We start from the raw sequence: 115,343 nt of genomic DNA on the forward strand, positions 1-115,343 counted from the left end.
GTCGATAACGCGACCCGCTTTGAAGACGGGACTAAAACCGACTTGAAACAAGGCCAAGAAGTTGAAGTAACGTCTGTAATGAAAAATGGCGTTCGCACGGCGACCGAAGTCGAGATCGACGGCCCAGATTTTGATGGTGACCACGACAGTAACTGGCAAGGTAAAGAGTTTGAATGTGAAGGTGTGGTAACAAACTACAACGTAAACACGGAAACGTTCCAAGTTTCACGCTGTGAAAATGATGCAGACCAAGTCATGTCCAACAACACCGTTGTGATTGACGCTCAAACTCGCTTTGAAGGCTTAGAAAAGCACAATCTAAACGGCACTAAAGTCGAAGTTGAAGGTGTGATCATCAACAACCAAAACGTAGCACGTGAAGTAGAAGCAGAAAGTCACGACGACTAACGTAATGTAAATACACGCAAATATTTAAGAAGCATCACAATTTGATGCTTCTTTTCCTCCCGTATCGACTTTTCTTCTATCCTCTTTACAACAGATACGTATGACCAAATGAGGGATTAATAATGCGTAAAATAACACTGCCTCTAATGATGATTTTCAGCGCTTGTGCTTCAGCAAGCAGTTTTGCTGCAACAAAGGCTGATGCAACACCAGAGCGAGTTGAATCTTTTGAGTGCACCGGTTTAGTAAACAGCTATAACGCAGACTCCCAAACGTTTGTTCTTGCTTGCCAAAACGAGCATGGGCCTGAATTTCAAACCAAAACCGTCGTGATTGATAGCAATACTCAACTCGAAGGAGTACAGGAAGCCAACCTAGATGGTGCAACGATTGAGGTTGATGGTGTGGTTGTAGGTGATCAAAATATCGCAAGAGAAATTGAGCTCGCGAACGACTAAACTTCCGAAATTACAACAGAAACCCACAAGTGTCGCTTTGGCGGCACTTTTCTTTTCCTGCAAATCAGAATCCCTCAGTTACACTTAATGCATGTTTACATAAATACGGTAACTGGAATGAAAATACGTAATCTGGCTCTCCTTCTTTTCTTGTTTGTTTCTACAGCCAGCTATGCAGGCGTAATGGACCCCGACTGTGATGCTGAAAAAGCCGCGAAAGCAACGGCAACCAAAGCGGTTGTTGGTGTTGGTGGTCGTTGTACCCCAAAAGAAGCGTTGAAAGATACCACCGTAGAAGCGGGCAAAGACGCTCTGCCAGATGAGGGGATTGCAGGTAAAGCAGTTGATGCTGCAATGCCAGAAAAAGAAAAGAAACCTCTTAAGAACACAACCAAGAAAATCATCAAGGATTAATGCTGTGTTTCCGCGTACAAAAAGAGCGCCCAGATGGACGCTCTTTTGTTTTTTGCTCGAAATGCTTAAGCCGCTTCAGCTTGACCAATCCAATGGTAATGGTGATTCGCTTTCTTACCGACTAAACCAAGCTCAGCCAATTCTTCAAATACTTTATCAACTTCTTCTGCTGAAAGTCGGAACTGCTTCGCGACGGCTTTCTTAGTACATGTCACTTGATGCCCTTTTAGCGCATCACTCACTTGTTCTAATAACGTCTTTGGTTCTTCTGGCTCAATTGGCACAGACATTTCAGGTTGTTCTTCCTCTTTAATATGAGGTAAGTAACCCGCCGGCTCGAGTTCAATATCACGAACGTTCGCTAGCGTAATACCATCGTTTCTGCGGAAGTAATGACGGAAGCGGTTCTCTTCACCAATCAATCCAACGAAAAACGCTGCGAAGAAGTCCAACAAGATTGATAAGAAGACCACCAAACCCAGTTGCGCTTGAGACGATGTAGTACCGAATGCTTTCGCCAAGCTGTCAATCAAGCCGATCACCGAACCTTGCGCTACTGGAGGTAAGCTGTCGCGTTCCGTCGCTAGGCGTTGCTGTTCTTCACGCAATTTCTTGTTTTGCTCTTGAATACGAGAGACACCTGTCGCGATGCGCTCCATTTCGATGTACTTCTGCGCCGCCATGTTGTTCAGTTCAATCTGTTTATCGATTGATGCAATCTGACGGTTGTAGGCTTCAACTTTTGCCTGCTTTACCGAGATATGGCTTTGTGCACTGTTGGTCGCACTGTTGATACCACCGATACTGCCACCAATAGAAATGGCAGCGAGAACCAAATAAAACACCAATGCCGTTAAGGCACCTGCGTAGTTTCGATGGGCACGACGCTCACCGTATTCATACCAAGCGTAAAATTTACCCGCTTCAAATATGATGGCCAAACCGCCAAATAGCGCCTGCATCATTGGGTTTTCATCAATCGACAAAAACAGTAAAAGAGAGAAAATAGTCGATGCTAAAATCGCTGCACCAGTAAACGCATACACGCTCACCATCGCAAAGCGACCTTTAGGATATCGATATCCGATCTGTTGTTCGTATTTCATTGGAGAAATTTCTTAAGATTCCGCACCCCTTATATGACGGGCGCTTCAGGCAACTACAAAGGTGCGGAGAATACCGTATCCTTTATTAAATTACTGTCATAATTCCGTTAATGGAAAACAAGTGAAGAATAGATAGTCACTTTGAATCGAATAAGCGCGATTCTAGCACGTAAAATCACCAATCAAATCCGCACCATTCAGCAAGCCAACAGGTTAAACTGTGCTGTGAGCAACGCAATTTTAGATATTTATCTTTAGAACAATAATCCACAAAACAAATAAAACACACTCACATCACCTTTTTATAAACTACCAGTTACAATCTAACGCTCATTTGTTAGTATCCCGCGCCGAAACAATGAAGTATCGCGTCGTATGGAAACAGTCAAAATACAATCAGGAAAACCAACTATAAGCGCAGTAGCGATAATCATCGCAGTGCTGTTTCAGTTGTACCTGACATCCACCGTCGCGCTCAACCCTACGCAAATTCACGGTGAAAACTGGCTCAACCAAGTACAAGATGAGAAGGTGCTACTGTGTACTGCAGATGGCTTTAAATGGGTCGATGTTAACGAGTTAATTCAAGCGAATGCACTTCCCAACTCAGACTTCATTCAAGATCTCAATCTGCACGACAGCATCCAATTTGAATGTCCGTTATTGCAAGCCGCTCAATTCTTTATCTCCGTTGCGTTAGGACTCTTTCTTGCCACCATCTTTTGGCTGCGACGCCGCAAGCACACATTAATATCCTACGACTTCGCCCTATGTGGTCGACAAGTGTATAAACACGTCGCACCAAAACAATCACCACCTCGTGCTTTCCTTGCCTAATGCTCTGCATGTGGCGCACAACAATAACAATTAATCCGATCGCACAAACGATTCGGAGAAGCAAAATTTCAAAAGGAAAACACTAATGCTTAAAACAATGAAAACCACAGCCTTCGCTCTTATTGCTCTATTAGCGAGCCCACTGAGTCTCGCTCACGAATATGAAGCAGGCAAGATTCACATCGATCATCCTTGGAGTCGTGAAGCACCACCAAATGCGCCAGTAATTGGCGGTTTCTTCCAGCTAAGTAACCTAGGTGATGCTGATGACGCGCTGATTGCAGCTTCAACACCGATTGCTGACCGTGTAGAGATTCATACTCACACCAAAGAAGACGGCATGATGAAGATGATTAAGATTGATGAAGTCGTGGTAGAGCCTCAGCAGAAAGTGGAATTCAAGCCAGGCAGCTTCCATCTCATGATCTTCAACCCAACCCAAACGCTAAAAGAAGGCGACCGTTTCCCTGTGACTTTGACGTTCAAAAAAGCAGGTAAAGTGGAAGTAGAAATGGCGGTTGAGAAAAAAGACCACATGGAAAAGCACACGCACCACCATTAATCGCTTAAACGAAAAGAGCCCGCGACTTCAGCGGGCTCTTTTGCTTTTGGTGCTCAGACTTTAATTATGTGTACTTGAGAGATTCCCTACTCGCTCGTTCCCCGCTCTAGGGAATGACCCCATTTAGTCTTCTATCAAAGTTTGAGTGGCTTAGTGCTCAGCACATTGGCCAAACTCCCTTCGTCACTGCGACGAGCCTAGGCGAGATCAGGAATCTATTAACAGCTAACTCAGTTTTACTTAAAGCAAACCTCTGCCCAGCGCGCTAGACCTGCGGTTACCGAACCAAAGTAGTTACCACTCACCACCGGAATATTTGGCAATACTGTCTGCACTGCATCACGCAAAATAGGTGAACGTGCCGAGCCGCCGGTCATAAAGATTGCATCCGGTTTTACGCCCGCTTGCTCTACCGCTTCTGTTACTAACGCTGTCATCTTATTCTTCGGTGATTCAATCGCTTCAATCATCTCATCACGTTGAACATCGACTTCAATCAACTCAGACAACAAGTTAATGCCCGCATGGTAGGACGCTTGTTCAGAAAGCGCGACTTTCGCCTCTTCCGCACGACGGACAATGTTATAACCCAGAGACTCATGGTAAACCTCTAACAAGCGAGCAAGCTTTTGTGGCTCTTGCGCTTGCTTGTGCAGAAGTTTCAACGCCGAAAGGTTCTCACGAGAATAAAAGTCACTCTGCGCTTCTACGTTGTTGATCGCAATTGGGTTCCAGAACTGTGTGGTTGGCATAACGATGCCCGACTCCATCTTACTCTCCATACCAAATGGGAACATCAGTTGTTTGAACGCCAATGCAATATCCAAATCGTTACCACCGACACGCTGGCCGCTGTGCGCCAACAGACTTGCTGTGCGATCCGCTTTACCACGCCAAGATGGTCCCATTTGAATCAAAGAACAGTCTGTCGTACCACCGCCAATATCGACCACCAGAATGGTTTTATCTTCCGTTAGCGTCGCTTCATATTCCAGACCCGCGGCAACAGGCTCAAATTGAAACTCAACATTTTGGAAGCCAGCACGTTTTGCTGCTCTTAAGAGAATACCTTCTGCTTGGATGTTCGCCGTTTCTCCTCCACGTCCGTGGAAATTGATAGGACGACCAATCACCGCATCAGTAATGATTTGCTGCGCATCGTTCTCAGCTTGCGACTTGATGTTGTCCATCATGGCGCACACTAGATCTTCAAAGAAACTTAACTGAACGTCACGCAGGCCAGATGCACCTAAGAAAGACTTCGGTGACTTCACATAGTAAATATCGCGAGGATCTTCTAAGTAACGATTCAGCGCTGCTTGTCCAAACGCCATATCTTCAGGCTCAAGTTCAATGCTCTCTTCGCGGTTGAAGTTTATAGCGCGACGCAGAACTTGCTCACCCACTTTATCAAAAGGCTTGATATTACGATGACGAAATAGGTGTTCAGACACCGATTCACGCGTTGGTGACGCAAGGGTGGAAGGAATGTAAGGGCTACTCCCCTCAAGATTAAGCAACTGAGGCTCACCTTGTTCCATTTTCGCCACCGAACAGTTTGCGGTGCCATAGTCAAAGCCGATGTACATAAGTCCTCCCACTGACAAAAAAGGTCGGCAATCCTACCTCAACAGTCGTGGAAATTCTAGCGCAACAACTTGAATTGAATCTGGCTTTAGTCTTTCTCTACAGGCTCTTTTTTCATTGAGGGCAGTACAAACGCAAGAAGCAACGCCAAAAGCAGAAATACCGGAGTGAGCGTAAGCCCATGCCAAATCGAGTATCCATCGTGGAAGAGCCAAAAAATGCCTACTGTAAGTAAGTATGCAAAATAGCTACAAAACACTAAGCTAATCGCTACGAAACGAGTGCGGTTAATGATGAGTATGCGCACCAAATATTGGCTCATGATTCCTGCGCAATGGACAGCAAGTTGCCAATTTATAATAAAGCACGCCAACGCGACAAACCCTGAGACCAACAGCGCATCATGAGTATTAACGATGAAATAGCTACCAAAACGACTCATGATGATGGGATAGTCACCTTCATAAATGATCGACCACGAAATCGCATTCGCAGCCGCAACGAAGTTGGCAAAATAGGCGATGGCATAAAAGGTAGTTTGAGAACTGAATGGTTGAAAGACTTCTGAACAATAGCCTTGCCACTCTTCTTGGTTAGCGGTTGGTCCGACCCAATTGCGTTTTTTACTTGGCACACGCTCGGCAAATGCAGGGCCATTACGAAACAACAGCCAAAAGATATACAGCGCTAGTGCCACCAAGAGTATTGTTAGCATCCCCTTTCCCCTCTAGAAATGTCCTTTCCACTGCCAATGGCGTTGGGGTCGTATACTGCACTTCCCTGATTTATATGTTAAATCTTGTTTTAATGCGTTACTAAACATCAAATATAAGAACATATGATGGTGACTCTTTTATCACTATCGTTATTTAGGTTTAGCACACGATGGACGGAATTGCTGAATCTGGGTAGGACGAACAAGGAGGGGAAACGTCGCCTACCCCAACGATTTACGCTTCGAGCTTTTCCTCAAATACTCCGAGTTCGCGCCCGAGCCAAATCGCATGTTCTGTGTGATCACGTAATTCGTTATCGCTGACTGGATGGATTAAGACAGAGAAGCCACCTCGAATGGTATCTAACCAAGCGATAAATTCCTCGCTCACGGATTCAACGTGCAGTTCAAACATTGGCATCTTATGGGGCCCAACCAATTTACACACTAACGGAAAAACGCGCAGCACGTCTTGGCGTTCTTGACGAATAATTTCATTCAAGGCTTGAGCTTTTTCCTGCTGCTGAAGCGGAAAGTAAACATGAATGTGGTACATAACTTCTCCATGAGTATCACAGACTTTAATTATGGGTCACACTACATGCATTCCCCAACCTTGGGAAGTGACAAGTGACTCTATCTAGTCAAAGCGTGACGACGAGAATAACGTGTTACTGAATTACCACCTCAAAGTGCTTAATAACCATCCAAGTTGTGAAATTTCACAGCGTAATTTTGTCGCAAATTTCTGGTCAAAGTCAGTGATTCCATTCAATTCTGAAAACGTACAATTCTTAAAACCAGTGTTTTATCCTATAAAAATACACTGTAAGCGAAATTTTACTGTGGAGCATTGCGTAAATCAAAGCACAATTTAACATTTTGTTTACACTTACAGTATCTGGTTATATCAAGATTCATCACTGGATTAGGCGGTGTAAACAGCAGTATCAAGCGACGCCTTGTGTTTTTCCAGAACACAGTTTTGTTAGAGAGACGAACGACAGATGCGTCAATAACTATCAAAAACAACTGCAATCCTAGGTATGACCTTTTGCGCTGATATCAAAGCCTGAGTACCCATACAGGCTGAGATCGAAATAATGAGCAGCTGCAGTCCAAAAGACCCGCAGCGTCAAAAGGAGCTTGAGATGAACGTTCAGGCATTACCCATGCATCGGTTTATCGACCATGATGGGAACCTCGTCAGCCAACTACCCAACTGGGCTGATCTTGAAACTTTGGTCGGATTTTACCAAGACATGGTATTAACCCGGACCTACGATAACAAAGCCGTTGCCCTGCAACGCACTGGGAAATTGGGCACCTACCCATCACACCTTGGCTCGGAAGCTGTTGGTATTGCTGTGGGCAGAGCGCTTAACACCACCGATGTTTTCGTGCCTTATTATCGTGATATGCCCGCCATGTGGTGCCGTGGCATAGGAATGGAAAAGAACCTGCAATATTGGGGAGGCGATGAACGCGGCAGCGACTTCGCGCCTGAAGGCAGTCCTTTTCCTAGTAAAGATCTCCCCTTCTGTGTCCCAATCGCAACTCAGTGTACCCATGCCGTTGGTGTTGCGGCGGCACTGAAAATCCAAGGCAATCACGATGCCGCTTTGGTGATGTGCGGCGATGGCGGCACTTCCAAAGGCGATTTCCTTGAATCCATTAATTGTGCAGGCGCTTGGAACATCCCATTAGTCTTTGTGGTGAACAATAACCAATGGGCGATCTCCGTACCACGCAGTTTGCAATGTGCCGCGGAATTTCTCTCAGAAAAAGCCAAAGGTGCTGGTATCCCCGGCATTACGGTGGATGGCAACGATGTCGTCGCGGTGTTTGATGCAACATTGAACGCCCTTGAACGAGCGAGAAAAGGCAAAGGCGCAACGTTAATTGAAGCAGTAAGTTACCGCTTGAGCGATCACACCACCGCCGACGATGCGACCCGCTATCGTAACGAGGACGAGGTTCAAACAGCTTGGCAATATGAACCCGTTCGTCGACTTAAAGTATTTCTCAGCAATCAAGGCGTTTGGAATAACGAGAAAGAACAAGAGTGGCAAGCACATTGCAAAGAACAAGTTGAACTCGGCGTTGAGCGTTATCTCAACATGCCAAATCAAGCGCCTGAAACGGGCTTTGATTTCCTTTATGAATCCCTGCCCCAAGAGCTTCATGCGCAAAGGGATGAGCTAATCAATAAAGCAATGCGAATGCAGGGAGGGAAACATGACTGAACTCACGTTAGTTGAAGCAGTGAACCTCGCACTGCATCATGAAATGGAACACGACCCAAATGTCATCGTCCTTGGCGAAGATGTGGGTGATAACGGCGGTGTATTCCGCGCCACTGTAGGACTCAAACAAAAATACGGTCTTAAGCGCGTTATCGACACACCATTAGCTGAAGCACTTATTGGCGGAGTCACTGTCGGTATGGCAACGCAAGGTTTACGACCTGTAGCCGAGTTTCAATTCCAAGGCTTTGTCTTCCCTGCATTGGAGCATTTGATGTGTCATGCAGCGCGAATGCGTAACCGAACCCGTGGTCGACTCACCTGCCCTGCGGTATTCCGCGCGCCCTTTGGTGGCGGCATTCACGCACCAGAGCATCACTCCGAAAGCGTCGAAGCGTTATTTGCTCACACCGCAGGCTTTAAGGTTGTGATTCCTTCATCACCGCAACGCGCTTATGGTTTGCTCCTAGCAGCCATTCGAAGCAACGATCCGGTGATGTTCTTCGAGCCGAAACGTATCTATCGCACTGTGAAATCTGAAGTGGTGGATAACGGCGAAGCGCTACCTCTCGACACTTGTTTTACCCTTCGCAAAGGTCGCGACATTACATTAGTGACTTGGGGAGCGTGTGTTGTCGAATCACTGCAAGCGGCTCAAACGCTGTCCAATCAAGGTATCGAAGTTGAGGTGATTGATTTAGCCAGCATCAAACCCATTGATACCGCGACCATCTTCCGTTCGCTAGAGAAAACCGGACGCCTCTTGGTGGTCCATGAAGCCAGCAAAACCTGTGGTGTCGGCTCAGAACTGCTAGCCAGAACCGCAGAACATGCCATGTGCCTACTCAAAGCGCCACCAAAACGCGTCACGGGCATGGATACCATCATGCCGTACTACCGCAACGAAGATTATTACATGATTCAGGAAGAAGACATTGTGCTCGCCGCGCGCGAACTCGTGGAGGATTGGAAATGAAGACGTTTAACTTGCCCGATCTCGGCGAAGGTCTCGCTGAGTCAGAAATTGTGAAATGGCATATTAGTGTTGGTGATATGGTCAAGCTCGATCAAGTGGTGCTTACTGTCGAAACTGCAAAAGCGACCGTAGACGTCCCTGCGCCTTATGGTGGCCGCATCGTGAGCCGTCATGGTGAAGAAGGCGACGTAATCAACATCGGTGCTCTACTTCTGGAAATCGATGAAACGGGCGCAGAACAAACCGTCTCAGAGCAGAAACAAACTGCCGATGCAGCAACCGTGGTCGGTAATGTATCCCAACATGCGCACAGCGTGAATGTGGACGACTTCTGGATTGGTGGCGAACACAGTCCATCGCCAGATAACCTCATTACTGCGCTTCCTTCTGCTCGACTATTAGCGAAGAAGCTGGGTGTGGACTTGGAGTTAGTTAAAGGTAGTGGGCCGGATGGTTTGATCGTCGATGCCGACATTTACGACGAAGCAGGCAAACAACGTCCCGGTACAGAAGTACTCAAAGGCGCACGCCGAACCATGGTGTCGGCCATGGCGGAATCCCATCACAATGTCGCAGCGGTCACCATTACCGAAGAAGCGGTGTTGGAAGGCTGGGAGCAAGGTGAAGATATCAGTATTCGTCTGGTCCAAGCCATTGTGCATGCGTGTCAAGAAGAGCCAGCTATGAATGCATGGTTCGATGCAGAAACCATGACGCGTTGTGTCCACAGTACGGTGAATATTGGTATTGCCGTAGACAGTCGACATGGTTTGTACGTGCCGGTTCTGAGACACGCTGATGAGTATGAGCCACAAGAGGTGCGCCGTTGGTTGGACCAAACCGTGCAAGGCATACGGGAACGTAAGATTGGTCGTGAGCAGTTACAGCACGCCACAATTACGCTTTCAAACTTTGGTGCGATTGCAGGCATTTACGCAACGCCAGTGGTCACGCCGCCACAAGTTTCGATTGTCGGTGCAGGTCGAATCATTGAGAAGGTTGTAATTCGAGACGGGCAAGCTGTGGCAGTGAAAGCCATGCCGCTGTCGATTACGTTTGACCACCGTGCATGTACCGGCGGTGAAGCTGCAAGGTTCACAAAAGTACTAGCAGAGCACTTGAGAAAACCGAGTGTTTAAGCAGCTTTTGCCATGAATAACAAAAGGGTTTCCGATTGGAAGCCCTTTTGTTTTGAAGATGAATTTAAAGAGAGATTCCCTACTCGCTCATTCTTCACTCCAGGGAATGACGCCCGAAAAATAGCGAACTTAAACCTTCTCCAACAACTCCGGCATAATCTCAAACAAATCACCAACCAAACCATAATCTGCGACTTGGAAGATTGGCGCTTCAGGATCACTGTTGATCGCCACAATCACCTTAGAATCCTTCATTCCTGCCAAATGCTGAATGGCTCCGGAAATACCCACAGCAATGTACAATTGAGGCGCGACAATCTTACCCGTTTGCCCAACTTGCAAATCGTTAGACACAAAGCCTGCGTCTACCGCAGCGCGTGATGCGCCAATTGCGCCACCAAGCTTGTCGGCAAGCTGTTCCACCAGCGCGAAATTCTCTTTGCTGCCTAACCCTCGACCACCCGAGACCACAACGTTTGCCGCCGGTAGTTCTGGTCTTTCGCTTTCCGCTTTTTGCTGTGAAACAAACTCAATGTGCTCTGCCTTAATGACCGTTTCTAACGTCACGACATTCTCGACTACTGCAGAATCAGACACCGCAATTGCGTCAAACGCTGAGCTCCGAATCGTCATCACTTTGGTTGTATCGTCCGAACGAACTCTGGCTAACGCATTACCGGCATAGATGGGGCGAACAACCGTATCGAGCGATTCAATCGCAATCACATCTGACAACTGCCCAACATCCAGTAAGGCAGCGACACGGGGCATCAAGTTCTTACCGAAGGTACTCGCGGGAGCTAGGATATGCGAATAATCCCGACCAACTTCGGCAATCAAAATAGACAGGTTTTCTGCCAGTGCATGCTGATATTCAGCAGCATCAATCGCAATGATCTGCGAGATACCTTGCACACACTTCAACTCGTTCAATACTGAGCTGCATTGGTGCCCGACTAACAAGGCGGTGACAGGCAATGAGGCTCCGTCTTGTTGAATCTGAGAAGCCGCGCTCAACGCACGTAATGTATCGACTGAAAGTGATTGGTTATCGTGTTCTACAACGACCAAGGTTGCTAACGGTTTGTTTGCCATGGTTCTGCCTCCTAAATCACTTTCGCTTCATTTTTGAGCTTGTCGACTAACTCGTTCACACTGCCAACCATCTCACCAGCTTTACGAGCAGGCGGCGTCATGACTTCCAGCACTTGCTGAGAGTGCTCAACACTCACACCAAAGAAGTCTGGCGTCATCACCGATAGCGGCTTCTTCTTCGCTTTCATGATATTCGGTAGCGAGGCGTAACGCGGTTCATTCAAACGTAAATCCGTACTGATGATCGCAGGCAGATCCAGTTTGAGCGTTTCTAAGCCACCGTCGATTTCTCGCGTAACCAGAACCGTTTCCCCTTCTACTTTCACTTCCGATGCAAATGTCCCCTGCGGACGATTCGTCAGTGCTGCCAACATTTGCGCGACTTGGTTGTTATCCGTATCGATTGACTGTTTACCCAGAAGCACCAATTGAGCCTGCTCTTGCTCCATCACAGCTTTGAGTAACTTCGCGACCGCAAGCGGTTCTGGTGACTGTTCAACATCAATATGAATCGCACGATCCGCACCTAATGCGAGCGCTGAGCGCAATTGTTCCTGACAACTGGTGTCACCAATCGACACCACTAACATCTCCTCTGCAACCCCAGCTTCTTTAAGGCGTACTGCCTCTTCCACCGCGATTTCACAGAATGGGTTCATCGTCATCTTCACGTTGTTGGTTTCCACGCCGGAACCATCCGATTTCACTCTTACTTTAACGTAAGGGTCAATTACACGTTTAATCGCAACCAGTACTTTCACATTCCCTCCTAGCAGATCGCAAAGCGATACGCGTCCTAGCAATTGGGTCATGCGCGACAAAGACTTGTATTAAAGCTCAGTTTTTTCATTACTTTGCTAACAAAAAACACATTGTGACATTGTCACCATATATCTTTATCACGCCCTATGACGTTACCATTTGAGCTTAGTTTAGTTTACGTTTACGTCAACTGGACTATAGTTCTTTATACGAGCACTGCGTAATAGAAGAAGCACCTGAAACACAAAGAAAGGTTTCGCATAAAGGAAGCAAGAAGATGGAAAGAGAATGCATGGAATTTGATGTGGTGATTGTCGGCGCTGGACCTGCAGGTTTGAGTGCAGCATGCCGCTTAGCGCAACTCAACCAAGAGCGTGAAGATGAGCCGCTGTCTATTTGTGTGGTAGAAAAAGGCTCAGAAGTTGGTGCACATATCTTATCTGGCGCGGTATTCGAAACACGTGCATTAGACGAGCTTTTTCCTGATTGGCAAAGCATGGGCGCGCCTCTTTCCGCCGCGGTAAAAAACGATGCCTTCTTGTACCTAACCACAGAACTTAATCACATTCGTGTTCCCCACTTTCTTACCCCTAACCCAATACACAATGATGAAAACAACTACGTCATCAGCTTGGCGAACTTGTGTCGTTGGTTAGCAGACCAAGCTGAATCGCTTGGTGTAGAGGTCTATCCCGGTTTCGCCGCATCCACGATTAACTACGACGCATTTGGCGCTGTTACAGGGGTAAACACCAGCGACATGGGTTTGGACAAGAAAGGAGAAGCCAAACCCAACTTTGAAGCCGGTATTGAGCTAAAAGCCAAATACACCGTGTTCGCCGAGGGGTGCCGAGGTCATCTTGGTAAAGAGCTCATCCAACGATTTGGTTTAGACGGTGATAAACAACCGCAACATTATGCGCTCGGGCTTAAAGAAATTTGGGAGTTACCTGACGATGCCAAAGATCAATCTGGCAGCGTGATTCATTCTGCAGGGTATCCACTGAGTGAACCCAACACCACGGGTGGCGGTTTTCTCTATCACATGGAGAACAACCAAATCGCCGTTGGGCTTATTGTCGACTTGAATTACAGCAATCCTTACTTGAGTCCGTTTGACGAATTTCAACGCTTTAAGCACCACCCTGCTATCGAACAACATTTAAAAGGCGCTCAACGCATCGCTTACGGCGCAAGAGCCATTGCGAAAGGTGGGTTGTCTTCTCTACCGAGACAGCAATTCCCCGGCGGTTTATTGATTGGTTGTGATGCGGGCACGTTAAACGTCGCTAAGATCAAAGGCAGCCATACTGCGATGAAATCCGGTTTGTTAGCCGCAGAAGCCATTGCCGAAGCATTCACACAATCCAATTCGGAACCGGATTACCAAACCAAGTTTGAAGATTCATGGTTGTATGAAGAACTTAGTGACACACGTAACTTTAGTGCAAACATTCACAAATTCGGCAGCGTACTCGGCGGCGCACTTTCCACCTTCGAACACAATCTGTGGCAACCTCTGGTTAAGAAACCAATACCGTGGACGATCACTGATCCTTCGCACGATCATGAACAACTGAAACCAATTGATGAGTGCCAACCTATTCAATACTCGAAACCAGATGGTGTAATCAGCTTCGATAAACCCTCATCAGTATTTTTGTCTGGTACACAACATGAAGAAAATCAGCCTTGCCACTTGCAACTCGCCTATCCTCATATTCCGATTCAAGTCCATTTGAAGAAGTTTGATGAGCCAAGCCAGCGCTACTGCCCTGCTGGCGTGTATGAAGTGGTAGAAGTAGAAGGCGAGCGAACATTTCAAATTAATGCCGCAAACTGTGTGCATTGTAAAACCTGTGACATCAAAGATCCTTCGCAAAACATCACATGGAAAGCACCTGAGGGTGGCGGCGGACCAAGCTATCAAAACATGTAGCACTTATAATGTGATGGTGATTCGCTATCACGCCTCTTTTATCTGAACAATTGATAATTTAAATCCATCAAAAATCTAACAAATCAATCACGTGTACTATGCTTAGTTTGCCAATTAACTAAGCAGTTCACGGTCAATTTGCATCAATCACAACAAAAGAAATGAATTCTACTTATTGTCCAGGAGGACTCGATGAAGAGGATATTGAGGAAGTTTCTCGTATTGATGAGCGCGGTCGCGCCTGTCAGTCTGTTGGCAGCAGATAAACCCAACATTTTAGTATTTTGGGGCGACGATGTTGGTGTTTACAACATTAGCGCTTATCACAATGGCATGATGGGCGGTCGTACACCAAACATCGACACCATTGCCAATGAAGGTGCCATTTTTACGGATGCTTACGCGCAACAAAGTTGTACTGCGGGTCGTGCATCGTTCATTCTCGGTCAGCACCCATTCCGTACAGGCTTACTTACGATTGGTATGCCTGGAGCAAAAGAAGGGATTCAAGCCAAAGACCCAACCATTGCTGAGCTACTGAAAAACCACGGCTACGTTGCGGGTCAGTTTGGTAAAAACCACCTAGGAGACCAAGACGAGCACTTACCTACTAACCACGGTTTTGATGAATTCTTCGGTAACCTCTACCACTTAAATGCTGAAGAAGAACCAGAATCAGAGTTCTACCCTAAAGATCCTGAGTTCCGTAAAAAATTCGGCCCTCGTGGTGTTCTTAAATCCACCGCTGACGGAAAAATTGAAGACACAGGCCCACTCACCCGTAAGCGTATGGAAAACGTTGACCAAGAGTTTATGGAAGCCAGTCTTGCCTTCATGGAAAAAGCCGTGAAAGACGATAAACCTTTCTTCATTTGGCACAACTCGACGCGAATGCACGTTTGGACACACCTAAGTGAAGAATACAAAGGGAAGTCTGGTTATGGCCTTTATGCCGACGGCATGATGGATCTGGACGATCAAGTTGGCGTGATGCTTAAGAAGCTTGACGAACTTGGTGTAGCCGACAATACCATCGTGATTTTCAGTACCGATAACGGTGCAGAGAAATTCACATGGCCAGATGGTGGTACAACACCATTTAAAGGCGAGAAAGGTACAACTTGGGAAGGTGGCTTCCGTGTACCTATGATGGTTCGCTGGCCGGGTCAGATCAAACCGGGGACGGTCATCAACGACATTTTCTCTCAAGAAGACTGGATGCCAACGCTATTGGCCGCCGTGGGTGAGCCAGACGTAAAAGAGAAGCTACTTAAAGGTCATGAAGCCAATAACAAAACCTTTAAAGCGCACCTCGATGGATATAACCAGTTAGACCTACTTACCGGTAAAACAGATACTGGTGCTCGTAATGAAATCTTCTACTTTGATGCCGGCGGCCACTTAAACGCTCTGCGTTATAAAGATTGGAAGATTCACTTCACCATCATGGAAGGGGCCATCAACGAGGCTTATCGTAAAACGCCAAGCTGGCCGTTGATCGTTAACCTACGTATGGACCCATTTGAAGTAGGACCAGACTCAGCGCTTTATGTCCGACACTTCTACGCAGACCAAATGTGGATGTTTGTCCCAGCGCAGGCTATCGTTCGAAAATTCCTTGAAACCTTTAAAGAGTTCCCTGCAACCAAAGGCAGCTCTTTGAGTATCGAGCAAGTCGTGGATGCCATGACGCAACCACAACGGAATTAATGTTTAACACTTAGTTTGATAAAGCACTAAGCCTACGGAGTACGGATATTATCGCTGGTATCTGTACTCCGTATTTTTATGTCTCAAGCCCTTATACCTCATCTCTAAGAGTCGCATAACCGACGTTCATCACGGTCGGATAGTTTTAGAAAAAAGCAGATATCGCCTGTCACCCATGGCGCAGTCCATCGCTGCTTTATTTGCTTTCGAAATACCCCTCCCTACTCCTGCCAATCAGCAAAATGGTCAAGTAGAAAGTTGATGGCCAATCTGGCCCTTAGAGGCAGAAAGTGGCGATTCTGATAAACGATCCAACTACTATTACCACTTCCCCAATAAGACTCTAAGATTGGTACCAATCGCCCGGAAGAAATGGCATCGTTAAAGCTACTCTTTGGTAGATACGCCACGCCTAATCCGTCTTCACAGGCTTGCAAAACCGTTTTAGCGTTGTTGCTTTTCCATCGTCCTTGGACTTTCACGCCATCTAGCGCCTTACCATCTTTTTCAAACAACCAAACGTCCTTGTTCGTGATGATGCAACTGTGGTGCTTGAGTTGTGTTGGATGAGTAGGAAAACCATGCTCGTCGATATAATTCTGACTCACCGCTGCTGCCATGGGGCGATCAACTAGCTTTCTCGCGACTAAACCAGAATCACTTAGGCGTCCGTAACGAATGGCAAAATCAAAACCATCTTCAATAAAATTGACCATACTTGTATTGAAGTTGACTTCTACCGTGAGGTTCGGATGTTGTTTCGCAAACGCCATCAACGCTGGTGCAACGTGATTTTCAGAAAACGCACCAGCAGCACTCACTCGTAACGTACCACTCAATTGAGTTTGCTGTGTGGTGAGTTGCTCATTGGCTTGCTGAAGCCCAATCACCAACTCTTTACATTGTTGGTAATACGCTTGCCCTGCTTCCGTTAAGCTTACCATTCGTGTCGAACGTGCTAGCAAGGCAACGCCTAAACGTTCCTCTAACTTTGTCACTTGTCGACTTACATGGCTGGTACTGCAACCCAATTGTTTCGCAGCAGAAGAAAACCCTAAGCTCTCCGCAACCGTAACAAATTCGTTGATACCTTCAAAACTGTCCATAGTCACCTTTGCCATATGGCAATAATGTTTTGCTAATTACCTCTATTATCACCTATCTGATTAGCAATTAGTATGAAGGTGCTCAACAAAATACAGCAACCCAAAAGGACCCCATCATGAAGAAAGTACTCATTGTTGTAACGAATCACGCGACACTCGGCGAAACCGATCAAGCAAACGGCACCTACGCACCAGAGCTCACCCATGCACTTGCAGAATTACTTGGTGCGGGCTTCGATTACGACATTGCTTCTATCAAAGGAGGCCAAGCCCCACTGTATGGAACAGACATTGAAGGTGATGCGGTAAACACAAAAATCTTGGCTGATGATGATTTCCAAAACCGTGTCAACAACACGATTCCAGTTTCACAAATCAACGCTGACAACTACGATGCAATCTTCTACCCAGGAGGTTTTGGTCTACTTTCTGACTTAGCGACCAATGAAGATTTCGCACAAATCTCTGCAAAGCATTATGAAGATGGCGGCATCGTTGCAGCCGTTTGTCATGGTCCAGGCGCCCTACTGCCTATCACGCTTAGCAATGGAGAGAAACTGCTTGCGTCTAAATCGGTGACAGGTTTTACCCGTGAAGAAGAAATCGACTTTGGTACCATCAATGATATCCCTTTCCTTTTGGAAGAATCCCTAGCACGTGGCGCGGCACGCTACTCAAAAGTACAGCCGTGGCAAGAGTTTGTGATTGTAGACGAACGTGTGATCACTGGTCAAAACCCAACTAGCGCACACGGTGTAGGGAAAGCAATTGTGGAACTATTGGGGTAATCAAACGATTGTTAAGCAGCGGATATAGAGCGTGGTAGATGCCCTATAGCAACTTCCACGACTTTAATGTTCGCTGCTCAGTACTGCCATAAACCTGTGAAGTATAGTGTTAGACCTGCGAATATAATGGTAGCTGTGCTTCACATGTTTATCCCGATATCAATTCGCCCCTTCCACGCCATAACCACCGACGTCACCTTGATCACCATTCGAAAACTTTAGATGAAAAAGCTAATATTTCCGGTAGTTTACCTACAGTTTTATTTTGAGAAATTGCGTAAACTGCTAAAGATCTATTCAATGTTGCTCTATTCATTGTCGAAACCGTATTCACTAACGGCAAGGCAATTGAGCACCTAAAACTAAAAAGAAAATACTTCGAAAAGGATTCATGTATGAAGGCGTCAGTGGTAAACCGAATCCGGTTATCCGGAAAAATGGTGATGGCAACAAGTGGTTTGGCGTTATCCGGTTTCGCTTATTGTTCCACTCCAGAAACTATTGGAGACATTCAGTTCGTCGACCCAAACTTTGCTGATTGCTTTTCTGGCTACGAAGCGTCTTCACCAAATATTTTGACCGAACTCGACTGCTCCAACAATAACATTAGCTCTGTGGAAGAAATTAAATTTTTCCCTGCACTAGAAGACTTGATTCTCCTAAATAACAATATTAAAAGCGTCGATACTACAAATAATCCAAAGCTCAAACGCCTGATCTTGGCGAACAACCAATTGACAGATATCGACCTCTCTCATAACCCGGAGCTTGAAACTCTGACTGTTTCAGAAAACAACCTGACACAGCTCAACATCAATAAGAACTCGAAGCTGAAAAGTCTCTACGCCTACAAAATGCCTATTGCAGAAATAGACGTTCGCCACCTATCACGGTTGCGTGACCTTGGATTCAGTGCCCATAAACTGACAGAGCTTAACGTTAGCCAAAACTCCGAACTCAAGACGCTCTTTCTTGGAAGTGGCAGCCTAACTACGATCGACTTAAGCCATAACCCAAAGCTTTCACACGTATCTCTTCAATCAAACCAATTGCAAGAGATTGATTTGTCGAAAAACGCGAATCTTAAGCACCTTAACGTGCGCAATAATAAGCTCACCAGTTTGGACTTAAGCCAGCAGACACAGCTGCAAGAAGTTAAAGCAGACTATAACCAGTTAGCTGAATTCCAATTGGGTAAAAACCCAGACTTAACGTCACTAGAGCTAAACAATAATAAATTGACCAAACTGGACCTGACTCAACAACTGGCCTTGAAGAAGTTCACAGCATTCAACAACCCACTTTATGATATTACATTGCCTAAAGGTCATGAGTTTGATCTGTTTTCAGTCGAGGGTTCACCTTATGCCGCCGCTCTAACGACAACCTCTCAAGCAAGCGAAGAGAAAAACATCTCAAACCTACTATCTCCTCGTGTCAGCATCATTGAAGGTGGTGTAATAACGCAAGAGGGAAATGAGTACACCGTGACTCCAACACAAATGGTGATGCCAAAACTCGGCCAATACATTGGCTTTCGATACTCGGTTACGTTGCCCAAGAATGCACAGGGTGAAGTAGAGCCTAGCCTTGCAAAAACCAACAAATTCCCCATTACCGTCCGGATGACTCATCCAAAGATTGTCGATCCTAAAACGGGCAAAGGGTTCACCGAATCCACTTGGCCTGACACCATGTTTAAGCATGATCGTAACCTCGCGATGTGGTATTTCGGCGATAAAAGCGAGCTGGTGTCCGGCCGTTGGAAACTCGAGATACTTTACCGCGATAGCGTGGTAGCAAAAAAAGCCTTCCAGCTAGTCAATATGGATGATCCGAAAGAACTCACTTCAATCAAGGAAGCACTGGTCATGCAAAACTTATTCAGCAAAGGTTCTAGTTATGTTTGTAAAGAAACCGCCTTTCAGCGCTGTTTTGGGTTCGATAGTACTAGTAAATGTGAACAAGCTCTTGAGCCTTATACCAAGAGCTGCCAGTCAGTAATGGCTCAAGAAATCAAAAAACAAAAGGGCAAGTTTGACAGTAAAGACGCTCTGAAAAATGCTTTTCTCTTTTATACAGGGTGTTTAATGGGGAGCTACGCAGAAGAAAATCATTTCGAGCGAACAGAAGTACTTCAATGTATGAAAAGTAAATAAGGTGTTTTTGAATAGAGCCTCCCATCAAGTGAGGCTCTAGTGCCGTTAAGCTTCTACCCCTGCTTCATCTTCTTCTACGATATCCGTTTCTTGGCTCGCCTCTTCCAACCATTGCTGTAAAGCTTCACTTGCTAGCACCTTCTGTTGGTAGGCTTTGGCACCTTCCGATAGCTCTATGCCATAAGTTTGGAAACGCAATGCCACTGGTGCATACATGGCATCGGTGATTGACCATTCTCCAAATAGCCAACCATTCGGATGCAGCTTGGCTTGCTCTGCCCAAATGGCGTCAATGCGTGCAATATCTTTACGTACACCATCCGTTAGATCGACTTTTCTGCGCGCGCGAATGTTCATTGGGAGTTCGTTTCTTAAGTCAAAGAAACCCGAATGCATTTCTGAGGCAATGGCGCGTGCTTTAGCTCGTTCTGCAGACTTACTTGGCCATGCTCTACCTTGCAAGTATTGCTCGTTAACGTATTCCAAAATCGCTAATGAATCCCACACGGAAGCGGTAGACGGATTAACCAAACGTGGCACTCCTTATCAACTACTGGCGTGTTGTAATACAGCCTCGGCAAAACGAGCGATTGTACGTTCGAGCATGGCTATCGGTGCGATGGGCAGTATTAGCGCTAGCGAGGATCTTAAGATCTTAGACGATATGCCATCGCTGCCTTCCGTGGATATAGTGCTGGTCACGGGCGTTGAGCCTCATCCAATACTCGACAAAGAATGCTTGGCGCAATTGGTTGAGTTAATGGCTTAACCGGATTAGCTAGCCAATCACAAAGTTAAATTCACCCGTTAACCGCCCGTCGATTCGTATAGTCTTAAACTGCAGATAATCAAGGGCTTTACGACCCCACCATTCATCACCAGTATTGCCTTTTAAATATAGCTGAGTGGTCAGAAGCTCTTGGTTATCCCGCCACAACTTAACGTGAATGTGCGGCGGACGAGAGGCATAAGTCACAGGATACAAAGTCTGGAATTAGTAGCGACCATCCGATTGAGTCTCTACCGCGCCAAAGCCTACAAAGTGAGCATCAAACTTATCATTATTTGGCTGCTTAGGGTGATCGTAAATCCCCTGCCCATCGCATTGCCAGATTTCTACTTTGATGCCTGAAACTGGGTTTTCCGATCTATCTAAGACTTTGCCTTGCAACACGATAGGTTCACCGACCAAGCCCTCCGATTGGAGAATCAAGTTTTGACGAAGAGGAATGTTCACTACTGGATACAATGGCCCTTCTGTCTGTGCTGGCGTCGACCGCATTGGTGTTTTCGCTTTTAAAGTGGGTGCGAACAACAATGCCCATAGCACTAAAATGTGTCTTCTTTCCATGGTTCCAGCTTTTTCCGTTTATTGTAGTAAGTGTGGCGAAACCTCTTCATTTTTCCAGCTTAAGATAACGTCTGACAGTAGAAACAAAAATGCCCCTGCATTGCGGAGGCATGGATTAAATCGCTAGAGCTCAGAACATATAACGAAACGATTAGACGCTAAATCGGCTGAGCGTATTCTTCTGGTTTTCTGCCATTTCTGCTAACTCTTCGGCTGCATTGAGTGCCAGTAAATACGTTTGGCCGGAGATCTTATCACTCACTTCAATCACGTTGCTGACACTCCGCGAGTATTCTTAAGCGTCTTGAATTACGATAGAAACACCTTCACCTACCAATTGCGAGCGATTCACGTGTTATCGTAAAAGAAGGAACTTAAGACAAGACCCAACACACCTTACTAAAAAACTAAACAATAAAAGTCAAACATTTAATAGTTAACTTGGAGTTTAAAACCTAATAAGAAATATAGATTGAATCAAGAGACTGTAATCAAAATAGACAATGAAAAAATCAAAAAAAGCGGCACCTGAGAAATGTCAGATGCCACTCAAAATGTTGGTTTCTAACTGAATAAGATTACGTTATTCAGAAGTAAAAACATGATGCTGGAACAATTGGTCAACAATTTCATGCGAAGTCGCTGATGCGCCCAGTTCTAGGCCTGACATGTCGAAATGCTCCAGTGCGACCGATGTAGATTGGCCAGTCTCATTAGTAATCGTTAGGTTGAGGGTATCCTGTTCACTATCAAAACTAGCGCTGACGTGATCCAACAAGGCTTCCATGGCCGCCACATCATCATCTGCTGATGAAACAATATCACTCAAGTCTAATTTATCTTCACCGAAATTAAAGTCTTTGATGACATCCATAGATACTTCAGAACTTAAAGACTCATTGGTGAAAGTAAACGTATCGCTCCCTTCACCTCCCGTTAGGATATCATTCCCTAAACCTCCGATGAGAATGTCATTGCCAAGACCACCCACTAAGATGTCATCGCCTGCAGCGCCATTTAAGGTATCTGCACCGTCTTGTCCCAGCATGATATCGTTAGTCTCACTACCATCAAGCAAGTTGGCAAGGTCATTACCCATGACAGCATGACGCTCAGTAGAAGCGACGTCTACACCTGGTTCATTAAGTGTTAGAGTAAAGACGTTATCACTCACCCCGCCTTTTCCATCTGACACTTTAAAGAGAAAGTTCAGATCAACTTGTTGGCTACCTTCTAAGGTAAAGGTATCACTTTGTGTAAAGCTATAACTGCCGTTTGACTCGACCTCTAACAAACCAAATGCCGTTTCAACATGTAAACTCCCATCTACTTGACTCGCCGAAGAAACAAGGTCTTGGTCGACGGTGACATCATGTAAATCAGCACTTAAAAGAGTGAAATCCCCATCAACCAAAGAGACTGTCATGATGTCGCCATCTGCATCTTGGCTTCCTGACAGCAACTCACCAGCAATTGGTTCAGGTGAAAAATGATTTAGGAATTGGCCTAACTGCTCGCCAGAATCGATAAATACAACTTGGTCGCTCAATTCTTCCAGAGCTTGGGCAGCACTTTCATTGTCTGACGTTGCAATACCAATACCATAAACTTTGGCATCATGCGTTTGCTTATAGTCTTCCCATCGTTCATTCAAATCTGGAGCTGCTGTTTCACCTTCTTTAGGGTTTGGTGCGCCGTCAGAGATAAAGAAAATCGTATCCTTACTCTCCGTCGGTTTCTCTGGTCCGAAGAAGTCAAAGCCATCTTGCCATGGGTACACAGCATTGCTTGCATCCCCGGAATCCATCACGGCTTCTAACGCTTTGCTGTAATCGGTGTTGATACCGTAGTCTATATCACACCAGTTGCGGACATATTCTGCCACATCATTTCGATAACTCAGGTCATCAACATTGCGCCCGTTTAACTCCGGTGGACGCGTCATTCGCTCAACGTCATCAAGCGTCAACCAACTTTGTGTTGATGTATCACCATCAAAGCGAACCAAACGAATGTAAGTATTGGATTGCCCACCCTCTTCAATCATGTTTTCAACCATTGAGTGAAGGGCTTCCGCAGCTTTGTAAGCTCTTGATTCTGTCTTGGGTGCAGTAGCCTCACTACCAACGGTATTTTGCCCATCAAATGTGCGAGTCATACTGTTTGATTCATCAAACACAACCGTCACTTTGTTAATCGGCAAGTCTTCCATTTCAGCAAAGCCATGTACTGGCGATGAAGTTGGGGCATGGTTTTCAGTTACATTTAGAGTGACCTGAGTTGTGTCTTTATCCGTACTATCCGTCGCCGTGACTTCCAACTGATAACTATCCTGAACAGAGTGGTCTAGCTTAACTCCGTCTTTAAGCCAAATCTCACCGCTATTTGAATCTACTCGGAACAAATCGGCATCACCGCCACTTAGCTCGTATTTAATCGTATCTGCACCATCAGGGTCGAAAGCTCTAACCTTACCTACCAGCAATCCAGCTTCCTGCTCTGCAACGTTAAATGTTGCATTATCCGCAGTTGGCATACCGCTGACATCGGTTCCATGAGTCTGATCTGCATCAGTATTGCTAATAAACTCAGGAGCGCGATCTCGAATATCGATTGTCACTTCACCAGTCGCTGTATCGCCGTCTGCATCGAGAACGGTGATATTGAATTTTTCTTGTTGATGACCCTTAACATTCGTCGCTTTGTAGTCATAGCGACCATTTTCAAAGTTAAGAGTTAGCGTACCATGCTCTGTGTCGAGCTCTGCTAACGAGTGTAGAGAGATAATTGCCCCATTACTGGCACTTACTGTGCCATCAGCTTTATTGTAATGATAGGTTTCACCATCAACTTCAATTTGATCCACCCATTGGCTATCGCCATTAATATCATCTAGAAGATTGCTCTGAAGCTGCCCTGATACTGTTTTGTTCAGAAGCCCCTCTATTTGTGAGTCATCAGTTACTACCAGTGCAGAGCCTTTATCGGTTGCAACTGGTTCTAGATATTTCATATCCGCACCAGCGCCAATACCAATTGACCAGATGTTCTCTAAAGATGCACCACTCGACCCGATACTGCGCTCCATCGCATTTTCAAGAATGATGCTTTGCTCAGCTTCTGTCGGTTGATCCCAACCATTAGCTAAGTACTCGTAGCGCTGCTCACTTTCAAAATCGTCTGCTGTAGACCACTTCATTAAGCTCTCGCGTAACTCTGCATATGCAGGGTTTGACGTATTTGTCCATGAGTTGAAGTCGCTTGGCGCACCATCCGAAATAAAGTAAAGCTGACGATTGCTAGTGTCATCTGTTTCTTGGCTAAGGTCAGTTAAGGCAGCATTTACCTGGTCAATCGCTTGGCTATATGGCGTCCAGCCACCACGACCAATCGAATCCAAGTAAGCATCAATATCATCTACCGATTCCAGCCATTCAGATGTTTGACCATCTGGATAACCTGAGTGCGTCGCAATCTTAAATCGAACGTCACCAAGATCATCATACTTTTCAAACATGGTCTTAATTGCACTGCGTGCTAGGTCCCAGCGGGTAACTTCAACGCCTTGCTCGTTTTTAACCATGTCATCCCACATTGAACCAGATGCATCTAACGCGATAACAACACTGTTGTTTTGTGGGTCAACATCCATGATTTCATGGTGCTCTGAATTAACTGAAGGTAAAGAGTCAACAACACCAAGGTGCAAAGTTGCATTTTCAACTCGGCCACCCGCATCCACTTGAACGCTAACAGGGATATCTAACGTGTCAGCACCGAGTTCCGAGTGATCTACTGGCTCATATTGCTCGACGGAGTAATGTCCAGTTTTACCATCAATGCTCGCTTCAATGACTTTGACCTTATCATCACCTGAGCCAACATATCCGGTTAAAGTACCGCGATCATCACTCACTTCAAACACAACTGGCTTGCCTTCACTGGTAACGTTCTCCAGATTCTGTTCAGAATCAAATCGGAACTCAGCATCTGGTGCAGAACCAAGGTTGGCAACTAAATCACCTTCAGCATGTACGCCAGAATTCGCACCAACTGCAGACTCATCAAGCGTGATATGCGAATCATCCAATGAAATAGGCTCACCTACTACATGCACTGTTACTTCAGCTTTATCAGTCAGACCATCCGCATCTTCAATGACGTATTCAAATGAGTATTCCTTTATTTCCCCAGTCTTAATCGTGCGCTGATCTTCTGGCAATGATTCAAGATATTTGGCTGCATCAAACACCAATTTGCCATCTACTAGGTTTAGATATTCTGTTTGTGGGTAGTCGATAATAGTCAGTTCATCACCGTCTGGATCGCTATCATTCGATAACACATCCAACTCTAGAATACCAGCTCCTGTTGTTTGATAGTCGTCATCAAAGCTCGTCAAATCGGCAGAAACTTGTGTAACAAAGTACTCCGACCCCTTAGGATCAACCACACCATCTTTGTAACCCACAGCTGACATTTCAATGCTATCGAAATATCGACCGTCCGCATCAATACTTACAACTTGCTTACCATTGCCAGTACCTTCAAATACCCCCGAAGCGACAACCTCACCTTTGTAATAAGCCTTCCAAACACCGCGCTCAACTCCAGGCTCCCAAAAGCTCCAAAGATTGTTAACTTGTACTTCAGCATGATCTGCGACTTGTCCATCAGCGAAAGTGAAACGCATAGCCTCACTGTGTGAAGTGGCATCATCGAACCCAATTTGACCGTCTTTTACCTGATCCGTTCCGCCATCTAAGGAAGAGCTAACCCCAAACTTATGCGTACCACCGTCACCGGTGTAATCCGCCTTGTTAGCGTCACCGATTTTGTTACCAGTGTTGGTATCAACGATGTAGTAATCCACACTAATATCGGCACTGTCGTCCCAGTTCGTGTGATCTAAAACCTTAGTCTCTTTCTCAATACCTTTGTCATCTTCAGCGATTGGAGCTTCGTTAATGTCATTTATCACGACATTGACGTTGGCCGTATCCTTCGCTCCAGACTGGTCTTCAGCTTCTACCAATAGTTGGTAGCTATCCAACGTTTCATAATCAAAGACTACGCCGCTTTTAACGCTTATCTCACCTGTGTGACTGTTTATTTCAAAAAGGTCAGTATGGTTGGTTAACTGATAAGTTACATTGCTACCTTTATCGACATCAAACGCCTCAACCTGCCCAATGACACCAGCAACAGCATTCTCATTAATGCTAAATTGGTAACTATCTGTATCAGCTTTTCCGTCTTCGTCTAGGCCATGGCTATCATTCGTTCCACTAATAAATTCCGGAGCATCGTTGTTACCAGTAATAGTCACAACCACGTCATGAGTCGTGCCGTCCGCAGACGTCAGTGTTATGGTACGAGTCACCGGATCGCTATCAGCGTCTAACGCTTGCACATCTGGGTGACTGTTGTTCAGCTCATACGTCCAGTTACCAGTCTCATCGATAGAGAACGTACCCCAGTTGCCATCTTGAACGGCGGTTTGCGGTTGGAAGACCGCTTCACCTGCATCAGGGTCATCCACGTTTAAGTTGCCGCCAGTGGTCAGCGTTACGTCTTCTTGAACCGCGCCTTCATCATCACCCGGTTGTTCTGGTGTGATGATCGCTTTGTCGTCTGAGCCGGTGATTGTCACAACTATGTCATGAGTCGTGCCGTCCGCTGACGTCACTGTCATGGTACGAATCACCGGATCGCTATCAGCGTCTAACGCTTGCACGTCTGGATGATTATTGTTCAGCTCATAGGTCCAGCTACCCTGTTCATCGATCGAGAAGGTACCCCAATTACCATCTTGAACGTCGGTTTGAGGTTGGAAGACCGCTTCGCCTGCATCTGGATCGTCCACGTTTAGGTTGCCGCCGGTGGTCAGCGTTACGTCCTCTTGAACCGCGCCTTCATCATCACCCGGTTGTTCTGGTGTGATGATCGCTTTGTCGTCTGAGCCTGTGATTGTCACAACCACGTCATGAGTCGTGCCGTCCGCTGACGTCACTGTCATGGTACGAATCACCGGATCGCTATCAGCGTCGAACGCTTGCACGTCTGGATGATTATTGTTCAGCTCATAGGTCCAGCTACCCTGTTCATCGATCGAGAAGGTACCCCAATTACCATCTTGAACGTCAGTTTGAGGTTGGAAGACCGCTTCGCCTGCATCTGGATCGTCCACGTTTAGGTTGCCGCCGGTGGTCAGCGTTACGTCCTCTTGAACCGCGCCTTTATCATCACCCGGTTGTTCTGGTGTGATGATCGCTTTGTCGTCTGAGCCTGTGATTGTCACAACCACGTCATGAGTCGTGCCGTCCGCAGACGTCACTGTCATGGTACGAATAACCGGATCGCTATCAGCGTCTAACGCTTGCACGTCTGGATGATTATTGTTCAGCTCATAGGTCCAGCTACCCTGTTCATCGATCGAGAAGGTACCCCAATTACCATCTTGAACGTCGGTTTGAGGTTGGAAGACCGCTTCGCCTGCATCTGGATCGTCCACGTTTAGGTTGCCGCCGGTGGTCAGCGTTACGTCCTCTTGAACCGCGCCTTTATCATCACCCGGTTGTTCTGGTGTGATGATCGCTTTGTCGTCTGAGCCTGTGATTGTCACAACCACGTCATGAGTCGTGCCGTCCGCAGACGTCACTGTCATGGTACGAATAACCGGATCGCTATCAGCGTCTAACGCTTGCACGTCTGGATGATTATTGTTCAGCTCATAGGTCCAGCTACCCTGTTCATCGATCGAGAAGGTACCCCAATTACCATCTTGAACGTCGGTTTGAGGTTGGAAGACCGCTTCGCCTGCATCTGGATCGTCCACGTTTAGGTTGCCGCCGGTGGTCAGCGTTACGTCCTCTTGAACCGCGCCTTTATCATCACCCGGTTGTTCTGGTGTGATGATCGCTTTGTCGTCTGAGCCTGTGATTGTCACAACCACGTCATGAGTCGTGCCGTCCGCAGACGTCACTGTCATGGTACGAATAACCGGATCGCTATCAGCGTCTAACGCTTGCACGTCTGGATGATTATTGTTCAGCTCATAGGTCCAGCTACCCTGCTCATCGATCGAGAAGGTACCCCAAGTACCATCTTGAACGGCGGTTTGCGGTTGGAAGACCGCTTCACCTGCATCAGGGTCATCCACGTTTAAGTTGCCGCCAGTGGTCAGCGTTACGTCTTCTTGAACCGCGCCTTCATCATCACCCGGTTGTTCTGGTGTGATGATCGCTTTGTCGTCTGAGCCGGTGATTGTCACAACTATGTCATGAGTCGTGCCGTCCGCTGACGTCACTGTCATGGTACGAATCACCGGATCGCTATCAGCGTCTAACGCTTGCACGTCTGGATGATTATTGTTCAGCTCATAGGTCCAGCTACCCTGTTCATCGATCGAGAAGGTACCCCAATTACCATCTTGAACGTCGGTTTGAGGTTGGAAGACCGCTTCGCCTGCATCTGGATCGTCCACGTTTAGGTTGCCGCCGGTGGTCAGCGTTACGTCCTCTTGAACCGCGCCTTTATCATCACCCGGTTGTTCTGGTGTGATGATCGCTTTGTCGTCTGAGCCTGTGATTGTCACAACCACGTCATGAGTCGCGCCGTCCGTAGACGTCACTGTTATGGTGCGAGTCACCGGATCGCTATCAGCGTCTAACGCTTGCACATCTGGGTGACTGTTGTTCAGCTCATACTTCCAGTTACCATCCGTATCGATAGAGAAGGTACCCCAATTGCCGTCTTGAACGTTAGTTTGAGGCTGGAAGGCTGCTTCACCCACATCAGGGTCATCAACATTCAAATTACCGCCAGTGGCTAACGTTACGTCTTCTTGAAGCGCGCCCTTATCGTCACCCGGTTGATCTGGCGTGATAATGGAGTTGTCGTCTGAACCAGTAATAGTGACTACGACGTCATGAGTCGAGCCATCCGCAGACGTCACTGTCATGGTGCGAATCACCGGATCGCTATCAGCGTCTAACGCTTGCACATCTGGGTGACTGTTGTTCAGCTCATACGTCCAGTTACCTTGCTCATCGATAGAGAACGTACCCCAGTTGCCATCTTGAACGTCGGTTTGCGGTTGGAAAACCGCTTCGCCTGCATCAGGGTCATCCACGTTTAAGTTGCCGCCAGTCGTCAGCGTTACGTCTTCTTGAACCGCGCCTTTATCATCACCCAGTTGCTCTGGTGTGATGATCGCTTTGTCGTCTGAGCCTGTGATTGTCACAACCACGTCATGAGTCGTGCCGTCCGCAGACGTCACTGTCATGGTGCGAATCACCGGATCGCTATCAGCGTCTAACGCTTGCACGTCTGGGTGACTGTTGTTCAGCTCATACGTCCATTTACCAGTCTCATCGATAGAGAACGTACCCCAGTTGCCATCTTGAACGTCTGTTTGGGCCTGAAAGACAGCTTCACCTGCATCAGGGTCGTCCACGTTTAGGTTACCGCCAGTGGTCAGCGTTACGTCTTCTTGAACCGCGCCTTTATCGTCATCTAGTTGATCTGGTGTGATAACCGCTTTGTCATCTGAGCCGGTTATCGTCACAACCACGTCATGAGTCGTACCGTCTGCAGATGTTACTGTCATGGTGCGAATAATCGGATCACTATCGGCGTCCAACGCTTGCACGTCTGGGTGGCTGTTGTTCAGCTCGTACGTCCATTTACCAGTCTCATCGATAGAGAACGTACCCCAATTGTCGTCTTGAACGTTGGTTTGCGGTTGGAAGACCGCTTCGCCTGCATCAAGGTCATCCACGTTTAGGTTGCCACCGGTGGTAAGCGTTACGTCTTCTCTTACTGCCCCCACATCGTCACCATCAATTAACGCCGTGGAGTTACTACTATCTATTTCAGTAGAACGATGCACGTCAGGCAAAACATTGATATCGCTCTGCTCACTGTCTAAACCTGAAGTTTCAAAAAACGTACTTGCCAGAACTTCAGCCCCTGTACGTTCAATCGTTCCGGAATTGGTTAAGCTAGAACTTAATTGCTCACCTGCAGCAGTATCGTATTCTTCTCCTAATTCTGTAGGGTCATCACCTTGCGCAACGGCTTTAATTATTTCCTCAACTTCAGGAGATATATCTGAATTTGTACCACTGCGCTCTAATGAGGCATTCGCAGGTAGAGAATCACCATTCAACGTCTCCACGACAATCTCACCCGGAAGTAGGTTCTCCTTAGATTCAACCACTCTAATATGACCATCTTTACCGATTACAACATACTTATCCGTCGTTGAATTTGACTTTCCAACCAAAGTTATTACCCCATTTAACAGATGAAATAACCCCCTCCCCTTGACTAAATCAGGCAATGAGAATTATTTCAGGCAGTGATACATTTAGTTAAAATTTTATCATTATTTGCTCAATGTAAAACATGCACTTTTTCCCACAATAAGTTTCATGTTTTAAAGTGGTTTTATTTCCCCCCAGAAAGTCATATGTTATGCGGCTTATTTTTAGGGACTTTGTTCCAGCGATTAATTTTTTTAAAATGATGGCTTAAATTAACCAAGCCAGATTTGATACAAACGTTTTCTTTAATATATCTGGTTCTTAAATTTTCATTATTGATACAATAAATTAAAGATAATTAGCGTTGCGAATTATTTGGGGAGACTTCTTTTGAAGCTTAGTAGTATTAGTGTTGTTTGTTTTGGTTTGTTAATACCTCTTCATTCCAGTGCACAAACATTAGAGCAAGCCGTAGCGGTTACATTTGCAACCAACCCAGAGATCAAAAGTGCGTTCAATGAATATATGAGTAAACGCTACATCATTGATCAATCCACTGGTGCATACAAACCAACCATCGATTTAGACGCAGGTATCGGTTATGAGGGCATAGATCCAGCGAACTCCGCAGATAGAACCGACATGACCCGTAAAGAAGCTGCAATTACATTTAGCCAGTTGATTTGGGATGGTTCTAAAACTCTTTACGATATCGATCGCACATCAGCAGACGCTGAATCGGTACGTTATCAATTGCTTGCTGACGCTCAAAATATTGCCCTACAAGTTGCTAAAGCGTATCTGGATGTAATTAAGGCACAGCAGTTCATTACTCTTTCAGAAAGCAACTTAAATACGCACGAGCGTATTTATACTGACATCAAAAAACGCACAGAATCAGGAATAGGCTCAGTCGCCGATTTGACTCAAGTTGAAGGTCGCCTAGCAAAAGCTCACAACAATTTACTAGCTGCACAAAATAACTACAAAGATGCGCAAACCACATTTATTCGATTAGTGGGTGAAAACCCTCAGGATCTGATCTTTCCACGCGCAGACCAAAACTTTATTCCCGACTCCTTGGATGAGGCTAAATATCAGGCTTTTGAAAACCACCCAGTAATAAAGATAGCTTTAGCAGATGTCGACTCTGCAAGATTTCAGTACCAGCAAGCAGATGCGAACCACTATCCAGTAGTTTCCGTTGAAGCAGCACAAAACTGGCGTGATGATGCAGGAGGTATTGAAGGTAACAGTTCTGAAACCACTGCTATGCTTCGCGTCCGCTATAACCTATACAATGGCGGCAGAGATTCAGCAAACACTGATAGCATGGCCTACCAGCTCAACAAAGCGAAAGACCTACGTGAACGTGCCTACCGAAGTGTTGAGCAAGAGCTTAGTCTCTCATGGAGTGCTTTAGAATTGACTGGTAAGCAAAAAACCTTTCTAAACCAACATGTTGATTCAATGTCAGACACCGTTGTTGCTTACCAAAAACAGTACCGCATTGGTAAGCGTACATTGCTTGATTTGCTCAATACTGAAAATGAGCTATTTGAATCCCGCAAAAACTACCTCGAAACCAAGTTCGATCAACAATACGCTAAATACCGAACTCTAACTTCTACAGGAAAACTTCTTGATGCATTGCGCGTCGATATTCCGCAAGAATGGACTCAGCCAGTAGAGTACTAAACACAATGAAAAACAATACCTTAATATTTCTAGCTCTATCAACAATGAGCCTAAATAGTGCATTTGCGACTGATAAGTTCGATTACATCCCTACTCCGGAGTACATTCAAGTCGCTGACCTTCATGACGTAGATAACGATGGCGTAATCAATGCTCGTGATCTATGTGCGAATACCCCTGTTGGTGCCGAGGTAGATAATGATGGCTGCGAAACGTACCTAAACAAAGAAGAACAGTATCAACTTAAGATTTTGTTTGCTAATGATTCAGACAGCATTAATCCAGTATTCCAACGTAAGATTACTGAATTAGCAGCGTTCCTTAAGAAGTACCCTGCGACTTCTATCGAAATACAGGGTTATGCAAGTAAAGTTGGTACCGCAGCTTACAACCTTGAGCTATCACGCCGCCGAGCAAGTAACGTACGCAACCTATTAATTAAGCAAGGCATTTCAGAGGAAAGGTTAACTATTGTTGGCTTTGGTGATACCCATTTAGTTCAATTGGGGACAGATGATGTCAGCCACGCTTTGAACCGTCGTGTAACCGCTACCGTCATTGGCCATAAAGGCATGGTTAAAGATGAGTGGACTATATTTACTACCTTTCCTAAGGTAGACTAACATCCCTGCCTCTGGCCAGTTTTCATCAATGGCTAGAGGCATCTCCTTTGTACTCTATAAAACAGATATCAGTACATTTTACTGACTTAAACTAAAGGTAATCACCACCATTCATTTGGAGAATTGAGCTCCGTACGAAATTAAGAACCATCTAATTAATATAGTTGTAACTTACTTTAGGAAATATTATTAACTTATTTAATTATAAAAAATAAAAGCTGTAAGATAAAAATAGTAGTAACATATTTCACTTAAACAAGTGATTGCACTTTTTCGAACGAGTTACAGTGAGAAGTCTTAGCTAATCCAAAACTAGTGGTTGGTTATTTTACATACTAAAGTCGAGTGTCGCATTCCTATCTATTTACAAACTATGGCGCTGCAAAATGACCGAAACATGCCTTCGCAGATTAAGTCAGTTATTAAATCATTATAATCATTCGCAATTGCATCAAGTAAGCTTAGATGAGTTAGAAACCGTATTCGCAACCTCTCGACGTAATACTTCCAATGTTATCAAAATGCTACATGACTGTGGTTGGATAAGCTGGACACCAGGTCGCGGCCGTGGAAAAGCTAGTACTCTCAAGGTTATGATTTCTATGCACCAAGCCCTGTATAGAACTATCCACAATGAGATTAGCACTGGTAACTTCGATGCTATCCCTAAATACCTAGAAACGTATAAAACAGTTGCAGCAAGTGCACTCAGCCAAGCAATGGCTGAAGCAGCACAAGAAAATCAGAACGCAAATTCTCTTATCATTAGCCAATACCCTTGGGTCAATGAACTCAATCCATCAGTGACATATCGCTTTTCAGAGCTCCAAGTCATACGAAGTATTTATGATACCCTATTCACCATTGATTCTAATGGTCAATTAAAACCTCACCTAGCCTGTGATTACCAAGCTGAAGGTAAGTCTATCTATATTTGGCTTCGTCCGGATATCCTAAGCCACGATGGTCTCATACTCGAAGCTAAAGATGTCATCATTGCACTAGAGCAGTTAGTAACAACTAACGGTCCTGTAAAAAGGTTGTTTCAACAAGTCACCAAAATTAGCTTTGATGACATAAAACAAGCTATCTACATCGAGCTGGTTCAGGAGAACCCCTTATTTATCTACTGCCTCGCTACCGCGAATGCATCTATCGCTTCCAGACGCCACAAAGCCTTTAGTCATCAAAGAAGTGTGGCAATTGGCACAGGCCCATTTAAGCTAGAGTACTGGGAAGAAGATAAAATAGTGATGAAAAAGCACAATCATTACTTCGCTAAGAAAGCACTATTGGACCAAATTACCCTCTCCCACCAGGGAGAAGATCTCGATAAGCATCTTAGTTACAACCAAGACTCTGATGATAATGAAAGTTACACAATCCAAGCTTTTTCTTATTTGGCACATAACCGTCGTTCCAGCTGTTCAATTAGAGATCAAACGTGGCAACAGTTATTTACCTTTATAGAAAGTCGCCGATTTGAATTCGCTGCCAATAGTGACTTAGATGTAATGGAGATGCTTGGAGCGCCAGCGCCAACGAGTGATGTGCCAAAGTTGACAGGCACTGTTGTGTTAGCGCACCCAAAATGGACCATCAAATACCTAGAAAAAATGAGCAATTGGCTAGTAGCTTTGATTCGTCAAACAGGGTTAAACGTAGATTTCGTAGAATTATCGGATGCAAGTAAACCCCAGCTCGTAAAAGAAAGTGCAGATCTGCTGATGATTGAAGATCTCATTGAGCCGCCATTAGAATACGGTGCATACGAATGGTTGCTTACAGGCACTGGTATTCGTTTTATCTTTGACCCAGATGAGTTTGATCAACACTTTGATGCTGTACACACTGCTATTTCTCAAGGTGCACACAAAGGACGATTAGTAGAAGTACTGGCCACATTGAGACATAGCGCAAGCATCTTGCCGCTATTTTGGGGCCAAGAACAAGTCACCTGTCAAAAAGGAGTATCTGGCATACAAATACGTAAATCTGGATACAGTGATTTCTATAAGCTAAGGATAAATTACCCTAGTTAAATCCAACTATTTGAGTATAAAAGCTGGGCGCGATTGGACTCCCCCCCTTCACATCCAGCTTCAACATACAACATTTAAGCATTCAGAACTGGCACTAGGCCTCTACCCCTGCTTCATCTTCTTCTACGGTATCAGTTTCTTGGCTCGCCTCTTCCAGCCATTGCTGTAAAGCTTCACTTGCTAGCACCTTCTGTTGGTAGGCTTTGGCACCTTCCGATAGCTCTATGCCATAAGTTTGGAAACGCAATGCCACTGGCGCATACATGGCATCGGCGATTGACCATTCTCCAAATAGCCAACCATTCGGATGCAGCTTGGCTTGTTCTGCCCAAATAGCGTCAATGCGTGCAATATCTTTACGTGCACCATCCGTTAGATCGACTTTTCTGCGCGCGCGAATGTTCATTGGGAGTTCGTTTCTTAAGTCAAAGAAACCCGAATGCATTTCTGATGCAATAGCGCGTGCTTTAGCTCGTTCTGCAGACTTACTTGGCCATGCTCTACCCTGCAAGTATTTTTCGTTAACGTATTCCAAAATCGCTAATGAATCCCACACGGTTGCATCCCCATCCACCAAGGTAGGTACTTTCGCCGTTGGCGTAATACCTTCCAAGGTCTTATAAAAATCTTCCGTGAATAATTTGAGCTTGGTGACTTCGACATCCAGTTTGAATTGAGAAAAGATCAGCCATGCGCGCAGTGACCAGCTTGAGTAGTTTTGGTTAGCAATAAACAGTTTCATGACGCCTCCATGCGGTTCGTGTTTTGATTACCCAATCACAATATCTGATTGTATTTAAGGGGACTAACGGATAGTTTTGATGGAACACTTCAACAAAAACGATGGATGAGTTTTAGATATGGATATCGATGCGTTACGCAGCTTTCTGGCTTTTGTCGAAACGGGCAGTTTCACTCGTGCAGCCAAGCAGATCAATCGCACCCAATCAGCGTTCAGTGCACAAATGCGTAAGCTAGAAGACGAACTCAGCGTCAGCTTGTTTGAAAAAGAAGGTCGCAATCTTGTCTTAAGTGAAGCGGGATTGGCACTACGCTCTCATGCAGAGCAACTAGTCAGCTTACACAATCAAGCGCTGAAACAGGTGAAACGCTATGAAAATAAGCGTCCTCTTCGCTTAGGTTGTCCAGAAGATTACAACGACAATATCCTGCCTAAAGTCATTCGTGTATTACAACAATCTGAACCCACGTGTTCGATTCAAGTCTTCAGTGAGCCCAGCATCACCTTGAGAGAAAAGCTGGATGAAGGAAAGCTAGACGCCGCTATTGTGACTAGAGCACCGGACAGTGAAGAAGGTTACTGGCTAGCAAGCGACAAAGGTGTGTGGATTGCTCACCCTGATGTTGATATCAACAGTACCCAACCTCTCCCTCTAGCTTTATTCCAAACCGACTGTAAATACCATGCGGCAGCGGTAGACGGATTAACCAAACGTGGTATTCCTTATCAATTACTGGCGTGTTGCAATACGGCCTCTGCACAACGAGCGATTGTACGTTCAGGCATGGCTATCGGTGCGATGGGCAGTATTAGCGTTAGCGAGGATCTTAAGATCTTAGACGATATGCCATCGCTGCCTTCCGTGGATATAGTGCTGGTCACAGGTGTCGAGCCTCATCCAATACTGGATAAAGAATGCTTAACGCAATTGGTTGAATTAATGGCTTGAGCTTTAATACGATACAAATAAAAAATGCCCCTGCTTGAGAGTCAGTAAGCAAAGGCATCGTGAAATTGAATGTGACGTTAGGAATTACGCAGCTTCGAACGCCAATGCTTTCTTCTCTACCTGACGGAAAATGAGAGTCAGCACACCATTCACCGTTAGGTAGAACGCGCCTGCAATACCAAATACCGTCAACGTATCGTAAGTTTGCGCGTTAATGCGCTGCGCGTATCCCATCAGATCCATAATCGTAATTGTGCTTGCTAGGGATGTGCCTTTGAAGACCAAAATCACTTCGTTCGAGTAAGCCGGAACAGCACGACGAATGGCGTATGGCAACAGCACTTTTAGCGTTGCCGTTTTGTTCATACCCAGAGCACGACACGCTTGCCATTGGCCAGAAGGAATCGCGTTAAACGCTCCTTTGAACAACTGAGTGCTGTACGCGGCAGTATTCAGCGCTAGCGCTAACATCGCACAGAACCAAGGTTGGCTTAACCATGTCCAGAATACACTTTCTCTTACTGCATCAAACTGACCCGGACCGTAGTACACCAAGAAGATCTGCACCAACAAAGGTGTACCTGTGAACAAGGTGATGATGCCACGGCTTACCCAATGCAAACCCGGAGTACGTAGGATCAGAGTCAGCGTCATCATCAAAGCTAAGAAACAGCCCACCACCAAAGAAGCGGCGGTCAATTGAAGGCTAGTGCCTAAGCCATCCAGCATTTGCCAAACGTGTTGTTCGTTCATGCGGTCGCCTCCTGTCCCATGCTCATGCCTTGAATTGAGAACTTCTTATCAATCACTTTCACTGCACGTTGCGTAACAAGCGTAATCACTAAGTAAATTGCAGCGGCCGTTGCATACCATGTAAAGGCTTCGTGCGTGGCGGCTGATGTTAACTGGGCTTGCTTCAACAAGTCCGTTACACCAATCAATGATACAAGTGCGGTATCTTTTAGCAGAACCAACCATTGGTTAGTTAAACCTGGCAGTGCATGCCTTACTGCTTGTGGCAAAACAATTCGAACAAAAGCGTGTGCTTGACTGATGCCGAGTGCACTTGCTGCTTCTCTCTGCCCTCTTCCAACCGCTTTCAATGCGCCACGTAGAGTTTGAGAAGCATAAGAAGCGAAGATCAATGACAACGCCACCACGCCAGACAAGAACGGGCTAACTTCAATAAAGTCGCCGGTGATTAAAAACAAAACCTGCGTCGAACCAAAATAGATAAATAACACGACAAGGATTTCTGGCAAGCCACGTACAATCGTCACAAACGCCGTCATTGGCCATTTAACGAAAACACGGCGAGACATTTCACCACTGGCGAATACCACTGCCAGAATCAAACCGACTAAAAGGCTTGTGAAGGCTAGCTGGACAGTCATCCAACTAGCTTGAACAAGCGATAAAGAATAACCCGTTAGTGCCATATTACTTACCGAAGTACTTGTTGTAGATTACGTCGTATTGGCCGTTCGCTTTCACTGTCTTCAGAGCCGTGTTCAGCTTGTTCACTAGCTCGTCGTTACCTTTGTTTACTGCGATACCGAAACCGTTACCGAAGTATTTAGGGTTAGTAACGTGCTCACCCACGTACGCTAGGTTATCTTCTGTCTTGAACCATTCTGCTACGACTGCTGTGTCACCGAATACAGAATCAATACGGCCATTCTTCATATCGATGAATGCGTCTTGGTAGCTTGAGTAAGGAACCGCTGTTACGCCTGGCATTTGCTCAATCAGGTAGCTTTGGTGTGTTGAACCATTTTGAACACCAACACGCTTACCTTCTAGTGCTTTTTGATCGGCCACTTTTTCTTTGATAGAAACAAACGCGGCTGAGTTGTCGTAGTAAGGGTCAGAAAAGTTCACTTGCTCCAAACGCGCTTCGGTAATGTCCATTGCAGAGATAGCTGCATCGTAACGTTTGAATTTTAATGCAGGGATCAGGCTGTCAAAAGATTGGTTGTGGAAGGTACATTTTGCTTCCATTTCTTTACATAGTGCGTTCGCCAGATCCACATCAAAACCTTGGATTTGGTTGTTTTCATCCATGTATTCGAACGGTGCGTAAGTCGCTTCCATCGCGAATTTGATCTCTTCTTGTGCTGCTGCATTTGCTGAGACAAGACCGATTAGTGAAGCTAGTAAAATCTTTTTCATTGCAATACTCCGTGTGTACTTAGTGGGCTGACACTCGCAATGACAGCCGAGCTTATCTGTTAAATAGACTGAACTTTAAAAACGTAATTTAGTGATTTAGGTAATCGGCAAACTGAGTGGTTTGCGGATTAACAAATGCGTCGTGCGTGCCGTGTTCTACGATGTGTCCTTGTTCTAGGTATAGAACATGGCTCGCGATTTTCTTGGCGAAATCCACCTCGTGGGTCACAACTACTTGTGTAATTCCGGTTTCGCTTAAATCATTAATAATTTTGACAACTTGATTCGTGATTTCTGGGTCAAGTGCTGCGGTAGGCTCATCAAAGAGCAACACGTCTGGTTTCATCATCAGTGCGCGGGCAATCGCCACACGTTGTTGCTGACCGCCAGAAAGTTGCATCGGCCATGCATCCGCTTTGTCTGCCAAATGCAGCGTTGCGAGAATTTGCATTGCCTGCTTCTTCGCTTCTTCTTTATCCATGCCAGAGACTTTTACCGGAGCCTCAATCAGGTTCTCCATCACTGTCATATGTGGCCATAGGTTGTATTGTTGGAACACCATGCCCACTTTACGACGAAGCGCTAAACCTTGCTTCTCTTTGATTTCAGTTGAAAAGTCGAATGCGTCATCAGCGATGTTTAACTGGCCGTTATCCGCCCCTTCAAGAAGGTTAAGAACACGTAGTAGAGAGCTCTTCCCTGCACCACTTGGACCGAGTAACACCAGCGTTTCACCGCTTTCACAATTAAAACTGACATCGTGTAGAACTTGGGTATCGCCGTAAGACTTATTGATACTTTTAACTTGAATACTCATGCTGCCATACTGCATTAATTGTCATCTGGGAGTTATACTAGCAAGAAAGAGATTTTATGCAATAAAAATGTATAAAAATTTAGATTGTTAATTTTTTGTATAAGAAATAACCAGCTCAGCAGAGTATATGACTGGTGCAATGAGTGAGGTTTTAACGGTATTTGTTGATCAAAAAAGCCCACAATTTCGCTAGCTTAGAATTCCATTGGAGACTTAAACTGAAGCTCTGCAGCGCTATTGATTGAGAGCATCATTCCGAAAGAAAGTGACTGGTTGCATAAACACCTTTCCCTCTCATTCTGAGAAAGATCTCGCGTAGCAAATCCCCTATCCTTCAAGATTCAAAATTGAGAATGCCCATACTTACTTTAGAAGAAGCTGATCCACAAAGATTATTCGAACCATAAAGAATTTATAAAGCAGTTACATTCCGGCCATTTCTTGAATTGGTCATACCTATCGCTAATACTTTTCTCGTATTTTGACTCGCAATTTGAGTTATCGACGTTTTTGATAGGGACAAATCAATGATGAAGCCATATCGTCTTGCGCTGCTTGCGCTTGGTTCTTTGAGCCTTCTTTCGCCTACTATTTGGGCCAGCACTGCGCTCGTATTACCTGGATTACATGAGCAAGGTATCGATTTGCGAGATACTCCTGTTTCCGCTGCCGCGGCACTTGAATGGGAATTGGATAATGCCGATGTTGTATTTGGTGCTTATCAAAACAAAAGTGATAACGAACGCGTCAACGCCATTGGTTACATGTACAACCAAAAGCTAGAGCTCAATTCGAGTTGGCAGGAAAACACAATTCGTAATCAAGCAGGCTTAAATGGCATCGATTACGAAGATTACTTTCTGCATTTTTCTGAAGACACCATCATTGCAGAAGTCGATAAAACCCATGGTGAAAACACATTGCTCAATCGAAAACCAATGATTGTCGGTTATACAGCAAGTGCCGACCATGCCGGTTTTTCGCTCTACCAGCAACCGCCTTGGGATGCAGATGTGTTTGAACAAACCAATAATGGTGGCGCATTGTATGTCTACCATTCCGAGCAGTTCGACCGCTTAGTATTTAAATTCTCTCAGTTCGCTCAAGGCGGCACTTTCAAGATTGAGTACCCTTCTGCTGCCAATGCATTTGGTCAAGTATCGCAATGGAAAAGCGTCAATATTAAGAAAGACAAAACCGAAAACATGACCAAGAACCAAACCGTCATTTGGTCGGTTCCTTCAGATTGGATTCGAGCTACCACCCATGATGGTAGCGGATTGAGCTATGGCGGTGGTCAGTATTTTGGCTCGACGTTTTTGCGCGATGGAGGGCGTTTATACGCAATTAAAATTACTTGGCAAGGTGACAACGTCGATCATCGCCCTCGCTTAAAAGAAGTGAAGTTAAAAAACACTTTCAAGATCGTTAACCTATCCGATGCACCAACAACAACGTACGACGGTCAATCTATTGAAGGGTGGCGGAAAATCCGTGGTTTTGACAAATCAGCAGACTTAAATCAAGACAACTATCTCTCTTGGAGTGAGTACAAAAATCGCACGAACAAGCAAGCCACTGCCCGCTTCCGATGGGAATCTCGCGTGATTCCATTTGGTCGTATGTGGAACCAAACCTCTTCTTGGGCGTTAACCAATCTAGGCAACCCCGACTTTGCCAACGCTATGCACCACTATTACCAAGCTGAATGGGCGAAGCAAGGTTTAAACGGTGCGTACAACGACGATACGAATAAGTTACTCGGAGCAAATCAGTTCTACGTTTATTCCGGTGGTACCGTGGATGAACTTGGTTTAGTCGCGGGTAGCCAAGCTGCTGACGATGCTTACAAAGCGCAATTCTCGGCATTTTTAAACAAACTGGCGACGCTGGATGTGGATGCGTTAATTGGCCTCAACATAGGCACGGCAAACTTATTCGGCCGTAATGGACAAAACCATTTGGTTAAAGCTGGCTCCCTGTACTTACGCGAGCATTACCTTTTCCCTTCTACTGGCTTTAGTGGCTATGCTGGCTTAGCTAAGTTCTGGGATAACTCTGCACTCGCCAAAGCTGGCCAGAAAGTGATTTATCAAGCAACCACGCGTTATGGTCGAGTTCAATACTTTGGTAACACGGAAGAGAATTGGAAACAGGACCAATATTCTGCACTGGCCGCGTTCTATTTAAACCATCATCCTGACCGTAGCTACTTTAACCAATGGAACAGCAGTTATCAGTACGGAAGTAATAACACCACAGCCGATAACTTTTGGAAGGCTGGTGTACCAAAGAATATTGCTTATCAACCTAGTGCATTGCTTGCTATCGATTTAGGAGCCCCAGCGAATCAAGTCCCAGAGAATATGATGGCGACCCCGTTAATGATGTCCACCAGCACGCCTACTCCTTCGGATTACACCGTCATTGGTGATTCAACTATGAATGAAGTCGTTCATGCCGATCTTCCTGATGGGTTAGCTTACGTATTGCCTACCTATACATTCTTTGCTTATCAGTCAGAAACCAATGTAGTCCCTCAAGGCCCAACAGAAATGGTGTTAGCTCGTGAGTTCAGCAAAGGCCGTGTGTTATATCGCACTGACTTTTTCGGTAAAAGTGCAGACTATTTCTCAGCGCCGAAAATCACCATCCATTTAGATAAGCCAATGAGACCAATAGATAGAAATGGCAACATTGGCAAGTATGTATCGCAAATAGAGATTGGAGGTTATGAAGGGCTGTTTTTGCTGTATTGATAATAGTTTTTTAATCCTTCTTCCTGTCCTACCAACAGTCATTATCAAATGATTTTTGACAGTGACTCAAAGACAGCGCTGTTTATCCCTCTTCACCACAAGCCTACTATTTCCGTCACAAAGCAGTGCATGACTCCCCTTCGCATTGCTCCTTAATAAGGATTTCAGTATGACTGGTACTTACGCGTCAAAAACAATAAAACTTGGTGTCACTAACCTTTCTTTCCACCGCGTTACCGCTTCTCTTGTTAGCCATGTACTCAATGATATGGGCTTTGAGGTTGAGCGCGTTTACTCTCCCCATGAAGAGAACTTTTCAAAACTCAAAACCGGTGAAATCGATATGCTTTCTTCGGCTTGGTTACCATCAAGTCACGGCATTTACAAAGCATCGGTAGAAGAAGTACAACCCTTGCTAGAACTGGGCTTACACTACGAGCCTTACGCGCTTTGGGGTGTGCCAGATTACGTGCCTAAAGAACTGGTATCAGAAGTAAGCGACCTGACAAAACCAGAAGTCGTGGCGAAGATGAATTCGGATATTCAAGGCATCAACCCTGGCGCAGGCATTACACGCTTTTCGATTAAGATGATGGACGAATACTCGCTGACCGAAGCAGGTTACCGTTTCCACACAGGGACGGAAGAAGATTGTTTTACTGCATTTGAGAAGGCGGTAGAGAACAAACAATGGGTTGTCGTGCCACTTTGGAAGCCTCAATTTCTTCACTATAAGTACGCAATTCGAGAAATCGCAGAACCAAAAGGTTTGCTGGGTATTGTCGATAAAGCCGTTTTGCTATTGCGCCAAGACAAATCAGAGAAATTTACTCAAGATGAGTTGAATAGACTGGACGCGCTACGTTTCTCAAACGACATCATTGCGGAATTGGATTACAAAATCAGTCGTGAAGGACAAGAGTTAGACGCGGTGACACGTGAGTGGTTAGACAACCAGATCTAACAAGCTTTACGCGGTTTATAGTGCTTTGCCTTGCTTCCATTGTCACATTACTACATTGCATGACAAAGCACGTTGAGTTAGTACATGGTGTTCCCGTTTGCTGACTCTTTCGGGATTTCTTGCAAGGCATCCCAGTGTTCGACAATCTTGCCGTTTAAATCAAAGCGGAAGAAATCCATCGTTACGTATTCCACGTCATCAGGCCACGTTTGGTGCGTATGCAGCGCTACTAAATTGCCCTCTGCGACTGCGCGAACAAATGTAATATCTTTTTCTGGGTACTCTTCCTGCATTCTCTCGAAGTAAGCGATAAAAGGATCAGGACCATTACCCACTAACGGGTTGTGTTGAATATACTCGTCCCCTACGTAAAGCTCGACCGCTTTTCTTGGGTTTCCTCGATATGCCATCTCATAGAAAGCAATGGCATTACGTTTGTTCTCTTCAATATCGATTTGCAAGGTGCTCATGGGTTTCTCCTATTCAACTCGCGATCGTCTACAAAGCGTAGTCGAGAATCAAAGCGCGGAGCATTTACCTCATAACGAATAAACAAAAATGCCGCATTGTGTCATGCGGCATTTTAGAGTTTGATGAGAAGTGCTCTTTACGATCAGTTGGTCGCTTTCTCAAACCTGGCAACAAGACTGGTTTGGTCGAAATTACGATAACCTCGCACCATAATGCTGAACGTCCCTGCCGGTTTATTTAGAACACATTGTTCATTGCTCCCATTTTGAAATGGACGACAATCAAAGTTACTGACTGACACTTGATCATTGTATTTCACAAAGAGATCCGCATCGCCACTTCTTGGCCCAGACAAAGAAATGGTCACCTGCCCCGACTCTTGAGTTTCAAAACTAAAGAACTGCTCCTCTCCATAGCCTGCGCGTAAATTCTCAACGGGCTCACCATCTTGTAAGGGGGTCACGCCAGTCGTGCTATCCATACTTGATTCAATCAAATAGGCGATAGCAAGCTTTGCAAAGTTACTGGCATGCGAGGCGGTCGGGTCTGAATTTTCCAACGTATCAAATTGGGTATGAATATTCGGGTTGTAGTCTTCAAACAAACTTTCGAATGGCATGGCCACCGGATAACCAGCATTGTGCCAGGAGGCATGGTCAGAACATGCATAGCCACAGCGATCAAACTGGTAGGTGATTTCAGGCGTGTACACGTCAATCAACTCAGACAGAAATGCCGTCAAGTTACTATCGGTGTAATCGGTGATGAATGTAATATCATGCGCAGAACCGCTGTAATTGGTCATGTCTAATTGCAACACGGATAGCACGTTGGCTTTTTTGTCTTTCAGCATTTTAACGATGTCTTGCGAGCCTCTCAGCCCTACTTCTTCCGCGGCATAGCCATAGAATTTGATGGTTCTGTCTGGCTGGATACCGCTGGCAATCATTAAGCGAAGTGACTCAGTCACCGTTGCAATACCAGAAGCATCGTCATCAGCACCCGGAGATATGGTTCCCTCTTCTGTCCATGCGCCAGCTGTAGAGTCTAGGTGCCCGCCCACGACAACAATTTCTTCGGGATATTTCGCACCCAGCAACGTCACTTCGACGGATTTTTGTGGATAGCCACGATGGGAAATTTGTTCCGCAGAAGCATAAGAGACACCTTCAATCTCTTGGCTCCAACGCGCCAGCAACCAATCAGAGGCCTCAACACCCGTAGCGGTGGTATAAAAACGATTGGTAAATGACGTCATGCCTTCTATGGTCTTCACCAAGTTCGTCGGTTCTACTTGATGGATAAGAGCTTCAACCGTGTCATGATGGCTGATCATCGGTTTGTTAAACGCCTTCAATGTGGTTGGCATGGTTGCGGCTTTCAATGCACTGGCTTTGTCTGGGTGCACCATATAACCACCACAGCGGTGTTTTTCATGATGCATATGACTGGATAATGCCGCTAATTGATCTGGCGATATTTTTGCGACCACAGCTGGACGAGCACCAAAGAAATCAGAATAAACCTTGGCTCCGTGTTTGGTAATAAGGTGCACCGCATCCGCATCGGTGGTGATCCAAATTTGGCCTTGTTCGGTCAATTCGTTGGCGACGACGCTACTGTTCAACGTACAGCTCAACAATGCCAATGCTAAAAGACTCTTTTTCATATTGGTATTTTCCTTTACTAACCTTACCTGACGAAAAAAGGGCTCCGTCTGGAGCCCTTTGCTATTGCGTTGTTATTTGTTTGGTTTGATGAATCGGTAACGCTTGGTTTCAGAACATACGTTACCCGAAGTACACACTTGGTATTCCACGTTGATAGTGCCGTTATGCTCAAACTGGTCGACGTAAGACTTAAAGTCTGTTGCACCTACGTTCTTGCCATTACGTTTAACAATGAAGTAATCGTTAGTGTCATACTTCCAAGACAGCTTCACGCGAGCCTTACCATTCGGGAATTTGTTACCGAAGTTGAGTTTCAGCGGGAACGCATCTGGCTGACCTTCTTCAATCGTCACCGTTTGTGTGGTTGATGTCGCACTGCCTGCATCGTCCGTTACGGTTAACGTCACCGCATAATCTCCAGCTGCCGCATAAGTGTGCGTCACCACTTCGCCAGTTTGCGCACTACCGTCACCTAGGTTCCATTGGTAAGAAACGATGCTGCCGTCGCTATCGCTACTGGTGCTATGAAGTGTCACCGTTTTGCCAGAGACAGACTGATCAAACGCGGCTACTGGAGGAAGGTTTGCACTGCTATCGTCGTACGTTGCCGTTAGCTCTGCACCGTCATACTCAGCGTAACCAAATACGTTCACGGTATAGCGACCTTGCTCTGGGTTCTCAATCACACAAACTTCATCACTAACAGACAAGCTAGAACAAATGTTTTCATTCGAGCTTGGTGCATAATCTAAACCAACGTAAATGTCTGGGTCACCGTTTGGCACCGTTAGATTGATCGTAAGTTGAGGTTTGCCTTCCGGCACTTCGATATCAAAATAGGTTTTCGACCCAGTTGCGCCATCTACGGTCACTGATTGACCGTTTTCAAGACGCTGATATTCTGGCTCTGGCGGCAGTGGCGGCTCAGCACATGGCTCAACACCGACAATGCCGAATGCATCCATAACCGCAGACGCGTCATACCCTAGGTCGTTTGCTGCGTTCTTGACGCCACATGCGCCTTGCCAAAAGTCACTATCTTGTGACCAGTAGATTTGGTTCGCGAGCACAAACAATTCAAACGCCTTTTTGGTATCCCAACCCGACGTCGTTGCTAAGTGGTAGAAGGCTTTGTTGAAAACACCCGAGCTGTAATGCACATTCAAACCATCATAGTATTCTTGTGCATGGTTGATGGAAGAGCCATCTCGTGAAGGATCATCCATGTAACGCAATGCCCCATCCTCTTTAAAGATGTCTTTGCCGACCATCCAGTCATTCTCGCCCTTCATGTAAAACTCGGCAGCTTCGCCAGCCATATCTGAAAAGGCTTCATTCATACCGCCAGATTGATTGGCATAAACCAGCCCCGAGTTTTGCTCGGTAAAGCCGTGGCTCACTTCATGAGCTGAGACATCAAGGCTGACCAATGGGTAGAAGTAACTCTCACCGTCACCAAACGTCATTGCTTGGCCATCCCAGAACGCGTTTTCGTAACCCGTTCCATAGTGAACACGCATCATCAGTTTAAAAGTAAGTGGCGCAGTATCGAACCAGTTTTTGTACATGTCGAATACGATATTGCCAAAGTAATGAGCATCGTTCAGTGGAGAGTAAGCACCGTTAATTTCTTGAAATTCATTGCGAGGACACTCATAACTGTATGGTGTAGAACCTTCAGTTGCACCATTTAAGTTAACCGTGACAACGTTCTCCGATTCCATTACACAGTTGGTGCCATCTTCTTGTACGTCGAGGTAATGATAGTCGGTGCCATACTCATACATGCCTGTTTTTTCGTTACCACCAGGACCTGTACCGATTTGTGCATGAGCAATCCCTTCCCAACGATCAATAACTTCGCCGCTGTGCGCATCTAACATGGTAAATGGGCGAGAAGGTTGAAGGCTGTTTGCGAGCAGGTAGGAAACTACGTAAACCAATCGCGTTTTTTTACCATCTTGATAAATGAATAACTCATCTTCGACATTTCTTAGAAACTTGCCTGCGATACCTTTATTCTCAAGGTTCTTTGACGCAACTTTTAACGCTTCTGCTCGGTTCAATTTAGGCTTTACAAAGCTTCGGTCTAAATCGTTTACACGTAAATAATCGCCTTGTACGGCCTTTAAAGCACCACCTTTAAAACTTTGAGTCGCATTAAGCGAATGCCCCCATACGGGAATGCCCCAAACATTTTGTTGAATCTTTACCTTGTAAATACCACGCTTCTTTAGGTAGATGCTCTTAACTTGTTTAAAGCTAGATGCATTATTAACACCTAATTGCGAATTAAGCCCAGAGAAGTTGGTAAAGTTCACTGGCTTATTTAGTGTGACTGATTCACCTGCATGTACTGACATCGTCATTACACCTGCAACAGCGATAGCTATCAGACGTTTCTTGATTTTCATTTATCTATCTCCTTGATGTATTCGAGTCGAATCTATCAGAAAAAAACACACCGAAGTCGATAATTAAAATCAATAAAATAGTTGTGATACATCACTTGAACAAATTCATGCAACTGGTAAAAATAAAAATTACAAATTTATGACAAGGTCTTTTTTTAGGAAAGAAGATCTCATTTATAAAATGAAGAAATATTATTTTTATCACTAGATATTTTTGTTTAAAAATATTGTTTGTTTTATCCAATTATGAATAAGGTATACTACTAACACTAAATGATTAGAAATACATAAGGAGGTGCAATACTGAACCAAGCGGTGAAGTTAGCATAATTGACTTTATAATTTCAAATATAAAAGCCAACAATCAAATATCACTCTTAAATTCAGAATGAATGCCATCCCAATTAAAAACCACCACTGAGATTATGATTATAATCGCACTAAAGACTGTTTAATTTAAATGACTAAGTAATACTAAAGTAGATACCAACCACTATAATCCACATTAAAATAAAGGTCATTAGTCGAAAGTAGTCAACATAGAGAATATAAAAACAATAACTCTGAATAGATAAATTACAAATAAGATAATAACAAACAGGTTTTAAACAAGAGGTAAAAGGATAGATTTATTAAAACCATTAAAAACAAAGACTATGTTTATTGATAGGACAAAATCAAACAAAGTGGATATAAATATAACCACCCAAGTTCGTTATATTTAATAATATTAACAACGGTGGAGTTACCTAAGAAAGAGAGCAACGTTAAGAAAATAAAAAAGGCTACCCTTGGGTAACCTCACACTTTTATTCGTTAATGCATCAATATCAAACTAATTCGCCTGCACCTTGAATAGAACGTTCACTGTTCTCGACAAGGAAAACCGTAGCAGTTTGCTTTAACGTCTCCCACTCGGCATCTTCGACAGCAATACCCTCGTCCCAAGATTGCTTTTGTGCACGGCTCAGTTCTTCCCCTTCTATGTGGATGGAGTACCCTTGTGAGCTTGCTTCGATATCAAAATCATTGACGGAGAGCTCAATTGTCATGCTGTGGTAATCCGTACTGTGATCTTCCACTTGGTCAGAGAAAAAAACCTCTGGTGCAATATGCCCTCGGTTAAGTACATACAAGGTGCGTTTTGGGCTAGTCCCGTTTACCCACTGAGCACGACAGGCAATCCCCTTTGCTGAAAGCCTTGCGAGCTCACTGTATGCTAACCATCGATTGTGACATTGTTTGAGTGTAATGGTGACCGATTTCGTGTTAATCATTTTCTCAAGTGCAAAGTCCAACACTGCAGGCAGATGACATGCGACGCTACCATTATGCAATTCGATTTCGATGCTTGAATCCGTATTTCCTGTAATAGTCACTGCACAATCGGAGTCCAAATTAAGGAATAAACTCGCGTTGTTAAAGTGACGAACACCATTCAAACCAACCATCTGTAAATCGGCAACCATATTGGCAATCACATCGGCTTCACCACAATGGCGACGCATACCAAGAAAGGCTTTGTTTACTGCTGCTACCAGCTCGTTATGCGAGACGATCATAATGCAAAACCTCCACTGATTTTTTGATTGTCACCTTGCGCGATTTCTTCACGCTCGGGCATGATGGGAAAGATCCATGTATCGTTATAAGCTGGGTCACGAACCTCATCCAAGAGCGGCGCGCCTTGGAAGAAGGTTACGCGCACCCATCGGTCTGAACGCGGGTCAAACTTGGTCGCGCCAAACACAGCTAGCTTGCAGCGTAGCAAATGCATTGGCAGCGCATCTTCTCGCAGCACATTCATTTGGATGTCGCCCATTTCACGGTTACCAAGGGTCCATACTCGTCGTGTAATCGCTCGGTATTGCGGATTTTGCAATAAGAATTCCGCAAGTGATGTTTCAGGCAGACATTTCAACAATGCATGGTAGTAGCGATTAACTTGTCGACCTATATCCAGTGGCAGCTCTCGCTCTTCACCAATCTCCTCACCTCGAACTCCCATTCGCGGCTCTTCTTTATCTTGTGAACGATACCAAAACCAATAGTTATTTTCTGACAGTGTGTAATCGGCATCAATAGACCAACGATATTTGCTTTCTAGCACCTGAAGAACATCTTGAACACACTTCCCACCCGGAATCGACAAAGATTCATCGGTATTCATTTGGTTCTCAAATTCATCCACCAAAGACGGGTACAGCTCGATCAAACATGATGTTAGGATTTCTTGGGCTTCCAAACTCATTGTTGTCGTTTGTTCGATCAAGCCTCCCCAATTGATGTGATTCGAAATCAAAGCATTTAGATTAATTTGTAACGCTTTAATGTCTTCTATCGCTTTATAATTCAATTGGTCTTGATGTTGATTGATGGTAATCACTTGCTCTAAGTGGCGCTGCGCTTTTGCCAATAACGCGTTTAGTGGCGATTCTTGCTGAGTCTCGCAAGGCATCGCAAACACTTGAGCAATAGCACGTTCGCGCGACGTCATCCATTGGTCAACGATACAAGGATGGTTAATAAGGTATGGTGCCATGCCCAGTCCTGTTGCGTTCCCCACACCAAGATAGCGCTGTAACCCACGATGTAGTGCGATGGCATTATCGCCACCCTGTTGTTGCGCTAAGTAATGAACCCAATCTAGGCTGAACTCACGCAATAGATACACGGCACACATTTGCGCACTGAACGACTGATTGAAATCGGGATTGTTCTCAAGCAACTTGAAATCTGCAATACCAAACTTACCATTTCCATACACCGCGGTCGTACGTAGGATGTAGCCTACTTCCGCCAGTTCTTTCGGCTCGGGTTGTTGACCTTTAGATAACGCCGCAACAATATGTTCAAACACGCGCACGCTCTTATTCGCTCGCGCTAAAACTAGTACATTATTTGGGTTTCGTCCGGCTTCCTGCAAAGGAACATTGGCTCTTAACTGCTCTAAAAGTTCGACATTTACGTCGCCTTTCACTAACGCGAATGTCACGTCCCATTTCTCTGCAATGACTCGGTCATTACGCTCTTCATCGGCAATTTCATCGCAGAAGACAACCAAATGATAAACGTATTCTGGCGTCGCCAGTTTGTAGATCACATGGCCAAACCCTCTAGGGCAAAGTTGCCATTCATGCTTGTTGACTTGCCACTCTTGGCTCGCCATTTTACGAATCAGGCTTCGTACAAAGCTAATTCGGTTTTGGTGCATAGCCCCTAGCCTTTCTGGCGCCATGACAATAGCAGCGTCGCGTAGTGTTGTTTCAGTGTAAGTAGAACGATGTGCATCCATTTTGCTCACCACCTATTTTTTATTGTAAGAATATAGACTTATGCGGATGCAGGAGGAATCACCCGCACAAGCTCCACGTTATTGTTTATCAGTTATGGGTTATCGCTTTTTAGCGACTTATAACCCTTGTTCTTTTGCCATCTTGATAGCAATTTGTGGCGCGTTCCAAAGTGATGGCAGCAAAATAAGCGACACAGGAACTGCCGTAATGACAATGAAAGATTGCAAGGCAGAGATACCGCCAGACCCCAGCGAAATCAAAATCAATGCGGTCACACCCATCGCCACACCCCAGAAAGTACGAATGATGGCATTCGGTTCCGTTTCCCCACTGATGACGACGCTGATGGTATATGTCATCGAGTCACCCGTCGTTACGATAAAGATGGTGGTAAGAATCAAGAACAAGATAGAAATCAGCATCGGCATTGGCAGTTGTTGTGTTACCGCAAGCAATGCCCCAGGTAAGTTAAAGCCTTCAAACGCGGCACTGACACTACCAGGGTTTGCGATCTCAAACGCTAGGCCAGAGCCACCGACAATGGTGAACCAGAAACACGTCGTAAGCGGCGCGATGATACTGATGGTCGTAATCAATTGACGAATACTTCGACCGCGGGAAATGCGTGCGATAAAGATCGCCATCATTGGCCCATAGCCTAAGAACCATCCCCAGAAGAACACTGTCCACCAGCTCAACCAACCTTCATCACCACGGTAGGTCGCCATTGGGATAAAGTTGTCCAACATACTACCTACACCTTGAATATAAGCATTAAAGATGAAATCTGTCGGACCGAATATCAGGATGTAAACCATCAACGCCATTGCCAATATTACGTTGTATCGGCTAAGCATTTGCATACCACGATTCAGACCACTTAATGCTGAAACGGTGTAAAGTACGATGGCAAACAAAATGATGATCAATTGCGTGGTAAAGCCATCTGGGATATCAAATAGCACATTTAACGCGTAGCTAACCTGCAAACCTAAGAAGCCGATTGGACCAATCGTCCCTGCCGCTACAGCAATGATGCAGCACGCATCAATCAAAGCACCTGTTTGGCCTTTCAGTGCGCGTTCACCCAATATTGGGTAAAGTAAGATACGAGGTTTAAGCGGCAAGCCTTTATCGTAGTGAAGGTGCATCACCACGATAGACGTCAAGCTGCCAACAATTGCCCACGCTAAGAATCCCCAGTGCATGAAAGACTGTGATAAGGCATTCACCGCACCTTGCTGTGGATTTTCTTGTGGGCCATACAATGGCGGCGGACTCACGTAATGCGCAATTGGCTCTGCAGCTGCCCAAAAGACACCACCACCCGCTAGTAAGGTACAAAAGATGATTGCCATCCAGCGGAAGCCGTCCATTTCAGGCTTGGTCGTTCCACCTAACATCACCTTGCCTGTTCGCCCTGCTGCCAAACCAAGACCAATAAGAAAAGTGAGAAGAAGCAGTAATTGCCAATATGGACCGAAGACTTTTACCGACCACGCGAATCCAGTATTAACCAGTGTTGAAAGGAGTTCTCCATCATACAGTGCGATGGCAACGAACAGGGCAATAAAGCCGCCGCTATACCAAAGTGCGGGATTACTAAGCCCCAACTTATCAGGTGAGTTTTCTTTTGCTGTTGTGTCGTTGTGATTTGCTTGAGACTTCTTTGATGGCACGCTCATCGTTGAAGCTTTCACGCTATTGGTTAAATCAGACATACTCTGACTCCAGAGGTTCATTGCAGCTGCCATTGAACGGCTACAAACAGTGACTTTCACACCCGCCTATTATTGTTTTTTAACGGGCTATTCCTTGTTTAGTTGGGTTAGCTCTCTCTTGCCTCCAGACCTTCTGTGAGGAAGTTGAACCAGTTTTCACCCAGAATTTTTCCTGCCTCGGATTCAGTAAATCCGTGGCGCATTAAGCCGTTGTAAATGTTTTCCATGCCTTTGCTGCCGCTGAACCATGGCAACGCATCTGGCCAACCAGAGTTGTTTGCTGAGCCTTCGCCATAATCCATAGCTTTCGACCAACGACCGTTGCGCATCCACTCAAGCACTTGCTGTGGTTGGTTTAAACAAAGATCACTGCCGATACCTAAATGATCCACACCGAACAGGTCAGCAGTTTTCGCGACCATTTGGCAGAAATCTTCTAGCGTGCATTGGCTTCCGTTTGGAAGATGGAATGGGTAAAGACTAAAGCCAATCAAGCCGCCACGTTCGGTGAGCGCTTTAATGACCTTGTTCGATTTGTTGCGCAGAGCATCATGAGCAAACGTTGGGTTCGCGTGACTAATACAAATGGGACGTGAAGAAAGGTCAATCGCTTCCAACGTTGAGCGCTCTGCACTGTGGGACATGTCGATGATCATACCGACACGATTCATCTCTTCGATGGCTTGTTTACCGAAACGTGTGACACCCGAGTCGTTCTGCTCATAGCACCCTGTCGCCAGCAAGCTTTGGTTGTTGTACGTCAGCTGCATAATCAGCAAACCTTGGCGACGCATGACTTCTATTAAGCCGATTTCATCGTCAATTGGGGAGCAGTTCTGCGCACCAAAAAAGACACCAACCTTACCCTCGACCTTTGCTTTCTCGACGTCAGCCATCGAGTAAATAGGCATAATCAGGTCTGCATTTTGTTCGAATCTCAGGTTCCATTCGGCAAAGCGAGTTAAGGTTTCTCGTGCGTTTTCGTGATAAACGATCGTTGCATGTACAGCCGTAATACCGCTCGCCTTCAGCGTTTGGAAGTATTCTCGATCCCAATTGCAGTACTGCAATCCGTCAATCACAATCCGTTGTTGGTACATAACCACTCCTTAAACGTTAATGAGCCTTTAAGGTTGGGCAGCGGAATCCTCGGCTGCCCTATTTCACTTAGTAAGGACGTTGATAAGCGGTTTTCACCACGGTGTAGAACTCTTTCGCGTACTGACCTTGCTCGCGTGGACCAAAGCTCGACTCTTTACGACCACCAAACGGCACGTGGTAATCCGTACCCGCGGTTGGTAGGTTGACCATCACACAACCAGTTTGTACCTGCTGTTTGAAGATGGCGCTGTTACGAAGGCTTTGTGTGATGATGCCGCCCGTCAAACCAAAGCGAGTATCGTTCGCTACAGCAATGGCTTCATCCAAATCAGAGACTCGAATCACACTCGCCATCGGTGCGAACACTTCTTCTTGGTTCACTTCCCAACTGTTTTGTGTATTGAGGAAAAGGGTTGGTGACATGTAGAAACCGTCATGCTCCAAGTTCAAACGCTCGCCACCGAATGCTAACTCCGCACCACTTTGGCGTGCTTTCTCAATCCATTCGAAGTTCGCATTCAATTGGTTTCCATCCACCACTGGTCCCATGAAGATGCCTTCTTCTAATGCGTGGCCAACTTTAAGCTCACTCATTCGTTTGATCAGTGCTTCAACGTAAGCATCGTGAATACCATCCATGACGACGAGACGAGATGACGCGGTACACTTCTGACCTGCACCAGAGAAAGAGCCTGCAATGGTTGCTTCAACTGCAATTTGAATGTCTGCATCATCGGCAACCACAAGTGCATTCTTACTGCCCATTTCTAACTGGCAACGGACAAAATTCGGTGCCGTTGCTGCCGCTACTTTACGTCCGGTATCAACAGAGCCAGTAAAGCTCACACCATTTACGTCTTTCGAGTTGATAAGCGTGTTACCTACTTGCGATCCACTGCCCAACACAAGGTTGAATGTGCCTGCAGGTAAGCCTTGACGATGGATAATCTCAGTCAGTGCAACCGCACTTGCTGGCGTTAAGTTCGCAGGCTTCCAAATGACGCTGTTGCCGAAAGCAAGCGCTGGCGCGATTTTCCATGCAGCTGTAGCGGTTGGGAAATTCCAAGGAGAGATAATGGCGATAACGCCAACAGCTTCGCGAGTTACCTCAACGGAAACGCCTGGACGGACGGAAGCTGCGTTATCGCCAATTTGACGCAGCACTTCCGCCGCGAAATACTGGAAGAATTGACCGGCGCGGTAGATTTCACCACGACCTTCAGCAAAAGGTTTTCCCTCTTCACGTGAAAGCAGCGTGCCAAGCTCATCACAACGAGCAATCAGCTCATCGCCAATCGCCTGCAAAACCGCTTGTTTACGCTCAATTGGCGTTTTTTCCCATTCGGGCTGCGCAACTTTGGCGGCTTGAATAGCTTGCTCTACTTGCGCTCCACTCGCCTGTGCAAAGTGACCTAAATTTTCACTGATGTCTGAAGGGTTAATGTTGGCAATCGTATCAACGCCCGATTGCCATTCGCCTGCAATATAGAGGGATTTTTCTGCTTGAACATTATTGATAAAAGTCATTGTTCTGTCCTTGTTCTTCCTGACGTCCAGTGGTCTTCCACCAGTTCATTAATCTGACTTACAAAACCAACTAAGTATTGGCTCTGTGCTTTTATAATTTACTCGGGCTGGCTCGCCGATGCGTACACCACAAATTCCACCAGCATTTCTTCGCGAGCTAATCCTGCTACCACCATCGCGGCACGGTTTGGATAAGGCGCCTCAAAATACTCCGCGTACACTTGGTTAACCGTTTTGAGATATTCACGATCAGTCACGTAAATCAGTACTTGTAAAACGGAGTCTAACGATTCACCCGCGCACTCTAAAGTATGGACGAGGTTATTGAAGGTTTGGCGTGTTTGCGCTTCGATACCACCCTCTACAACAGCACCTGTATCATCAATCGGAATTTGTGCCGTGTATAAAGTGCCATTGTTAACGATGGCCCACTCGAGTGGTGCTTTAGAAGCAAACAATGCGGTTTTGACTGGGTATTTTTTCGTAGAAGTATTCACGTGCCTTTCAACCTTTGTAACAACCTTGTTTCAAGATAGTTAAATACTGCACATTGACAGGCGATAAATCGAACGGTAAATTTTTTACATTTGATAAGAAAAATCTATCACCTTATTAAGACTAAGGTAAATAAAGGGATTGCAGAGGTTTCGCCATGAGTATCAAGCTTCAACAATTAAAGCATTTTGTGATGGTGGTCGAGGAAGGTGGTTTTCGAGCGGCATCACATAGAGCGAACCGCTCGCAAGCGGCGCTGTCAACGTCGATCAAAGAACTGGAAAAAAACCTAGGGCAAACGCTGTTTGAGCCGGGCAACAAATCCAAACTCACTCCCTTCGGTGAAATCTGTTTACCTAAAATTATTCAATTTCTCAACATCTACAGTGCATTGGATAATGACTTGAAAGCCGCCGCCGCGGGCCAACAAGGTCGGGTACGCATCGCTAGCGTTCCCTCCGTTGCGGCTAAATTGATTCCAAGTGTTCTAGGCGCGTTTTGCGAGCAGTACCCAAACGTTGAAGTCAGCTTGATTGATGATAACGCCGCTGGCGTCGAAGCCCGTTTGTTATCAGGCGAAGTCGATTTAGCGTTAGGTAACCCATCACATTTAGACGAAGGCGGCATCGAGTTTACCCCATTAATCTCTGACCCCATTGGCGTGGTGTGTTTGAAGGATAACCCTATCGCTCAGCATCCAGAAGGAATCGAGTGGCAAACGCTGTTAGAACAACCTTTTATTCGAAACGGAACTTGCACCCTACTCGATCCCACGCCTGCGCGCGCACTAAGTGAACAAGCTTTGTATTCTGTTGAAAACATCACGTCTTTGTTCTCCGTTCTTGAGCTCGGTATTGGCGTGACTACATTGCCCAAGCTGGCATTCCCCACTAATGAAACCCGCTTGGTTTGGATTCCGCTTATCGATCCACCATTGGAAAGACAAGTAGGTATCTTTACTCTGACGGATAGAACCATCTCCCCTCAGGCAAAAGCGTTTCATGATTTGTGCATTCACTACTTGAACTACCAAGAAGAAGTCGAAACTGCGTAAGCATAAAAAAGCCCCTGACACGTTAATCATCAGGGGCTTTTTAAAATTTCATGCGTCAGAACACGTTACTTTCTGCGCTTGTAAACCACGCAGAAGTTGCCGCGCTTGGTGCGACACTTAGAGCAACGTTCGCAGTCCACTTCGGCACGGTTACCGTCTTTCCAGCGCTTGATCAATTGTGGCTCTGCCAATAACGGACGAGAAAGCGCGAAGAATTGAATCTTGGTATTTTCAGCCAAGTCTTCAATCGCACAGAAGTCGTTTAAGCCACCTACGGTAATTACCGGAACGTTCACATCTTGGCTGATCACTTGTCCGTACTCGTGGAAGTAGCCTTCTTCTTGTAGCGTGTAACCGTCGAACGATTCACCTACCATGGTGCTTGCATTGCCGTGAATGTTACCCGATACAATGATCGCATCCACGCCCACTTCTTCTAGCTTTTTACAAACAATGCGCGTTTCATCGAACGTCAAACCGCCATCGAAGAATTCTGTGGCTGTCAGCTTCACTAGAATTGGGAAGTCATCACCAACTAGCTTACGTGTTTCGGCATAGATCTCCATAAGGAAACGCATACGGTTCTCAAGGCTGCCGCCGTATTGGTCTTCACGACGGTTGTAGTATGGGCTTAAGAACTGGTTGATCAAGTATGTGTGCGCCGCGTGGATTTCCACACCATCAAAGCCAGAATCTTGTGCACGCTTGCTCGCTAGCGCAAATGCTTTAACGATGTAGTCGATCTCATCTTGAGTCATCGCTTTGCCTTCAGTTTTGGTGCCGCGCTCTGGCACTTCACTTGGAGCAAAAATCACACGCTCGCCAACGTTGAAGGTCGTTTTTGTGCCGCCGTAAGCGATCTGCATAACGATATTAGAGTCATGCTCATGAACAAGGTCAGTCAGCTTTTTGTATTCATCGATGAAAGAGTCGTTGTAGATCCCCATCATGCCTGCGTTCGGCTTCTCTTCTTCTACGATGTTTGCGTAGCCAGTAACGATCAGGCCCACTTCACCTTTGGCAAGTTCTTCATAAATGTCGTACAACTTCTCGGTCATGTGACCGTCTTCTGTCGCCATATTTTCCCACGTTGCACTACGTACAAAGCGGTTCTTTAGTGTCATGTTGCCAATGCGGGCTTCTGAAAACAAAATGCTCAAGTCCAGTCCTCTTAAAATCTGTCTTTTTAGATACATCACTACCGAGCAGGAACGAAAAAGGAACAGCGATACACAAAGCATGGCTGTTCCTTCTCTGAATTTCTGTTCAGTGCGATGAGCGACGCGAACCTTACCGCCGAAACTGCGGCAAAACTTTAATCTGGATTAAGGTTTGGTGAGATAGATCACCGATTCCGCATTCATTGGTTTTGTTCTCATCACAACTACTGATGGCATCAATCGTTAACTCAGATTTACTTTCCTTTAATGAATAAACGGCAGTGGAATCAACTCTAAACCAAGCACGCCACTGATGCTCATTACGACCAATAACGACACCTTAAACACCGCTTTGGACCATTGGATGTAGTTGTTGTAATTCACTTTTTGGAATGTCACCCGCGTCCACATAAAGCACACTGCTGCCGAGACTGCTAAATACTCGTAACCCGCTTCACCCAGCATAAACAACCCAATAGCAACCGCACTAAAAGCCACCACGTACGCCTTCATATGTTGATGGGCTTTGGTAATGCCCTCTTTAACGGGAAGAACAGGAATGCCTGCATCGCGATAATCTTGCATACGGAACATAGCAATCGCGTAAGAGTGAGGCATCTGCCAAAGACAAAACATAATGAAGAGTAAAATCGCTTCTAAGCTGATGTAGTTCGTCACAGCAAGGTAGCCCACCAGCGGAGGAACCGCGCCAGAAATGCTGCCGACTAAGGTGCCGTAGACTGAATTTCGCTTGTACCACATGGTGTAGAAGAAGACGTAAAACACGTAACCCAAGAGTACAACCACAGCCGAGAGCGGATTCACAAGTTGAAACAGTAACGCTGTGCCATTCAACAGCAATACCAAAGCGTAAACAAACGCCGCGTCGATGTTGATGTTTCCCATCACCAATTCACGGTTTTGTGTGCGCTTCATTTTTTGGTCGATATCGCGGTCGAAGATGTTGTTCACCACGCATCCTGATGCAATCACAAGCCCGACACCAACTAACGTTGTCAGCAACAACAGAAAGTTAGCGGGTTCTGATTTTGCGGCGAGGAAGAACCCCGCCGCAACAGAAATCAGGTTGCCGAAAATGATGCCCGGTTTAGTAATAGACAAATAACTTTTCAGCATACCCTAGCCTACAACTTCATGTTGACGTTCATGTTGTAGATGATCCAGATCGAACCAGCGATCAGAATCAACACAACGATGGCGGTAAACATCAGTGACACCACGTTCCACTGACCTTCTGACGTTTTCACTTCCATGTGCAGGAAGTACTTAAAGTGCACGAAGATCTGCACAATCGCACAACCAAATAACACAACATAAGTTGCGGTATCTGGCAGCACTTGCGCCCACACACAGTAGAAAGGAATCACGGTCAGGATCAGAGACGCAATAAAGCCTTTTACGTAATCAGAGGCACCTGTATCTAGATGTTGTTCCATTACATAACCCCCAATAAGTAAACGATGGTGAATACACAAATCCAAACGATGTCTAGGAAGTGCCAGAACAAGCTCAAGCACTGGAATCGCATCGACATATTATCGTTCAAGCCTTTGGTTGAAAGTTGGTGGTAGCACACGGCTAGCCAGATCAAACCAAAGGTTACGTGCAAACCGTGTGTTCCGACCAAAGTGAAGAACGCAGATAGAAATGCACTTTCTTGTGGACCATAGCCTTCAACAATCAGATGATGGAACTCGTACACTTCCATTCCGATAAAGCCAGCGCCAAGTAAGAAGGTCACTTTTAACCAACGTTTTAATCCTGTAACGTCTTTGCGCTTCATCGCAATCATGCCGAAGCCAAACGTGATACTGCTGAATAGCAGCAACATGGTTTCTACAAACACGAACGGCAGTTCGAAAATCTCTTTACCGGTTGGACCCGCAATAGAGCCGCTTTCTAGTACTGCGTAAGTCGCGAACAAGGTCGCAAACAATACACAGTCACTCATTAGGTAAATCCAGAAACCAAACAGCTTAATGCCAGCAGAATCATGGTGATGATCGTGGTCGTGAACCGCAACATTAGCTTGCATAGGTCACCTCCAGATCGTCTTTCTTATCGTTGTCTTTCACTTCGTTTTTCTTCGCTTCTTCAAGTTGAGCTCGACGCTCCGCTTCAATCGCTTTGATTTCTTCAACTTCAACGTAGTAATCCACATCGTCGTTGTAGCTGTGTTGAATACACGTCACGATGATGCCAACAAAGCTTGCTGCTGCTAGCCACCAGATGTACCAAATCATCGCGAAGCCAAACACCAATGCCCATGCAGATACATAGATACCTGTTGGTGTGTTCTTCGGCATATGGATACGCTCGTATTCCACTTCTTTGGTTGGATCGAATTCGCCACTCTGCTTTTGGTACCAGAACGCGTCTAGCACATCACCTTTTGGTAGGTGCGCAAAATTGTAGAACGGCGGTGGTGAAGACGTCGCCCACTCAAAGGTACGACCGCCCCATGGGTCACCCGTTAGGTCACGGTTTTGCTCGCGGTCACGAACACTCACGTAGATTTGGATGAACTGACAAGCCACGCCAAGCGCAATCACTGCCGTACCCGCTGCAGCAACTGCCAACAGTGGGAAGTACTCTGGGTTAAGGTCTTGGCTTAGACGACGCGTCATGCCCATAAAGCCCAGTGCATAAAGCGGTAGGAACGCCATTAGGAAACCAACGATCCAGCAAATGAATGCACGTTTGCCCCATGTTTCGTTCATGGTGAAGCCAGTTGCTTTCGGGAACCAGTATGTGATTGCCGCGAAACAACCGAATACCACACCACCGATGATTACGTTATGGAAGTGCGCAATCAGGAACACTGAGTTGTGCAGAACAAAGTCCGCGCCCGGTACTGCCATTAGTACGCCCGTCATACCACCTACAGAGAAGGTAATTAGGAAGCCAACCGTCCACATCATCGGAGTGGTAAAGCGGATTCGGCCTTTGTACATGGTGAATAGCCAGTTGAAGATCTTCACCCCGGTCGGGATAGAGATAATCATGGTGGCGATGCCGAAGAATGCATTCACATTTGCACCTGAGCCCATGGTGAAGAAGTGATGCAGCCAAACGACGAACGCCAAAATCGTGATTACGATGGTTGCCCATACTAACGAGGTGTAACCAAACAGCTTCTTGCGTGAGAAGGTTGCCGTTACCTCAGAGAACACACCAAAAATAGGCAAGATCAGGATGTACACTTCTGGGTGACCCCATGCCCAAATCAGGTTGACGTACATCATTACGTTGCCGCCAAGGTCATTGGTGAAGAAGTGCGTACCGATGTAGCGATCCAGCGTTAGTAGCGCGATGGTTACGGTTAGGATTGGGAATGAAATGATGATTAGAATGTTGGCACACAGGGACGCCCACGTGAACACTGGCATCTTCATCATTGGCATAGACGGCGTACGCATGCGCAAAATAGTCGCAAAGAAGTTCACGCCCGTCAGCGTGGTGCCGACACCGGATATTTGCAGCGCCCATATCCAATAATCCACCCCAACTCCGGGGCTTGCCTCAATACCAGACAGCGGCGGATACGCCAACCAACCAGTACGACCAAACTCACCCAAGCCAAGTGACATATTGGTGAGGATCACGCCTACGACAAACAACCAGAAACTCAGGTTGTTTAAGTAAGGGAATGCCACATCACGCGCTCCAATTTGCAGCGGTACAATGATGTTCATCAAACCAATCACCAACGGCATTGCCACGAAGAAAATCATGATTACGCCATGGGCAGTAAAGATTTGATCGTAGTGATGTGGTGGTAGATAACCGGTCTCACCTGCCGCAGAAAGCAGCTGTTGGCTACGCATCATGACCGCATCAGCAAAGCCACGAACCAACATCACCATTGCCACAGCGATGTACATAAAGCCTAGTTTTTTGTGGTCTACCGAAGTAAACCATTCATTCCATAAGTATTGCCACTTACCCGCTTTGGTTATCGCCGCAACGACAGCCAAACCAACGATCGCGATCACCGCTAGAGTGACGACAATAATCGGCTCGTGATAAGGGATTGATTCAAGTGTTAATCTTCCAAACATTGCGATTATCCTAGATTTTCCGGCAAACAGTTCATTGAACCCGGATGCTGGGTCACGACGTCGGTGAACAAAAATGGTGGAATACTAGAGAACATCTTCACAGGCTCCGCCACCGTTGGTGATGCAAGCGCACGGAATTGCTCCCAGTCTTCGATTCGATCAGGGCTGGCTTTCACTTGCTGTACCCAATTCAGGAACGCAGTGCGATCTTCCATTGCCGCTGCGGTAAATTTCATTTGCGAGAAACCCTTACCGCTGTAGTTAGAAGCAAAGCCTTTATAATCCCCTGTGTGGTTTGCAATCAGATTCAACTTGGTCACCATACCTGGCATCGCGTAAATCTGAGTACCGAGACGCGGGATAAAGAACGCGTTCATGATGTTGTCTGAGGTCAGTTTGAACTGAACCGGAACATCTTTCGGAAACGCCACATAGTTCACTGTCGCAATGTTCTCTTCTGGGTAGATGAACAGCCATTTCCAGTCGAGTGACACCACCTCAATGGTGATGGGTTTGACGTCACTTGCGATGGGCTTGGATGGCTCTAACTCGTGAGTAGAACGCCAAGTGATGGTTGCCAGAATCGCGATGATGATGATTGGAATCGTCCACACCACCACTTCGATCTTGGTCGAGTGCGACCAATCCGGAGCGTATTCTTCATCCGTGTTGGATTCTCGGTAGCGATAAGCGAAATAGATTGTCATTAGAATCACAGGGATCACGACAATCAGCATCAGTAAAAGCGCTGTAATGATCAGTTCCTTTTCCTGAACGCCAATACTACCTTTCGGGTCAAGTAGAGCAGAGTTACACCCTGCGAGCATAAGGATGGTCGCCACCAAACTTATCCTCGATAAGATGCGTGTATATCTTGAAGCTTCCATTAACTTTCTCGATGGTTAGCCAACAACAGAGCAAGCCCTGCGATTGGTTGTCTTGGTCATTAGAATATTTTTGTGTTGAGCTTGTGCAGCAATGGACTTCTTGGTGGGAGATATCAAGTTGCTTGATGGTTAAAACCACACTCACAACGTGAGTTTATTGTTACACTTTGAAATACATTGTTACATTCGAACGCATTATGCGGAGGGAAAAAGGAAAGCTCATTAGCCACAGATGGAAACTAACGTTCCATTTATGAAATATAATATTGATATAGGAATAGCAAAACAGGTGCGTAAGATTTACGTACTACAGCATATATTCTTTTCTTTACAGCAACTTAAGCAATGCAAACGAGAAGAGTAATCAGTTGCGTATTCGGCACGAGAGTGTGAGCTACATTAGAAAGTGCGAATTAAGGAAAGCGTGACCAGTATCATAGTTATGAATTCACATACTATTTACATGGCATTTCTGCAGTAAATGATTATTTAGGCAATCCAATTTACCAGATTAATACCAAGTGCTTTTTAGGAGTGATATTTGGTTCAATTGTTAATCGAATGAACTCACTAAAACGAAACGAGCGCTACTTAACTAGCGCTCGCAGCCAGAAACCAATGGCTCAATGCTACATTCTCATCCCGCCATCCACTTCGAGCACTCGCCCTGTGAAATAGTCGTTTTCAAGAATGTATTCCACAGCATGAGCAATCTCACTCGTCTCCCCCATCCTACCGGCGGGTATCATCTTTTGCAGTCGGTCTATGGCTTCTGGCTTCATTTGATCTGCCATTGCCGTTTTGACGACACCGGGCGCAATAGCCGCAGAGCGAATACCATATCGGGCTAGTTCTCTTGCCCATGTTGTTGCCATGGTTGCGACGGCAGCTTTCGATGCAGAGTAATTGGTTTGCCCAATATTGCCCGCTCTCGCCACGCTGGAGATGTTAATGATGGCGCCCTTCGAGCCACTCTCGATCATTTTGACTGCCGCTTCTCGACCACACAAGAACGTGCCCGTGACATTGACGTTCATCACTAGGTTGAACTGCTCAAGCGGCATCTTAGTGATCTCACCGTCTTTGGCTTTGACTAATAACCCATCTCGCAAAACGCCAGCATTATTAACTAAGCCATTTAGCTGCCCAAAGTCTTGAAGAATCTCATTAAAGGTATCCTCCACTTCAGATTCATTGGTAACATCAAGTCGATAGATCAATGCTTTGGCACTGAGCATGCGGCATTGTTCTTGGGTATTCAGTAGTCCCGTTTCGTTAACATCAAGCAATGCTAAATCTGCACCCGCTTGAGCAAGGCTGACCGCCATCATCTGCCCTAACCCTTGCCCCGCACCTGTGATTGCAATGACACTGTTTTTTAAATCCATATCTGTACTCCATTACTGGATAACTTCCATGCTTAAACGCCTGATAGGGAATCTTGCTTTTAACCCTTCTGGTTCTTATAGAATTCAAACAAGCTAGAGAAATCGAGTTCTGCATGACCTGCCGCGTTATGGAATGCATAAAGATTGCGAGCCAAAGAGCCCATAGGAACAGAAGAGTTGGTTTGCAGCGCCGCATCCAAGCCTAAGCCAAGATCTTTGAGCATCAACTTGCTCATAAAGCCGGGATTGTATTGATTACTCGCTGGCGCAGAATCCATCACACCGGGGCATGGGTTATAGAGCTCCAACGCCCAGTTTCGACCAGAACTTTGCAGCATGATATTGGATAAGACTTTCGGATCGAGACCATGGTCAATACCGAGATTGAGCGCCTCGCAAGTTCCCGACATCAAAATGCCCAGCATCAGGTTGTTACAGATCTTCGCCATCTGACCATCGCCTGCTTTCCCCGCGTGGAATACGTTTTTACCCATATATCGCAAGATCGCATTGGCTTTGGAGAATGCTTCGTCCGAACCGCCAACAATAAAGGTCAGCGTTGCCGCTTTTGCGCCTGCCACGCCGCCTGAAACAGGAGAATCAACAAACAACAATCGTTTATTCTGCGCTTCGTTTGCCACCAAGCGAGCAGAATCTGGATCAATGGTCGAGCAGTCAATCAGCAATGCATTGTCCTGTACAATGTTGAGCAGACCGACACCACCGTGTAAATCCCCCAAATACACCGCACGCACGTGTGCACCTGCAGGTAGCATGGTGATCACCGTGCCAGCGCCATCCACGACTTCTTCTAACGTACTAGCAACCACTGCGCCAAACGGTTCGAGTTGCTTCGCGGCGTTCACATCCACATCGAACACTTGCACATGAAACCCTGACGCCAATAGGTTTTGTGCCATTGGACTACCCATGTTGCCCAAGCCAATAAATGCAATGGTACTCATGTTGTTTCTCCTTATTTTCCTAGCTGTGCAAGTGGATGTTCCTCTTCAGACCAAAGAGAAGTGAACAAGGTATCGATGACGCTCTCATCGACTTCACTGACGCTGTTAAACATCCATTTTGGATTACCATCTTTATCAACTAATCGAGAGCGCACGCCCTCTTCAAACTCACCGAGTAATGCGCTACGAACTGACAAGGTTAGCTCTAGACGGAAACAATCCGCCAACGACAAACGGTGGTACTCTTTGACTTGTCTAAAACAGATATGTGCGGTGATCGGACTGCCCGCAACAAACGATTTTTGTGCGTTCTCAAGCCATTGAGTCTCGCCTTCCATTGCTTGAATTCGTTGGGCAATCTGATTTAAGTCATAGCCTTTGCAAGCTTCTTTAATTTGGTCGAGATAAGGGCAAATCTGAGTTGTCGGCTTGCTGTCAATGACTTGATCTTCCATCAATTGAAGTAACGCACTGACAAGCGATTTGGCATCGGCAGAGCTCCAATCGACTTGTTTCAGCTCTTCAAGCAGCGCCGGATATTGCTCTTCCAACAGCAACCATTCTGCCAAACCAATAGTGACAGCGTCACTTGAATTCACCATTGCGCCAGTCAAACCAAGGAACAAACCTACCTCTGGGTCAATTTGGCTTAAGAACCAAGTGCCGCCCACGTCCGGGTAAAGCCCGATATTGATCTCTGGCATCGCAAGACGAGATTTAGGCGTGACGACTCGATGACTGGTGCCCATAAACAAGCCCATGCCACCGCCCATCACAATGCCCTCTCCCCAACCAATGATAGGCTTTTGATAGGTATGAATCAGGTAATCGCATTCGTATTCGAGCGAGAAGTAGTTAGAACAGAACTCGGCAGTTTCTTCTTTGCTTTTTTCGTGCATGACGTGGTACATGGTTCGTACATCGCCCCCTGCACAAAACGCTTTTTCACCCGCGCCATTGAGGATGACACACACCAAATCAGGGTCACCTTGCCATTCGATAAGTTGGTCGTTGAGCTCTGCCAACATGTCGTAAGTCAATGCGTTCAAAGAAGCCGTGTTGTCTAACGTCGCGATACCAATTCGGTGCACGCCGTCTAAGCAATCTATTTCGCTAATGGTTACTTTCCCTATCATGCGACCTCCTATTGATTCTTCCAGTTAGGTTTACGTTTTTCTAAGAAGGCACGAACCCCCTCGGTTTGATCTTCGGTATCGAATAAGTTTAGAAACAGTTCTCGCTCTTTAATCAGACCATGTTTGAGTGGCGCTGAGCGCATGTTTTGGATAAGCGCTTTACATGCGGTTACCGAAGACGGCGATTGATTGGCAACCGATTCTGCAAGCTCAGTGGCTTTATTAAGCGCTCCACCTTTTTCCACCACTTCTTCTGCTAGTCCAAGTTCTCGAGCTTGTGCTGCAGCGACTTGTTCACCGCACAATATGATGCGTTTCGCCCAACCTTCACCGACCAATGCGGTTAGGTTTTGCGTACCACCAGCACAAGGCAGTAATCCGACTTTCGCCTCTGGTAGTGCCAGCACGGCTTGCTCTTCTACCACACGAATATCACACGCCAATGCGACTTCTAATCCACCTCCCATGGCGTAGCCGTTGATGGCAGCGATAGAAACCCCTCGAAATGCAGACAGCGTTTCAAAGGCTTCACCAAAGATACGCGCCATCTCTAACGCCACCGCTTTATCGCCATCGGCAAACAACTTGAGGTCTGCACCTGCAGAGAAAAACTTCTCTCCATTCCCAGTGAGCACTAGAGCGTAAACGTCTTTATTGTCGTTTAGCGCTAGCACTAGCTCTTTCAATGCAGTTAAGCTTTGTGACGTCCATGTATTAGCGGGCGGGTTGTTCATGGTCACCACCGCAACGTGATTGCTGATGGTATGTTGAATCGCTTGTTGTTCTGTTGGTGACATATCTCTGAATCCTTTCTTGATGAAAATGACCTGAGCTTTATGAATAAAAGCAGAGCTTGTCGGCTGCACTTATAGCAATGCGGACTCTTCTGCGAGCAATCGACGCGCGATGATCAACCGCATGATCTCGTTGGTACCTTCCAAAATCTGGTGTACTCGAACATCACGGAAATAGCGCTCCATTGGGTATTCTTTGATGTAGCCATAGCCACCGTAAAGTTGCAGCGCTTGGTCACAAACTTGAAAGCCGACGTCGGTTGCAAAGCGTTTTGCCATGGCACAATAAGTCGTGGCGTCTGGGTCACCTCGGTCTAACTTGCTAGCGGCGTACCGCACCAGTTGGCGGGAAGCGACAAGCTCAGTTGCCATGTCTGCCAGTTTGAATTGCAATGCTTGGAATTGAGCTAATGATTTGCCGAACTGTTTACGTTCTTGCATGTACTGCGCCGCTTGATTCAACGCTTGCTGAGCCGTACCGACAGAACAGGTCGCAATGTTGATGCGTCCGCCATCCAAACCTTTCATAGCGAACACAAACCCTTGCCCCTCTTCACCGAGCAGATGTGATGCGGGAATAGAAACATTGTCGAAAGTCACCGCGCGTGTTGGCTGACTATTCCAGCCCATTTTCGGCTCTTTACGTCCGTAGCTAATCCCGTCTGCATCGGCGGGGACAACAAACGCAGATACGCCTTTCGCGCCCGCATCGCCGGTTCTCGCCATCACGACTAAAACGTCGGTATCGCCTGCGCCAGAAATAAAGGTTTTGCCACCGTTGAGAATGTAGTTATCACCTTGCTTAGTCGCAGACGTCGTTAGAGACGCCGCGTCCGAACCTGCGTTTGGCTCAGTTAAACAATAAGATCCGAGAAATTCACCCGTAATGAGTTTTGGGCAGAACGTGTCTTTCACTTCTTCGGTCGCAAAGCTCGCGACCATCCAAGTCACCATGTTATGAATGGTCATAAATGCAGTGGTCGATGTGCATCCCATAGAGAGCTGCTCGAAGATGATAGATGCATCCAAACGGCTTAAGCCCAAACCGCCTTGCTCTTCTGGGGTGTAGAGGCTCAAGAAACCAAGCTCTCCCGCCTCTCGTAGAATATCTTTCGGGAAGATTTGTTTCTCATCCCACTCTGCTGCCATTGGCGCTAAACGCTCTGCCGCAAATTGCTGAGCCGTGTCGGCAAACATACGTTGATCTTCGTTGAGTTCAAAATCCATATGAGCTCCTTACTTCGTTAGCGCAGGTTAATAGTCAGGTTTGGACCAGTTGGGATATCGTCATCAAACCAACGAGCCGTCACGGTTTTGGTCTCGGTGTAGAAGCGCACCGCTTGTTTACCGTAGGCGTGCAAATCACCGTAAAAACTGCCGCGCCAACCCGTAAACGAGAAGAATGGCAAAGGCACTGGAATCGGCACGTTCACACCTACCTGACCGACTTGAATCTCATGTTGATACTTTCTCGCCGCCGCACCATTCGCAGTGAAGATGGAGGTGCCGTTGCCGTATGGGTTGCGATTTACGAGATCTATCGCTTCTTGTAACGTGTCGACCTCAATACACACCAAAACAGGTCCGAAGATTTCTTGGGTATAAATCGACATCTCGGTGGTGACGCCACTGAATAAAGTTGGACCAACCCAGTTACCTTCAGGGAAGCCTTCTACTTCACATTGGCTACCATCAAGTTCACACACCGCACCTTGTTGTTTGCCTTCTTCAATCAAACTAAGTACACGCTGTTTTGCATGTGCGCTGATCAAAGGACCATACGCAGCATTCTCGTCATCCCAAGCGCCAGGATGCACTCTCGCCATTTCTTGTTTTAAATCGGCAATCCACTCTTTCGAACTGCCTACAAACACAGCGACGGATATCGCCATGCAACGCTGTCCTGCCGCACCAACCGAAGAGCCAACTAGGTTGTTCACCACTTGGTTTTTGTTCGCATCTGGCATCACTACCATGTGGTTTTTCGCGCCAGCAAAGGCTTGAACACGTTTGAAATTCTGTGTGCCTGTGGTGTAGATGTATTGCGCTACGGGAACAGAACCAACGAAAGAAACGGCTTGGATGTCGGGATGTTTCAGCAACAAATCGACCTGCTCCTTACGACCGTGCACGATTTGCAGCACACCTTTTGGCGCACCCGCTTCTTCGAACAGCTCAGCCAAACGAATTGACGTGAGAGGCACTTGTTCAGAAGGTTTAAGAACAAAAGTACTCCCGCTCGCAATCGCAATTGGGAACATCCACAAAGGGATCATGGCAGGGAAATTAAATGGCGTAATACCGCAGCACACCCCAAGCGGTTGAATCAGCGAATAACTGTCGATATCTGTAGCAACGTTCTCGACGGTTTCTCCCATCATGTTGCTAGCAATATTGGCAGCTTGCTCGACCACTTCGATACCACGCCACACATCCCCTTTTGCATCCGCAAAGATCTTGCCTGTTTCGTGAGAAAGTAGCGTCGCCAATTCATCATGATGTTCTTTCAGTAGATGTTGGTAGCGCAGCATTAAACGCGCACGCTCCGAAACTGCGACGTCTTTCCAACAGGTAAAGGTGGCTTTTGCACTCTCAATTGCTGCATGCATCTCTTCATCCGTTGCGCACGGCAAGCGCGCAATCACATCATTGGTGGCAGGGTTTGTGACTTCTACCCAATCCGTTGCTTGAGATTCACGAAACTCACCATCGATGAATAAGGGAACCGTGCGAGTCATAATCTAGTCCTTCTTTACGTTATTCGATAATTAGAATTAAAGCGGTATCTCGATACCAATAGCAGTGGCTTCACCACCACCGATACAAAGTGATGCAACACCTCGCATCACTTTTTTATTGTTGTTGTCACCATCTACACCAAGCGATTGCAGTTGGCGCAGGCTATGAATGAGAGTCACTAAAATACGAGCTCCACTTGCGCCAATTGGATGCCCAAGCGCACACGCACCGCCTTTGATGTTTACTTTGTCTTTATCGATGCCTAATTGGCGTACCGCGATTTGCGTGACAACAGCAAAGGCTTCATTGATCTCCCAAAGATCGACCTCGTCTACTGACCAATCGAGTTGAGATAACAACTGCTCTATCGCAAAGACGGGCGCGAGGGTAAATTCAGCGGGCTTTCTGGCGTGGGTCGAGTGCCCTTTGATGATTGCTAATGGCGTTAAACCTTGATGCTGTGCCTCCTGCGAGTCCATTAACACCAAAACTGCAGCACCATCGGATATCGCACTTGAGTTTGCAGCCGTCACCGAGCCGGTCTTATCGAACGCGGGTTTGAGTTGAGGGATCTTGTCGAGCTTGATGGAGCGTGGATGCTCGTCATAATCCAATGTTGAAGTGCTATGACGAGTCGTGATTTCTATCGGCGAGATTTCGTCGTCAAACAGATGCTGCTCTTGCGCTTCCAACGCTCTTGTCGCAGATAGGATTGCCCATTCATCCATTTGTTCACGAGTAAACTCAGAACGGTCAGCCGTCTGCTGCGCATAGACTCCCATCAAATGCCCTTCATACGCATCTTGAAGACCGTCGAGAAACATATGGTCGTGAGTAGATTGGTGACCCATTCGCATGCCGTTACGCGCTTCTTTAAGCAGATACGGCGCATTGGTCATGCTTTCCATACCACCGGCGATGGCACTGCGAATGCTGCCCGCTTTGATAAGATCGTGAACCAGCATGACGCTTTTCATGCCAGAGCCACACACTTTGTTGATGGTGGTACAGCCTGTCGTCAGCGGAAGATCTGCACCTAGTGCTGCTTGTCTGGCTGGTGCTTGCCCACATCCCGCAGGTAATACGCAGCCCATATAGACTTCGTCGACTTCGCTAACCCCGCTCGCATCCATTGCCGCTTTGATAGCAAATGCCCCTAATTGAGGCGCTGAATAACCTTGTAACTGACCTTGAAAGCGCCCGATTGGCGTTCGCTTTGCACTGACAATCCAGATGTCATTTCCCATGTTCTCGTCCCTTCTGACGATAATTCACAGTTCACGAACTCATCCCTCACACCTGCTACCACGGAGCTTTCACACAGAATGTGGTGTCACTCCAGCCTCTCATAAAACGATGAATTTTCGCACTGTGATTTCTTGACGTTTACGTAAGCATAGCACTAACATTTACGTTAACGTAAAGAAACACATTAATAACAACACAAATTTACTCTCATGCTTTTAGCTAGTCCGTTTAGTTCAAGGCTTGAAGGGATTTTAAGAAGCCAAAACTATTCATTAGAGGGAAAAACCGAGTGGATAAATTCAAGATAAGTGACCTCGCCAAAGAGTTCGACATCACGACCCGAAGCATTCGTTTTTACGAGGATGTCGGGCTGATAGAGCCGGAACGAAAAGGCAACATTCGCGTATACCAACGCAGAGATAAGATCCGTCTCAAGTTGATTTTACGTGGTAAACGATTGGGCTTTTCGCTTGCGGAAATTCGGGAATTGTTCGAGCTGTACGATACCCAACAAAGCGATGGTCAGCTGCTTAAAATGCTAACCATCATTGATGAAAAACAAGCGCACTTACAGCAGCAACTGGATGATATTAGCGTTGTAATGAACGAGCTAGAAACCGCCAAAGAGCGATGCAAACAAGCGCTAAGCGACAATAAAACTAACAGCCAATAACTAAAAACTTGTAACGACTAAAACAAACAAGAATAACCATAATTTCCAAGCCCAAGCAGTGTAACTCGAACCTTATCCGTACTAATAAGTACTTTCAACAGGGAAATGTTATGAAAAGCAGCTACACCCCACTCAACTTTGGGCTTGGTGAAACCATCGATATGCTCCGAGACCACGTCAACGCGTTCGCCACCGAGCATATCGCCCCTATCGCCGCAGACATCGACCGCGACAACCAATTCCCCAATCATTTGTGGTCCAAGTTTGGTGAAATGGGTTTGCTCGGCGTAACCGTTGATGAAGAGTTTGGCGGTGCAGGCATGGGCTATCTTGCTCACGTTGTCGCGATGGAAGAGATCAGCCGAGCTTCGGCGTCTGTCGCACTCAGTTACGGCGCACATTCCAATCTTTGTGTTAACCAAATCTTTCGCAATGGCTCCCCTGCTCAACGCGAAAAGTACCTACCTAAGCTCATTGATGGTTCTCACGTCGGTGCATTGGCCATGAGTGAGCCGAACTCAGGTTCTGACGTGGTTAGCATGCAGCTGCGAGCCGAAGATAAAGGCGACCACTATCTGATGAACGGCAACAAAATGTGGATCACTAATGGTCCTGATGCCGATACCTTAGTGGTTTACGCAAAAACCGATCCCAATGGCGGCTCTCGTGGTATCACGGCATTCATTATTGAGCGAGAATTCGAAGGCTTTAGCCATGCTCAAAAGCTCGACAAACTCGGTATGCGCGGCTCCAACACCTGCGAATTGGTGTTCCAAGATTGTGTCGTGCCAAAAGAGAATGTGTTGGGTGAATTAAACCGTGGTGTCGAAGTGTTAATGAGCGGTTTGGATTACGAACGCGTGGTATTAGCAGCCGGTCCACTTGGCATCATGCAAGCCTGTATGGACGAAGTGGTTCCGTATGTTCATGACCGCAAACAGTTCGGCAAATCCATCGGTGAATTCCAACTAGTGCAAGGAAAGCTCGCTGACATGTATTCACGCATGAACGCCGCCAAAGCTTACGTTTATACCGTTGCTGCCGCATGTGACAGAGGGGAATGTACACGTAAAGATGCCGCTGGCGTGATCCTTTACAGCGCAGAACTTGCGACACAAATGTCCCTCGATGCTATTCAGCTATTAGGCGGCAATGGCTACATCAACGAATACGCGACCGGACGTTTACTCCGTGACGCCAAACTGTATGAGATTGGTGCTGGCACTTCTGAAATTCGCCGCATGCTGATTGGACGAGAGTTGTTCGAAGAGTCTCGCTAACCCACCGACAAGGAAGTCACTATGGCAATCATTAAAAGTAAAACCAAGCCAACCGACGAGCTGTTTTTGTCGAATAAAGCGGTCATGACCGAGTTGGTGGGCAACCTTAAAGCCAATATCAAAGCCATCAAACAAGGGGGCGGACAAAAAGCCATTGACCGCCAACGCCTAAAAGGAAAGCTGCCCGTTCGTGAGCGTGTCATGCTCCTTTTGGATGAAGGCAGCAAGTTTCTTGAAGTCGGACAATTCGCCGCGTGGAACGTCTATGAAGAATCGGTTCCATGCGCAGGCGTCGTCGCCGGCATCGGCACTATTGAAGGCATTCAATGCATGGTGATCGCCAACGATCCTTCCGTCAAAGGCGGCACCTACTACCCGCTCACCGTGAAAAAGCATCTACGGGCGCAAGAGATCGCCCAACGTTGCCAACTACCTTGCGTCTATTTGGTGGATTCCGGTGGTGCAAATCTCCCTCATCAAGCGGAAGTCTTTCCTGATAAAGAGCACTTTGGGCGCATCTTCTTCAATCAAGCCAGAATGTCGGCGCAAGGCATTCCTCAAGTCGCGGTTGTGATGGGGCTTTGTACCGCAGGCGGCGCTTATGTACCTGCGATGGCAGACGTTTCCATCATGGTCAAAGAGCAAGGCACCATCTTCTTGGCAGGACCACCGTTAGTAAAGGCCGCAACGGGAGAAATCGTCACCGATGAAGAATTAGGCGGTGCCGACGTGCATTGTCGTAAGTCTGGCGTTGCCGATTACTACGCAGAAAACGACCAACACGCATTGCAACTGGCACGCGAAGCCATCTCGAATACCAACCAATCACTCCCACTTCAAAGCGACAAAACGGTTTTACCACCGCGTTACGACGCCGAAGAGATGTATGGCATCGTCAATGCGAATCTGCGCTTGTCTTTTGATGTTAGAGAGATCATCGCTCGTGTGGTTGATGACTCAGACTTCGATGAATTCAAAGCACTTTATGGCAAGACCTTAGTATGTGGCTTCGCACGAATTCACGGCCATCTGATTGGCATTGTGGCTAACAACGGCATCTTGTTTTCTGAGTCCTCACAGAAAGGCGCGCACTTTATTGAGTTGTGTGCCAAACGCAAAATTCCCCTACTGTTTTTGCAAAATATCACTGGGTTTATGGTGGGCAAAAAGCTTGAAGCAGAAGGCATTGCCAAGCACGGCGCGAAACTGGTGATGGCGGTTGCATGCGCGGATGTGCCTAAGTTCACCGTGATTATTGGCGGCTCTTACGGCGCAGGTAACTATGGCATGTGCGGTCGCGCTTATGACCCCACCATGATGTGGATGTGGCCAAACGCACGAATCTCGGTAATGGGCGGAGAACAAGCCGCAGGCGTGCTCACTCAAGTGCGTCGAGAAGTGAAAAAACGCCAAGGTGAAGAATGGCCAGAGCCCGAAGAAAGTGCATTCCGAGAATCTATCGTAGACTTGTATGAGTCTCAGGGGCATCCCTACTACGCCAGTGCGCGTTTATGGGATGATGGCATTATCGACCCGAAAGATACACGTCAAGTATTGGCTCAAGCCTTAAAAGCCGCGCTCAATGCGCCAATTCCTGACAGCAATTTTGGCATATTCAGAATGTAGAAATGTAGAGAGAAAAGGACGTCACATGCAGGATCATCAACCGAGTATCATCCCCAATACCCAACGACAAGATGAAGTACTTTGGAACGTCGATGAATTCGGCGTCGCAACGCTTACGCTCAATCGCACAGAGAAGCACAATGCGTTTGATGCTTGCATGATTGACTTGCTGATCCACAGGCTGGACTACCTCGCTCTGCGCACCGATGTTCGATGCTTAGTGCTTCGAGGAAACGGCAAACATTTCTCCTCTGGTGCTGATTTGAATTGGATGAAATCCATGGCAAGTAGCACCAGAAAGCAAAACCTAGAAGACGCGCAAAACCTTGCGCGCCTGATGCATACACTGGACGCTTTCCCTCAGCCTACTATTGCGGTTGTGCAAGGTTCCGCTTTTGGCGGCGCGTTAGGCTTAATCTGTTGTTGTGATATCGCAATCGCAGCGGAGAATGCGAACTTCTGCTTGAGTGAAGTCAAACTGGGGCTGGTTCCAGCGACCATCTCTCCTTATGTCATGCGAGCTATGGGCAACCGACAAGCTCGTCGTTATATACTCAGCGCCGAAGTGATTAACACCGCCAAAGCTGAAAAGTTTGGCATTGTGCATGAGGTTCATAAGCTGGATAAAATCGAAGCCGTGGTAGAAAGCTTGATTGATTCTTTGCTGCTCAATAGCCCAGATGCGATGCGAAAAGCCAAAGCGTTATGTCATCAATGCCACCAAAATCCGATTGATGGTCAGCTTATTCAATACACGAGCCAACTTATCGCCGACATTCGCGTATCGCCGCAAGGACAAGATGGCTTGCAAGCCTTTCTGGAGAAACGAGAACCGGGTTGGATAAACAAGCCAGCTAAGGGCAAGAAATGAATTTGCCAAACAAGGTAAATATTGTCGAAGTGGGCGCACGAGACGGTCTGCAAAACGAATCACCAGTGTCCACGCTAGCCAAGATCCGCTTAATCGACCTGCTCTCAGATACAGGACTCACCCATATTGAGGCAGGCTCTTTTGTGTCGCCTAAATGGGTACCTCAAATGGCGGATTCACTCGATGTGATGAAGAAAATCACCCGCCGCCACAACGTCATTTACTCAGCACTAACGCCTAATGTGCAAGGCTTTGAGAAAGCATTGGAAGCCGGCGCTACCCAAGTCGCGATCTTCACCTCCTCATCGGAGGGCTTTTGCCAACACAACATCAATTGCTCGATTGCAGATAGTCTTACCCGCTTTGAACCAGTAATGGAATTGGCAGCAAAGCATAACATTCCCGTTCGGGGTTACTTATCTTGCGTGGCAGACTGCCCTTACGACGGGCCAACCAAACCCGAACAAGTCGCAAGAGTTGCCAACCTGCTAATGGAATTAGGCTGCTATGAGGTTTCACTTGGAGATACCATTGGTACAGGCACGCCGATACGCATCGCTAAAATGTTAGAAGCCGTACAAGTGAAAGTCCCAACCAATAAGCTTGCGGTGCATTTTCACGACACATGGGGACAAGCGTTGGCGAATATCTACCAAGCCTTAACGATGGGCATCAATACCGTCGATAGCAGTGTGGCTGGGCTTGGGGGCTGCCCTTATGCTCATGGCGCGTCAGGTAATGTTGCTACCGAAGATGTGCTCTACCTTTGCCAAGGCTTAGGAATCGAGACCGGAGTAGATTTAGAGTTGCTCGCCAAAGCCGGATGGATGATCAGTGAAGAATTAAACCGCCAGCCGACCTCAAAAGTCTCGCTGGCGTTAAAGCAGCGTTAGATCTCGTAATTCGCTTTGATACCGATATCGAAATGCAGCGGCATACGCCATTTAGCAAAAGACAGGAAGCCCATTACTAATCCAGCCAATAACATAGTGATGGCAGCAAGGATTGGAAGGTTAAACCACAGCGCAAACATTGCGACAGCGAGAAACACGGGTACCATCTTCAAGCCTGGCACTTTAAAGCAAAAAGACTCTTTAAGCGCAATGCCCGAAAAGGTCACAAAGATAAAGCCAAGCCCTAACCAAGTGCGCTGAAACTCCAAGTCACTCACCATCAATACCAAGCCAATCCAAGACGCCCAACTGATCACGGCACGTACGTGTTTGCTGTAAACGTGAACATTCGCGGCAGATAACGCACCAGCCATACAAACCGTAATGACTGAGGTTTGGTAAATCAACGGTGAACTAGAAATTGCACCAGAGACAAGAACCGAAAAAACAAGCAGCGCCATAGCAAACAAAGTAATACCAAAGCGATACAAGCACACGCTGATTTTATCAAGTGAATCCAACGTCTCTTGATGTTCTGTGTTTGCCATGGAAAGCATCCTGCCTAAAAATGAAAAGGAATGAAAAGCCAACGAGGGTGAAACCGCTGGCTCTATAAACTTGATTACGCCCGTTTTGGAAAGCGGAGTTTACCGCCAGTTCGGTAGATCACCAAAGAGAATAAGATAAGAGCGCAGCCGACGAGTTTATTAGAGGTCAGCACTTCGCCATACCAAATCACACTCAGAATTACAGTCCACACGGGTTCAAGGATCATAATCAGTGCAGCGTTACCCGCTTGGACAAACTTTTGCCCCATGGTTTGCATCACGTAACGCAAACTGGTTGCCAAAAGCGTGCTTAGAGCAAACCACACCCAAATTGATGTAGAAACTTCTGTCGGCGTGGTTTCCAATAGCGAAGAAACCAACAACCCAATCAAGCCTGTCACAAACAGTTGAATGCAAGTCAGCAAAAGTACGGGTAGCTTCTGTGAGTATTTACTGTTGACATTAAAATGCAGTGCAAGCATCAGCGCCGCGCCCAAGAACCAAAGCTGGCTGCTTGATTGTTGCCAACCACCAGCCAAAGACAAACACCCTAGGCCAAGAATCGCGATCGGTAGTGACACCCAAAAGATACGTTGTGGTCGTTGCCTAAACATCACCCACGCGACAATTGGGACAAACAACATCGATAGGCTCATGATGAATGCGCCCTCACCTAGCGTGTCACTGATTGAAATCGCGTAGATCCAACACATCAGTGCGCCACCTAAAAGCACACCCACGCCTGCCGCGGCAAAAATATCTTTCTTATTAGCAGCACGAAGCGGTTTGATACACAGAGGCAGCAAACACAATGAAGCGATGGTGAATCGCAGACCGATAAATCCGAATGGTGGGAGACCTTGAATGGTTTCTTTGGAGAAGATCCACCCTAATGCCGCGATCATCGTAGTAGCGACGAGCACGAATGCAGCTTTGCGTTCTGAGTTAAGCATAATTACTCACAAAAAAGACCCTGCGAGGGATTCGTCAGGGGTTATTTATCATTGATTTTAATGCGTGATAGCTAGTTATATTTGCATCGCAAATGCTGACTTTATATGTAAGTAGAAAGGAGGGTGTTAACGTTTGCGAAACGCTCACAGTATACATGGCAGCTTGATTATCATCGAGATAATTACTGCATTTATCAGCGATTATTTATGCAGTTTATACCGAATGAAATCCCTATCAAATCATCAGGCTAAAGCTCAAATATTGTGCGGAATAACCTCCCTTTCTGGCATCACGAAAATGGTATAATTTAAAAGCAATAAAACAGACATCAGGAGGTGCTTTATGAGACATTCGACCGTACTCTTTTTCATTCTGATTGCCTTGCTTATTATCGCGCCAGTAGGCCTTGGTTCCTTATTCAGTTTCGCCTCTTCTATACGATCTAGTCACTTAGAAGCTGATCCGGTTTCTATTGCCCATATTTACGACATGATGATTTATCGCGGGCGTTAGTTTGTTTTCGATCCTATCTTTCATTCATGGGGTCTTCCGTGAAAAGAAGGCTCCCAGACCTTGAAATTCCAACTCACCTGAAACTTTCTTCAAAAGCTCTTTTGTTTGATTTTGTATCAATTCCCATCCATACCCTATTCAACCGTAGCTAACCCGTTATTTTCCTGTCGATTTTATTCACCAAAATTTTGCCCTAATCGTTACGTGTTCACGTATTAAATAGAAAAATTCACAACTAAATCGGCTCGTACGTAGCGATATTGTCAGTACCTGCTTACTCTTTAACCTACAACTATAAAAAATACGCCAGTGCATTCACGCCACCAATAACAGTGAAAATCTGGAATATCAGCGCCCGAGTTAGTGAAACACGCATTCAAATTACTAGGGAATCAGTGATGAGATTAAAGAACACCCAAAACATGAGCGCAGCTTTGAGGACGGCTCTCGTCGCCGCTGTGTGCTTCTCTCCCCTCACCTTTGCTGCAGAACGTGATGAGCAATTCGAAGTCGGCAAAGAAAAAGCGAAAGTTTGTATGACCTGTCATGGTGTCGATGGCATATCGACCATTGATGCGTACCCAAACTTACGCGGCCAGAACAAAACCTATCTGATTTCTTCCCTTAAGGACTACAAAGCGAGGGAGCGAACCAGTGGTCTCGCGGTGCTGATGCAACAGCAGGCCGATGCCCTCTCTGATCAAGACATTGAAGACATTGCCCACTACTACTCACAGCTAGGCAAAGAAGCTCAACCTTAAACGAGGAGCGTTCTTATGGAACAAGCAGCAACTCAATACAACACTAAAGTTGTGAAGTATTTTGTGTTGGCATCGTTAGTTTGGGCTATTGTCGGGATGATCATTGGTGTGATCCTCGCGGCGCAGTTGTATTGGCCGGTACTAAACTTCGATTCTCAATACTTCCAATTCGGTCGACTCAGACCACTACACACTTCCGGCGTAATATATGGCTTTGTAGTCAACATTTTGATGGGTACCTCTCTCTACATCGCTCAACGCACCGGACGCTGTAATCTCTTTAACCAAAGCTTATCTTGGATGGTTTTCTGGGGTTGGCAACTGGTACTCTTTTTGGCGTTAATCAGTTTGCCCGTTGGCTACACAACTTCAAAAGAATACGCTGAGTTAGAGTGGCCAATCGACCTTTTGATCGTCTTAGTCTGGGTGCTTTATGCGGTACTTTTCTTCGGCACAATCGCCAAACGAAAAGTCGATCACATTTTCGTAGCCAATTGGTTCTTCGCAGCGTTTATCATCGTCATTGCCATGATCTTCATCGTGAACAACTTGGCCATGCCTGTATCGTTGATGAAATCTTATTCCGTCTTTGCTGGAGCGCAGGACGCCATTGTGCAATGGTGGTGGGGTCACAACGCAGTGGGCTTCTTACTGACTGCTGGTGTGATTGGTATGAATTATTACTTCATACCAAAAGTGGCAGACCGCCCTATTTACTCTTACCGTTTATCTGTCATCCACTTTTGGGGCTTGGTTGGTTTTTACACTTGGGCAGGTACCCACCATTTGGTTTATTCATCGGTGCCTATTTGGGTGCAAAACATCGGCATCATCATGTCACTCATTCTTTGGCTTCCATCTTGGGCGGGCGCTTTCAACAGTGCGATGACACTGCTCCAAAACAAAGAGAAGCTTAAATCTGACTACATTTGCCTGTTCTTCTTCTCTGCCATTCTTTACTACTGCTTAGCCACATTCGAAGGGCCTCTACTGGCAATTCGCTGGTTCAATATGCTCGCGCACAATACTGAATGGGTCATCGGTCACGTTCATTCCGGCGCATTAGGTTGGGTGGGCATGTCCGGCATTGCGGTGTTCTACTACTTTATCCCGCGTCTCTGGAACAAAACCGAACTTTGGTCGCAGCGTTTGATCAAGTGGCACTTCTGGCTAGCCCATGCTGGTGTCGCCATCTACGCCATCGCGCTCTGGGTAGCAGGTATTGGCGAAGGCTACATGTGGCTAACCCAAAACGAGAATGGCGAACTGGTTTACAGCTTTATTGAAGCCATGAACTTTAAAGCGCCATGGTTGTTCTTACGTTTCTTTGGTGGCGCACTCTTTGTACTTGGTTTGTTCCTGATGGTGTTTAACTTGTATAAGACCGTGCGTTCTCCATCCGTACTAGTGGCAAAGGAGGCATAAGATGAGCAAAGACTTTACTCACTCAGTGGTCATTTTGATCATCACAACAGTGGTTGTGGCCTCCTTCTCACTCGCAGTCTGGGTTGTGCCGAATATTCTTCGCACTGACGACATCGCTAAGGGCAGTTTAGCCAAGCCGTTGACCGCCATTGAGCTTGCGGGTCGCGATATTTACATCAGTGAAGGGTGTCATGTCTGCCACACGCAGATGGTTCGTCCTCTAGAGCCTGAGACCAAACGCAACGGTCGCGCAAACAAGGAATCAGATGACATTTACGAATTCCCTAACCTATGGGGTTCAAAACGCACAGGTCCGGACTTAACCAACCTTGGCCGTAAATACTCTGACCAATGGCATGTATTGCATCTCATCGATCCTCGTCAGGTCATTCCAACGTCCATAATGCCGGCCTACCCTTGGTTGTTCGAACAAACTCTCTCGGGCGATGCAATTGTCGACAAGATGGAGACACTACGCACATTAGGGGTTCCATACACAGACCAAGAGATTTCCGACGCGCGCTTGCAAGTTCGCGGTAAAACCAAAGGCGAAGCGCTGATCCGTTATCTTCAAAGTCTTGGCCAAGATACAGCACAGGAGGTGGCTCCATGAGCACATTCTGGAACTGGTGGGCCGTTGCCTGCACAATAATCTTCTTTGTCCTGATGGTGGGCGTTATCGTCAAGTATTGGCGAAGCAACCATAAAGCAGACCAAGACCACACTATCGCCTCTTTTGATGGGATAGATGAAAAGGACGCGCCCCCCCCTAAACTCCTCTTCATTAGTTACGCTGTCGCGTTTTTACTCTCCGCAGGCTATTTGGTTCTGTATCCAGGGCTTGGTGAATGGAAAGGCTTGGCGAATTATGACCAAGCGGACGACAAACTTAGCTCGCCATCAACCACACTCGACCAGCAATTTAGTCAAGTAACCGACACCTCTTTGGCTGCACTTGCACAAGATGCCGATATTGTCCGTAGCGGTCGTATGTTGTTTCAAACCCATTGCGCAGCCTGCCATAGAGATAATGCACAAGGTCAAAAACACTTTCCTAACCTTATCGATAAAGAATGGATGTACGGCGGAGATGATGAAGCCATCATTCATTCCATAGCGAAAGGCCGTAACGGTGCGATGCCCGGCTGGGTTGAAGTGATGAGAAAGGACGAAGTGGACAAGGTTTCTTACTATCTTGCGTCGCTCAATCAACGCCACAGCAATGTGCCTGAAGTTAAAATAGAGTTGGGTAAGACCTTGTTCGTTCAATACTGTGCCTCATGCCATGGAGACGGTTCTATCGCTAATCAAGAAACGGGAGTGCCCGACCTTTCTGATAGCGTATGGCTTCATGGTGGCAGTATTGAAGAGATTCAACACACCATCAATTACGGTTTGAACAACTTGATGCCTGCATTTGAAAACCAACTCTCAGAGCACGAGATCCTCGCGATTGGTGCTTACATCCGCAAAGCCGGCGAAGAGGAAGAGCAGAAACTCGCAGTACTTAACGCTCAATCTGTCGAGCGTGGTGAATATCTGGCACACGCGGGGGATTGCGTCGCTTGTCACAGTGCAGAAGGTGGCGAACCTTTTGCCGGCGGCCTACCGTTTGTTACGCCATTTGGCACAATCTATTCGACCAATATTACTCCTCACGCCAGTGAAGGGATTGGTGAATATGACTACGACAACTTCCGTGATGCTCTGGTACACGGTAAAGGCAAACATGGTTACTTGTACCCGGCGATGCCTTACACCTCTTATCAATACCTTACGGAACAGGATATGACGGATTTGTGGGAGTACATGCAGTCTATTCCTGCCGTGGCGCGTCGTAACGATGAAAACCACATGATGTTCCCATCGAACATTCGTCTTGGTCTACTTGGCTGGAACATTGTCTTTATGGACACCGACCCTATCGACTACAACCTACCCTCAGAGCTTGAGGGCGCGGTGGATGACGTAGAGAAGTGGCAGAAAGGCAAATACTGGGTTGCAGGCTTAGGACACTGCTCAGAGTGCCACACGCCGAGGAATATTGCTCAAGCATTGATTCCTGAGCGCATATTCCAAGGTAACTTGATTGACGGCTGGAACGCACCTGACATTACGTCTACGGAGCTGTATGTGGGCGGTTGGGATGAGAAGACTCTGACCGACTTCTTACACACAGGTCACTCAGACAAAGGCACTGCTTTTGCTGGGATGGCTGACGTGGTCAAAAACAGTTTGAGCTTAATGACTCGTGAAGACGTTGAGTCTATGTCCTACTATCTACTCAATGGTGACGTAAACAACTTCATTTCCGCCGATGCCGTTCCTCTGGAGCCTAAAGGGTTTGATGAAGCGGCTTATCAAGAGCCAATCTATGCAACTTACAAGCAAACATGTGGAGCATGCCATGGTAACGATGGTAAAGGACGAGATCCGATAGCACCAACGCTCTTGAACAACGGCATTATCATGCACAGTGACCCGTTTAACACCATTGCAGTAACGGTACGAGGTTTACAACCAACTTACATTGACCCTGAACGTAACTTTATGCCGATGGCAAGCTTTGAAGACATCTTATCAGACGCTCGTTTGGCAGAATTGATTACCTTCGTACGTAAACACCTCGGCGATCAACAATCGCCTGTTACGCCAGCAGACGTTCGAGAAGTAAGGGAAACCTTAGAAGCCGCAGGTTATGCCGGAGGACTGCATACCACACCAGATATGTATGACCGACGAGATAACAACATCCATATCAAGTAACTAAAGTGGCGAGTATCAGGTACAAAAAAAGCCCTTTCCAATCGGAAAGGGCTTTGACTTAGTTCCCAAAATTTTTGCCGTTTTACAGCAGTTCTACCGACTGTTGAGCGATAACCCACTCTTCATTGGTAGGAATAACCAGTGCTTTCGCACCAAGCAACTCAGATGTAGCAACAACACCTGCGTTACCAAATCGAGCGTCTTCGTTACCTTTCACATCTTCAACAAAACCTAGCAGTTTAAGGTTGTTTAAGATTTCACGACGAATTGGCATAGAGTTCTCGCCAATACCGCCAGTGAAGATGATGCCGTCAAATGAATCTAGAGCAGCAAGGTAAGACGCAATGTATTTAGACACACGGTATGTAAACACTTGGAACGCTAGAGTTGCACCTTCGTGACCCTCTTCCATCGCTTCCAAAATACCGCGTGCATCACTTGTTAGGCCAGAAACACCTAAGAAGCCTGAAGCCTTGTTTAGCGAGTTAAACACTTTCTCTTGAGACCAACCTTTCTTCAGAAGGTACTCGATGATACCTGGGTCTAGGTCACCACAACGTGTGCCCATCATCAGGCCAGACAGCGGCGTGAAACCCATAGATGTATCTACAGACTCACCGTTGTTAATTGCACAAACAGAAGCACCGTTACCTAGGTGAACAGAAATGAAACTTGATTCTTCCACTGGTTTATTCAGCATCTTCGCAGCTTCACGGCTTACGAAGTAGTGGCTCGTACCGTGGAAGCCGTAGCGACGAATTCCAAAGTCTGTATAAAGTTCTTTAGCAATTGCACCGGTGTAAGCTCTTGCAGGCATTGTTTGGTGGAACGCAGTATCAAACACAGCAAACTGAGGCAGCTCAGGGAATGCCGCCATAGAAGCACGCATACCAATCGCATGAGCAAGGTTATGTAGAGGGGCTAAGTCACTTAACGCTTCTACGTCTGCAATAACAGACTCATCTAAACGGACTGTCTTGGTAAACTTCTCACCGCCGTGAACCACTCGGTGGCCAACAGCAACAACATGGTCAATTAATTTGTACTCTTTTACTAACTCAACTAATTTTGCTACTGCAAGTTGATGGTGGTTCTCATTACCTTTAATAGCAAATTCAAATTTTTCACCGTTGAATTTCCAGCTCATACGAGCGTCTGATAGACCAAAGCATTCGCCCAGACCACTTAGCACAGCATCGCCAGATTGTGAGTCGATGACTGCAAATTTTAGTGATGAGCTACCTGAGTTGATCACCAGTACAAACGAATTAGACATGAAATAGTTTCCTGTTGTGGAGCAAAGGTTGTAATTGCGCATCCGCGCTTCGTACTTCTTGTTTGTGCTCTCTATTATTCAATAATTTTTTAATCTTTCAACTATCTTTTAGTGTTAGTTGCTCGTTTGCGTAATTTTTGTTGATCTATGACAAGTTTAAAATTTATTTGAGCAGTGAAATATATCGAATTCACTCAACTAAAGTGGAATCAGACACTTAAAATCATCAATATATGAGTAAGAAAACAAAAATATTACGAATTTTTTTGAATGAATAGAGTATAGAAGAGCAGAGACAAAAAAGCCGAGCATTTCGCTCGGCTTTCATATTCAACTATTTTTTAATGCAATAGTGTGCAGATATTATGCGTCTTGCGTGCGGCGACCACGGCCGTGACCACGTTCACCACGGTGTGCACCACGGTGATCACCACCACGGTTACGATCGAAACGACGCTCGCCACCTTCACGGTTACCTTCGCGGTTGCCACCTTCACGGTTGCCATCGCGGTTACCACGGAAGCCACCTTCGCGACGACCGCCTTCACGACGATCACCACCACGGTTGCCGTTGCCGCCTTCACGGTTGCCACGGTAACCGCCGCCATCACGACGACCACCATCGCGACGACCACCGTCACGACGACCACCACCACGAGACTCACGGAAGTCATCAAAGTCACAAACTACAGCGCCAACTTCTTGTTGACGGATGCGAAGCTTGCTTAGCTTGCTTGCTGCGTCTGAAGTCATTGCTTTTGGTAGCTGAACAAATGTGTGACCTTGAGCTAGCTTAATCGCACCGATAGAGCCTTTGCCTAGACCAAGCTCGTTAGCTAGAGCACCAACGATGTCTTTCACTTGAACACCTTGCTCACGACCAACTTGAAGCTGGTAAGTATCCCAATCTTGTGTATTGAAGCTGCGACCGCCTTCACGACCACCTTCGCGGCGCTCTTTACGACGTTGCTTGTCACGTTCAATCGCTTCAACCATTGGGTCTTCGCCAATGTAGAATAGAGGACGTTTACCTTGTTGACGCTTAAGAAGCATTGCCGCAAGCATCGCTGGGTCGATTTCTAGAGAAGTTTGTAGTTTCTCTACTAGCTCAGCGAATTTGTCTAGTGACTTGTGCTCTTTCTCTGCTTCCAGTTCAGCAGCTAGCTTGCTTAGACGAGCTTCAGCAACTTGGTCACGTAGAGGAAGTTGGATTTCTTCCATAGATGACTTAGTTACGCGCTCGATAGTGCGAAGCATGCGGATTTGGTTAGTGCGAACAAGCAGGATCGCTTTACCTTTACGTCCAGCACGGCCAGTACGACCGATACGGTGGATGTAAGACTCAACATCGAATGGGATGTCGTAGTTAAATACGTGTGTAATACGTGGAACGTCAAGACCACGTGCAACAACGTCTGTTGCAACTAGGATGTCGATAACACCTTGTTTGATGTGATCAACAGTACGCTCACGTAGAGACTGAGGAATATCACCGTGCAGTGCAGCAGCTTTAAAGCCACGTGCAGATAGCCAATCAGCTAGACGCTCAGTGTCTTGACGAGTACGTACGAATACGATTGACGCGTCAGTTTCTTCAGTTTCAAGAAGACGAGACATTGCTTCATCTTTCTCTACACCCTTCACTACCCAGAACTGTTGTTGAACTTTGTCTACAGTGTGGTTTTTACCAGCAACGTCAACAGTTACAGGATCACGTAGGAAGCGCTCAACAATGTTTTTCAGCATTGGTGGCATAGTTGCAGAGAATAGAACGCGTTGAGCTGATTCAGGAGCGTGTTCCATGATTGCAGTTACGTCGTCCACGAAACCCATGTTTAGCATTTCGTCCGCTTCATCAAGTACGAAAGTGCTAACTTCGTCTAGATGTAGACGTTCACGGTTGATAAGGTCTTGAACACGGCCAGGAGTACCTACAACAACGTGTGCACCGTTTTTAAGAGCACGCATTTGATCCACGATAGAAGCACCACCGTAGATTTCTAGAACTTTAAGACCTTTGATATTTTTACCAAGGTTTTTCATTTCAGCCGCAACCTGAATCGCTAGCTCACGAGTTGGAGCAAGAACGATTGCTTGTGGTTTACGTTGATCAAGATCTAACTTGTTTAGAAGAGGCAGAGAGAATGCTGCCGTTTTACCTGTACCCGTTTGTGCCTTGCCCAGCGCGTCAGCACCTTCCAATAGGTGTGGGATTGCCGCAGCCTGAATTGGAGTTGGTGACACGAAACCCATTCCGTCTAGAGCAGAAAGGATAGAATCATTCAGAGATAAATCACTGAATTGAATAACAGAATCTTGCATTGGGATCCTACTTAATTAAACAAAAAAACAGTCCCATATGCTCTTCCAATTCGATACTGATCCATCCAGATACTAAATCCATTCAGAAAGGAATTAGCACAGTACACAACCGCGATAAGCCATTAGGGACGACTAAGGGAGGCGGATTATTCCTTAAATGCATAAAAAAAGCTAGAAAAAATTGAATTACATCACAATTTATTCTCACTAATGGTAATATTCGCATAAAATTCCACCTACCCCTCCATTCTCCGTAGAGAAAAGCACCACAACGCTGTTCAATTCATCAATAATTCACAGTGAATTTGGGGGCTTTAGGTAGTAATAATAGCCCGCAATGATTATAGTGTGCCCAATTCCATTGGTAAGTTAAGAAAAGATGTTTCAAGATAACCCTCTATTAGCTCAGCTTAAGCAACAAATCCAAGAAAACCTGCCTAAAAAAGAAGGCTCAATCAAAGCAACCGATAAAGGCTTTGGCTTCCTGGAAGTGGACAGCAAAACCAGCTTCTTCATCCCACCAGCGTACATGAAAAAGTGCATGCACGGCGACAAAGTCGTTGCCATCATCCGCACTGAAAACGAACGTGAAGTCGCAGAACCACAAGAGCTGCTAGAACAAGCTGTAACTCGCTTTATTGGCCGAGTAAAAATGTTCAAAGGCAAGCTAAACGTTGCACCTGATCACCCACAGCTGAAAAAGCTCTCTCTTAAAGCGAAACTAAAGAAAGGCTTAAAGCCTGACAATTTCGTTGAAGGCGACTGGGTTGTTGCTCATCTTATTCGTCACCCTCTTAAAGGTGACAACTCATTCTTCGTAGAGATTTCTGAGAAGATTACCGATGCAAACGACAAGATTGCACCTTGGTGGGTAACGCTTGCACAAAACGATTTGCCAAACTCAGAGCCTGCTGGCATTGATAACTGGGAATTGAAAGACGATGCGGATCTAGAACGTGTTGATATGACACACGTACCTTTCGTCACCATTGATGGCGAATCAACCAAAGATATGGACGATGCGCTGTTTGCGAAGAAGACAGAGTCTGGCGACTTTGAACTGACCATCGCAATTGCCGATCCAACTGCATACATTACACCAGAAGACGAAATGGATAAGGTTGCACGTGAACGTGGTTACACTATCTACCTTCCAGGTCGTAACATTCCTATGCTTCCACGTGACCTTGCAGATAACCTATGTTCACTGATTGAAGATGAAGTACGCCCTGCGATTTGCTGTACTGTGACAGTAAGCAAAGAAGGTGTCGTTGGTGATGATATCAACTTCTTCGCAGCAAACATTAAGTCTCATGCGCGCCTTGCTTATGACAATGTGTCAGATTGGCTAGAAAACGGCAGCTCAGACAAGTGGCAACCATCAGAAGAAATCGCAACCATCGTTCGTGACCTATATGACTTTTCTCTTGCTCGCGCTGATTGGCGAGAAAAGAATGCCGTTATCTTCCCAGATCGCCCAGACTACCGTTTTGAACTAAGCGAAGACAACGACGTTATTGCTATTCACGCGGACATGCGCCGCAGCGCAAACCGTCTTGTAGAAGAATCGATGATCACTGCAAACATCTGTGCAGGCCGTACACTACGTGACAAATTTGAAACGGGCGTGTTCAACACACACGCAGGCTTGAAAGCTGAGAAAATCGAAGAAGTCGTTCAAATGGTAAACCCTGAAGGTACACTTGAATTCACAGCAGAATCAGTTGCGACACTAGAAGGCTTTGCGGCACTTCGTCGTTGGTTGGGCGAACAAGAAACGACATACCTAGATAACCGTATCCGTAAATTCCAAACGTACAGTGAAGTAGGCAACCAACCACTTCCTCACTACGCAATGGGTCTAGATATCTACGCGACTTGGACTTCACCAATCCGTAAATACGGCGACATGATCAACCACCGCATGCTGAAAGCCGTTATTCTTGGCAAAGAACCGGTTCAAACACCTGATGATGAAGTCGGCGAAGAATTAGCACTGCACCGTAAGCACCACAAAATTGCCGAGCGAAACGTGTCAGATTGGTTATATGCTCGTACTCTTGCAGAAGAGCCAAGTAAGAAAACGTGTTTCACAGGTGAGATTTTCGATATTAATCGTGCTGGAGCACGTGTTCGACTTCTCGAAAATGGCGCAGCGGCCTTTATTCCTGGTAGCTTGATTCTTGATAATAAAGAAAGAATTGAGTGTAACGGTGACAACGGTACCATTTCTATCGATAAAGAAGTGGTATACAAACTGGGTGATACATTGGAAATTGTTCTTTCGGACGTAAACCAAGAAAACCGCAGTTTAGTTGCAAAACCGACCCAGGTATTCGCTGATAAGCCAGCGACACAAACAGAAGAATCTGTGAGTGAATAATACCGGTTAAAGTTTAAAGGCGCTCAACTGAGCGCCTTTTTTATTTGTCATGTAAAAACGATAAGAACGAATATGCCGAACATTGAGATCATTCGCTTTAATCACTTCACTGCTCGCAAAAGTGAACGCTACACCGCCACCCACAACGGGTTATATGTTGTTGAGGAAGGCACCCTTGTTATCAACCAGCCAAGTGGCGAACAATTTGAACTGAAAGCAGGAGATTTCACCCTTTATAACTCAGCGGACTTAAGAAGTGCAGAAGCCAAACCTGGCGGTTTTAAAGCGATTGCCTTGGTCTTTGACATCGGTTTGTTCAGTGAATTCAAATCGGCCCACCCTACGATTACATCAGACACCGACGATCGTCGCTTTTATCCATTTTCAGCTCAAGGCCACCTAGCTATCTCGCAGCTTAAGAGCGCGTTAATTGAATTAGCAGATAACAAAGCACCACAATACGCTCAAAGCCATATTGCCCTCGCCCTGTTGTCACTGATGGTAGAAGTTCAGCCAGACATATTATCTATCATTGATGACGCAAGCAGCCTAACCGCGTCTCAGAAGGCGATTAAGTATATTGAAAAGAACATAGAAAAAGACATCACGTTAGAAGCGTTAGCAACGCACATGAGTATGTCTATCGCCACACTCAAGCGTAGATTGGCAGCGGAGAACCTTTCGTTCTCTCATATTTTGAAAGTGAAGCGCATCAACCATGCAGCAACCCAACTTCGTGTCTCTCAGAAATCCATTACTCAAATTGCCTTTGAATCTGGGTTTAAAAGCGCAGCACATTTTAGTACCGCATTTAAATCGATTTACAGCATCACGCCAAAAGAGTTTCGTAGCCAAATCGCAAAATAATAGGGGTTGAAGATAAGTTAGCCATCAATCCCAAAAACACGCTTGAGGATCGCTTTCCAGTTCGGCGAGAAGCACCTCAAGCGTTTGACTACTTGGTAGCTTCTCGTAAGGTATCCATACCACTTCTTCTTCACGATAGATCGGAACATAAAAGCACCAAAGTTGAGTTTTAGCATCAAATAGGATTTTAGCGATGGGAGATGTGTACTCACTGTGTTGTGAATCAAGTAAGAAGTGCGCATGATAAAGCTCGACACCGTTCTCTATAGGCTCGTACAAGCACTTCCCCAGCGCTTCTACTGGCAAATTGACATTTCGTCTAGCGCAAAGCGTTTGAACCAACTTATGTAGGCGACTGGTCGCCATTTGAGACACGGACATGAGCGTACTCCTGATATGTTGTTCTTAGTATATACCCAAGTGCCTGAGAGAGGCAGAAATCACCATCGGGCATGCGCCCGCTCAAGTCTAGAATAGCATCGCATTTGATGCCGAAAAGCTAACTGCGTCACCTCTTTCACCTCAATTCAGTAAAACCCTCCCATCCGATATTATTGATAGTTATCAACATAAAACGAGCGCAATCGATAATTCGCTATACATATCAATCTGCATTCACAAAAGTGTAACCTGAACGAAATATGATGAGCGCTGCGATATACCGTATATGGAGTTCAATATGTTACGTTTTACTGTGGCAACTGTATTAGCCATGGCTCTTTCCCTTCCTTCTGCTGTGGCAAAAGAAGTGAATATTTCAGGTTCTACCTCCGTTGCACGAGTAATGGATGTACTTGCAGAAGAATATAATAAAACACACCCTGATGATTATATTGCCGTGCAAGGTATTGGCTCAACAGCTGGTATCACTATGGTAAATAAAGGTGTGGTTGAGATGGGGATGAGCTCTCGCTATTTAACAGAAAGAGAGAAAGGAGAAGACTTAAACGTATTCCCTATCGCTTATGATGGTCTTGCTGTTGTTGTTAACCGCACTAACTCTGTAGTCAACCTTTCGGAACAACAACTGTTTGATATCTACAAAGGTAAAGTCGACAACTGGAAGCAAGTTGGCGGTACAGACCAACCTATCGCAGTCGTCACTCGTGAAGCCTCTTCCGGTTCTCGTTACAGCTTTGAAAGTCTACTTGGATTAACCAAGATCGTGAACGACCGCCTGGTCTCTGATATCAATCCGAACAACCTTGTCGTCAACAGCAATAGCATGGTAAAAACCATCGTAAACCATAACCCTCACGCGATTGGTTTTATCTCTGTTGGCTCAGTTGACCGGTCAATAAAAGCGATTCAATTTGAAGGCACTGCTCCTACAGCGAGCAATATCGCCAATCACAAATACAAGCTAGCTCGCCCATTTTTAGTTCTGTACAAGGTCGATGGATTGGAAAAAGCAGGCAAAGACTTCGTGAAGTTTCTGAAATCGCAAGAAGGTCAAAAAGCGATTGCAGATTACGGTTACACACCAGTAAAAAGCTTCAATCAGTAAACCGCAGATACAAAAAAGAGAGCCTAGTTGAGCTCTCTTTTTTGTTTGAATCTTTTTATTCCGATTAGAAATGCAACTGAATCACAGAAACAACCACCGCTCCAGGTCGACGAATACCTTCAATTTCTACTTTGATTTCACGCTCAATCTCAAGGCCTTTCTTGATTGGTGTGATTTTAGTAAGCGTACTTGATGCACGTACATTGTTACCCGCCTTCACAGGGTACGGGAAACGTACTTGGTTTAAACCTAGGTTCACGACCAACTTTGCTGTTGGGAACATTGGTTTTTCTGGATCAACAGAGTCTGTCAGCTTCGGCAAAAGCGCCAGCGTCAGGAAACCATGAGCAATCGTAGTTTTAAATGGTGATTCTGTTGAAGCACGTTCTGGATCGGTGTGGATCCATTGCATGTCTTCCGTTACCGAACCAAATTGGTTGATACGTTCTTGAGAAACATGAACCCAATCACCCACGTGGATCACTTCACCAACCTTGTCGCTCAACTCATCGAAAAGCACTTGTGCTTCTGGTTTTAGGACAATTGGATCAGGTTGAGAAATCACTTCCTCATTCACAGCAGGCTGCTGATGATCACGTACTTTAGAAAAAAGAAAACTGCTTTGTGCTCGACCTAAAAAGTCACCCCAATAATCGCGTAGCGTTGGAGACATCCAATTCATAAACTCTGATTGGTGAGCAGAGATCGCACCAACTTTGTCTTTAAATAGATTCGTGACTTTCATAAAAACCCTTCGATAAATTCAAGCACAACTGGCTATACCAGTTAATTTTGAATTAACTCACACTATGTTGCAAATACTTTCGGGCGAACACATGTATACTCAAAGTCATTTAATTCTTATTTTTCATGAAGATAGCAATAAAACACTATTTTATTAAGTAACCACAGCATAAAGTAAATACTCTACAATATATCGTAACAATCATCTTTTCTACGGTAATTTGTGATATTCACCTTCTAGAAGTGTGACTATAAAACGCGCAAACAGTTCTTTTAGATGAAATCAATACTTTACAACGTTTTCTACTCACCCTATTATACTTCCCGCAACGGAGAGATGGCTGAGTGGTTGAAAGCACCGGTCTTGAAAACCGGCATACGTTAATAGCGTATCTAGGGTTCAAATCCCTATCTCTCCGCCACATTTAGAAAGCCCGTTGAGAAATCAACGGGCTTTCGTCGTTTTAGCGCTTGGAAAATTACGAGATTTCTAAATCCCTAGTCGTGTGCGACCCCAGCACTCCGCCATATTCTAGTAAAAAGCCCGCCAAGATATTAGCGGGCTCTTTCGTATTTCAGCGGTTTAAGCTAATACTTGGATAAAATTGCCTCTTTCTCAGAATTTAGCTTTTTTATTGCCTCGTTGATTTCACTTAATCTGTCTTTATCTTCAGCTTTCATCTCTACTGCTTTTGGGTTCAAATCACAGGCAGAGAGGGTCTTATTTGAGGAAGATGTGAAACCAGATAAGCTCACACTGTAATCAACAATTTCGGAACGTCTATCGTTCTGAATTTTAACGAAAGCTCTGTTTCCAGCAATCATTTGAGCTAACAGTTTGCTAATTTGAACGCCAGTTTTATCGTTCATACGAACAAAGCCTGATCTATAAGAATTACTGTATAAACGCCCTCTAAATTTTATTGGCTTGTTATCATCTACTTTGACAAACATATCTACTTCTGTGTTAGGGACACCAAGCGCGCTATCTACATCAAAAGTGAGTAGAGTTTCCTTTTTTCCATTCGAGATATCACACCGAACGCCAATGCTTTCTTCTTGCTGATACTTATAAGAGAAAGCACTTAAAGTACGACGCTCACTTATTTCATCAGTATTGTCTGTATTTAACCACTTAGCCGAAACTAATGGAGAAGCTAACATGAGTGCAATAGACAACATTTTGGTTTTCATTTTTATCAACTCTTATATCTTTTTCATTTTGTCATTTCTCTATTCAAGAGAATATGCAATCGATTATATACCACATCATATTTACTGATGTTTGATAGAAAACAAAAAACAGTACACCATTCCCATTGAAAGAGAGATGCTTTCACGAATACAACTGTTTCTTGCACATTTTTCAGGTCACATTTTATCCAATTAGTTCGAGTCTCATTGGACAAAAATAGCAATAGCGAGAGCAATCTTGGTATAACAAATAACACAACAATAAATCATGGAAGACAGACACAATGCCGATTCAATTTCATCAGCTTACTGCAAAGGAAAACACTTCTACTCTCTCTATCGACGATTGGCAGATTGAAGCCGGGCAATCTTGGGGTATATTCAGTTCTGAGGGCGATATTGGTTCGATGCTTGGTGACTTACTGTGTGGTGAGATTAAACCTGAATCAGGTAAACTGAACATCGAAGATTGTCATATTGCTCAGGTCTCCCTTTCTGAGCAACAACGATTATTGGAACTGGAGATAGAAAAGGACGATACCGACTTTCTTGACCGTATTGACCAAGGCAGTTCCGTTTACCAGTTGATTTTTGAAGTCTGCCAAGATGAAGCCTTCACACAGGATCTGATTGAAGACCTCGATTTATCACATTTAACAGAAAGCGGTTTTCGAGTGCTTTCAACGGGTGAAACACGACGCGTTATGCTTGCCCGAGCGCTAGCGACCAAGCCTGACTTAGTGTTGCTAGACAACCCGTTTACTGGTTTGGATGTCGCTCACCGCGCCTCATTGGCGGCTTACCTTCAAACACTTTCTCAATCAGTGCAAATGCTGATTACCTTCTCTCGTGAATCTGACATGCCTGACTGGATAGAACGTATTGCGCTGTTCAACGCAGGCAAGCTTGATAGCACCATGGATAAGCAAAGCTGGGACCTACACCCTGTCATAGCGCAGATAAAAGCGCAGTCAGAGAAACAAAGTGAAGAGATGATGGCGTTGATTCGTCAGCATCAGCACTCGACGCATTTCGACAACCCTATCTTTGAGTTAAAGAACGGTAAGGTGGAATACACTGAGAAAACCATTTTCACCGATTTGAATTGGCGTATCGATAAAGGTCAACACTGGCAAGTGAAAGGACCAAATGGCTGCGGAAAAAGCACACTACTAGGCCTGATTTTTGGTGATCATCCCCAATGTTACAGCAACGACATCCACATCTTTGGTAAAAAGCGCGGTACTGGCGAAACCATATGGGAAATCAAGCAATACATTGGCATGGTTTCTTCCGCACTACATCTGCAATATCGAGTCAACTGCAGCGCACTAGATGTCATTCTATCAGGGTTTTATGACTCAATTGGGTTGTACTCCAAACCAAGTAAGAAAGAACTTAATATAGCTAAAGAGTGGCTGACAATCTTGCATATGGAGCAGTATGAGAAAACGTCGTTCAAACAACTGGAATATGGTCAACAGCGCTTGCTCTTAATAGCTAGAGCGATTGTAAAACAACCAACGTTGTTAATACTGGATGAGCCCTACCAAGGTTTAGATTACCTTGGTCGAGTGCTGGTAAAAAACACCCTTGAGTTAGTTGCAAAAGAAAACCTAAGCCAGCTCCTATATGTTTCTCACTATCAGGAAGATGGCTTAGAGAGTATTCAGAATTATCTAGAATTCAGATTCGACGAACAGACTCAATGCTATAAAGGGAGTACTGAGTAAGCATTTACTGAGAACCAACCACTTCCGAATAAGGAAGTGGTTTAGCATAGAAATAGCCTTGGTGTAGGTTCACACCTAACATCGTCAAGTGTGCTGCTTGCTCCCGAGTTTCGACACCTTCTGCAATCAGATCGACATGTAGATCCTCAGCCAATCTAACAATTGCATTCAATACCGTGGAATTAACGCTGTCAATCCCGATGGTATCAACAAAACACTTATCAATTTTCAGATAATCGACCTTCATATGTTGCAGAACTGCCAATGCGGTTTGCCCTGTGCCAAAGTCATCGATCAACACCTGAATCCCATGTAACCTGAGCGCGGCAATGTGGCACCTTGCCTCCCCATCAATCAATTGCCTCTCGGTAATCTCAATGCTCATCTCAACATTGTATTGTTTCAGTTTCCGATGAATGGTCTCAATTTTTCTTATTACGTGAGCGCCAGCAAGATAACCTGGTGGGACATTGATGCCTAGATGGACTGGCTGTTCGAACTTAAATTGAGAAAAATCCTCACACGCTCTTTCTAATACGAAATCAGTTAGCATCTCCACCAACCCGCTCTCTTCTGCCGCAGGTACAAATTCATCAGGAGAAATAAAACCCTTCTGTTTGTGAGGCCAACGCACTAAGGCTTCATAGCCAAACGTTTTACCAGTTCTCGAATCTACTTGAGGTTGGTAATGCAATAAGAGCTCCCGCTTCTTAATCGCTTTGCGTAAGTCAGAAACTAAACTTCGCTGAGGATCGATGAAGCGATTTACTAAGAAAATTAAGAGATAAAAGAGTAATAATATTGGAAGCGCTGAAATCACATATGAAAAGCGCTTCTGCTCAACGTAAAAATCGCTGGCTTCCACTAGAGCCTCGTAGTCAAACAACTTAGAGTAGCCAAGTGATACTGCGTTTTCTCCCTGCATAGAAGCATCTTTGGGCGCAGAATCCTTACCAACAAACATAGCCGAACGCTTTAAACGTACATCATTACGATAACCAATCGTCGCGCCAAAGTAGTCTCTATCCACGATAGTAACGGCTTGGTATTCCGGTGCATCCTCTTTGGGGGTGATCAGAAATAAGACTTGGTCAGCATAGCCAGTGATTTGACCTAGCGTAAGTTCACCTTTGCGATATAGCTGAACATAGTTCTCCATCGGACGATTCATTGATCCCAGTTTCGAGGAACAAATGATCTGACCATCTTTTACGATCAAGGTCTCGTCAATGTGTCTCTCAAACATTAAATTTTGTTGTATTGCTTCACAACGCTCCGGATTGATCAATGCTGTCCGGTTTTCTGTCTCTATTTGAAACAGGATTTCATCCGCAACTTGCAGATTTTTATCAAGAATATGGTCAAGGTTACGTTGAACACTTTGATGCGCTAAATAGAAAACTTCCGCGACAATAAGGGGCAGCGGGAGCAAGTAAATGATGGCTTTTTTCAAAAGCTCTTTATTTATCATCGAGGAATAATCTCTTCTCAATCAAACTTACAAACAAAATACAAATAACGCTTCCCTATCAGATACTTAAGAAACCACTTCAAAAGCAACCGCCAGAACCTGTCCACTGATTGAGTATGGTTAACAAGTAATAAAGCCGCAAATATAACAATGAGTTATTGATACATGGCTCATTTGAGAGACAGAGTTTACCAACTTTCATAACTGGAATGCGATCTGTGAAGAGGAATTCACACAAAAATTGCTAATTTAACCAGTAGGTAAAGGTGAAGTCTGCAGGAAGAAAAATCATGACCCGATGCTTAAATGGCGAGCCCTCCTCTTAAAGGAAAAACATTAATATGGCTTTTTCTCATTATATGAGAATATCCAATCCCAATTATTTTCCTTTTCTCAACGTTTAAGAATTATAGTTGTTGCATACCCATTATCACGTTACAACATGCTCATGACGACAAACAAAGCCAACGCTAATCAGGTAAACGAAAAGGCGCTGCAATTGCTCATGCAAGTCGCAGTTAGTCCATTCCCAGTCTCTGCGAAAACGCTCAGTGAACAACTGGCTGTTCCTTTGAGTAGTCTTTATCGACATTTAAAGCTGCTTAAAGAATGGAACTTGATAGAGGAAAGTGTCCACGACAAGACATTTGTAGTCGGCCCAGCCGCTTTGTTGCTAATGCATAGCTATGAGACCGCGCAACATGGCTTAGATATGGTGGAAACCATTTTAGCTCGCCTAGTTCAACAAACAGGCGAAATGGCCGCTTACATGGTGCCTTCTGGTTACCGCGCGCTTTGTGTCAGACAGAAAGAGAGTATGCAGGCGCTTCGATGCAGCTACGTCCAGGGTCAAAGTCAACCATTGCTTCGTGGCGCCTCATCTAAGGTGATGCTGGCTTTCATGCCTCAAAGCCGTTGCGAAAAAATCTTGCGTCATTTTGGGCAAGATCATCGCCTCAGCGAATGGGAACAAGAGCTCAGTACCATCCGTAAGAACGGATACGCTGTCAGTACATCAGAAATCGATCCTGGTGTTTCTGGCATTAGCGCACCAGTCATGAAAGGAAGTAAATTGATTGGCGCAGTCTCGGTAATGGCTCCGGCTCACCGGGTCGAAAAGGATAAGCAGCGTATCATTTTGCATGTGTTGCAGGCAGCGAGAGCGTTGCCGCCAGAAAGGTAATTCATCATGTTAGGCTTTTTCAAACGCTACAAACTTCATCGAGCTCATAAGTCCGTCCACCATTACCCTTTTTCTTTTATGACGGTTTGTGAGCATTTAGCCCCGATGAGCAGTGGCACGTTTGATTTGGCCGATCAAAGTTTAGAGAATGCCAGTGACTGGCTCTATCAACAACACGATCAAGGCTCAGCCGCGAACCTTGGGCACTTTTCCCATCCTCAGATTGAGAGTGGCGATTTTCAAGAGGCATTAAGCTTGTCTCTTTCGCGCCACTCAATACCGGTTGTCTTATCGAATTGTACGGAAGCCATTCTATCCATGTTGCCAGTTGTGGTTTGCGATAATGACGAAATAGGCATCATAAATATCGGGCACCGAATGAGCCTAAAACCGACACTAGACCCTCGCCTTGGCTCCGCTTTTCATTTTGCGCTGTCACGCTACCCAAATGTCCGCATGTTCTTTGCTGGCGCGAGTGAGCAAGATACCAAACAAGAAGCTTGGGACTATGCCGAAGATCAAGGGTGTGATTGGGTTACCGACCGCGAATTTACCTTTCGTTACCGCAATCACCTCAAGCAACAAGTCGGAAGCTATTTAGACCATTGTGATCAGATCGTCATATCAATTGATTTGGCATCACTACTGACAAAGAACAGTCTAGATGGAACACCCGCGCTGGATATACAAATGGTTCTTCGTACGATTCGTTTGTGTCTGGTATCAGGAAAGGTAAAAGCGGTACAACTTGTCGGAGACAAAGATCGTCTTGTCTATTCGAAACAAACGAAAGCGATTCTCCAAGAGCTTTATCAAATGGCTCCTTTGATCGACCATGCCGCATAAGGCGTACTTCTACATCAGAGCCAACATTAAGGTGTTGGCTCTATCCGTTCGGTCACATATAACCCTTTCTTATTATTTTCTAACAATTTGATACGCTAAAAGTGCGACACATACCCACCAAAACTATTGAACTAAGATCACATTCACGCTTTAATAGACTCATATGAACTTGGTATGACATACGAATAAAAAGCAACCAAAGTTCAATAACTAAGCGGGCATACTATAAAAAACTAAACCGCAAACTTAACTTCGATGAGCCTTTTGCTCACACTCGCTTGGTGCCATTAAGTTCCACTAGATTTAGGACACTTGATGATGCGCTTTTTCAGCATTTTAAGTACAGCATTACTCTTCCCGGTAATGGCAGAGGCAAAAGTTTATGACCTCGCCGATATCGCCACTTTGAATGAAATCTGTGTGGGCGACACATTCAAAGTTCAGGGAACCACTTATACCTGCTCCAGTGCTATTCGTATCCCAGAAGGCGCTCATATTGAAAACTCAACTCAGCCTCAACAGACTGCAACCATCGTTGCCTATGGCAATGTCTTGCTCAAAGGGCAAAATAATATTGGCTCTGGAACAACGCCAATCAACATAAAGACAGAAGGCGCAAACCTAGAGATCGTCGTTGAAAATACAGGCCAACCGAGTCAGATAGTTGGTAATTTGACCTCACATGGTCTGCTTTCTATCGAAGATACGATAGTTTTTGGTGATATCAAGAGCTCTGGTGGCAGTATATCGCTTAAAGGGCAATCAAACTTTGTCTTCGGTGATATCCATGCTTTGAGAAAAGTTGAACTTGAGCGCACTCAGATAGACGGCAACGTTTATGCAGGCTCTTCTAGCTCCAACATAGTAGATACTTCTCTATTAGCTAAAGACAGCGTCGTCAATGGCAACCTGACCAGCAATGGCAATATCAAGTTAGTTCAAGCAAAAGTTTGTGGTGACTTACAATCAATCGGCCAACACATCTCTTCAGAAGGTGGGCGAAACCTAATTGTTGGTAACACTAACGCATTCTCGACAGTAGACTTTAAGAATATAGATATTTTCGGAACCAAGAATTTAACGAACAGTGTTAAAGGTAATAAAGTTACCATTGATGCCATTAGTAACGTATACGCTCCAGAGTTGGCGGTAAATTCATTTCAGCAAGCCTCTCTCCAAGACACATCAATATGTGGCTTCATATACTCCGCAGTACCCGTCGAAACGGTCTCAAAAAACTATTGTGGCTTCGACGACTTAGACTGTACGTATGGTAACCAGTTACCTAAACAGTGCCCTATGCCGGACGAGATTCCGATATGCGATATTACCCCCCAACCGATGATGACTTCGACCTTGTCGTCACACCAACAGAAGACATCGCACTAATGTGTGGTGATGAACTCCCTCAGTTTACCGTGACTACAACCAACAATGATGAAGTAACGAGCGCTAAAGTATTGGCTACTCTCTCTCATCCTGACCTATTCACGCTTGAAATGGTCGAAGGAAAACAGAAAACTGACGACAACAACTTTATCTCGAAAGATGACGGGACTTTGGTAATAAAAGTCATCCCGCATGATATCGATTCGATTTCACTAGATTCAAATTACACACTGACTTTCACCATGGTGGACGACACAAACAAAATGCAGACTGTCCAGTTTATGTTTACGCCATATATGTTCGAAGCCTACGCTGAGGACCTGAGTAGCCTTAAAGAAATCCACGTCATTGCTGGTAAATCGCAGACCGTGGACACTCGCTTGTTGGCGTGTGCAACTACTGGTGAGCAAGTCATTGCAACCAATTATGATGGCAAACCTCAAATCACTCATCCTCTGATCAAACCCGCAGGTGGCAGCGAAGGCAACTTTAGTTATTCTGCAGATTTTAAAGACGGTGTCTCGAGTCACGGCTTAATTACGAATGAATCCGGATTGTTCTCTGTAAAAATGTCCGATAGATTCGAGTGCTCAGGTTTCGCAGAATGTCCAGATGATGGCTCTGTATACGTTGAAGGTACATTTGATGTCAAATCTCGACCATGGACACTGGCCATTTGCGACGGTTCAACCACACTAGCTTCCGGTACTTCGAAAAGTGGTCCTGGATTTATTGCCGCTGGAGAACACTTCTCACTGACCGTTAAACCCATCATTTGGCAAAGTGGTGGCTCTGTTACTGGTGAAGTAAATACAAAGAGTTATTGCGATGCAGATGTTACTGGCAACTTTATGTTGGAAGATGCCCCCTCGGCAAGCATCGTATTAAGCAGTAAACAAAAGACACCGACCGAAACAGCAAACCAATCCGAGAAGTTACTGGAAAGTACCTTGTCACTCACTCGCAGCCATACCGAGAGTGAGAACTCTAAATACACCTTCTCCGGCTTGTACTGGGAAGAAGTTGGCAGCCTAAAGATCAAAGCAAGTTTAAGTAGTCAGTACCTTGATATGACGGTTAACACTGGCTTTCGAAATGTTGGTCGCTTCTACGCCAAATACTTTAAGGTGAGAGAGGCAGAATGGACGTACCCGACGAAACAAAACTTCATTTACATGAATCAACCATTTGAAGAGGTTCGTTATGACGTGGTCGCCCTTAATGCCAAACAAGAAGACATCGAGAATTACGTGTATTTCGATGCCAGTCTTCGAGAACACTTCCATTTGGGCGAATTGAGTGACTACGTAGACCGTTTCATTCCACCAGCAGCGCACTCGGTTGAGTGGAACTTGGTGGGTGACGCAAGTGTTGGCAGTTTCACAATTGAAAAAGCTACTGGCAATGCGAATTGTGACAATAGCCCTTGCTGGGAGAAGGATGCAACTGATGGTCAGTATCCAGACGGCCCATTCAATAAAGACTCAAAATCAACAAAGAGTGAAATAGGTCTAACTCACACAAACGTCGTCGATGAAATACACTTCTTTGATGACCGACATATCTTAAAAGAACAACCGGATATCCGCTTTGGCAGGCTTAATTTTAAAGACGTTGGCGGCAACCAAGGTATGACCATCAAGGTCCCACTTGACGTCGAAGTTTGGCAAGGTAGCCGTTTTGTGACGCACTTTGAAGACAGCGCAACCACTGCCAACGGAGAACATCACTCCAGAACCCCTATTTGGTCGAATTCTTCACCAAATAACACCAAGCTATCTGGCGAAGGGACGATGCTAGCAGGCAGAACGTATGACCTTGTCGCAAGCCAAGTGGACTCTGCACGAGAACAGGTTCGCTTTCATTTAGACCTAAGCAGTGGCGGCAATAACTTACCTTGGTTGAAATACAATTGGGATAAGACCAATAAAGAAGAAGATAACCCGCCAACAGTCGTGACCTTTGGCATTCATCGTGGTAATGACCGTATCATCTATCGAGGAGAGCCCAATTTTATAGGGATGAATTAACCTCTTCATTTCATAGATAAAAAAGCGCCCCTCGGTTGAGGGGCGCTCTTCGTAGAATGTCTTTTTTCAATAAACGATGATTAGTTTGATGAACGACGTGCTTTCAAACGTTTTACCATCGCTAAACGACGTTCTGCTGATCCTTGGTCCGTAGCCGATTGGTTCGGGTTATTACGTCGACCTTGACGATTTTTGAATGCCGGTTTTGAATTCAACTTCTCGATGTAAGCTTCACGTTGTTTTGGTTCGTAACCAGCTAGTTCGATTCGACGAATATGCTGCTGGATTAGGTTTTCCACCTGTACAACCGTCAACTCTTCTTCACGGTTAACAAACGACACGGCATGACCTTGCTTACCAGCGCGACCAGTACGACCGATACGGTGAACATAGTCTTCTGCTAAGAATGGCATGTCGTAGTTGACTACGTGAGGTAGGTCTTCGATGTCCAAACCACGAGCAGCAACGTCCGTCGCTACCATTACGCGTACTTTGCCTGTTTTGAACTCTTCCAGAGCACGACGGCGAGCACTTTGCGCACGGTCACCATGACAAACCACCGCTTTAATGCCATCCAGCTTCAGCTCTTTTACTACGTCGTTTGCGGTTTCTTTATAGTTGACGAAAACCAGCACTTGCTTCCAGTTTTTACGACCAATAAGTTCAGAAAGTAGTTCTGTCTTACGCTCCTGGTCTACTGGGTACAATACGTGAGCAATAGTTTGAGCCGTAGTATTCGCTCGTTCTACTTCGATACGCTTTGGCTTACGTAAAATGTCTCTTGCTAGAACGTTCAATTGGCTAGAGGTTGTTGCTGAGAACATCATGATCTGTGGGTCGGTATCCACATCTAACATGATTTTACGAACCGCATTGATAAAGCCCATATCCAAGATTCGGTCTGCTTCATCAAACACAAGAAAATCAATGTTTGCTACTGAAACGTTACCTTGTTCAATGTGCTCTTCTAGGCGTCCTGGCGTTGCAACCAGAATATCCACACCATTTTCTAATGCTGTCACCTGTGATGACATCTTGCGACCACCAAAAATAGCCGCAACAGAGAGGTTCGTATACTTAGTGTAAGCTTTGATGTTATCAGCGATTTGCTCTGCTAATTCACGAGTCGGAGCCATGATAAGTGCACGTGCTGTCTTACGAGAAGCGTTACGACCACTATCAAGCAAACGTTGAATCATTGGCAAAGAAAAGGCTGCGGTTTTACCCGTACCCGTTTGTGCAGTAGCGAAAATATCATGGCCTCGACGAGCCATTGGAATCGCCTTTTGTTGGATTGGCGTTAACTTCTCATAACCGCATTCTGCCAGTGCTTTAACCACTTCTGGCGCAAAACCTTGAGATGAAAATGACATTGAGCGTATTCCTTAAACAAACCACTAGATAGCTTTGAAAATTTAGCCGTGCACTATACCCGAATTCAAGTGATTTATCTCACTTTTTTCAATACCTAATCTGCAAAAAAGGTCACCTTTTTCTGGGTTTTACACCTAGGTTATTTCTTCCTCATTCATAAATTAGCATTTTATAAAATCTTTTTTCATAATGCCTACCACTTGATATATATCAAACTAGTTGTACATTTATAGACATACACTGCGCGCGTTTTAATCAACCTAATCAATCTAACTATAGAGAATAGAATCATGAACAAATGCTTGTTGGCTCTCGCAATGGTTTCTTTAAATTCATACAGCGCAACCGCGACGATGGGCTGGTCGGGCGTCGAACCTTCGATCGCTCAAGTTCCCGCTAATATTACCGTCGAGAAAGAAACCGTACACTTTGATCTCTACGGAAAACATGTCGAGTTATCAGTAACCAACCTGACAAAGGATCAGATCATCATCGATCAGGCGAACGTTCCTATGCTGGCCTTAGACCTATAATCTGCTTGCCAAGGAGTGGCTGCCTACCTTCTTTTTGGTCACTTTAATTCTCATCCATAATCTCACCAAATTTAATCATCTCCGCAGTCCGGTCGCCTTACATACTGACAGTAAAGAATTGTGATGTCTCATCACTTCAGTCAATAATTAGCATTAAAGAACTTTTTTGACTGGCCGCTATAAAGACGTCGCATAAACAAGGAAGGTTATCATGACAAAGCAAATATTATCGCTAATGCTAATCGCCCTCTCATTCAACGTGAATGCAGCAGGCGCTTTGATGAACTGGTCAGGAAAAGTGAAATCGGTCGCCGTTCTGCCGACTAACATAGAGGTCAAATCAGGTTACCTCGATTATGACCTTGACCAAAAACACGTCCGAGAGAACCTCGGCCTTGACCATATTGATTACACCGCACCCACTCTAGAAAAAGATCAACTTATCGTGTACCAAGCGACGGTACCGATGTTATCGCTAGAGCTTTAAGCAATGGTTTTTAGCCATTTCTAAAGTTAAGGCGCATTGGAATTCCTTCGCAGTATGCGCCTTACTTGTAGAATGGATTATTTTATAAAGTAGTAACGGTTCTTACCTGACTTCTTCGCTTCATACATCGCCATATCAGCTTGATGCATTAGCTCGTCGAGTGTGCAATCCTGCCCTTTTGTATAACAACCGCCAATCGAGGTAGTCACTTGATGGAAGGTCCCTGGTAACACTTCAATTGGATCTTGAATCAACTGAATCAAAGATGCCGCGTAGTGTTCAGGATTTTGCATATGCTCTTGAGAGCTCAACAAAATAGCAAACTCATCACCGCCTAGACGTGCCAGCAAGGCTTTACTACCAAATACACGATGCATTACGGATGCAACATGAATTAAGGTTTTATCTCCTGCTGAATGCCCATATTCATCATTAATGAACTTAAAACCATCAAGGTCGAGGTAGATCAAGCAGATCATTTTTCCTGCTTTTAAGTTTTGATCCAGCGTATTTGTCGCTTGATTTTGAAATGCGCCACGGTTAACGAGACCAGTAAGGCTGTCGTGGTGAGCCAAGTAGTGGATACGTTGATTATCGGCAAAGGCTCGCAGTTGAAAGCGCGCAATAAAGTAAGCCAGAATAATGCTCAATACCACGCCAACCTGCATTAACCATTTTCGCTCGTATTGTGAACTGACAATGTCCTTCCTTTCGCTAAAATCAACATAAGAAACTAACTTCCATGCCGTCGAGCTGTTTTCGCTAACGTGGTAGTCCTGAAAGCAGTATGGATTGATGCGATCAACAGCACCAACGGACTCGATCGTCATGATGCCTTTATCCGTCTCGATCTGGCCTGTAGACGTGTTGTGAATTTGTTCGGCCAACTCTGGAAATGCACTGTAGATGGTCTCATCACTTCGTTGGTTGTACATAAATGCAAACTCAGAATCGCGACGCTGTTTGTTAAACAAAAAATAACCGTCTTTGTTGAGCAACATGTAGTTGGTTCCCATATCGAGATTAAACAACGCCATGCCTTCCATTAGGTATTTCGCAAGATAGTTAACCACGACGATGCCACGCTTTTGCCCTTTTTCATCAAAGACAGGAGTGGCCAGACGAATCATAGGCTTAAGCGGTACTTCAATCTGACCATGCTCAACATTCAAATCTAAAGGCGATACGTAGATCTTTCGGCAACCTAGCTGCAATGCTTTATTGAAGTAGTAACGGTGGCTTTTGTTTTGTAGCTGCTCGGTCGGTACGACCTGTGAGTGTCCATCGTTAAAGTTAATACGAACCACTTCATTCCCTTCCAAATCGAGATAACGAAGTTGGTCATACACTTCTTTACGCTGACTGACTGCTTCCAAAATGGTACTCAGCCTTGTGAGTTCAACATCGCGCTTGGCCACAGGCAACAACGCCACCACGTCGTACACCTTTCTCGCTTCCATAATGTCGGATAACAAAGCAGTTTCTCTTACCACGGAGCCCATTACCCACTCGATGTATTGTTTCTTACCCTCTAGAAGCGCTTTTTGTTGAACACGAATATTGCTCTTCTCTGCCTCTTCTGACGCAGACTTGTCGTAATGAATGATGGCGCCAAATACCGCAACGAGCAGAAAGAAAATCGCGATAAAGCGTAAGCAGAAGAACTTCAACTCAGAAAAAGTAAAGGTAGAATTCAAGTGGTCTCCGGTTTCTTACCCAGTGATAAAACCGGCAATTATAGTGATGCAAATCACATATAAATAGGTTTGTATCGATAAAAATTTTCTATCGTCTCAACAGTGAAAGCGAATAAAAAAGGCCCGAGTATCCACTCAGGCCCTGTTCCATCTTGGTTGGTGTCTATTCTGAGATGTCACAAAGCTTTAGTAGAAGCGCTTCCAACTGGTCCCAAGGCATCAATTGAGAGTCAATAACCTCAAGGCGTGATTCGAAGCCCTGTAGGCTCATTTCATTGACTGAAACCACGCCATTCGCCACGTTAAACGCGTAGCAACCTTGGTCTGTGTTCATCACTGCTTTCACACGTTCAGCAGTTAGCTCAGATAGCATGGAGAACAGTTGATCAAAATTGAATGAGTATTCCGCGCCGAACAACCAACCACAGCTGAAGTAACCCTGCCCTTTGTTCTCTTTACGAATGAAAGCCTCACCCGGAGGTAGTTGGAATTGAGGCTCTTGGTGAGCATGATCATGATGATGCGCTTCAATATGAGAAGAAGCACTGCCGTGCACCCGTTCGATATCTAGCACTTCAATCGGTAAGTCACCGTCGTGAATCAGCTTACTGAACACTTTAGAAGGCGTTTGGTCTGTCACCCAGTCATTGAAAACATCAATATCATGGCTTGTACACAGGTCAACTTTGCTACCAATGACCACATCTGCGCTATCAAGCTGATCAACAAAGTTTTTGTTAGAAAGGTACTTCTCGTTACTTAGGTTACGCGGGTCCACCAGCGCAATCGTAGCTTTAAGATTCACATACGGTTGGTACTGCTCAGACGTTAGCGTCGCAACTACTTGCTTTGGATGGCCCAAGCCCGTCGGCTCAATAAGAAGACGGTCAGGGTTCTGGCGCAGCAAAGCCGTAATACCAACAGACATAGGCACGCCAGCCGTGCAGCACATGCAACCGCCCGGCACTTCTTTGATCATCGCGCCTTGGTCAGTCATCATCGCACCATCGATACCAATTTCACCAAACTCATTGACTAACACAGCCCAGTTCTCGTTCTCTGGTTTGTTTTTCAATAAATTCAAGATAGCGGTGGTTTTACCGACACCCAAAAATCCTGTCAGTATATTGGTTGGTACTCGATTTGACATGCTCTTCTCCGACAAGCTTGTGCTTAAATGCTTTTGCCAAAGTATACGGAGAATGTGACTTGCTTCAACGCTTTTTATCGCGAGGGTCTAAGCCTTTATGCAACGCATTCGCTTTTGTCTGCTGAGATTGTTGGTAATAACCAAATGCATCCGCATTTTTAACACCAGAAAGGTGCATGCTGGTGTGAATCACACAAGTAAAAAACGCGACAATCGCTACAAGGATTGGAAGCAGTCCGAGGGTGTTTTCAAATTTTAAAGCGGCAATAGCCAAAGCGAAAACAACCGCAGAGGAAAGTGCAATGATCTTACTTCTATTGCTTTTCATGATAGTTCGCCTTATTTGAACGAGAGATCAAAGTGAATCGGTGTTACTTATCCATTTCACAGTTCAATGCTACTCCTTTCATACCCCACAAAATTTGAGCGACTTAACAGATACAAAAACACCGAGCTTAATGGTGCTCGGCGTTCATCTAAGGATTTGAATTTGGCTTGTGTATCAACAAATTTGGCCTGCGCTGACTGCAATGTCAGATTCGTTGTCAATCGCGGCTTGAGCCAAGAGCGCTAACCCTTCAACAATAACATCTAACGACATGGTTGGCTGGTTGCCTAAAGCGTCTTGCTCTGGCAAAAGAGGAATATGCACAAAGCCATGACGTACCGATTTATCACGCAAGTAATGCTGGATACCATAAAACAGGTGATTACATACAAACGTCCCTGCCGTATTTGATACTTGGCATGGAATGCTCGCGTTTTGTAAAGCGTTTGTCATCGCCTTGATGGGCAGCGTTGTGAAGTAAGCGTCTGGGCCATCTTGAACTACTGGCTCATCGATTGGTTGATAGCCACCATTATCAGGGATACGGAAGTCGTCTACATTAATTGCCACACGTTCTGGAGTAATCGCTGCACGCCCTGCTGCCTGCCCTACTGTGATGACAATATCTGGTTGGTATTGCTCAATCGCGTTAACCACGGTATCGATAGATTCATAACGTGTGACGGGCACTTGGCAAATCATCACCTCGCCGCCATCGAGTTTCTTTCTATCAAGTCGCTTTACTGCTTCTAAAGCAGGGTTGATGGATTCACCACCAAATGGCTCAAAACCTGTCATTAACACTTTCTTCATCGGACTATTTTCTCTTGATAGTAAAACTCAATGGTTGAGACTCGAATTTACAATAACTTAGCGTCACAAAGCCAAGTATTATTACATCGCGGCAATGAACTGCACAAAACCGCGACTTACATTTGGCGTAAAATTGGAGATAGCCCCTATCTTGAACTTGCAAAGCAATGTTCTGCTGAGCAAATCCTAGCTTGGTTTCTAACGGTAAGTTAGGTAGAGTACGCGACCATTGAGTATCTGCAATTCGAAGAGATCGAAGATAATGAACATTGATAATCACGTTATCGAAACATTGGAAGAGCTAGAAGCTTTCCTACATCTAATTGAAAGTGGCGCGCTAGGTCTTGAAGGCGTCGCTGGCGTAGCATTAGCAACAACCAACACTGATGGCCGTCCATTTGTTGCAGTATTGGACGAAAAGCATCAATTAGTTCTTGGACGTTGGGTTTCTCAACACGTTTACGAACACGGAAAAGACATCGTTCGTCACGGCCCGCAGCGCAAGCATTAATCCTGCTTTTAAATGACAAAAAGCTCGCTTATATCGCGAGCTTTTTTGCACCCTCCGTAAGGCATTTCAGCCCATTCCTACAATGCCCGCTGGCTTTCTAAGCTATTGTTCAAAAATAAAAAATAAGCTTGTCTGCATGGTAACCAGTCGTGACATTTCGCTGACAAAACAAGATAAGAAATTCCTAGAATTTATCTCGGAGGCGATTTCTAATTGTCGTTTCCAGACACCATCGCAGAGCAGTGATCCTAGTTGCTCTGTTTGCCCCTTATAGTCCGCTTGACAGCCTTGGGCTATACGGGGCTTTTTTAGAGATCTCTGTATGCTTGTTATGGCCACTTAATATTAGACAGAAACCTGTCTCAAGTTGACGTGGTGAATGTCAGGAAGTAGCACAGAATTATCGCCTTGAACAACTAAATTTCTACTACGTTCTGTACTTGATAGTGATAGAATCTCCGCATCAAAACTATCGAGCAACTCTATGTTTATCCATCATGTAAACGGCATCGACTGGCTGGTGATTACAGCTTTTGAAGAACTGAAACCTATATTCATCGAAGACGCTGATGCGATCCCCTCTTGTTTCTCTATCGACAGTGAATTGAGCCTGATTGATCAAGCCAAGCGCACTTATGGATATTTGCCTGCACTCAACGGTGTAATCACGGATACCGGCACGTTTGAAAGCCAAGATAACGAAGAAGACTTGAACCCACAGCTAGCATGCTTAGTCGAGGGACGCGGGCGAGTGTTTATCTATCACGGCGGATTTGTCGCTTTTGTGGATGATGACCAAACCTTTATTACCCGAATGAACTGAAAATTATTCCACGAGAAAGGCAATGCTGCGGTTAACTAGCGAGCAGCATGGCTTGCAAGGAATGGGGCAAAAAAGAGTCAGCTTGATAGTCTGACTCTTTTGTATGAAGCCGAGGGTATTGCGAGAAAAGTGGTAGGTAGTTGAATCGGTTGAATCCGCTTATTACTGAGGCTGGTGGCCAGTCTTCTTTGCAAACTCCTGCATCGCTTCGGCAAACGTTGTGGTCCCGCCTTTCGCTTGAACCTGTATCACCTTGTACCCCACCTTTTCCAACGCTTGGCGTTCTGCCAAAACCGCTTTGTCATCTTGCTGACTGCCCTTTGCAGGTTGATGAAGGTAACACCCTTCTAGTTGACCATCTTCGACCAGTTGGTGGTGTTTCAGTGCATTAATATCAAAATTCATGGTAATTCTTTAAATCAAAAATAGGGAGTTTCTGTGGCAGGTTACATGCGCTTTAAAGGCTTAACAACACTGTCCAAGCCTTCAATTTTAAGTGCGAGGCAGAGCTTTAGCAGTTCGCCTAGCTCCCCTTCCGGAAAACCTTTTTTATCGAACCAGAGTAGGTATTCTTCTGGAAGATCAATAAGAACACGCCCAGCGTATTTGCCAAACGGCATTTGCATTCGAGCGAGTTTAATAAGGTTTTCTTTTTCTAACATATACTACTGAGTCTGTTGGGATAAATCTTGGCTAAGAGTAACACCCAAGCGATCGACCCACCAGTTAATTGCATCTTTAGCATCGTCTAAAGAGTCAATCATAGTCGAGAAGTCTTTATTTCCTGCTTGACGATCAATCGCGGCGAACAAAGGCGCATCGCTCTCAGAATCACTCACCAGTAACTCCACCGTCGCAGAACCTACATTGGTATGCTCACCTGTCGTAATTTTTGAGATGGTCGAGATCCCTAAACCAACTGGAAGAATGCTTGAGGTAACCGCAAGAAGAGGGTTAGGCGTTTCTACATTACTGACTGCAATGCTCAAGCGAAGTGTTTTTTCACCGGGTTGGTCGACAATCTTTTTGACCGGTGAGATGCGCGCTTTTAACTGCTCAACCATGTAAGTCGTCAATTCATTGATTTCTTCATCATCGAGCTCAGATTCTTGAACCACAACCATTACTCGGTCAATCACCACGCTATCGTATTCATCCATTTTCTCTTTCAATCGAGTAGCATCGCGCAAACCAACTCTGGCCCAAACAAGATCAACGCCACCCTCTGGTCCGGGACGAAAATCTTCATAACTGGTGAATTTCGTCGCACTGACGACAGGACCACCTGCACATCCACTCAAGATGAAACCCAGAGTTACAACAACCGTCGCCTTAAACAAGCGCTCAACCAATGACTTAAACATACCAACTCCTCAAACTTTGAGTATACAGTTTATCATTCCATATAAATTTGGCTAGTATTTATTCACTTAATGGATGTTTTGTTGAATCAAGTATTGAGCTTCCCGCTGCACAATTTCATGTTAAAGTACGCCGCTTACTGGAAAGCATAACGAGAAAAATAATGAAGTCACCTTGCCGCGCAGCCTGTAAGAACAACGGCGGAATCTGTTCTGGCTGTCACCGAACCATGGAAGAAATCGTGCAGTGGAAAGATAAGTCTGATGCTCAACGAGACGCGATCATCGAACAATTGGTTGGAAATGATTCAACCCACTCTTGTCCTGAGTGTGGCACGAACGCGCACTGCGATATTGCTGCGGGGAAAAAGACGTGTTGGTGCTTTGATATTGAGACCAGAGCTCTGCCAAAGCCAGAAGCGGGGCAGCTTTGTTTGTGTCGTAAATGTTTGGAGAAAAAGCCAGTCGCCTAGCCTATCGAATATAGGACATAACGGACTGGCTATCATTGAAATGAAGGTGAGTTCTGCGAACTATTTCTGCGCTAACGCTTGGGATTCAAACTTCACGCCATCCCAGCCTGTCACCATAAAGTTACGAATGTTTTGATGGTCGTTGTTCTCTGGATGTGCCAATACGTCTTCACGGTAGAAGCGACCAAAACACGCCAACGTTGCCTCTTTGCTTAGGTTATTCAGTTGACCAAAAGCGAAGATCTTGCACGAGCCATTATTCTCACCAGCATTATTCTGCGTTTCACCATTCACAAAAGCCGCTGGCGTAAACGCGTAGTTTGCCTCAATGGCTGCCATTGTCGTTTCAAATTCTACTGTCTCAGGTGATGCCGCTAGCGCATCCAAAAATTCTTTAAGTTCCATTATTTCTAGTTCCTAGTGTCTTTTCATCTTAAGTGTTCGACATACGTTCAGATTAAAACTGACACATTTGTTTCATCAAAAGCCAATATAAGAGTCATAAATCATAAATATATTCAGAGCCTTATTTAACAACACATCAATCAATGCACTATTCCTCACTGTTGTAGTGAATGAATAGATATCTCATTTAGGTGCATTGAGCAACATTGTATCTGCTTAATAAGGAAATATCATGACCACCCCATTTAAGGCAATAGGCGTATTGGCATTATCTTCACTTGCCATCGCATGTTCATCTCAACCTGACGATTCTCTCTCTTCGTTTGCAGCCCAATGTAAAGCATCGGTAGCACCTATTGCTGGGGAGACATCCATCCAAGGTTTGACCTTTATGGGAACGTCTATCGCTGACGCACCGTTCGATACATCGGCAGCAGAAATCGTTCAATATGATGCGTGTACTGACAAGCTTTACGTTGTCAACGCTCAAGAAAAGCGTGTCGATGTGCTTTCTATGGATGACAACAGCGCACCAACGCAAACCGCATTCATTGATCTCAACAGTGCAGGTGAAGCGGCAGGCGTTGAAATTGGTGCGGCAAACAGCGTTGCTGTCTTTAATGGTTTAGTCGCTGTAGCGATTGAAAACAGCAATAAGCAGGCGAATGGCATTGTTGGCTTGTACCGCTCGGATGATTTGTCGCTGATCACCACCTTCCCTACCGGCGCACTGCCAGACATGGTTGGCTTCTCAAAAAATGGCAGATACATTGCGACAGCAAACGAAGGTGAGCCAAATGGTGACTACAGTGTCGATCCAGCAGGCAGCATCACATTGATCGACTTGAGCCAAGGCGTAAACCAAGCAGACGTCACGCAGATTGGTTTCAATGAGTTTGATGGAGCACGTAAGTCTGAATTACCAGCTGATGTTCGAATCTCTGGTCCAAATGCCACGGTGGCGCAGGATCTAGAGCCGGAATACCTCACCTTTGCTGAAAACGGTAAAGTCTACGTTGCACTGCAAGAAAATAATGCTTTGGCAATCGTAAACCCTGAGAGCAAATCGGTAGAGAAAATTGTCGGTCTGGGCGAGAAAACTTGGTCGGACTCAAAACTGGATGCTTCTAACAAAGACAAAATCATTGGCAACTTTAAGAGCTACCCTCAGTTGGTTGGTCTGTACATGCCAGATACCCTCGACAGCTACTCGGTAAACGGTAAAACGTACATACTCTCTGCCAACGAAGGTGACGGTCGTGAATATGGCTTCAAAACAACACAAGCTCTGTGTGACCAAGCAGGCTTTAAGTGGGATGAAGACGATTACCTCGGTAAAGATGAATATACTTCTGAGCAAGGCACCTGTTTAAGCCATGTTGACGAAGTGCGCGGTAAGAAGCTGAAAGTCTCAGCAGATCACCCGTTGGCAGAAGCGCTAAAAGACAACAAACAACTCGCGCGTCTAAAAGTGATTAAGCCTGAACAAACACTTTCTGCGCAAGACAATGTTCAAGCCTTTGGCGCACGTTCATTCTCTATTTGGGATGAAAACGGTGAGTTGGTTTTCGATAGTGGTGACGATTTCGCAACCATCGCATTAATGAATGAAGGTAAGAACTTCAACAGCACCAACGATAGCAATGACAGTGGCGATGACCGCAGCGACGACAAAGGCATTGAGCCAGAGGCAATTGAAGTAGCACAAATCAATGGTCGTCATTACGCGTTCATCGGCTTGGAGCGTCAAGGCGGTATCATGATTTATGACATCACAGACCCGAAGCAAGCGCAGTTCCTGCATTACGTAAACCGTCGTGATTACAGCCAACCAGTTTGTACGGAAGTGGAAGATGGCGAATGTGCGAATGACACTTACAATCCAAAAGCAGGTGATTTGGCGCCAGAGTCAATCAACTACTTTGCTCGTAACGGACAACACTTTATCGCAGTAGGCAATGAAGTTTCAGGCACGACGTCTGTGTTTCGAATTGAGCTTTAATTCTCGCTCTTCAAGAGAACAAAATTAAAAGTAACGCGCCCGAACTTCAGTCCGGGCACTTTTTGTTTATAACGAGTGAACATAATCACTCAGCTCTATTCTTCAATAGCCAATGCGTCGCACTTAGAAGCACAGATAAAGTCGTTCTTATGCAGACCTTTAATAGAATGGCTCCACCAAGTGATGGTCACTTTGCCCCACTCTAACAAGATGGATGGGTGATGGAATTCATCTTCTGCAAGTTCAGCAATCTTGTTGCTAAACGCCCACGCTTGCTTGAAGTTCTTAAACTTATAGACCTTCTCAAGTTGAGGAATCTCATCTCTCTCAATGATCTGCCAATCAGACAATTGCAGCAGCAAAGACTGTTGTTCCTCTTTACTAAGTGCAATGGCATCGATACTACAAGCTTCGCATTTTTGTTCATTCAACATGAGCAGGTTCCTTTGGTTCAAAAAGTGGTGGAAGCAATCCGGCTTCAATCGCTAGATCAGCTTGTTTTAATAAATTCAGTTGGCTAATTTGGAAAAGCAGGGACAAATCTTCAATCACGTAGTATTTCGGCTGCATGATGTCGATGCGGTAAGGGG

Annotated in this window: 96 protein-coding genes, 1 tRNA gene and 4 pseudogenes (2 of these 101 cut by a window edge); 45 read left to right on the top strand and 56 right to left on the bottom strand. The window is 45.6% G+C overall.

Features of this window, described 5'->3' with window-relative positions; translation table 11 throughout:
• The 3 genes from C1S73_RS24505 to C1S73_RS24515 form a co-directional block, all read left to right on the top strand.
• Positions 1–408 carry the 3' end of a DUF5666 domain-containing protein gene (locus tag C1S73_RS24505; protein ID WP_038873487.1) on the top strand. Its footprint begins 774 nt before the window's first position, so the window shows 408 of its 1,182 coding nt (coding positions 775–1,182); the start codon falls outside the window, past its left edge; its stop codon occupies positions 406–408.
• A gap of 122 nt (positions 409–530) precedes the next feature.
• The gene (locus C1S73_RS24510) at positions 531–866 is read left to right on the top strand and encodes a hypothetical protein (RefSeq protein ID WP_038873484.1); all 336 of its coding nucleotides are present in this window, start codon (positions 531–533) and stop codon (positions 864–866) included.
• Between the two features lie 117 nt (positions 867–983).
• Positions 984–1,280, top strand: coding sequence for a hypothetical protein (locus tag C1S73_RS24515; RefSeq protein ID WP_038873481.1), 297 nt, complete (start codon positions 984–986; stop codon positions 1,278–1,280).
• A 65-nt stretch (positions 1,281–1,345) separates the two neighbouring features.
• Here the strand turns inward: C1S73_RS24515 and C1S73_RS24520 are convergent, their stop codons facing one another.
• Positions 1,346–2,386, bottom strand: a complete 1,041-nt coding sequence (locus tag C1S73_RS24520) for a hypothetical protein (RefSeq protein ID WP_038873477.1) — start codon at positions 2,384–2,386, stop codon at positions 1,346–1,348.
• A 375-nt stretch (positions 2,387–2,761) separates the two neighbouring features.
• On the opposite strand from C1S73_RS24520, the gene C1S73_RS24525 reads away from it, so the two are divergent.
• Both C1S73_RS24525 and C1S73_RS24530 read left to right on the top strand, forming a co-directional pair.
• Positions 2,762–3,223, top strand: coding sequence for a hypothetical protein (locus C1S73_RS24525; protein WP_038873475.1), 462 nt, complete (start codon positions 2,762–2,764; stop codon positions 3,221–3,223).
• A gap of 85 nt (positions 3,224–3,308) precedes the next feature.
• The gene (locus C1S73_RS24530) at positions 3,309–3,785 is read left to right on the top strand and encodes a copper chaperone PCu(A)C (protein WP_038873472.1); all 477 of its coding nucleotides are present in this window, start codon (positions 3,309–3,311) and stop codon (positions 3,783–3,785) included.
• A 236-nt stretch (positions 3,786–4,021) separates the two neighbouring features.
• Here C1S73_RS24530 and yegD read toward each other — a convergent pair whose 3' ends face one another.
• The 3 genes from yegD to C1S73_RS24545 form a co-directional block, all read right to left on the bottom strand.
• On the bottom strand, positions 4,022–5,374 hold the full coding sequence (gene yegD, locus C1S73_RS24535) for a molecular chaperone (protein WP_038873469.1): 1,353 nt from the start codon (positions 5,372–5,374) through the stop codon (positions 4,022–4,024).
• An 86-nt stretch (positions 5,375–5,460) separates the two neighbouring features.
• Positions 5,461–6,087, bottom strand: coding sequence for a hypothetical protein (locus tag C1S73_RS24540; RefSeq protein WP_038873467.1), 627 nt, complete (start codon positions 6,085–6,087; stop codon positions 5,461–5,463).
• A gap of 235 nt (positions 6,088–6,322) precedes the next feature.
• Positions 6,323–6,643 (bottom strand): DOPA 4,5-dioxygenase family protein, encoded by a 321-nt coding sequence (locus tag C1S73_RS24545; protein WP_038873466.1) that lies wholly within the window; start codon positions 6,641–6,643, stop codon positions 6,323–6,325.
• A 595-nt stretch (positions 6,644–7,238) separates the two neighbouring features.
• Here C1S73_RS24545 and pdhA point away from each other — a divergent pair.
• The 3 genes from pdhA to C1S73_RS24560 are packed head-to-tail and all read left to right on the top strand — an operon-like array spanning position 7,239 to position 10,448.
• Positions 7,239–8,333 carry a pyruvate dehydrogenase (acetyl-transferring) E1 component subunit alpha gene (pdhA, locus tag C1S73_RS24550; protein WP_038873462.1) on the top strand — a complete coding sequence of 365 codons (1,095 nt, stop codon included), beginning with the start codon at positions 7,239–7,241 and terminating at the stop codon, positions 8,331–8,333.
• Positions 8,326–9,309: an alpha-ketoacid dehydrogenase subunit beta gene (locus C1S73_RS24555; protein WP_038873460.1), complete on the top strand. Its 984-nt coding sequence runs from the start codon at positions 8,326–8,328 to the stop codon at positions 9,307–9,309. The genes pdhA and C1S73_RS24555 overlap by 8 nt, the downstream gene beginning before the upstream one ends.
• Complete coding sequence (locus C1S73_RS24560) at positions 9,306–10,448, top strand: dihydrolipoamide acetyltransferase family protein (RefSeq protein WP_038873457.1); 1,143 nt, start codon at positions 9,306–9,308, stop codon at positions 10,446–10,448. The genes C1S73_RS24555 and C1S73_RS24560 overlap by 4 nt, the downstream gene beginning before the upstream one ends.
• 129 nt (positions 10,449–10,577) lie before the next feature.
• Here C1S73_RS24560 and C1S73_RS24565 read toward each other — a convergent pair whose 3' ends face one another.
• Positions 10,578–11,543 (bottom strand): electron transfer flavoprotein subunit alpha/FixB family protein, encoded by a 966-nt coding sequence (locus C1S73_RS24565; RefSeq protein WP_038873454.1) that lies wholly within the window; start codon positions 11,541–11,543, stop codon positions 10,578–10,580.
• 11 nt (positions 11,544–11,554) lie between these two features.
• Positions 11,555–12,304: an electron transfer flavoprotein subunit beta/FixA family protein gene (locus C1S73_RS24570; protein WP_038873451.1), complete on the bottom strand. Its 750-nt coding sequence runs from the start codon at positions 12,302–12,304 to the stop codon at positions 11,555–11,557.
• Positions 12,305–12,582: 278 nt separating this feature from the next.
• Here C1S73_RS24570 and C1S73_RS24575 point away from each other — a divergent pair, with 278 nt between their 5' ends.
• Both C1S73_RS24575 and C1S73_RS24580 read left to right on the top strand, forming a co-directional pair.
• Complete coding sequence (locus C1S73_RS24575; RefSeq protein ID WP_081634814.1) at positions 12,583–14,244, top strand: electron transfer flavoprotein-ubiquinone oxidoreductase; 1,662 nt, start codon at positions 12,583–12,585, stop codon at positions 14,242–14,244.
• A 192-nt stretch (positions 14,245–14,436) separates the two neighbouring features.
• A complete protein-coding gene (locus C1S73_RS24580) occupies positions 14,437–15,954 on the top strand; it encodes an arylsulfatase (RefSeq protein ID WP_038873446.1) in 1,518 nt (505 codons plus the stop codon).
• Positions 15,955–16,175: 221 nt separating this feature from the next.
• Here the strand turns inward: C1S73_RS24580 and C1S73_RS24585 are convergent, their stop codons facing one another.
• Complete coding sequence (locus tag C1S73_RS24585; protein ID WP_038873443.1) at positions 16,176–17,060, bottom strand: LysR family transcriptional regulator; 885 nt, start codon at positions 17,058–17,060, stop codon at positions 16,176–16,178.
• Positions 17,061–17,176: 116 nt separating this feature from the next.
• On the opposite strand from C1S73_RS24585, the gene C1S73_RS24590 reads away from it, so the two are divergent.
• Positions 17,177–17,848 (top strand): type 1 glutamine amidotransferase domain-containing protein, encoded by a 672-nt coding sequence (locus C1S73_RS24590; protein WP_038873439.1) that lies wholly within the window; start codon positions 17,177–17,179, stop codon positions 17,846–17,848.
• A 395-nt stretch (positions 17,849–18,243) separates the two neighbouring features.
• Positions 18,244–20,007, top strand: a complete 1,764-nt coding sequence (locus tag C1S73_RS24595) for a leucine-rich repeat domain-containing protein (protein ID WP_038873436.1) — start codon at positions 18,244–18,246, stop codon at positions 20,005–20,007.
• 45 nt (positions 20,008–20,052) lie between these two features.
• Here C1S73_RS24595 and C1S73_RS24600 read toward each other — a convergent pair.
• Positions 20,053–20,517 (bottom strand): annotated as a pseudogene (locus C1S73_RS24600) (glutathione S-transferase C-terminal domain-containing protein); the annotation flags it as partial.
• Here C1S73_RS24600 and C1S73_RS24605 point away from each other — a divergent pair.
• A pseudogene (locus tag C1S73_RS24605) lies at positions 20,510–20,776 on the top strand (type 2 periplasmic-binding domain-containing protein); the annotation flags it as partial. The pseudogenes C1S73_RS24600 and C1S73_RS24605 sit on opposite strands and share 8 nt — an antisense overlap.
• Positions 20,777–20,785: 9 nt before the next feature.
• Here the strand turns inward: C1S73_RS24605 and C1S73_RS24610 are convergent.
• Positions 20,786–21,358 (bottom strand): annotated as a pseudogene (locus C1S73_RS24610) (dioxygenase family protein).
• Positions 21,359–21,941: 583 nt separating this feature from the next.
• Positions 21,942–30,647, bottom strand: a complete 8,706-nt coding sequence (locus C1S73_RS24615) for a VCBS domain-containing protein (protein WP_102778989.1) — start codon at positions 30,645–30,647, stop codon at positions 21,942–21,944.
• A gap of 370 nt (positions 30,648–31,017) precedes the next feature.
• Between C1S73_RS24615 and C1S73_RS24620 the strand changes: the two genes are divergently transcribed.
• The 3 genes from C1S73_RS24620 to C1S73_RS24630 all read left to right on the top strand — a co-directional run bounded on the left by C1S73_RS24620 (position 31,018) and on the right by C1S73_RS24630 (position 34,990).
• Positions 31,018–32,325 carry a TolC family outer membrane protein gene (locus C1S73_RS24620; protein WP_038873923.1) on the top strand — a complete coding sequence of 436 codons (1,308 nt, stop codon included), beginning with the start codon at positions 31,018–31,020 and terminating at the stop codon, positions 32,323–32,325.
• A 5-nt stretch (positions 32,326–32,330) separates the two neighbouring features.
• The gene (locus tag C1S73_RS24625; RefSeq protein ID WP_038873926.1) at positions 32,331–32,948 is read left to right on the top strand and encodes an OmpA family protein; all 618 of its coding nucleotides are present in this window, start codon (positions 32,331–32,333) and stop codon (positions 32,946–32,948) included.
• A gap of 386 nt (positions 32,949–33,334) precedes the next feature.
• Positions 33,335–34,990, top strand: a complete 1,656-nt coding sequence (locus tag C1S73_RS24630) for an ABC transporter substrate-binding protein (RefSeq protein WP_038873927.1) — start codon at positions 33,335–33,337, stop codon at positions 34,988–34,990.
• A 94-nt stretch (positions 34,991–35,084) separates the two neighbouring features.
• Here C1S73_RS24630 and C1S73_RS24635 read toward each other — a convergent pair whose 3' ends face one another.
• On the bottom strand, positions 35,085–35,732 hold the full coding sequence (locus C1S73_RS24635) for a glutathione S-transferase family protein (protein WP_063344656.1): 648 nt from the start codon (positions 35,730–35,732) through the stop codon (positions 35,085–35,087).
• A gap of 118 nt (positions 35,733–35,850) precedes the next feature.
• Here C1S73_RS24635 and C1S73_RS24640 point away from each other — a divergent pair, with 118 nt between their 5' ends.
• Complete coding sequence (locus C1S73_RS24640; RefSeq protein WP_038866515.1) at positions 35,851–36,681, top strand: LysR family transcriptional regulator; 831 nt, start codon at positions 35,851–35,853, stop codon at positions 36,679–36,681.
• An 84-nt stretch (positions 36,682–36,765) separates the two neighbouring features.
• Here C1S73_RS24640 and artM read toward each other — a convergent pair whose 3' ends face one another.
• The 4 genes from artM to artP form a co-directional block, all read right to left on the bottom strand.
• Entirely contained in the window at positions 36,766–37,434 is a 669-nt protein-coding gene (gene artM / locus C1S73_RS24645; protein WP_038866516.1) for an arginine ABC transporter permease ArtM, read from the bottom strand.
• Complete coding sequence (gene artQ / locus C1S73_RS24650) at positions 37,431–38,120, bottom strand: arginine ABC transporter permease ArtQ (RefSeq protein WP_038866518.1); 690 nt, start codon at positions 38,118–38,120, stop codon at positions 37,431–37,433. Before artQ ends, artM begins: the two co-directional genes overlap by 4 nt.
• Position 38,121: 1 nt before the next feature.
• Positions 38,122–38,853 (bottom strand): arginine ABC transporter substrate-binding protein, encoded by a 732-nt coding sequence (locus C1S73_RS24655; protein WP_038866520.1) that lies wholly within the window; start codon positions 38,851–38,853, stop codon positions 38,122–38,124.
• 88 nt (positions 38,854–38,941) lie between these two features.
• Positions 38,942–39,670, bottom strand: a complete 729-nt coding sequence (artP, locus tag C1S73_RS24660; RefSeq protein ID WP_095760771.1) for an arginine ABC transporter ATP-binding protein ArtP — start codon at positions 39,668–39,670, stop codon at positions 38,942–38,944.
• A 530-nt stretch (positions 39,671–40,200) separates the two neighbouring features.
• Between artP and C1S73_RS24665 the strand changes: the two genes are divergently transcribed.
• The gene (locus C1S73_RS24665; protein WP_038866607.1) at positions 40,201–42,429 is read left to right on the top strand and encodes a hypothetical protein; all 2,229 of its coding nucleotides are present in this window, start codon (positions 40,201–40,203) and stop codon (positions 42,427–42,429) included.
• A gap of 169 nt (positions 42,430–42,598) precedes the next feature.
• Positions 42,599–43,393, top strand: coding sequence for a glycine betaine ABC transporter substrate-binding protein (locus C1S73_RS24670; protein ID WP_038866524.1), 795 nt, complete (start codon positions 42,599–42,601; stop codon positions 43,391–43,393).
• A 77-nt stretch (positions 43,394–43,470) separates the two neighbouring features.
• On the opposite strand, the gene C1S73_RS24675 is transcribed toward C1S73_RS24670, so the two are convergent.
• The 9 genes from C1S73_RS24675 to C1S73_RS24715 all read right to left on the bottom strand — a co-directional run bounded on the left by C1S73_RS24675 (position 43,471) and on the right by C1S73_RS24715 (position 56,090).
• Positions 43,471–43,863: a nuclear transport factor 2 family protein gene (locus C1S73_RS24675; RefSeq protein WP_005443841.1), complete on the bottom strand. Its 393-nt coding sequence runs from the start codon at positions 43,861–43,863 to the stop codon at positions 43,471–43,473.
• Between the two features lie 143 nt (positions 43,864–44,006).
• A complete protein-coding gene (locus C1S73_RS24680; RefSeq protein ID WP_038866526.1) occupies positions 44,007–45,533 on the bottom strand; it encodes a M28 family metallopeptidase in 1,527 nt (508 codons plus the stop codon).
• A gap of 72 nt (positions 45,534–45,605) precedes the next feature.
• The gene (locus tag C1S73_RS24685) at positions 45,606–47,948 is read right to left on the bottom strand and encodes a M4 family metallopeptidase (RefSeq protein WP_038866529.1); all 2,343 of its coding nucleotides are present in this window, start codon (positions 47,946–47,948) and stop codon (positions 45,606–45,608) included.
• Positions 47,949–48,778: 830 nt separating this feature from the next.
• Complete coding sequence (locus C1S73_RS24690; RefSeq protein ID WP_038866531.1) at positions 48,779–49,510, bottom strand: DUF3726 domain-containing protein; 732 nt, start codon at positions 49,508–49,510, stop codon at positions 48,779–48,781.
• A complete protein-coding gene (locus C1S73_RS24695; RefSeq protein ID WP_038866532.1) occupies positions 49,507–51,243 on the bottom strand; it encodes a hypothetical protein in 1,737 nt (578 codons plus the stop codon). Before C1S73_RS24695 ends, C1S73_RS24690 begins: the two co-directional genes overlap by 4 nt.
• Positions 51,244–51,360: 117 nt before the next feature.
• Positions 51,361–52,929 (bottom strand): BCCT family transporter, encoded by a 1,569-nt coding sequence (locus tag C1S73_RS24700; RefSeq protein WP_373408386.1) that lies wholly within the window; start codon positions 52,927–52,929, stop codon positions 51,361–51,363.
• A gap of 143 nt (positions 52,930–53,072) precedes the next feature.
• Positions 53,073–54,065 carry a membrane dipeptidase gene (locus C1S73_RS24705; RefSeq protein ID WP_038866537.1) on the bottom strand — a complete coding sequence of 331 codons (993 nt, stop codon included), beginning with the start codon at positions 54,063–54,065 and terminating at the stop codon, positions 53,073–53,075.
• A 67-nt stretch (positions 54,066–54,132) separates the two neighbouring features.
• A complete protein-coding gene (locus C1S73_RS24710) occupies positions 54,133–55,593 on the bottom strand; it encodes an aldehyde dehydrogenase family protein (protein WP_038866539.1) in 1,461 nt (486 codons plus the stop codon).
• A 98-nt stretch (positions 55,594–55,691) separates the two neighbouring features.
• Positions 55,692–56,090: a RidA family protein gene (locus C1S73_RS24715; protein ID WP_009704646.1), complete on the bottom strand. Its 399-nt coding sequence runs from the start codon at positions 56,088–56,090 to the stop codon at positions 55,692–55,694.
• A gap of 155 nt (positions 56,091–56,245) precedes the next feature.
• On the opposite strand from C1S73_RS24715, the gene C1S73_RS24720 reads away from it, so the two are divergent.
• Positions 56,246–57,142 (top strand): LysR family transcriptional regulator, encoded by an 897-nt coding sequence (locus C1S73_RS24720; protein ID WP_038866544.1) that lies wholly within the window; start codon positions 56,246–56,248, stop codon positions 57,140–57,142.
• A 65-nt stretch (positions 57,143–57,207) separates the two neighbouring features.
• On the opposite strand, the gene C1S73_RS24725 is transcribed toward C1S73_RS24720, so the two are convergent.
• The 13 genes from C1S73_RS24725 to C1S73_RS24785 form a co-directional block, all read right to left on the bottom strand.
• Entirely contained in the window at positions 57,208–58,302 is a 1,095-nt protein-coding gene (locus C1S73_RS24725; RefSeq protein ID WP_038866547.1) for an NADH:flavin oxidoreductase, read from the bottom strand.
• Positions 58,303–58,566: 264 nt separating this feature from the next.
• Entirely contained in the window at positions 58,567–59,439 is an 873-nt protein-coding gene (gene cyoE / locus C1S73_RS24730; RefSeq protein ID WP_009704649.1) for a heme o synthase, read from the bottom strand.
• Between the two features lie 8 nt (positions 59,440–59,447).
• Positions 59,448–59,759 carry a cytochrome o ubiquinol oxidase subunit IV gene (gene cyoD / locus C1S73_RS24735; RefSeq protein WP_038866549.1) on the bottom strand — a complete coding sequence of 104 codons (312 nt, stop codon included), beginning with the start codon at positions 59,757–59,759 and terminating at the stop codon, positions 59,448–59,450.
• A complete protein-coding gene (gene cyoC / locus C1S73_RS24740; RefSeq protein ID WP_038866552.1) occupies positions 59,759–60,358 on the bottom strand; it encodes a cytochrome o ubiquinol oxidase subunit III in 600 nt (199 codons plus the stop codon). Before cyoC ends, cyoD begins: the two co-directional genes overlap by 1 nt.
• Positions 60,348–62,384 (bottom strand): cytochrome o ubiquinol oxidase subunit I, encoded by a 2,037-nt coding sequence (cyoB, locus tag C1S73_RS24745; protein ID WP_038866553.1) that lies wholly within the window; start codon positions 62,382–62,384, stop codon positions 60,348–60,350. The genes cyoC and cyoB overlap by 11 nt, the downstream gene beginning before the upstream one ends.
• A gap of 5 nt (positions 62,385–62,389) precedes the next feature.
• Positions 62,390–63,271 (bottom strand): ubiquinol oxidase subunit II, encoded by an 882-nt coding sequence (cyoA, locus tag C1S73_RS24750; protein ID WP_080774367.1) that lies wholly within the window; start codon positions 63,269–63,271, stop codon positions 62,390–62,392.
• Between the two features lie 629 nt (positions 63,272–63,900).
• Positions 63,901–64,659 carry an SDR family oxidoreductase gene (locus C1S73_RS24755; protein ID WP_038866556.1) on the bottom strand — a complete coding sequence of 253 codons (759 nt, stop codon included), beginning with the start codon at positions 64,657–64,659 and terminating at the stop codon, positions 63,901–63,903.
• Positions 64,660–64,718: 59 nt separating this feature from the next.
• Positions 64,719–65,624, bottom strand: a complete 906-nt coding sequence (gene mmsB, locus C1S73_RS24760) for a 3-hydroxyisobutyrate dehydrogenase (RefSeq protein WP_038866559.1) — start codon at positions 65,622–65,624, stop codon at positions 64,719–64,721.
• An 11-nt stretch (positions 65,625–65,635) separates the two neighbouring features.
• Entirely contained in the window at positions 65,636–66,760 is a 1,125-nt protein-coding gene (locus tag C1S73_RS24765) for an enoyl-CoA hydratase/isomerase family protein (RefSeq protein ID WP_038866563.1), read from the bottom strand.
• 8 nt (positions 66,761–66,768) lie between these two features.
• The gene (locus tag C1S73_RS24770) at positions 66,769–67,557 is read right to left on the bottom strand and encodes an enoyl-CoA hydratase (protein ID WP_038866567.1); all 789 of its coding nucleotides are present in this window, start codon (positions 67,555–67,557) and stop codon (positions 66,769–66,771) included.
• 69 nt (positions 67,558–67,626) lie between these two features.
• Positions 67,627–68,781: an acyl-CoA dehydrogenase family protein gene (locus C1S73_RS24775; protein ID WP_038866569.1), complete on the bottom strand. Its 1,155-nt coding sequence runs from the start codon at positions 68,779–68,781 to the stop codon at positions 67,627–67,629.
• Between the two features lie 17 nt (positions 68,782–68,798).
• Complete coding sequence (locus C1S73_RS24780) at positions 68,799–70,292, bottom strand: CoA-acylating methylmalonate-semialdehyde dehydrogenase (protein ID WP_038866573.1); 1,494 nt, start codon at positions 70,290–70,292, stop codon at positions 68,799–68,801.
• Between the two features lie 36 nt (positions 70,293–70,328).
• Positions 70,329–71,540 (bottom strand): thiolase family protein, encoded by a 1,212-nt coding sequence (locus C1S73_RS24785; protein ID WP_038866576.1) that lies wholly within the window; start codon positions 71,538–71,540, stop codon positions 70,329–70,331.
• A 290-nt stretch (positions 71,541–71,830) separates the two neighbouring features.
• Between C1S73_RS24785 and C1S73_RS24790 the strand changes: the two genes are divergently transcribed.
• From C1S73_RS24790 to C1S73_RS24810, 5 genes are all read left to right on the top strand, one after another.
• Positions 71,831–72,214: a MerR family transcriptional regulator gene (locus tag C1S73_RS24790; protein WP_009704658.1), complete on the top strand. Its 384-nt coding sequence runs from the start codon at positions 71,831–71,833 to the stop codon at positions 72,212–72,214.
• A gap of 110 nt (positions 72,215–72,324) precedes the next feature.
• Positions 72,325–73,494, top strand: a complete 1,170-nt coding sequence (locus C1S73_RS24795; RefSeq protein ID WP_038866579.1) for an isovaleryl-CoA dehydrogenase — start codon at positions 72,325–72,327, stop codon at positions 73,492–73,494.
• Between the two features lie 21 nt (positions 73,495–73,515).
• The gene (locus C1S73_RS24800) at positions 73,516–75,120 is read left to right on the top strand and encodes a carboxyl transferase domain-containing protein (RefSeq protein WP_038866581.1); all 1,605 of its coding nucleotides are present in this window, start codon (positions 73,516–73,518) and stop codon (positions 75,118–75,120) included.
• A gap of 25 nt (positions 75,121–75,145) precedes the next feature.
• A complete protein-coding gene (locus C1S73_RS24805; RefSeq protein WP_038866583.1) occupies positions 75,146–75,991 on the top strand; it encodes an enoyl-CoA hydratase-related protein in 846 nt (281 codons plus the stop codon).
• On the top strand, positions 75,988–76,884 hold the full coding sequence (locus C1S73_RS24810; protein WP_038866586.1) for a hydroxymethylglutaryl-CoA lyase: 897 nt from the start codon (positions 75,988–75,990) through the stop codon (positions 76,882–76,884). Before C1S73_RS24805 ends, C1S73_RS24810 begins: the two co-directional genes overlap by 4 nt.
• Here C1S73_RS24810 and C1S73_RS24815 read toward each other — a convergent pair.
• Complete coding sequence (locus tag C1S73_RS24815) at positions 76,881–77,432, bottom strand: DUF2301 domain-containing membrane protein (RefSeq protein WP_038866589.1); 552 nt, start codon at positions 77,430–77,432, stop codon at positions 76,881–76,883. The two genes, C1S73_RS24810 and C1S73_RS24815, sit on opposite strands and share 4 nt — an antisense overlap.
• A 74-nt stretch (positions 77,433–77,506) precedes the next feature.
• Positions 77,507–78,385, bottom strand: a complete 879-nt coding sequence (locus C1S73_RS24820; protein ID WP_038866591.1) for a DMT family transporter — start codon at positions 78,383–78,385, stop codon at positions 77,507–77,509.
• Positions 78,386–78,728: 343 nt separating this feature from the next.
• Here C1S73_RS24820 and C1S73_RS27950 point away from each other — a divergent pair, with 343 nt between their 5' ends.
• From C1S73_RS27950 to C1S73_RS24840, 5 genes are all read left to right on the top strand, one after another.
• Complete coding sequence (locus C1S73_RS27950; protein ID WP_167391668.1) at positions 78,729–78,899, top strand: hypothetical protein; 171 nt, start codon at positions 78,729–78,731, stop codon at positions 78,897–78,899.
• A 398-nt stretch (positions 78,900–79,297) separates the two neighbouring features.
• Positions 79,298–79,660: a c-type cytochrome gene (locus tag C1S73_RS24825; RefSeq protein WP_038866593.1), complete on the top strand. Its 363-nt coding sequence runs from the start codon at positions 79,298–79,300 to the stop codon at positions 79,658–79,660.
• A 15-nt stretch (positions 79,661–79,675) separates the two neighbouring features.
• Positions 79,676–81,085: a cytochrome-c oxidase, cbb3-type subunit I gene (gene ccoN / locus C1S73_RS24830; RefSeq protein WP_038866595.1), complete on the top strand. Its 1,410-nt coding sequence runs from the start codon at positions 79,676–79,678 to the stop codon at positions 81,083–81,085.
• A gap of 1 nt (position 81,086) precedes the next feature.
• Positions 81,087–81,698 carry a cbb3-type cytochrome c oxidase subunit II gene (locus tag C1S73_RS24835; RefSeq protein ID WP_038866596.1) on the top strand — a complete coding sequence of 204 codons (612 nt, stop codon included), beginning with the start codon at positions 81,087–81,089 and terminating at the stop codon, positions 81,696–81,698.
• Positions 81,695–83,851, top strand: a complete 2,157-nt coding sequence (locus C1S73_RS24840; protein WP_038866597.1) for a c-type cytochrome — start codon at positions 81,695–81,697, stop codon at positions 83,849–83,851. The genes C1S73_RS24835 and C1S73_RS24840 overlap by 4 nt, the downstream gene beginning before the upstream one ends.
• An 82-nt stretch (positions 83,852–83,933) precedes the next feature.
• Here the strand turns inward: C1S73_RS24840 and C1S73_RS24845 are convergent, their stop codons facing one another.
• Positions 83,934–85,127 (bottom strand): acetate/propionate family kinase, encoded by a 1,194-nt coding sequence (locus tag C1S73_RS24845; protein ID WP_038866598.1) that lies wholly within the window; start codon positions 85,125–85,127, stop codon positions 83,934–83,936.
• Positions 85,128–85,490: 363 nt separating this feature from the next.
• Positions 85,491–87,449: a DEAD/DEAH box helicase gene (locus C1S73_RS24850; protein WP_038866599.1), complete on the bottom strand. Its 1,959-nt coding sequence runs from the start codon at positions 87,447–87,449 to the stop codon at positions 85,491–85,493.
• A gap of 379 nt (positions 87,450–87,828) precedes the next feature.
• On the opposite strand from C1S73_RS24850, the gene rnb reads away from it, so the two are divergent.
• On the top strand, positions 87,829–89,832 hold the full coding sequence (gene rnb, locus C1S73_RS24855) for an exoribonuclease II (protein ID WP_038866600.1): 2,004 nt from the start codon (positions 87,829–87,831) through the stop codon (positions 89,830–89,832).
• 72 nt (positions 89,833–89,904) lie between these two features.
• Positions 89,905–90,699, top strand: a complete 795-nt coding sequence (locus tag C1S73_RS24860; protein ID WP_038866601.1) for a helix-turn-helix transcriptional regulator — start codon at positions 89,905–89,907, stop codon at positions 90,697–90,699.
• Positions 90,700–90,723: 24 nt separating this feature from the next.
• Here C1S73_RS24860 and C1S73_RS24865 read toward each other — a convergent pair whose 3' ends face one another.
• The gene (locus tag C1S73_RS24865) at positions 90,724–91,080 is read right to left on the bottom strand and encodes a DUF3024 domain-containing protein (protein ID WP_038866602.1); all 357 of its coding nucleotides are present in this window, start codon (positions 91,078–91,080) and stop codon (positions 90,724–90,726) included.
• A gap of 298 nt (positions 91,081–91,378) precedes the next feature.
• Between C1S73_RS24865 and C1S73_RS24870 the strand changes: the two genes are divergently transcribed.
• Positions 91,379–92,206, top strand: coding sequence for a phosphate ABC transporter substrate-binding protein (locus C1S73_RS24870; protein WP_038866604.1), 828 nt, complete (start codon positions 91,379–91,381; stop codon positions 92,204–92,206).
• A gap of 64 nt (positions 92,207–92,270) precedes the next feature.
• On the opposite strand, the gene C1S73_RS24875 is transcribed toward C1S73_RS24870, so the two are convergent.
• Positions 92,271–92,951 carry a MaoC family dehydratase gene (locus C1S73_RS24875; protein WP_038866605.1) on the bottom strand — a complete coding sequence of 227 codons (681 nt, stop codon included), beginning with the start codon at positions 92,949–92,951 and terminating at the stop codon, positions 92,271–92,273.
• A gap of 330 nt (positions 92,952–93,281) precedes the next feature.
• Here C1S73_RS24875 and C1S73_RS24880 point away from each other — a divergent pair.
• Positions 93,282–93,372 (top strand) — tRNA-Ser (locus C1S73_RS24880).
• 166 nt (positions 93,373–93,538) lie between these two features.
• Here C1S73_RS24880 and C1S73_RS24885 read toward each other — a convergent pair.
• Positions 93,539–94,144 (bottom strand): hypothetical protein, encoded by a 606-nt coding sequence (locus C1S73_RS24885; protein WP_038869665.1) that lies wholly within the window; start codon positions 94,142–94,144, stop codon positions 93,539–93,541.
• 284 nt (positions 94,145–94,428) lie between these two features.
• Between C1S73_RS24885 and modF the strand changes: the two genes are divergently transcribed.
• Positions 94,429–95,877, top strand: coding sequence for a molybdate ABC transporter ATP-binding protein ModF (modF, locus tag C1S73_RS24890; protein ID WP_038869662.1), 1,449 nt, complete (start codon positions 94,429–94,431; stop codon positions 95,875–95,877).
• Positions 95,878–95,881: 4 nt separating this feature from the next.
• Here the strand turns inward: modF and C1S73_RS24895 are convergent, their stop codons facing one another.
• Positions 95,882–97,348: an EAL domain-containing protein gene (locus tag C1S73_RS24895; protein ID WP_038869661.1), complete on the bottom strand. Its 1,467-nt coding sequence runs from the start codon at positions 97,346–97,348 to the stop codon at positions 95,882–95,884.
• 448 nt (positions 97,349–97,796) lie between these two features.
• Between C1S73_RS24895 and C1S73_RS24900 the strand changes: the two genes are divergently transcribed.
• The 3 genes and pseudogenes from C1S73_RS24900 (at position 97,797) to C1S73_RS24910 (ending at position 102,796) form a co-directional block, all read left to right on the top strand.
• Positions 97,797–98,531, top strand: coding sequence for an IclR family transcriptional regulator (locus tag C1S73_RS24900; protein ID WP_038869667.1), 735 nt, complete (start codon positions 97,797–97,799; stop codon positions 98,529–98,531).
• A gap of 6 nt (positions 98,532–98,537) precedes the next feature.
• Positions 98,538–99,377, top strand: a complete 840-nt coding sequence (locus tag C1S73_RS24905) for an arginase (RefSeq protein WP_038869659.1) — start codon at positions 98,538–98,540, stop codon at positions 99,375–99,377.
• A gap of 315 nt (positions 99,378–99,692) precedes the next feature.
• Positions 99,693–102,796: pseudogene (locus tag C1S73_RS24910) on the top strand (DUF6701 domain-containing protein).
• 80 nt (positions 102,797–102,876) lie between these two features.
• On the opposite strand, the gene C1S73_RS24915 reads toward C1S73_RS24910, so the two are convergent.
• Positions 102,877–104,169, bottom strand: coding sequence for a DEAD/DEAH box helicase (locus C1S73_RS24915; RefSeq protein WP_038869656.1), 1,293 nt, complete (start codon positions 104,167–104,169; stop codon positions 102,877–102,879).
• A gap of 291 nt (positions 104,170–104,460) precedes the next feature.
• On the opposite strand from C1S73_RS24915, the gene C1S73_RS24920 reads away from it, so the two are divergent.
• Both C1S73_RS24920 and C1S73_RS24925 read left to right on the top strand, forming a co-directional pair.
• Positions 104,461–104,703: a hypothetical protein gene (locus C1S73_RS24920; RefSeq protein WP_038869655.1), complete on the top strand. Its 243-nt coding sequence runs from the start codon at positions 104,461–104,463 to the stop codon at positions 104,701–104,703.
• A 211-nt stretch (positions 104,704–104,914) separates the two neighbouring features.
• Positions 104,915–105,190 carry a hypothetical protein gene (locus C1S73_RS24925; protein WP_038869654.1) on the top strand — a complete coding sequence of 92 codons (276 nt, stop codon included), beginning with the start codon at positions 104,915–104,917 and terminating at the stop codon, positions 105,188–105,190.
• A 77-nt stretch (positions 105,191–105,267) separates the two neighbouring features.
• On the opposite strand, the gene C1S73_RS24930 is transcribed toward C1S73_RS24925, so the two are convergent.
• The 4 genes from C1S73_RS24930 to pcp all read right to left on the bottom strand — a co-directional run bounded on the left by C1S73_RS24930 (position 105,268) and on the right by pcp (position 109,178).
• The gene (locus C1S73_RS24930; protein ID WP_038869653.1) at positions 105,268–106,887 is read right to left on the bottom strand and encodes a diguanylate cyclase domain-containing protein; all 1,620 of its coding nucleotides are present in this window, start codon (positions 106,885–106,887) and stop codon (positions 105,268–105,270) included.
• 163 nt (positions 106,888–107,050) lie between these two features.
• Positions 107,051–108,037 carry a CobW family GTP-binding protein gene (locus C1S73_RS24935; protein ID WP_038869652.1) on the bottom strand — a complete coding sequence of 329 codons (987 nt, stop codon included), beginning with the start codon at positions 108,035–108,037 and terminating at the stop codon, positions 107,051–107,053.
• 64 nt (positions 108,038–108,101) lie between these two features.
• Positions 108,102–108,365, bottom strand: coding sequence for a hypothetical protein (locus C1S73_RS24940; RefSeq protein WP_038869651.1), 264 nt, complete (start codon positions 108,363–108,365; stop codon positions 108,102–108,104).
• A 174-nt stretch (positions 108,366–108,539) separates the two neighbouring features.
• Positions 108,540–109,178, bottom strand: a complete 639-nt coding sequence (gene pcp, locus C1S73_RS24945) for a pyroglutamyl-peptidase I (RefSeq protein WP_038869650.1) — start codon at positions 109,176–109,178, stop codon at positions 108,540–108,542.
• Positions 109,179–109,208: 30 nt separating this feature from the next.
• On the opposite strand from pcp, the gene C1S73_RS24950 reads away from it, so the two are divergent.
• The 3 genes from C1S73_RS24950 to C1S73_RS24960 all read left to right on the top strand — a co-directional run bounded on the left by C1S73_RS24950 (position 109,209) and on the right by C1S73_RS24960 (position 110,512).
• Positions 109,209–109,391 (top strand): hypothetical protein, encoded by a 183-nt coding sequence (locus C1S73_RS24950; RefSeq protein WP_038869648.1) that lies wholly within the window; start codon positions 109,209–109,211, stop codon positions 109,389–109,391.
• 49 nt (positions 109,392–109,440) lie between these two features.
• On the top strand, positions 109,441–109,689 hold the full coding sequence (locus C1S73_RS24955) for a hypothetical protein (protein ID WP_038869647.1): 249 nt from the start codon (positions 109,441–109,443) through the stop codon (positions 109,687–109,689).
• Between the two features lie 484 nt (positions 109,690–110,173).
• Entirely contained in the window at positions 110,174–110,512 is a 339-nt protein-coding gene (locus tag C1S73_RS24960; RefSeq protein ID WP_038869644.1) for a hypothetical protein, read from the top strand.
• Positions 110,513–110,674: 162 nt separating this feature from the next.
• Here the strand turns inward: C1S73_RS24960 and C1S73_RS24965 are convergent, their stop codons facing one another.
• From C1S73_RS24965 to C1S73_RS24975, 3 genes are read right to left on the bottom strand one after another with little or no spacing between them, the layout of a single operon-like run.
• A complete protein-coding gene (locus C1S73_RS24965) occupies positions 110,675–110,917 on the bottom strand; it encodes a hypothetical protein (protein WP_038869642.1) in 243 nt (80 codons plus the stop codon).
• A 41-nt stretch (positions 110,918–110,958) separates the two neighbouring features.
• A complete protein-coding gene (locus tag C1S73_RS24970; RefSeq protein WP_005433583.1) occupies positions 110,959–111,174 on the bottom strand; it encodes a DUF3820 family protein in 216 nt (71 codons plus the stop codon).
• A gap of 3 nt (positions 111,175–111,177) precedes the next feature.
• Positions 111,178–111,876, bottom strand: coding sequence for a DUF3313 domain-containing protein (locus C1S73_RS24975; protein ID WP_038869640.1), 699 nt, complete (start codon positions 111,874–111,876; stop codon positions 111,178–111,180).
• Between the two features lie 161 nt (positions 111,877–112,037).
• On the opposite strand from C1S73_RS24975, the gene C1S73_RS24980 reads away from it, so the two are divergent.
• A complete protein-coding gene (locus tag C1S73_RS24980) occupies positions 112,038–112,346 on the top strand; it encodes a cysteine-rich CWC family protein (RefSeq protein WP_038869637.1) in 309 nt (102 codons plus the stop codon).
• 60 nt (positions 112,347–112,406) lie between these two features.
• On the opposite strand, the gene C1S73_RS24985 is transcribed toward C1S73_RS24980, so the two are convergent.
• A complete protein-coding gene (locus C1S73_RS24985; protein ID WP_005442588.1) occupies positions 112,407–112,751 on the bottom strand; it encodes a HopJ type III effector protein in 345 nt (114 codons plus the stop codon).
• A gap of 232 nt (positions 112,752–112,983) precedes the next feature.
• On the opposite strand from C1S73_RS24985, the gene C1S73_RS24995 reads away from it, so the two are divergent.
• Positions 112,984–114,753 (top strand): choice-of-anchor I family protein, encoded by a 1,770-nt coding sequence (locus tag C1S73_RS24995; protein WP_038869635.1) that lies wholly within the window; start codon positions 112,984–112,986, stop codon positions 114,751–114,753.
• 95 nt (positions 114,754–114,848) lie between these two features.
• On the opposite strand, the gene C1S73_RS25000 is transcribed toward C1S73_RS24995, so the two are convergent.
• Positions 114,849–115,187: a 4a-hydroxytetrahydrobiopterin dehydratase gene (locus C1S73_RS25000; RefSeq protein ID WP_005433587.1), complete on the bottom strand. Its 339-nt coding sequence runs from the start codon at positions 115,185–115,187 to the stop codon at positions 114,849–114,851.
• Positions 115,177–115,343, bottom strand: the 3' end of a protein-coding gene (gene phhA / locus C1S73_RS25005; protein ID WP_038869634.1) for a phenylalanine 4-monooxygenase. The gene runs 628 nt beyond the window's last position; the window shows 167 of its 795 coding nt (coding positions 629–795); the start codon falls outside the window, past its right edge; it ends in the stop codon at positions 115,177–115,179. Before phhA ends, C1S73_RS25000 begins: the two co-directional genes overlap by 11 nt.

This window comes from Vibrio jasicida 090810c, from assembly GCF_002887615.1.
Classification (GTDB): domain Bacteria; phylum Pseudomonadota; class Gammaproteobacteria; order Enterobacterales; family Vibrionaceae; genus Vibrio; species Vibrio jasicida.

Coding starts and splice junctions, on each gene's coding strand:
- C1S73_RS24520 (WP_038873477.1), bottom strand. CDS start 2,386: ATGAAATACGAACAACAGATCGGATATCGATATCCTAAAGGTCGCTTT.
- C1S73_RS24720 (WP_038866544.1), top strand. CDS start 56,246: ATGAGTATCAAGCTTCAACAATTAAAGCATTTTGTGATGGTGGTCGAG.
- C1S73_RS24965 (WP_038869642.1), bottom strand. CDS start 110,917: ATGAATTTTGATATTAATGCACTGAAACACCACCAACTGGTCGAAGAT.
- C1S73_RS24665 (WP_038866607.1), top strand. CDS start 40,201: ATGAAGCCATATCGTCTTGCGCTGCTTGCGCTTGGTTCTTTGAGCCTT.
- C1S73_RS24995 (WP_038869635.1), top strand. CDS start 112,984: ATGACCACCCCATTTAAGGCAATAGGCGTATTGGCATTATCTTCACTT.
- C1S73_RS24585 (WP_038873443.1), bottom strand. CDS start 17,060: ATGGACAGTTTTGAAGGTATCAACGAATTTGTTACGGTTGCGGAGAGC.
- C1S73_RS24955 (WP_038869647.1), top strand. CDS start 109,441: ATGAACATTGATAATCACGTTATCGAAACATTGGAAGAGCTAGAAGCT.
- C1S73_RS24670 (WP_038866524.1), top strand. CDS start 42,599: ATGACTGGTACTTACGCGTCAAAAACAATAAAACTTGGTGTCACTAAC.
- C1S73_RS24970 (WP_005433583.1), bottom strand. CDS start 111,174: ATGTTAGAAAAAGAAAACCTTATTAAACTCGCTCGAATGCAAATGCCG.
- C1S73_RS24705 (WP_038866537.1), bottom strand. CDS start 54,065: ATGTACCAACAACGGATTGTGATTGACGGATTGCAGTACTGCAATTGG.
- C1S73_RS24560 (WP_038873457.1), top strand. CDS start 9,306: ATGAAGACGTTTAACTTGCCCGATCTCGGCGAAGGTCTCGCTGAGTCA.
- C1S73_RS24935 (WP_038869652.1), bottom strand. CDS start 108,037: ATGTCAAATCGAGTACCAACCAATATACTGACAGGATTTTTGGGTGTC.
- C1S73_RS24680 (WP_038866526.1), bottom strand. CDS start 45,533: ATGAAAAAGAGTCTTTTAGCATTGGCATTGTTGAGCTGTACGTTGAAC.
- C1S73_RS24525 (WP_038873475.1), top strand. CDS start 2,762: ATGGAAACAGTCAAAATACAATCAGGAAAACCAACTATAAGCGCAGTA.
- C1S73_RS24640 (WP_038866515.1), top strand. CDS start 35,851: ATGGATATCGATGCGTTACGCAGCTTTCTGGCTTTTGTCGAAACGGGC.
- C1S73_RS24805 (WP_038866583.1), top strand. CDS start 75,146: ATGCAGGATCATCAACCGAGTATCATCCCCAATACCCAACGACAAGAT.
- C1S73_RS24840 (WP_038866597.1), top strand. CDS start 81,695: ATGAGCACATTCTGGAACTGGTGGGCCGTTGCCTGCACAATAATCTTC.
- C1S73_RS24785 (WP_038866576.1), bottom strand. CDS start 71,540: ATGGGAAATGACATCTGGATTGTCAGTGCAAAGCGAACGCCAATCGGG.
- C1S73_RS24515 (WP_038873481.1), top strand. CDS start 984: ATGAAAATACGTAATCTGGCTCTCCTTCTTTTCTTGTTTGTTTCTACA.
- C1S73_RS24845 (WP_038866598.1), bottom strand. CDS start 85,127: ATGTCTAATTCGTTTGTACTGGTGATCAACTCAGGTAGCTCATCACTA.
- C1S73_RS24815 (WP_038866589.1), bottom strand. CDS start 77,432: ATGGCAAACACAGAACATCAAGAGACGTTGGATTCACTTGATAAAATC.
- C1S73_RS24530 (WP_038873472.1), top strand. CDS start 3,309: ATGCTTAAAACAATGAAAACCACAGCCTTCGCTCTTATTGCTCTATTA.
- C1S73_RS24895 (WP_038869661.1), bottom strand. CDS start 97,348: ATGATAAATAAAGAGCTTTTGAAAAAAGCCATCATTTACTTGCTCCCG.
- C1S73_RS24690 (WP_038866531.1), bottom strand. CDS start 49,510: ATGATCGTCTCGCATAACGAGCTGGTAGCAGCAGTAAACAAAGCCTTT.
- C1S73_RS24545 (WP_038873466.1), bottom strand. CDS start 6,643: ATGTACCACATTCATGTTTACTTTCCGCTTCAGCAGCAGGAAAAAGCT.
- C1S73_RS24555 (WP_038873460.1), top strand. CDS start 8,326: ATGACTGAACTCACGTTAGTTGAAGCAGTGAACCTCGCACTGCATCAT.
- rnb (WP_038866600.1), top strand. CDS start 87,829: ATGTTTCAAGATAACCCTCTATTAGCTCAGCTTAAGCAACAAATCCAA.
- C1S73_RS24820 (WP_038866591.1), bottom strand. CDS start 78,385: ATGCTTAACTCAGAACGCAAAGCTGCATTCGTGCTCGTCGCTACTACG.
- C1S73_RS24985 (WP_005442588.1), bottom strand. CDS start 112,751: ATGGAACTTAAAGAATTTTTGGATGCGCTAGCGGCATCACCTGAGACA.
- C1S73_RS24580 (WP_038873446.1), top strand. CDS start 14,437: ATGAAGAGGATATTGAGGAAGTTTCTCGTATTGATGAGCGCGGTCGCG.
- C1S73_RS24870 (WP_038866604.1), top strand. CDS start 91,379: ATGTTACGTTTTACTGTGGCAACTGTATTAGCCATGGCTCTTTCCCTT.
- C1S73_RS24625 (WP_038873926.1), top strand. CDS start 32,331: ATGAAAAACAATACCTTAATATTTCTAGCTCTATCAACAATGAGCCTA.
- mmsB (WP_038866559.1), bottom strand. CDS start 65,624: ATGAGTACCATTGCATTTATTGGCTTGGGCAACATGGGTAGTCCAATG.
- C1S73_RS27950 (WP_167391668.1), top strand. CDS start 78,729: ATGAGACATTCGACCGTACTCTTTTTCATTCTGATTGCCTTGCTTATT.
- C1S73_RS24850 (WP_038866599.1), bottom strand. CDS start 87,449: ATGCAAGATTCTGTTATTCAATTCAGTGATTTATCTCTGAATGATTCT.
- C1S73_RS24900 (WP_038869667.1), top strand. CDS start 97,797: ATGACGACAAACAAAGCCAACGCTAATCAGGTAAACGAAAAGGCGCTG.
- yegD (WP_038873469.1), bottom strand. CDS start 5,374: ATGTACATCGGCTTTGACTATGGCACCGCAAACTGTTCGGTGGCGAAA.
- C1S73_RS24630 (WP_038873927.1), top strand. CDS start 33,335: ATGACCGAAACATGCCTTCGCAGATTAAGTCAGTTATTAAATCATTAT.
- C1S73_RS24775 (WP_038866569.1), bottom strand. CDS start 68,781: ATGGATTTTGAACTCAACGAAGATCAACGTATGTTTGCCGACACGGCT.
- pcp (WP_038869650.1), bottom strand. CDS start 109,178: ATGAAGAAAGTGTTAATGACAGGTTTTGAGCCATTTGGTGGTGAATCC.
- C1S73_RS24940 (WP_038869651.1), bottom strand. CDS start 108,365: ATGAAAAGCAATAGAAGTAAGATCATTGCACTTTCCTCTGCGGTTGTT.
- C1S73_RS24755 (WP_038866556.1), bottom strand. CDS start 64,659: ATGGATTTAAAAAACAGTGTCATTGCAATCACAGGTGCGGGGCAAGGG.
- C1S73_RS24800 (WP_038866581.1), top strand. CDS start 73,516: ATGGCAATCATTAAAAGTAAAACCAAGCCAACCGACGAGCTGTTTTTG.
- C1S73_RS24765 (WP_038866563.1), bottom strand. CDS start 66,760: ATGATAGGGAAAGTAACCATTAGCGAAATAGATTGCTTAGACGGCGTG.
- C1S73_RS24590 (WP_038873439.1), top strand. CDS start 17,177: ATGAAGAAAGTACTCATTGTTGTAACGAATCACGCGACACTCGGCGAA.
- C1S73_RS24635 (WP_063344656.1), bottom strand. CDS start 35,732: ATGAAACTGTTTATTGCTAACCAAAACTACTCAAGCTGGTCACTGCGC.
- C1S73_RS24920 (WP_038869655.1), top strand. CDS start 104,461: ATGAACAAATGCTTGTTGGCTCTCGCAATGGTTTCTTTAAATTCATAC.
- C1S73_RS24685 (WP_038866529.1), bottom strand. CDS start 47,948: ATGAAAATCAAGAAACGTCTGATAGCTATCGCTGTTGCAGGTGTAATG.
- C1S73_RS24960 (WP_038869644.1), top strand. CDS start 110,174: ATGTTTATCCATCATGTAAACGGCATCGACTGGCTGGTGATTACAGCT.
- C1S73_RS24915 (WP_038869656.1), bottom strand. CDS start 104,169: ATGTCATTTTCATCTCAAGGTTTTGCGCCAGAAGTGGTTAAAGCACTG.
- C1S73_RS24860 (WP_038866601.1), top strand. CDS start 89,905: ATGCCGAACATTGAGATCATTCGCTTTAATCACTTCACTGCTCGCAAA.
- C1S73_RS24540 (WP_038873467.1), bottom strand. CDS start 6,087: ATGCTAACAATACTCTTGGTGGCACTAGCGCTGTATATCTTTTGGCTG.
- C1S73_RS24695 (WP_038866532.1), bottom strand. CDS start 51,243: ATGGATGCACATCGTTCTACTTACACTGAAACAACACTACGCGACGCT.
- ccoN (WP_038866595.1), top strand. CDS start 79,676: ATGGAACAAGCAGCAACTCAATACAACACTAAAGTTGTGAAGTATTTT.
- C1S73_RS24980 (WP_038869637.1), top strand. CDS start 112,038: ATGAAGTCACCTTGCCGCGCAGCCTGTAAGAACAACGGCGGAATCTGT.
- C1S73_RS24975 (WP_038869640.1), bottom strand. CDS start 111,876: ATGTTTAAGTCATTGGTTGAGCGCTTGTTTAAGGCGACGGTTGTTGTA.
- C1S73_RS24675 (WP_005443841.1), bottom strand. CDS start 43,863: ATGAGCACCTTGCAAATCGATATTGAAGAGAACAAACGTAATGCCATT.
- C1S73_RS24825 (WP_038866593.1), top strand. CDS start 79,298: ATGAGATTAAAGAACACCCAAAACATGAGCGCAGCTTTGAGGACGGCT.
- modF (WP_038869662.1), top strand. CDS start 94,429: ATGCCGATTCAATTTCATCAGCTTACTGCAAAGGAAAACACTTCTACT.
- C1S73_RS24950 (WP_038869648.1), top strand. CDS start 109,209: ATGGTTGAGACTCGAATTTACAATAACTTAGCGTCACAAAGCCAAGTA.
- C1S73_RS24885 (WP_038869665.1), bottom strand. CDS start 94,144: ATGAAAACCAAAATGTTGTCTATTGCACTCATGTTAGCTTCTCCATTA.
- C1S73_RS24565 (WP_038873454.1), bottom strand. CDS start 11,543: ATGGCAAACAAACCGTTAGCAACCTTGGTCGTTGTAGAACACGATAAC.
- C1S73_RS25000 (WP_005433587.1), bottom strand. CDS start 115,187: ATGTTGAATGAACAAAAATGCGAAGCTTGTAGTATCGATGCCATTGCA.
- C1S73_RS24770 (WP_038866567.1), bottom strand. CDS start 67,557: ATGTCACCAACAGAACAACAAGCGATTCAACATACCATCAGCAATCAC.
- C1S73_RS24595 (WP_038873436.1), top strand. CDS start 18,244: ATGAAGGCGTCAGTGGTAAACCGAATCCGGTTATCCGGAAAAATGGTG.
- C1S73_RS24865 (WP_038866602.1), bottom strand. CDS start 91,080: ATGTCCGTGTCTCAAATGGCGACCAGTCGCCTACATAAGTTGGTTCAA.
- C1S73_RS24710 (WP_038866539.1), bottom strand. CDS start 55,593: ATGACTTTTATCAATAATGTTCAAGCAGAAAAATCCCTCTATATTGCA.
- cyoB (WP_038866553.1), bottom strand. CDS start 62,384: ATGTTTGGAAGATTAACACTTGAATCAATCCCTTATCACGAGCCGATT.
- C1S73_RS24700 (WP_373408386.1), bottom strand. CDS start 52,929: ATGAGCGTGCCATCAAAGAAGTCTCAAGCAAATCACAACGACACAACA.
- cyoE (WP_009704649.1), bottom strand. CDS start 59,439: ATGCTGAAAAGTTATTTGTCTATTACTAAACCGGGCATCATTTTCGGC.
- cyoD (WP_038866549.1), bottom strand. CDS start 59,759: ATGGAACAACATCTAGATACAGGTGCCTCTGATTACGTAAAAGGCTTT.
- cyoC (WP_038866552.1), bottom strand. CDS start 60,358: ATGCAAGCTAATGTTGCGGTTCACGACCACGATCATCACCATGATTCT.
- C1S73_RS24780 (WP_038866573.1), bottom strand. CDS start 70,292: ATGACTCGCACGGTTCCCTTATTCATCGATGGTGAGTTTCGTGAATCT.
- C1S73_RS24655 (WP_038866520.1), bottom strand. CDS start 38,853: ATGAAAAAGATTTTACTAGCTTCACTAATCGGTCTTGTCTCAGCAAAT.
- C1S73_RS24925 (WP_038869654.1), top strand. CDS start 104,915: ATGACAAAGCAAATATTATCGCTAATGCTAATCGCCCTCTCATTCAAC.
- C1S73_RS24905 (WP_038869659.1), top strand. CDS start 98,538: ATGTTAGGCTTTTTCAAACGCTACAAACTTCATCGAGCTCATAAGTCC.
- artP (WP_095760771.1), bottom strand. CDS start 39,670: ATGAGTATTCAAGTTAAAAGTATCAATAAGTCTTACGGCGATACCCAA.
- C1S73_RS24510 (WP_038873484.1), top strand. CDS start 531: ATGCGTAAAATAACACTGCCTCTAATGATGATTTTCAGCGCTTGTGCT.
- C1S73_RS24875 (WP_038866605.1), bottom strand. CDS start 92,951: ATGAAAGTCACGAATCTATTTAAAGACAAAGTTGGTGCGATCTCTGCT.
- C1S73_RS24795 (WP_038866579.1), top strand. CDS start 72,325: ATGAAAAGCAGCTACACCCCACTCAACTTTGGGCTTGGTGAAACCATC.
- C1S73_RS24835 (WP_038866596.1), top strand. CDS start 81,087: ATGAGCAAAGACTTTACTCACTCAGTGGTCATTTTGATCATCACAACA.
- artM (WP_038866516.1), bottom strand. CDS start 37,434: ATGAACGAACAACACGTTTGGCAAATGCTGGATGGCTTAGGCACTAGC.
- pdhA (WP_038873462.1), top strand. CDS start 7,239: ATGAACGTTCAGGCATTACCCATGCATCGGTTTATCGACCATGATGGG.
- C1S73_RS24810 (WP_038866586.1), top strand. CDS start 75,988: ATGAATTTGCCAAACAAGGTAAATATTGTCGAAGTGGGCGCACGAGAC.
- C1S73_RS24575 (WP_081634814.1), top strand. CDS start 12,583: ATGGAAAGAGAATGCATGGAATTTGATGTGGTGATTGTCGGCGCTGGA.
- cyoA (WP_080774367.1), bottom strand. CDS start 63,271: ATGGAAGCTTCAAGATATACACGCATCTTATCGAGGATAAGTTTGGTG.
- artQ (WP_038866518.1), bottom strand. CDS start 38,120: ATGGCACTAACGGGTTATTCTTTATCGCTTGTTCAAGCTAGTTGGATG.